96 protein-coding genes, 5 tRNA genes and 7 pseudogenes (2 of these 108 cut by a window edge) are annotated in these 115343 nt (G+C 59.2%); 69 read left to right on the top strand and 39 right to left on the bottom strand.

From position 1 onward, the window contains the following. The 7 genes and pseudogenes from ACA051_RS19615 to ACA051_RS19585 all read left to right on the top strand — a co-directional run. Positions 1-1336 carry the 3' portion of a peroxidase family protein gene (locus ACA051_RS19615; protein WP_497371508.1) on the top strand. The gene continues 9701 nt to the left of window position 1, outside the view, so 1336 of the gene's 11037 nt are visible here — the last part of the coding sequence; the start codon falls outside the window, past its left edge; its stop codon occupies positions 1334-1336. Between the two features lie 191 nt (positions 1337-1527). After that, positions 1528-1956 carry a hypothetical protein gene (locus ACA051_RS19610; protein ID WP_497371506.1) on the top strand — a complete coding sequence of 143 codons (429 nt, stop codon included), beginning with the start codon at positions 1528-1530 and terminating at the stop codon, positions 1954-1956. 87 nt (positions 1957-2043) lie between these two features. Beyond that, a pseudogene (locus ACA051_RS19605) lies at positions 2044-2202 on the top strand (ATP-binding protein); the annotation flags it as partial. 181 nt (positions 2203-2383) lie between these two features. Beyond that, entirely contained in the window at positions 2384-5191 is a 2808-nt protein-coding gene (locus tag ACA051_RS19600) for a multicopper oxidase domain-containing protein (protein WP_497371504.1), read from the top strand. Between the two features lie 17 nt (positions 5192-5208). Further along, positions 5209-6219, top strand: coding sequence for an SCO family protein (locus ACA051_RS19595; RefSeq protein WP_497371502.1), 1011 nt, complete (start codon positions 5209-5211; stop codon positions 6217-6219). Between the two features lie 93 nt (positions 6220-6312). Continuing rightward, a complete protein-coding gene (locus ACA051_RS19590; protein ID WP_497304042.1) occupies positions 6313-7809 on the top strand; it encodes a sensor histidine kinase in 1497 nt (498 codons plus the stop codon). After that, positions 7778-8140, top strand: a pseudogene (locus tag ACA051_RS19585) (response regulator); the annotation flags it as partial. The gene ACA051_RS19590 and the pseudogene ACA051_RS19585, both read left to right, overlap by 32 nt. Before the next feature lie 49 nt (positions 8141-8189). On the opposite strand, the gene ACA051_RS19580 reads toward ACA051_RS19585, so the two are convergent. Beyond that, the gene (locus ACA051_RS19580; RefSeq protein WP_497304040.1) at positions 8190-8558 is read right to left on the bottom strand and encodes a VOC family protein; all 369 of its coding nucleotides are present in this window, start codon (positions 8556-8558) and stop codon (positions 8190-8192) included. Between the two features lie 179 nt (positions 8559-8737). Here ACA051_RS19580 and ACA051_RS19575 point away from each other — a divergent pair, with 179 nt between their 5' ends. Both ACA051_RS19575 and ACA051_RS19570 read left to right on the top strand, forming a co-directional pair. Next, positions 8738-9301 (top strand): DUF4174 domain-containing protein, encoded by a 564-nt coding sequence (locus ACA051_RS19575; protein ID WP_497371500.1) that lies wholly within the window; start codon positions 8738-8740, stop codon positions 9299-9301. A 469-nt stretch (positions 9302-9770) separates the two neighbouring features. After that, positions 9771-10148, top strand: coding sequence for a DUF6124 family protein (locus ACA051_RS19570; RefSeq protein WP_497304036.1), 378 nt, complete (start codon positions 9771-9773; stop codon positions 10146-10148). 78 nt (positions 10149-10226) lie between these two features. Here the strand turns inward: ACA051_RS19570 and ampC are convergent, their stop codons facing one another. Next, the gene (gene ampC / locus ACA051_RS19565) at positions 10227-11393 is read right to left on the bottom strand and encodes a class C beta-lactamase (RefSeq protein ID WP_497371498.1); all 1167 of its coding nucleotides are present in this window, start codon (positions 11391-11393) and stop codon (positions 10227-10229) included. 160 nt (positions 11394-11553) lie between these two features. Here ampC and ACA051_RS19560 point away from each other — a divergent pair, with 160 nt between their 5' ends. Further along, positions 11554-12432, top strand: coding sequence for a LysR family transcriptional regulator (locus ACA051_RS19560; protein ID WP_497371496.1), 879 nt, complete (start codon positions 11554-11556; stop codon positions 12430-12432). Between the two features lie 163 nt (positions 12433-12595). On the opposite strand, the gene ACA051_RS19555 is transcribed toward ACA051_RS19560, so the two are convergent. Together ACA051_RS19555 and ACA051_RS19550 are read right to left on the bottom strand one after the other, a co-directional pair. Then, complete coding sequence (locus ACA051_RS19555) at positions 12596-13885, bottom strand: hypothetical protein (protein WP_497371494.1); 1290 nt, start codon at positions 13883-13885, stop codon at positions 12596-12598. Between the two features lie 234 nt (positions 13886-14119). Further along, a complete protein-coding gene (locus tag ACA051_RS19550) occupies positions 14120-15025 on the bottom strand; it encodes a DMT family transporter (RefSeq protein WP_497371492.1) in 906 nt (301 codons plus the stop codon). A gap of 96 nt (positions 15026-15121) precedes the next feature. Between ACA051_RS19550 and ACA051_RS19545 the strand changes: the two genes are divergently transcribed. Continuing rightward, positions 15122-15985: a LysR substrate-binding domain-containing protein gene (locus tag ACA051_RS19545; protein ID WP_131061944.1), complete on the top strand. Its 864-nt coding sequence runs from the start codon at positions 15122-15124 to the stop codon at positions 15983-15985. Positions 15986-16018: 33 nt separating this feature from the next. Here the strand turns inward: ACA051_RS19545 and trhP are convergent, their stop codons facing one another. After that, positions 16019-17341, bottom strand: coding sequence for a prephenate-dependent tRNA uridine(34) hydroxylase TrhP (gene trhP, locus ACA051_RS19540; RefSeq protein ID WP_497304026.1), 1323 nt, complete (start codon positions 17339-17341; stop codon positions 16019-16021). A 171-nt stretch (positions 17342-17512) separates the two neighbouring features. Between trhP and ACA051_RS19535 the strand changes: the two genes are divergently transcribed. After that, positions 17513-18574 (top strand): AI-2E family transporter, encoded by a 1062-nt coding sequence (locus tag ACA051_RS19535; protein ID WP_497371490.1) that lies wholly within the window; start codon positions 17513-17515, stop codon positions 18572-18574. Here ACA051_RS19535 and ACA051_RS19530 read toward each other — a convergent pair. The 3 genes from ACA051_RS19530 to ACA051_RS19520 form a co-directional block, all read right to left on the bottom strand. After that, positions 18571-18753, bottom strand: coding sequence for a hypothetical protein (locus tag ACA051_RS19530; RefSeq protein WP_497304022.1), 183 nt, complete (start codon positions 18751-18753; stop codon positions 18571-18573). The two genes, ACA051_RS19535 and ACA051_RS19530, sit on opposite strands and share 4 nt — an antisense overlap. 100 nt (positions 18754-18853) lie before the next feature. Next, positions 18854-19048, bottom strand: coding sequence for a hypothetical protein (locus tag ACA051_RS19525; protein ID WP_003179723.1), 195 nt, complete (start codon positions 19046-19048; stop codon positions 18854-18856). A 235-nt stretch (positions 19049-19283) separates the two neighbouring features. Continuing rightward, positions 19284-19649, bottom strand: coding sequence for a hypothetical protein (locus tag ACA051_RS19520; protein WP_497304020.1), 366 nt, complete (start codon positions 19647-19649; stop codon positions 19284-19286). Between the two features lie 245 nt (positions 19650-19894). Between ACA051_RS19520 and ACA051_RS19515 the strand changes: the two genes are divergently transcribed. Both ACA051_RS19515 and ACA051_RS19510 read left to right on the top strand, forming a co-directional pair. Beyond that, a complete protein-coding gene (locus ACA051_RS19515) occupies positions 19895-20713 on the top strand; it encodes a shikimate 5-dehydrogenase (protein WP_497371488.1) in 819 nt (272 codons plus the stop codon). A gap of 242 nt (positions 20714-20955) precedes the next feature. Continuing rightward, positions 20956-21474: a cupin domain-containing protein gene (locus ACA051_RS19510; RefSeq protein WP_497371486.1), complete on the top strand. Its 519-nt coding sequence runs from the start codon at positions 20956-20958 to the stop codon at positions 21472-21474. A gap of 115 nt (positions 21475-21589) precedes the next feature. Here ACA051_RS19510 and ACA051_RS19505 read toward each other — a convergent pair whose 3' ends face one another. Then, on the bottom strand, positions 21590-22237 hold the full coding sequence (locus ACA051_RS19505; RefSeq protein WP_497371484.1) for a YceH family protein: 648 nt from the start codon (positions 22235-22237) through the stop codon (positions 21590-21592). Positions 22238-22422: 185 nt separating this feature from the next. Here ACA051_RS19505 and ACA051_RS19500 point away from each other — a divergent pair, with 185 nt between their 5' ends. The 6 genes from ACA051_RS19500 to ACA051_RS19475 are packed head-to-tail and all read left to right on the top strand — an operon-like array spanning position 22423 to position 26659. Continuing rightward, a complete protein-coding gene (locus tag ACA051_RS19500; RefSeq protein ID WP_497371482.1) occupies positions 22423-22551 on the top strand; it encodes a hypothetical protein in 129 nt (42 codons plus the stop codon). Beyond that, positions 22548-23525: an NAD-dependent epimerase gene (locus ACA051_RS19495; protein WP_497371480.1), complete on the top strand. Its 978-nt coding sequence runs from the start codon at positions 22548-22550 to the stop codon at positions 23523-23525. The genes ACA051_RS19500 and ACA051_RS19495 overlap by 4 nt, the downstream gene beginning before the upstream one ends. 45 nt (positions 23526-23570) lie before the next feature. Next, positions 23571-24311, top strand: a complete 741-nt coding sequence (locus tag ACA051_RS19490) for a glycosyltransferase family 2 protein (protein ID WP_497371478.1) — start codon at positions 23571-23573, stop codon at positions 24309-24311. Further along, positions 24308-24586 carry a lipid-A-disaccharide synthase N-terminal domain-containing protein gene (locus ACA051_RS19485; RefSeq protein WP_497304006.1) on the top strand — a complete coding sequence of 93 codons (279 nt, stop codon included), beginning with the start codon at positions 24308-24310 and terminating at the stop codon, positions 24584-24586. The genes ACA051_RS19490 and ACA051_RS19485 overlap by 4 nt, the downstream gene beginning before the upstream one ends. Before the next feature lie 3 nt (positions 24587-24589). Beyond that, positions 24590-26110, top strand: coding sequence for an ArnT family glycosyltransferase (locus ACA051_RS19480; RefSeq protein WP_497371476.1), 1521 nt, complete (start codon positions 24590-24592; stop codon positions 26108-26110). Between the two features lie 39 nt (positions 26111-26149). Further along, on the top strand, positions 26150-26659 hold the full coding sequence (locus ACA051_RS19475) for a DUF1993 domain-containing protein (RefSeq protein ID WP_461975026.1): 510 nt from the start codon (positions 26150-26152) through the stop codon (positions 26657-26659). 181 nt (positions 26660-26840) lie between these two features. On the opposite strand, the gene sstT is transcribed toward ACA051_RS19475, so the two are convergent. Next, complete coding sequence (sstT, locus tag ACA051_RS19470; RefSeq protein WP_497304003.1) at positions 26841-28073, bottom strand: serine/threonine transporter SstT; 1233 nt, start codon at positions 28071-28073, stop codon at positions 26841-26843. 279 nt (positions 28074-28352) lie between these two features. Between sstT and ACA051_RS19465 the strand changes: the two genes are divergently transcribed. Beyond that, on the top strand, positions 28353-29507 hold the full coding sequence (locus ACA051_RS19465; protein ID WP_497304001.1) for an MFS transporter: 1155 nt from the start codon (positions 28353-28355) through the stop codon (positions 29505-29507). A 3-nt stretch (positions 29508-29510) separates the two neighbouring features. Here ACA051_RS19465 and nhaR read toward each other — a convergent pair whose 3' ends face one another. Continuing rightward, on the bottom strand, positions 29511-30410 hold the full coding sequence (gene nhaR / locus ACA051_RS19460) for a transcriptional activator NhaR (protein ID WP_010458685.1): 900 nt from the start codon (positions 30408-30410) through the stop codon (positions 29511-29513). A 255-nt stretch (positions 30411-30665) separates the two neighbouring features. Here nhaR and ACA051_RS19455 point away from each other — a divergent pair, with 255 nt between their 5' ends. From ACA051_RS19455 to ACA051_RS19435, 5 genes and pseudogenes are all read left to right on the top strand, one after another. Then, complete coding sequence (locus ACA051_RS19455) at positions 30666-30908, top strand: hypothetical protein (RefSeq protein WP_497303999.1); 243 nt, start codon at positions 30666-30668, stop codon at positions 30906-30908. Positions 30909-30935: 27 nt separating this feature from the next. Continuing rightward, positions 30936-31685 (top strand): TerC family protein, encoded by a 750-nt coding sequence (locus ACA051_RS19450; RefSeq protein WP_010458689.1) that lies wholly within the window; start codon positions 30936-30938, stop codon positions 31683-31685. A 411-nt stretch (positions 31686-32096) separates the two neighbouring features. After that, positions 32097-32824, top strand: a pseudogene (locus ACA051_RS19445) (cysteine peptidase family C39 domain-containing protein). Between the two features lie 93 nt (positions 32825-32917). Continuing rightward, positions 32918-33124 (top strand): DUF6021 family protein, encoded by a 207-nt coding sequence (locus ACA051_RS19440; RefSeq protein ID WP_497303998.1) that lies wholly within the window; start codon positions 32918-32920, stop codon positions 33122-33124. Between the two features lie 17 nt (positions 33125-33141). Beyond that, positions 33142-33357 (top strand): hypothetical protein, encoded by a 216-nt coding sequence (locus ACA051_RS19435; RefSeq protein ID WP_403104733.1) that lies wholly within the window; start codon positions 33142-33144, stop codon positions 33355-33357. A 54-nt stretch (positions 33358-33411) separates the two neighbouring features. Here ACA051_RS19435 and pbpG read toward each other — a convergent pair whose 3' ends face one another. Then, positions 33412-34350 (bottom strand): D-alanyl-D-alanine endopeptidase, encoded by a 939-nt coding sequence (gene pbpG / locus ACA051_RS19430; RefSeq protein ID WP_497303997.1) that lies wholly within the window; start codon positions 34348-34350, stop codon positions 33412-33414. A 236-nt stretch (positions 34351-34586) separates the two neighbouring features. Continuing rightward, positions 34587-35441, bottom strand: coding sequence for a bifunctional methylenetetrahydrofolate dehydrogenase/methenyltetrahydrofolate cyclohydrolase FolD (folD, locus tag ACA051_RS19425; RefSeq protein WP_403104728.1), 855 nt, complete (start codon positions 35439-35441; stop codon positions 34587-34589). 275 nt (positions 35442-35716) lie between these two features. On the opposite strand from folD, the gene ACA051_RS19420 reads away from it, so the two are divergent. The 12 genes from ACA051_RS19420 to ACA051_RS19365 all read left to right on the top strand — a co-directional run bounded on the left by ACA051_RS19420 (position 35717) and on the right by ACA051_RS19365 (position 46191). Next, positions 35717-35793 (top strand) — tRNA-Arg (locus ACA051_RS19420). Positions 35794-35825: 32 nt separating this feature from the next. Beyond that, positions 35826-35901: transfer RNA gene (locus tag ACA051_RS19415), tRNA-His, on the top strand. 56 nt (positions 35902-35957) lie between these two features. Further along, positions 35958-36042 (top strand) — tRNA-Leu (locus ACA051_RS19410). Between the two features lie 78 nt (positions 36043-36120). Continuing rightward, positions 36121-36196 (top strand) — tRNA-His (locus tag ACA051_RS19405). A gap of 403 nt (positions 36197-36599) precedes the next feature. Beyond that, the gene (gene tig, locus ACA051_RS19400; protein WP_497294841.1) at positions 36600-37910 is read left to right on the top strand and encodes a trigger factor; all 1311 of its coding nucleotides are present in this window, start codon (positions 36600-36602) and stop codon (positions 37908-37910) included. Positions 37911-38003: 93 nt separating this feature from the next. After that, complete coding sequence (clpP, locus tag ACA051_RS19395; protein ID WP_095167796.1) at positions 38004-38639, top strand: ATP-dependent Clp endopeptidase proteolytic subunit ClpP; 636 nt, start codon at positions 38004-38006, stop codon at positions 38637-38639. 112 nt (positions 38640-38751) lie between these two features. Next, positions 38752-40035, top strand: a complete 1284-nt coding sequence (gene clpX / locus ACA051_RS19390; protein ID WP_007946893.1) for an ATP-dependent Clp protease ATP-binding subunit ClpX — start codon at positions 38752-38754, stop codon at positions 40033-40035. A 162-nt stretch (positions 40036-40197) separates the two neighbouring features. Beyond that, a complete protein-coding gene (gene lon / locus ACA051_RS19385; RefSeq protein WP_497303995.1) occupies positions 40198-42594 on the top strand; it encodes an endopeptidase La in 2397 nt (798 codons plus the stop codon). A 147-nt stretch (positions 42595-42741) separates the two neighbouring features. Continuing rightward, positions 42742-43014 carry an HU family DNA-binding protein gene (locus tag ACA051_RS19380; protein WP_002552737.1) on the top strand — a complete coding sequence of 91 codons (273 nt, stop codon included), beginning with the start codon at positions 42742-42744 and terminating at the stop codon, positions 43012-43014. A gap of 53 nt (positions 43015-43067) precedes the next feature. Continuing rightward, a tRNA-Leu gene (locus tag ACA051_RS19375) sits at positions 43068-43145 on the top strand. 102 nt (positions 43146-43247) lie between these two features. After that, on the top strand, positions 43248-45119 hold the full coding sequence (locus tag ACA051_RS19370; RefSeq protein WP_497371474.1) for a SurA N-terminal domain-containing protein: 1872 nt from the start codon (positions 43248-43250) through the stop codon (positions 45117-45119). Between the two features lie 235 nt (positions 45120-45354). Further along, the gene (locus tag ACA051_RS19365; RefSeq protein ID WP_497371472.1) at positions 45355-46191 is read left to right on the top strand and encodes a DUF2242 domain-containing protein; all 837 of its coding nucleotides are present in this window, start codon (positions 45355-45357) and stop codon (positions 46189-46191) included. 346 nt (positions 46192-46537) lie between these two features. Here ACA051_RS19365 and ACA051_RS19360 read toward each other — a convergent pair whose 3' ends face one another. Together ACA051_RS19360 and ACA051_RS19355 are read right to left on the bottom strand one after the other, a co-directional pair. Beyond that, the gene (locus ACA051_RS19360; protein WP_497371470.1) at positions 46538-47578 is read right to left on the bottom strand and encodes an AraC family transcriptional regulator; all 1041 of its coding nucleotides are present in this window, start codon (positions 47576-47578) and stop codon (positions 46538-46540) included. Positions 47579-47581: 3 nt separating this feature from the next. Further along, positions 47582-48712 (bottom strand): nitrilase-related carbon-nitrogen hydrolase, encoded by a 1131-nt coding sequence (locus ACA051_RS19355; RefSeq protein WP_497371468.1) that lies wholly within the window; start codon positions 48710-48712, stop codon positions 47582-47584. Positions 48713-48920: 208 nt separating this feature from the next. Here ACA051_RS19355 and ACA051_RS19350 point away from each other — a divergent pair, with 208 nt between their 5' ends. Next, the gene (locus ACA051_RS19350; RefSeq protein ID WP_497303987.1) at positions 48921-50960 is read left to right on the top strand and encodes an oxidoreductase; all 2040 of its coding nucleotides are present in this window, start codon (positions 48921-48923) and stop codon (positions 50958-50960) included. Between the two features lie 191 nt (positions 50961-51151). After that, complete coding sequence (locus tag ACA051_RS19345) at positions 51152-52078, top strand: 1-aminocyclopropane-1-carboxylate deaminase/D-cysteine desulfhydrase (protein ID WP_497371466.1); 927 nt, start codon at positions 51152-51154, stop codon at positions 52076-52078. 38 nt (positions 52079-52116) lie between these two features. On the opposite strand, the gene ACA051_RS19340 is transcribed toward ACA051_RS19345, so the two are convergent. From ACA051_RS19340 to ACA051_RS19330, 3 genes are all read right to left on the bottom strand, one after another. After that, a complete protein-coding gene (locus ACA051_RS19340) occupies positions 52117-52665 on the bottom strand; it encodes a cytochrome b (protein WP_497303983.1) in 549 nt (182 codons plus the stop codon). A 189-nt stretch (positions 52666-52854) separates the two neighbouring features. Beyond that, entirely contained in the window at positions 52855-53682 is an 828-nt protein-coding gene (phnX, locus tag ACA051_RS19335; RefSeq protein ID WP_497371464.1) for a phosphonoacetaldehyde hydrolase, read from the bottom strand. Positions 53683-53807: 125 nt separating this feature from the next. Beyond that, a complete protein-coding gene (locus ACA051_RS19330; protein WP_497371462.1) occupies positions 53808-54917 on the bottom strand; it encodes a 2-aminoethylphosphonate--pyruvate transaminase in 1110 nt (369 codons plus the stop codon). Between the two features lie 115 nt (positions 54918-55032). Here ACA051_RS19330 and ACA051_RS19325 point away from each other — a divergent pair, with 115 nt between their 5' ends. The 3 genes and pseudogenes from ACA051_RS19325 to ACA051_RS19315 all read left to right on the top strand — a co-directional run. Beyond that, positions 55033-55896 (top strand): LysR substrate-binding domain-containing protein, encoded by an 864-nt coding sequence (locus ACA051_RS19325; protein WP_497371460.1) that lies wholly within the window; start codon positions 55033-55035, stop codon positions 55894-55896. A gap of 170 nt (positions 55897-56066) precedes the next feature. Further along, positions 56067-56690, top strand: a pseudogene (locus ACA051_RS19320) (MFS transporter); the annotation flags it as partial. A 136-nt stretch (positions 56691-56826) separates the two neighbouring features. Further along, positions 56827-56979 (top strand): annotated as a pseudogene (locus ACA051_RS19315) (FAD-dependent oxidoreductase); the annotation flags it as partial. Here ACA051_RS19315 and ACA051_RS19310 read toward each other — a convergent pair. After that, positions 56980-58308: a type VI secretion system Vgr family protein gene (locus tag ACA051_RS19310; protein ID WP_497303975.1), complete on the bottom strand. Its 1329-nt coding sequence runs from the start codon at positions 58306-58308 to the stop codon at positions 56980-56982. It lies immediately after the preceding pseudogene. A gap of 231 nt (positions 58309-58539) precedes the next feature. Here ACA051_RS19310 and ACA051_RS19305 point away from each other — a divergent pair, with 231 nt between their 5' ends. Then, positions 58540-59247 (top strand): YebC/PmpR family DNA-binding transcriptional regulator, encoded by a 708-nt coding sequence (locus ACA051_RS19305; RefSeq protein ID WP_497303973.1) that lies wholly within the window; start codon positions 58540-58542, stop codon positions 59245-59247. Between the two features lie 135 nt (positions 59248-59382). On the opposite strand, the gene ACA051_RS19300 is transcribed toward ACA051_RS19305, so the two are convergent. Together ACA051_RS19300 and ACA051_RS19295 are read right to left on the bottom strand one after the other, a co-directional pair. Beyond that, complete coding sequence (locus ACA051_RS19300) at positions 59383-60699, bottom strand: leucine-rich repeat-containing protein kinase family protein (RefSeq protein WP_497371458.1); 1317 nt, start codon at positions 60697-60699, stop codon at positions 59383-59385. 290 nt (positions 60700-60989) lie between these two features. Beyond that, a pseudogene (locus tag ACA051_RS19295) lies at positions 60990-61712 on the bottom strand (extracellular solute-binding protein); the annotation flags it as partial. Here ACA051_RS19295 and ACA051_RS19290 point away from each other — a divergent pair. Next, a pseudogene (locus ACA051_RS19290) lies at positions 61711-62414 on the top strand (IclR family transcriptional regulator); the annotation flags it as partial. The pseudogenes ACA051_RS19295 and ACA051_RS19290 sit on opposite strands and share 2 nt — an antisense overlap. 133 nt (positions 62415-62547) lie before the next feature. Here ACA051_RS19290 and ACA051_RS19285 read toward each other — a convergent pair. Both ACA051_RS19285 and ACA051_RS19280 read right to left on the bottom strand, forming a co-directional pair. Then, positions 62548-63300 carry an anti-sigma factor family protein gene (locus tag ACA051_RS19285; protein ID WP_497303969.1) on the bottom strand — a complete coding sequence of 251 codons (753 nt, stop codon included), beginning with the start codon at positions 63298-63300 and terminating at the stop codon, positions 62548-62550. After that, positions 63297-63803, bottom strand: a complete 507-nt coding sequence (locus ACA051_RS19280; RefSeq protein WP_497303967.1) for an RNA polymerase sigma factor — start codon at positions 63801-63803, stop codon at positions 63297-63299. Before ACA051_RS19280 ends, ACA051_RS19285 begins: the two co-directional genes overlap by 4 nt. 267 nt (positions 63804-64070) lie before the next feature. Here ACA051_RS19280 and ACA051_RS19275 point away from each other — a divergent pair, with 267 nt between their 5' ends. The 5 genes from ACA051_RS19275 (at position 64071) to ACA051_RS19255 (ending at position 69578) form a co-directional block, all read left to right on the top strand. Then, entirely contained in the window at positions 64071-65678 is a 1608-nt protein-coding gene (locus tag ACA051_RS19275) for an amino acid adenylation domain-containing protein (protein WP_497371456.1), read from the top strand. Further along, positions 65675-67000, top strand: a complete 1326-nt coding sequence (locus ACA051_RS19270; RefSeq protein WP_497371454.1) for an FNR domain-containing protein — start codon at positions 65675-65677, stop codon at positions 66998-67000. Before ACA051_RS19275 ends, ACA051_RS19270 begins: the two co-directional genes overlap by 4 nt. A 49-nt stretch (positions 67001-67049) precedes the next feature. After that, positions 67050-67814 (top strand): enoyl-CoA hydratase-related protein, encoded by a 765-nt coding sequence (locus tag ACA051_RS19265; RefSeq protein WP_497303962.1) that lies wholly within the window; start codon positions 67050-67052, stop codon positions 67812-67814. A 121-nt stretch (positions 67815-67935) separates the two neighbouring features. Next, positions 67936-69036 (top strand): catalase family peroxidase, encoded by a 1101-nt coding sequence (locus ACA051_RS19260; protein ID WP_497371452.1) that lies wholly within the window; start codon positions 67936-67938, stop codon positions 69034-69036. After that, positions 69033-69578, top strand: a complete 546-nt coding sequence (locus tag ACA051_RS19255; RefSeq protein ID WP_403104677.1) for a cytochrome b — start codon at positions 69033-69035, stop codon at positions 69576-69578. The genes ACA051_RS19260 and ACA051_RS19255 overlap by 4 nt, the downstream gene beginning before the upstream one ends. 42 nt (positions 69579-69620) lie before the next feature. Here ACA051_RS19255 and ACA051_RS19250 read toward each other — a convergent pair whose 3' ends face one another. Together ACA051_RS19250 and ACA051_RS19245 are read right to left on the bottom strand one after the other, a co-directional pair. Then, on the bottom strand, positions 69621-70772 hold the full coding sequence (locus ACA051_RS19250; protein WP_497303958.1) for a M14 family metallopeptidase: 1152 nt from the start codon (positions 70770-70772) through the stop codon (positions 69621-69623). 481 nt (positions 70773-71253) lie between these two features. Then, a complete protein-coding gene (locus ACA051_RS19245; RefSeq protein WP_497303956.1) occupies positions 71254-71592 on the bottom strand; it encodes a DUF6124 family protein in 339 nt (112 codons plus the stop codon). A 129-nt stretch (positions 71593-71721) separates the two neighbouring features. Here ACA051_RS19245 and ACA051_RS19240 point away from each other — a divergent pair, with 129 nt between their 5' ends. Beyond that, entirely contained in the window at positions 71722-72369 is a 648-nt protein-coding gene (locus ACA051_RS19240; RefSeq protein ID WP_497371450.1) for a LexA family protein, read from the top strand. A gap of 39 nt (positions 72370-72408) precedes the next feature. On the opposite strand, the gene ACA051_RS19235 is transcribed toward ACA051_RS19240, so the two are convergent. The 4 genes from ACA051_RS19235 to ACA051_RS19220 all read right to left on the bottom strand — a co-directional run bounded on the left by ACA051_RS19235 (position 72409) and on the right by ACA051_RS19220 (position 78088). Further along, positions 72409-74364 carry an acetyl/propionyl/methylcrotonyl-CoA carboxylase subunit alpha gene (locus tag ACA051_RS19235; RefSeq protein WP_497371448.1) on the bottom strand — a complete coding sequence of 652 codons (1956 nt, stop codon included), beginning with the start codon at positions 74362-74364 and terminating at the stop codon, positions 72409-72411. After that, positions 74364-75179: a gamma-carboxygeranoyl-CoA hydratase gene (locus tag ACA051_RS19230; RefSeq protein WP_497303950.1), complete on the bottom strand. Its 816-nt coding sequence runs from the start codon at positions 75177-75179 to the stop codon at positions 74364-74366. Before ACA051_RS19230 ends, ACA051_RS19235 begins: the two co-directional genes overlap by 1 nt. Positions 75180-75304: 125 nt before the next feature. Beyond that, a complete protein-coding gene (locus tag ACA051_RS19225; RefSeq protein WP_219097080.1) occupies positions 75305-76912 on the bottom strand; it encodes a carboxyl transferase domain-containing protein in 1608 nt (535 codons plus the stop codon). Positions 76913-76924: 12 nt separating this feature from the next. Then, positions 76925-78088, bottom strand: a complete 1164-nt coding sequence (locus tag ACA051_RS19220; protein WP_219097078.1) for an isovaleryl-CoA dehydrogenase — start codon at positions 78086-78088, stop codon at positions 76925-76927. A 294-nt stretch (positions 78089-78382) separates the two neighbouring features. Between ACA051_RS19220 and ACA051_RS19215 the strand changes: the two genes are divergently transcribed. After that, the gene (locus ACA051_RS19215; RefSeq protein WP_497371446.1) at positions 78383-80080 is read left to right on the top strand and encodes an AMP-binding protein; all 1698 of its coding nucleotides are present in this window, start codon (positions 78383-78385) and stop codon (positions 80078-80080) included. A gap of 614 nt (positions 80081-80694) precedes the next feature. Here ACA051_RS19215 and ACA051_RS19210 read toward each other — a convergent pair. From ACA051_RS19210 to ACA051_RS19200, 3 genes are all read right to left on the bottom strand, one after another. Further along, complete coding sequence (locus tag ACA051_RS19210) at positions 80695-81594, bottom strand: hydroxymethylglutaryl-CoA lyase (protein WP_497303946.1); 900 nt, start codon at positions 81592-81594, stop codon at positions 80695-80697. A 58-nt stretch (positions 81595-81652) separates the two neighbouring features. Beyond that, complete coding sequence (locus ACA051_RS19205) at positions 81653-82054, bottom strand: MerR family transcriptional regulator (protein WP_219097073.1); 402 nt, start codon at positions 82052-82054, stop codon at positions 81653-81655. A gap of 179 nt (positions 82055-82233) precedes the next feature. Then, positions 82234-83163 carry a LysR family transcriptional regulator gene (locus tag ACA051_RS19200; RefSeq protein ID WP_008148497.1) on the bottom strand — a complete coding sequence of 310 codons (930 nt, stop codon included), beginning with the start codon at positions 83161-83163 and terminating at the stop codon, positions 82234-82236. A gap of 153 nt (positions 83164-83316) precedes the next feature. On the opposite strand from ACA051_RS19200, the gene ACA051_RS19195 reads away from it, so the two are divergent. After that, positions 83317-84546, top strand: a complete 1230-nt coding sequence (locus ACA051_RS19195) for an acyl-CoA dehydrogenase (protein ID WP_497371444.1) — start codon at positions 83317-83319, stop codon at positions 84544-84546. Between the two features lie 114 nt (positions 84547-84660). Here ACA051_RS19195 and ACA051_RS19190 read toward each other — a convergent pair whose 3' ends face one another. After that, on the bottom strand, positions 84661-86001 hold the full coding sequence (locus tag ACA051_RS19190) for a substrate-binding domain-containing protein (protein ID WP_497371442.1): 1341 nt from the start codon (positions 85999-86001) through the stop codon (positions 84661-84663). A 207-nt stretch (positions 86002-86208) separates the two neighbouring features. After that, on the bottom strand, positions 86209-87021 hold the full coding sequence (gene xthA, locus ACA051_RS19185) for an exodeoxyribonuclease III (RefSeq protein ID WP_497303941.1): 813 nt from the start codon (positions 87019-87021) through the stop codon (positions 86209-86211). Positions 87022-87352: 331 nt separating this feature from the next. Here xthA and ACA051_RS19180 point away from each other — a divergent pair, with 331 nt between their 5' ends. The 7 genes from ACA051_RS19180 (at position 87353) to ACA051_RS19150 (ending at position 98611) form a co-directional block, all read left to right on the top strand. Continuing rightward, complete coding sequence (locus ACA051_RS19180; protein WP_027925074.1) at positions 87353-88003, top strand: GNAT family N-acetyltransferase; 651 nt, start codon at positions 87353-87355, stop codon at positions 88001-88003. Positions 88004-88068: 65 nt separating this feature from the next. Continuing rightward, positions 88069-89796: an autotransporter assembly complex protein TamA gene (locus ACA051_RS19175; protein ID WP_497371440.1), complete on the top strand. Its 1728-nt coding sequence runs from the start codon at positions 88069-88071 to the stop codon at positions 89794-89796. Beyond that, entirely contained in the window at positions 89793-93461 is a 3669-nt protein-coding gene (locus tag ACA051_RS19170) for a translocation/assembly module TamB domain-containing protein (protein ID WP_497371438.1), read from the top strand. The genes ACA051_RS19175 and ACA051_RS19170 overlap by 4 nt, the downstream gene beginning before the upstream one ends. Before the next feature lie 257 nt (positions 93462-93718). Further along, on the top strand, positions 93719-94192 hold the full coding sequence (locus ACA051_RS19165) for a MarR family winged helix-turn-helix transcriptional regulator (RefSeq protein ID WP_497303936.1): 474 nt from the start codon (positions 93719-93721) through the stop codon (positions 94190-94192). Further along, positions 94189-95658, top strand: a complete 1470-nt coding sequence (locus ACA051_RS19160) for an efflux transporter outer membrane subunit (protein WP_497371436.1) — start codon at positions 94189-94191, stop codon at positions 95656-95658. The genes ACA051_RS19165 and ACA051_RS19160 overlap by 4 nt, the downstream gene beginning before the upstream one ends. A 15-nt stretch (positions 95659-95673) precedes the next feature. Continuing rightward, entirely contained in the window at positions 95674-96876 is a 1203-nt protein-coding gene (locus ACA051_RS19155) for an HlyD family secretion protein (protein WP_497303934.1), read from the top strand. Between the two features lie 205 nt (positions 96877-97081). Then, on the top strand, positions 97082-98611 hold the full coding sequence (locus tag ACA051_RS19150; protein ID WP_497371434.1) for a DHA2 family efflux MFS transporter permease subunit: 1530 nt from the start codon (positions 97082-97084) through the stop codon (positions 98609-98611). Positions 98612-98737: 126 nt separating this feature from the next. Here ACA051_RS19150 and lpxH read toward each other — a convergent pair whose 3' ends face one another. Beyond that, positions 98738-99490 (bottom strand): UDP-2,3-diacylglucosamine diphosphatase, encoded by a 753-nt coding sequence (gene lpxH, locus ACA051_RS19145; RefSeq protein WP_497303931.1) that lies wholly within the window; start codon positions 99488-99490, stop codon positions 98738-98740. Continuing rightward, the gene (locus tag ACA051_RS19140) at positions 99487-99993 is read right to left on the bottom strand and encodes a peptidylprolyl isomerase (protein WP_497303929.1); all 507 of its coding nucleotides are present in this window, start codon (positions 99991-99993) and stop codon (positions 99487-99489) included. The genes lpxH and ACA051_RS19140 overlap by 4 nt, the downstream gene beginning before the upstream one ends. Before the next feature lie 260 nt (positions 99994-100253). On the opposite strand from ACA051_RS19140, the gene ACA051_RS19135 reads away from it, so the two are divergent. Then, positions 100254-101951, top strand: a complete 1698-nt coding sequence (locus ACA051_RS19135) for a glutamine--tRNA ligase/YqeY domain fusion protein (RefSeq protein WP_497371432.1) — start codon at positions 100254-100256, stop codon at positions 101949-101951. Positions 101952-101968: 17 nt separating this feature from the next. Further along, on the top strand, positions 101969-103351 hold the full coding sequence (gene cysS, locus ACA051_RS19130; RefSeq protein ID WP_497371430.1) for a cysteine--tRNA ligase: 1383 nt from the start codon (positions 101969-101971) through the stop codon (positions 103349-103351). Positions 103352-103568: 217 nt separating this feature from the next. On the opposite strand, the gene ACA051_RS19125 is transcribed toward cysS, so the two are convergent. Continuing rightward, positions 103569-105416: a sigma-54-dependent Fis family transcriptional regulator gene (locus tag ACA051_RS19125; RefSeq protein WP_497371428.1), complete on the bottom strand. Its 1848-nt coding sequence runs from the start codon at positions 105414-105416 to the stop codon at positions 103569-103571. 374 nt (positions 105417-105790) lie between these two features. Between ACA051_RS19125 and ACA051_RS19120 the strand changes: the two genes are divergently transcribed. Genes ACA051_RS19120 through ACA051_RS19095 form a run of 6 tightly spaced genes read left to right on the top strand, consistent with a single transcriptional unit; the run spans position 105791 to position 111728 of the window. Further along, on the top strand, positions 105791-106885 hold the full coding sequence (locus tag ACA051_RS19120) for an ABC transporter ATP-binding protein (RefSeq protein WP_497294767.1): 1095 nt from the start codon (positions 105791-105793) through the stop codon (positions 106883-106885). Then, positions 106885-107976, top strand: a complete 1092-nt coding sequence (locus tag ACA051_RS19115) for an ABC transporter ATP-binding protein (protein WP_497371426.1) — start codon at positions 106885-106887, stop codon at positions 107974-107976. Before ACA051_RS19120 ends, ACA051_RS19115 begins: the two co-directional genes overlap by 1 nt. Before the next feature lie 2 nt (positions 107977-107978). After that, a complete protein-coding gene (locus ACA051_RS19110; protein ID WP_497303920.1) occupies positions 107979-108845 on the top strand; it encodes a carbohydrate ABC transporter permease in 867 nt (288 codons plus the stop codon). An 8-nt stretch (positions 108846-108853) separates the two neighbouring features. Then, positions 108854-109654 (top strand): carbohydrate ABC transporter permease, encoded by an 801-nt coding sequence (locus ACA051_RS19105; RefSeq protein ID WP_497303918.1) that lies wholly within the window; start codon positions 108854-108856, stop codon positions 109652-109654. Positions 109655-109664: 10 nt separating this feature from the next. Continuing rightward, positions 109665-109937: a DUF2160 domain-containing protein gene (locus ACA051_RS19100; RefSeq protein ID WP_497299300.1), complete on the top strand. Its 273-nt coding sequence runs from the start codon at positions 109665-109667 to the stop codon at positions 109935-109937. Between the two features lie 48 nt (positions 109938-109985). Then, complete coding sequence (locus ACA051_RS19095) at positions 109986-111728, top strand: ABC transporter substrate-binding protein (RefSeq protein WP_497303917.1); 1743 nt, start codon at positions 109986-109988, stop codon at positions 111726-111728. Positions 111729-111854: 126 nt separating this feature from the next. Here the strand turns inward: ACA051_RS19095 and ACA051_RS19090 are convergent, their stop codons facing one another. Together ACA051_RS19090 and ACA051_RS19085 are read right to left on the bottom strand one after the other, a co-directional pair. Continuing rightward, positions 111855-113264, bottom strand: a complete 1410-nt coding sequence (locus ACA051_RS19090) for a heavy metal sensor histidine kinase (protein ID WP_497371424.1) — start codon at positions 113262-113264, stop codon at positions 111855-111857. Beyond that, positions 113261-113935 (bottom strand): heavy metal response regulator transcription factor, encoded by a 675-nt coding sequence (locus ACA051_RS19085; protein ID WP_497303914.1) that lies wholly within the window; start codon positions 113933-113935, stop codon positions 113261-113263. Before ACA051_RS19085 ends, ACA051_RS19090 begins: the two co-directional genes overlap by 4 nt. 464 nt (positions 113936-114399) lie before the next feature. On the opposite strand from ACA051_RS19085, the gene ACA051_RS19080 reads away from it, so the two are divergent. Beyond that, positions 114400-115343: the 5' portion of a TolC family protein gene (locus ACA051_RS19080; protein WP_497371422.1), read on the top strand. It continues 328 nt past the right edge of the window; 944 of the gene's 1272 nt are visible here — the first part of the coding sequence; it begins with the start codon at positions 114400-114402; its stop codon lies beyond the right edge, outside the window.

Genomic DNA, 115343 nt, shown 5'->3' with positions numbered 1-115343 from the left:
GATCGTGCGCTACACCGATGGCTTCGGCACGCTGGAGTCGGTGACCTCTGCGGCGACGGCAGCGATTGTGATACAGGGCGTGGTCCTGCAGGGCAATGCTTTGGCGAACACCCTCACCGGCACCGCGGGTAACGATGTGCTGATTGGCCTGGGCGGGAACGATACGCTGAATGGCCTGGCCGGTATCGACCAGTTGTTTGGCGGCACGGGCAACGACATCCTCAACGGCGGAGACGACAACGACGTCCTCAATGGCGAGGACGGCACCGACACCCTCAACGGTGGGCTCGGCGCGGATGCCATGAACGGCGGTGCCGGCAACGACACGTTTGTGGTCGACAACATCGGTGACCTTGTCACCGAGGCGCTGGGTGGTGGTACCGATCTGGTGCAAACCAGCCTGACGAACTACCTGCTCGGTGCCAACGTCGAGAACCTGACCTATACAGGTGCCAGTAACTTCACCGGTACCGGTAACGCGCTAGCCAACACCATCACCGGCGGGGTGGGTAACGACCTCCTCAATGGTGGTGCAGGTGTTGACCGGTTGGTGGGGGGAGCCGGCAACGATACCTACGTTGTCGATGCAGCCGCAGACGTGGTGGTCGAGGTGGCGGGTGGCGGTACGGACACCGTGCAGACTTCGCTGGCCAGCTACACGCTGGGCGCTAATGTCGAAAATCTGACCTACACCGGAGCCGGCAACTTCGTCGGCAACGGCAACGGGTTGAACAACGCCATCACCGCCGGAGCGGGTAATGACACTCTCAATGGTGGCGACGGCAACGACATCCTCACCGGCAACGGCGGCAACGACACACTGAATGGTGACGCCGGTAACGACCAACTGTTCGGTGGCATTGGCACGGATACCCTGAACGGCGGCACTGGCGATGACAGCCTCGACGGCGGTGATGGGGCGGATGTCTTGAATGGTGGAACAGGCAACGACACGCTGCTCGGTGGTGACGCTAACGACACATTGTTGGGTGGTACCGGCAATGACGTTATCGATGGCGGTACTGGCAACGATACGGTCACTGGCGGTGCTGGCAACGACATGATGGTTGCCAGCAGTGGCAACGATATCTTCATGTTCGCAGCGGGCTTCGGGGCTGATCAGATCATCGGCTTCGATGCCGACGCGGTGGGAGGCCAGGACCGGCTCGATATTTCTGCGTTCGGCGTCACTGCTGCGACCTTTGCCGGCATCGTCATCATCACCGATGTCGGTGCGGATACCTTGATCAGCTCCGCAGGAGCTGAGTCCATCCGCCTGGTCGGTGTGGCCGATGCAACAACCGTCACTGCCGCAGACTTCATTCTGGCCACTTGAGGTTCTGATCAGCAACGTCGCAGGGAGCGTGGACATCGAAGGGGAGGGCAATGGATGCCCTCCATTTTTTTAAAACTCTGGCCGTTTGTTCGGCCGAAAATGCGTGAACCACCCTGGCAAGCTGGCATATCGGCTCGTGGGAAACGCTCGATCAACATTTGACCAGGGAATGGAAAAAGGGGAGCCCGACCTTGAACATTTCAACGACCTGCGCCATGAGCAGCCTGTTAGTTTCGCTCACCGCTTCTGCTACCGGGATTATTCCGGTCTTCGAGCTGGACTTCACCCGATCCGCAACAGAAACGCTGCAAAAAATGGGCATCAACGACGCTTGTATTATCGCCGCTTCACATCCCGCTGAATTTACCTACTGCCGAGAAGGATCTTCAACGCTCTGGAAGTATCAAGCGTTGGATCTAGAGCAACAGGCGGCGATCCAAATTGGCCAAACGCGGTCTTCGATGGATCATCAGCGAATTACTGTCGCGCAATTCAATAGCACTGCCTGCGAAGAAGATCACCCTGCGCCAGTGGTAAACCCGGCTATCAGTCGTGGACTTGTCCTCGGCCTGCTCACCCTATTTCTGTTGATCGGTTTTCGACGCGCCCGCCACCAGTAATCCATACGTGATGAATGCTTCCCACTGACTCTTAACTGCTGAACAAGCTGATAAGACAGCCAGGCTGTCCCTGTCGCAAAAATCCTGGAACAACGCAGCATGGCATTCCGGCCTTTTTTCACCACCAGGCAAGGTGGCCTGGTGCAGGTCAAGCGGATGATGGAGCGGTGCGGCGGGGCGTTCAGTCGGCAAAGTCGCGAGGGCGAGGGCTCGTGTGTCCGCCTGTTGTTCAAGCGAATTCCCTGAATATGGGGATGAACTTTACCCAGTAGCGGGTGCCATGCCCCAGTCGCTTTTTGGGCATGGCAAATTGATGTTGATAAGCCATTGTTTTACTGGGTATTGATGCTTTTTATAAAACATTACGAATCTGGCGAACTCCTTGCAACCCCCCCATTACCCCTTCACGACTTCGAGGCGGCTGGTGATGGACAGAAAAGCGCGGCACCCCTGCAAGTGGTTTGGTCTCCTGGCGCCCCTGAGCGTCCTTCTGACAATGACGCTCGGCACAACGAGCCTGCGCGCCAGCCCGATCGACGACGAGCGACAGCCCGAACCGTCTGACCCTTCAGCGTACTACGACGAACCGGCTGACAAAGCAGGCGCCTTGAACGCCATTTTGACCATGCCCCCGGCTAACCTGGATTCCTTCGACTTGCCGGGGGGCGTCAAAGGCAGCAAAGACACCACGCGCCAGGAAAACATCCTGCCGCCGGCGGTGCAGACCAGTTTCAATTACCCCACCAACGGAAAACCCAGTCCGCTGTATGGTGCTCTGCCGTTCACTCAGCCACTGGCGCTGTTCGAAGAATTCGGTCTGGAAAAACTCGACCCCACCACCCCGGCGGCGCAGTTGCCTTTTCCTCCCGCCACCATCGGCCCGCTGCCGCAACAAGATCCCACCAGCGTCGCACGCAGCGCTCCGCCGAGTGCGGCGCTCGACGCGTTCTTGCGTCAACCTGGCTTGACTCCGTTCCCCAGCCAGTATTCCAACGTGGTCGACCGCAACCCTTGGCAGAAGCAGATTGAGTTTTTCCTCAACCGCCGTATCGGCTCGTCGGCTGAAGGCCGTCCGCCAGGAAAAGGCTGGTCGCATCAGCGCTGGAACGAGTTTTACCCGCAGGTGGCCTACAAGACCGTGCAAGCCGGCGCACGGGTGAATACCGGTTTGCGTGACAGTCGCCAGATGCACCGCTATGCCTTGGGTGAGTTTGGTCCCAGTGGCCTCTATTACAACGTGGCTGGCGTGCCGGCGACCGCAGGTACTTCCAAAGGCGTCGATCCGCGTTTTCACCCGAAAATGCCGGTGCAGAAACACAACTCGGTATGGACCTTCGACGGCACCTTTCCGCCCAAATTGCTCATGGTGCGTTATGGGCAACCGGTGTTGATGCGCCATTACAACGGCTTGCCGATCGACCCGTCGGCCAACATGGGGTTTGGCCTGCACACCATCACCACCCACGAACACAACGGTCACGTACCGGCGGAAAGCGACGGCTATGCCAATGCGTTTTTCTTCCCTGGGCAATTTTACGACTATCGCTGGCCGATCCAGTTGGCCGGTTACGACAGCATCAACACCACGGCTGCAGACCCGCGTGCAGCGTTTCCGTGCTCGCCGGGCGAAACCCTGTGGACTAACGACCTCACCCCCGGCCGCAAAACCTGCGACAACGGCATGATCAAGATCCGCGGCGACTGGCGCGAAACCATGAGCACCCACTGGTTCCACGACCACATGCTCGATTTCACTGCGCAGAACGTCTACAAGGGCAACGCGGCGATGATGAACTACTACAGCGCCCTGGACCGCGCCAATGAATCGGTGAATGACGGCGTCAACCTGCGCCTCCCCAGCGGCAGCGCCTTGCCCTGGGGTAACCGCGACTACGACGTCAACCTGATGTTTTCCGACAAAGCGTGGGATAAGAACGGTCAACTGTGGTTCAACCCCTTCAACACTGCCGGCTTCCTCGGTGACCAGGTGCTGGTCAACTGGAAATGGAAACCGGTCCTGGATGTGCGCGCCCGCAGCTATCGCTTGCGCATGCTCAATGGTTCCGTGTCGCGCTACTTCAAAATGGCGCTGGTGCGCGAGATCAAGGGCAGCACCGGTGAGTTCCAAGGGCCAGCCGGGTCGGGTGTGTCGTATGCCCGGGTGCCGTTCCACATGATTGCCAACGACGGCAATATCATGGAACACAGCGTACCGTTCGACGGCAGCATGGACCTGGATGCCGACGGTGATAAACAGAACCACAACGCGATCCTGCCAACCCTGGGCATCGCCGAGCGTTTCGACATCATCGTTAACTTCTCGAAAAACGGGATCAAACCAGGCGACAAGCTGTTCTTCGTCAACCTGCTGGTGCACCAAGACGGCAAGGGTCCGGAAGAACCCGTCGCCCTGGCTGACGTGCTGTCCGAGAAATACCGGGCGATCATCAAGCAAACCAGCAAGGGGCCAAAGTGGGAGGACGGTGATCCGGCGGTAGGCAAGGTGTTGCAACTCAACGTCAAGGCTTACACCGGTCAGGACCTGGCCATGGACCCGGCCGCTTATGAACCGGCCAAACCGGGCAAGGCCGAAGGCCTGTTTATGATCCCGCTGAAGATTCACCGCGACAATGCTGCCGACAAGGCGCTGCTGGCTCAGGCTCGTCACCGCACCTTTACCTTCGGCCGTTCTGATGGCACCGATGAAGCACCCTGGACGGTCAAGACCGACGGCGGTTTCGGGTTTCGCATGGACCCACGTCGGCTGAACGTCTCGACCAAACTGGCCAGCGGTCCGACCGACGCCGGCGTCACGGGTTTCGGCACGCTGGAAGTGTGGCACATCAAGGGCAATGACACGGGCTGGGGCCACCCGGTGCACGTGCACTTCGAGGAAGGGATCATCCTCAGTCGTGGCGGCAAGCCACCACCGGAATGGGAAAAGTGGGCACGCAAGGACGTGTATCGCGTCGGTTCGGAAAAGGACGGTACGGACAATGTCGAGATTGCGATCCAATTTCGCGAATTCGCCGGCACCTACATGGAGCACTGCCACAATACGCAACATGAGGACAACTCAATGCTGTTGCGTTGGGACGTTGAAAAGCCCGGGCAATTCCAGTTGATGCCGACTCCGTTGCCGAGCTGGGATGGCGTGCGCTACGTGAACTCTGCTGCGCTTCCAACCTTCCGCACCGGCGACGGCTACGGCACCAAAGCAGAGGTCACACCATGATCCGCAGGGGAGCCGACATGACATCAAGTACGCCGCGCTCCCGCGCACTGGGCATTAGCCTGATTTTGCTGATGGTCACCTGTGTGCTGGCCGCTTGGGTGCTGCTCGCTAATGAAGATGCACCGTCGCCGACGGAGTCGGCGACACCCTGGGGCGGCGATTACTTTCCCAATACCCTGCTGACCGATCAGGACGGTCGGCAGGTGCGTTTTTTCGAGGACCTGATCAAGGGCAAAGTGGTGGTGATCAACTTCATCTTCACCACGTGCAGCGACTCCTGTCCGCTGGAAACCGCGCGTCTGCGCCAAATGCAACAGTTGCTCGGGGACCGGGTCGGGAAGGACATCTTTTTCTACTCGATCAGCATCGACCCGCTGAGCGATACCCCCGAGGTGCTCAAAGCCTACGCCCAGCGCTTCAAGGTCGGACCGGGCTGGCAGTTTCTCACCGGCGAATTCGAGGCCGTTACCGACCTGCGAAAAAAACTCGGGCTGTTTATCGAAGGCGTCGACAACGGACGCAGCAAGGATCACAACCTGAGCCTGATTGTCGGCAATCAGACCACGGGTCGCTGGATGAAAGCCTCGCCGTTCGAGAACCCGTGGATCCTCGCCGATCAGTTGGCCAATACCTTGCAGAACTGGAAGCAGGCCAGTGCCGAGGGGAGCTACGCCAATGCGCCCGAGATCCGCCCGCCAAGCAACGGAGAAGAATTGTTTCGCACCCGTTGCGCGTCATGTCACAGCCTTGGGCCGCAAGACGGGCAGGGCATCGGCATGCGCAGCATCGGCCCGGACCTGATCGGCGTGACCCGTCAGCGAGACCCCGTCTGGCTCAATCGCTGGATCCGCGAACCGGATCGCATGCTTGCCGAGAAGGACCCGATTGCGCTGGAACTGTTTGAGCGCTTTGACAAGATTCCGATGCCCAACCTGCGCCTGGATGAAGACGCGGCGCAGTCCATCATGGATTTTTTGCAGGAAGAAACTGACCGTCAACAATCGTTGCAGGCGGCGCAGCTGCAATAGCGGCTGAATACAATCATTGAGCCGTCGGGCTCGATCAATGCCACCTGCACTGATCCGATGAAAGGGCTTCAACCCAGTACTCGGGAGCCACTTATGCAGATACTCCAACACCACAAAGTACCTGCGTTGTCGCACACGGCGGCAGGAGAAGGCACGGGCTTGCGTGGCCAGTTCAATCTGCTGCGCTGGTTTTCCCTGGGCAGTTTTTTCATCATCGCCGCTGTGGCGCTGGGGCTGGGTTATATATCTACGCGTTTCGTCGTCGAGGAAAGCATCGAGCGCGATTCCATGCTGACCGCGCAATTCATTCAGGCCATTGGTGATGCCGAAATCCGCCACGCCTCGATTACCCCGAACAGAACCATGGGCGAAATGCTCGATCCGCGCGGTGACAATGCCTATTCAGACGTCGATCCGGGCTCTCGTGCGGCTGCCCGCACAGAGTTTCTCGATCATGTCGCACACTTGCCGGACACGCTGTTGGCGGTGGTGTACGCCCTGGATCGCACGGTGGTCTGGTCGACCAATCCACAGATGATCGGCATGCGCGTCGAAGGCGATGAAGAACTGGACGAATCCTTTGAAATGAAGGAGCCGGTCTCCACCAGCTATCACCAGATCGACGAGGAGCGTCCCGAACAGATGCTGCTGCGCGAACCCAAGTACTTGTTCATCGAGAACTACATCCCGATGCTCAATGCCGACAAAAGCAAAGTGATCGCCATGGTGGAGATCTACAAAGAACCTGCGGACCTGGTGGCGCGCATCCAGCGTGGTTTCAAGTTGATCTGGCTGGCGACCGTGCTCGGTGGTGCCGTCATCTACCTCGGGCTGTTCTGGATTGTCTGGCGTGCGGCAGAGCTGCTCGAGAGCCAGCAGAAACAGTTGATCGCCAACGAAACCTTCGTGGCGCTGGGTGAAATGTCCTCGGCCGTGGCCCACAGTTTGCGCAATCCGCTGGCGAACATTCGCTCCAGCGCCGAACTGGTCCAGGAAATCGTCAGCCAGAATACGCAAAAGAACATCGGCGACATCATCAATCAGGTCGATCGCATGTCGCGTTGGGTCCGTGAATTGCTGATGTCGTTGCGGCCGATGAATGACGACTATGAGGCGGTGGATCTGGTGTTGATCATCGATGACACCCTGAATGCCTTCGACGCGCAGATCAAACGCTCCAGCGTCGAAGTCCATTTCATGCCCAAGTTCTGCCCGCCGGTGGTTAGTCAGCAGGTGTTGCTGACGCAAATTCTCAATAGCCTGATTACTAACGCCCTGGAAGCCATGCCCAGGGGCGGCGCGCTGAGTATCGAGATTGAATCGCCGCAGACCGGCCATGTGCGCATGATCCTGAGCGATACCGGCAAGGGCATGACCAAACAGCAGCAACAAATGGTCTTCAAACCGTTTTTCACCACCAAACAAGGCGGCTTGGGCGTGGGCCTGGCCCTGGTCAAAAGGATAATGGAACGCTTAGAGGGCTCGGTCGAAATGACCAGCCAGGAGCAGGTAGGAACCCGCGTTTGTCTCAACTTTAAAGTGGCAACGGGAGGAGAATATGGAGCACAGCATACTGCTGGTCGAGGATGATGAACTCCTCGCCGAGAACATTCAGATCTATCTGGAGCGCAAAACCTTCGAGGTGACGGTCTGCCACTCGGCTGAAGAGGCGTTGGAGCAATTGACCACATTCGCCCCGGACCTGGTGATGACCGACAACTCGCTGCCGGGCATGAGTGGTCACGATCTGATTCAGAAGCTGCGCATCAGCGCGCCGGATCTGAAAGTGATCATGATGACCGGCCACGGCGATGTCGAAGACGCCATGGTGGCGATGAAGGAAGGTGCGTTCCACTACGTTATCAAACCGGTGGCCTTGCAAGAGCTCAAGCTGCTGCTGGACAAGGCCCTGGCCACTGACCTGACACCTGGGTAGCATTCCTCGTTTTGAATCCGCACTGCCTCCAGAATCAGGGGCGCGTGAGCATTTCCAGCAGATGCCCGTCCGGGTCATCGAAATACACCCGCCGGCCACCGCCGTAATCGTTGATCTCGTTGGGCCGTTGCTTGCCGGGATCGGCCCACCAGGGCTGCTGGCGCGCTTGCAGGCGAGCGAAGGCTGCATCGAAATCCTCCTCGCCGATCAAAAACGCATAGTGCTGGGAGGCGATCGGAGGGTCGTTGTCGTAGAAATCCAGCGACACGCCATTGTCGAACTTGACGACCAGCATCGGCCCGAACGGCTCGGGAGCGGGCAAGCCGAGGATCTCGGCGAGGTAATGGGCCGAGATCTGCTTGTCTCGGCACCAGACGATGGTGTGGTTCAGCTGAGCGCTCATGGCGGGTCCTCACGGCGGATCAGGTGGATCGTTATGAGTGATGAGATTAGCTCAGGCTGTTGCGCAATGACCGCCCTGACCTAAGCTTGGGTCAAGGCGGAACACAATTGCGGTGCGTCACCCGGAACGATCGCCGCGATGCGCAATCATTAGAGCGTGGATATCAAAAGGAGATGCGCATGCTCATCAGGTCTTTGACCCTGACTACCTTGCTGGCTTTCGCCGGCCCCTTGCTCGCCGCCGAAGACGGCTCACCGCTGGACATCGACAAGGGCAGGGCCCGGCCACTGATTGTGATTGCTCCCAGCACCGTTGACCCGGTCTGGTTGAGCCTGAAAAAGTCCCTGAACGATCCGGCCAACAAGGACGGTGTCGCCCAGCGCAATATCAGGGTGTACACCGTGCTGAATATGTTCGGTCAGCTCGACGGCAAGGATCTCGGCCAGCAGGACACCATGGCACTGATCCGCTCGCTGAAACTCGGCGCGGGGGCGTTGCCCAAAGTCATCCTGGTGGGCAAGGACGGCGAGAAGAAGTTCGAGAGTTCGGGGGATGAATCAAAATCGGTCGATTTGAAGAAGATATTTGAAACCATCGACGCCTTGCCAGCGACCGAAAAAGAAGCCGCACCGCCGACGGTCGCGACGCCCGTGGTTGCCGGACCGGCCGCCAAGGGCGACAAGGGTGCAAAACCGGGCAAACCCGCCAAACCGACCAAGCCCCCAGAAATGCCGGATGATTGAACACCTACTGACCCCTGTGGAAGCGAGCACCGTCCTTTGTTTACGCCGCCACCCTCTGTGGGAGCTGGCAACGACAATGGGCGACCTCAAAGGGGCGCCCATTTTTTTTGCGGTGCAAGCCCCTGTAGCAGCTGCCGAGCAGCGCGAGGCTGCGTTCGGCTGCGCAGCAGTCGTCTAATCAGCCAACGCGGTGCATCAGGAAATTTGTGTATGTAGGTTTTATGACTGCTGTGCAGCCGAACGCAGCCTCGCGCTGCTCGGCAGCTGCTACAAAAAACGCGTGTTCCGTCTTGGTTTCATTGGTCTCGGAAATTTCCTGCAAGTCCTGTCGGACTTCATGAACTGGTTTCTGTCAGAGCGCGCCGTTAGCCTTTGTCAGCCACCGCAACCATCGCGGTCGGACGTGGGAGTCCGCAACACTGAGGGATCCAGGGACGAAATAACCAATGGCCAGAAAGGAGCCTCGTCTATGAAGAAGTTCGGCAAAAATGATCCGCAACGCCCAACCGACGCCACTCACCTGAAGCTTGTCCGGCTGGGCGAAACGGCCGAGCGCGACACCCCCATTGGTGTGCGCAAGCCCAGGCGTTCCGTCCCGATCAACCAGATCCTTACGATTGCTCCGGGCGTCGACACCCTCACTCTCTTGCATCAGGCCAGCGAAACCCTTGCGTCCCTGAATGCGGTGCTTGTGAGTTTTGCCGTCAAGCTGGATGGCTCGAACCGGATGATGCTGGGGGCTATTCAGCAGTTGGCGGGCATTGCGGAGTTGTTGGTGAATCAGGCCCGGGACAATCTTGATCCGAGGAACGATACGCCTGACGCTCCAACGCCGACCCGGCATTGAGGTGACGTTGTAACGACAATGGGCGACCCCAAAGAGGTCGCCCATTTTTATTACCAGCATTCACCCCTGTGGCGTGGGTTATTCAGTCAGTGCACTCAGAATGTTGTGAGCGATCTTGATTCGCTCGGCGTTCGGGTAATTCTTGTTCGCCAGAATAACGATACCGATATCTTCCGAAGGCACGAACGCGACATAAGCGCCGAAACCACCCGTCGACCCGGTCTTGTTGAACCATGCCGCGTCTTGCGCAGGTTGTGGCGGGTTCAACCACTGAACTTTGTGCGCCTCCATTGCCATTTTCGTCGAGTTGCCACTCAGCAACGTATCGAGGGTGACCGGATAGTGGTAATGCTCCCAACCCAACCCCTGCGTCATCTCGCCCACGGTGTAGAAACCGCCGTGAGTGAGGGCAATCGCTTGCTGCAATGGCTTCTCCAGCGTCGCCGGTTTCAGGTTCGCTTCAACATAACGAAGCAAATCCTCCGCGCTGGTTTTCACCCCATACGCCTCCGAGTCCAGTGCACCCGGGCTCACCCGTACCGGTTTGCCCTCCTTGCTGTAACCCTGGGCGTAAAGCCCCATCTGCTCCTGCGGCACCTTGAGGTAGGTGTGCTTGAGCCCAAGTTTGGGCAGCAGGGTTTTTTCCATCAATTCATCGAACGGCTGGCCCATGCTTTTGGCCGTCAGATAACCGGACAGCCCAAGGCTGGGGTTCGAATACTGACGGTGGGTGCCTGCGGCATAAACGGGCTTCCACTGTTTGAAGTAGGCGAGCATTTTGTCTGGATGATCGGCCTCATCAGGGAACTGCAGCGGCAACCCGCCAGCGGTGTAAGTGGCGAGTTGCAACACGCTGATGGTGTCGAATGCACTGCCGCGCAGCTCAGGCCACACCTGGCTGGCCCGGTCAGACAAAGACAGTTGGCCGCTGGTCTGGGCGTAGGCCGTCAGCGTGGTGGCGAAGGTTTTACTCACCGAGCCGATTTCGAACAGGGTTTCTTTGCTGACGGGTTTACCGTCTACTTTCGACGCCACACCGTAGTTAAAGTAATGCTGCTGACCCTTCAAGGTGATCGCGACCGCGACGCCAGGGATATTCTGTTGTTGCATGACCGGGCCGACGGCGGCTTTCACCAGGGCGTCGAGTTGATCGTCGGATTTTGTTGCGGCCATACAGTGACTTGCGCCGATCAACAGGGCGAAAGCGCTGAAGGACGCCAGTCTTGGCAGATGAAATTTGAACATGATTGGAATCACTCTCCATGAGTTGCCATTACTTTAACCGCTACACTCCGAACGGATCCAACACCGGACGGCTGACGGGCGCGCCAAATCTAGGCAGTCGGGTGAGAATCGACAAACGACGATATTTAGGGTTAGCCATTAGAAAAATTTGGGAGTGGACATGATTCGTCCTCATCTGCCGCTGAATGCATTGCGTGCCTTCGAGGCTTCCGCGCGCCATTTGAGCTTCACTCGGGCAGCGGTGGAGTTGTTCGTCACGCCGGCGGCGGTCAGTCATCAAGTCAAAAGCCTTGAAGCCCAGCTTAACGTAACGCTGTTCAAACGCTTGCCCCGCGGCCTGATGCTGACCAGTGAAGGCGAAACCTTGCTGCCAGTATTGCGCGAGTCCTTCGACCGGATTGCCGAAACCCTTGAGCGTTTAGAGGGTGGGCATTTTCGTGAAGTGATAACCGTGGGCGCTGTGGGGACGTTTGCGGTGGGTTGGCTGTTGCCGCGTCTGGCAGACTTCCAGTCGAAACATCCGTTCATAGATTTGCGCCTGTCGACCAACAACAACCGGGTGGATGTGGCTGCCGAAGGCCTGGATTACGCCATCCGGTTTGGCGCCGGAGCCTGGCACGGGATTGAAGCTTTGAAGCTGATTGACGCGCCGTTGTCGGTGCTCTGCGTCCCGGAAATCGCCGGGCAGTTGCAAGAGCCTGCGGATTTGCTCAAGCAGACGCTGTTGCGTTCCTATCGCACGGACGAGTGGCCCGAGTGGTTTCTGGCCGCCGGGTTGCCGGCCAATACACCGCCGCCCAAGAGCATCGTCTTCGACTCCTCGCTGGCCATGATGGAGGCGGCGCTACAAGGCGCCGGCATTGCCTTGGCGCCGCCGCTGATGTTTACCCGGCAACTGGCGGCAGGGGCGATCGAGCAACCGTTCGACATCGGCATCACCACCGGTAGCTATTGGCTGACCCGCTTGCAGTCGCGCCCTGAAACGTCGGCGATGACGATGTTCAAGGAGTGGCTACTGCAAGCGGCCAAGATAAACTGACGAATACCAGCCCCCTGTGGGAGCGAGCCTGCTCGCGATGGCGGTGTAACAGTCAATGATGATGTTGAATGTTATGGCCTCATCGCGAGCAGGCTCGCTCTCAGAGTGATTGCGGTGTTCAGTACTTTAACTGATCGGCATCAGGCCACTGTGCCGGGGATTTTTATTCTTCAACCGAGACCAGCGTTATACGACTCTCCGTGCCCCCTAGCGTGGACGAGGAAAGAAAGAAGTAAGCGTAGTCTTCAAGGTAGAAAATCTTGCTGTCACGTTTGAGCTTCTGGCCAAGGTCAAACTGACAGCGCAGTTCTTTGGCGGGGCCTCTCAGCTCGCTGTTGACCTGGGCTGCGTCGAGCACACGCTGCACGGTGCATTGCACACTTTCCAGTTTCATTGTTTCGCCGTCGAGGGTGCTTCGTTCCCGTTTGCTGGCGCGCATTTCCAGTGACGCACCCACCGGCATGCGTTGCCAGTCGCCGGTGAAACTCAATTGCTGAGTGTCGGTGACGGTGGATAACGGTGGTCTGTTTCGCTTGCTGTCTGTCAGCGAATAGTGTTCTGCCAGTGGCAACAACCCTCTGAAACTGACGATGTAACGGCCGATTGGAGCCTTTTCCCGGCGCTCGCGCAATTGTCCGCTCTGAGCGTCGGTGTCGAACACCAGCGCATTTTCCGTGCTTGAGTTTGAAAAATATAAGAGCGTGTTATTGATCTTCGACACCGTGCGCTTGAGTGTCCGGGTGGGCGGCGCAAGCTTTAAATCGGTGATGGCTTTCAATACCGAAGCGGACACAGGTTCAATCTGGTAGCTCAGTGGAAGTTTGGCGCGGGCGACATACGCAGGCAGTGTCGAGCGCTGCGAGGGTGCGGCGCACGCAGCGTTCAGCAAGGTCTGGGTGTCCGCGCTGCCTTGGGTGAAGACCTGTTGCGACGGGTTGTTCAGTACCCCGCCCATGGACACCCGATCATTCGGGCCAAGCTGGAATGAGCTCAGTACTCGATAGGCCTTGCGTGCGCAGTCGACTTCGTAGCGCCCGCGAGTCTGTCCGAATAGTTGCAGGTTGGGCTTGTCGGTGAGCAGCAAGGGTTCGTCGAATCCGCCCCAGAACCGGCTGACGTTGCCCTCGGTTTTCAGGCTGCTGACGTCGATCATCACCCAGCGTGCGGCTTCAGTGCGATGGACAATGCGCCAGTCCGACGCTGCGGTGCGCTTACAGGCTTCGCTAAAGTGGGGTTTGCTGGCCAGCTCGGCTGCCAGTTCCTTGGGAATCAGAACCGTCAATGGTGTGTGCTGGTGGCTGCCATCCGTCGTCGCGATCGGGAAGTTGTCGAGGAACAGCAGTTTGACATCGGGCACCTTGCAGTCCGCTTGCAACTGCACAACGCTCGGTAAGCCATCGCGAGTGTAAGCCGGGGTATGAACCTGATAACTGAGCGTATCGCCGTTACGCATCACTGAGTTTTCCAAGGGTGTTTTGTTAAACACGTCTTGCACTGTCAGAACCGGCTGCCGGTAGGGAGGTGGGGCGGGAGTCACGGGTGGCGGGCTGGCACAACCGGACAATATCCCTAGCACACAGGCAGCAGCGAAACGGTTCATAAGCATTTCCAGGCGATGGCGTCACGTTCATGTGAACAGAGGACGTCGGCATCGCAAGGCAATTCTTTAATCGCACATGGCGTGCAGTCATGGCCGGGCGGGCTGCGCCGCGATGACCGCAGGGCGGCGCTCCAGATTCAACGCCAGCACACTGATCAGCACCACCACCGCGCCGACCCCGACCATCAACGTCGGCTGTTCACCCAGGGCAAACACCGCAATGGCCATGGCGGTCGGCGGTATCAGATACAGCGTCATGGCTGCCCGACTCAAATCGATGTGGGCCAGCACAAACGCCCAGGCCAGGTAGGCGAGGGCGCTGGGGAACACGCCCAAGGCAACCACGGCCATTTGCACTTGCATCGGCGCGCTGGCGACCTTGCCGGCCAACCCCGGCAGATAAATCAGCAACAGCGCCGTCCCCGACCAGACCGTGTAACAGACTAGCGTCAAGCCGTCGTAGCGCCCGGAATGATGCTTCTGCAACGCGAAGTAAAAACTCCACGACACCGCCGCCAACAAGATCAGCAACCCGTGCGCATCAATGCTGCCCAGTCCTCGATCACCGGCCACCACAATCACCACGCCCATCAATCCCAACAGGACACACCCCCAGCGCCAGACGCTGACCCGGTCCTTGAACACAAAACGCGCCAGCAACGTGCTGAACAACGGCGTCGATTGCGCCAACACACTGGAAGCGCCTGCGCTGACACTTTGCTGGCCGATGTTCAGGGCGACGTGGTGCAGGCTCACGGCAAAGAATCCAAGGACGAACAGCAGCGGCAGATCACTAAGCTTCGGCAAACTGATGCCTTTGAACGCGGCGACGACGGCCATGAACACCGACGCGATCAGAAAGCGCAGGAGCGCCAGGTGACCGGGGTCATAGGCCTGCAATCCGATGTGGATGCCGGTCGGTGAGTAACCCCAGCAGGCGACGACAAACGCCATGGCCAGGAGAATTTTGAGGGCGTGCGCGGAGGGCTTCATGATCGATTACCGGTGGGCTTATGCACCGAGTATCGGAAGGCTAACCGTTCGCCACAACTGACTTATACTGCATCAACTGTTCACTTTGGGTGATGTATGGAGTTGGCGCAGATTCGCATGTTCAAGACCGTTGCCGAGGTTGGCAGCATCGCCCGGGCGGCGGAGCTGTTGCATTGCGTGCCGTCGAACATCACGGCACGCATCAAGTCGCTGGAAGCGGAGTTGGGTGTGGCGCTGTTTCTACGCGAGGGCCGAGGCTTGCGCATCAGCCCGGCGGGCCAGACGTTTCTGTCATACGCCTCGAAGATTCTGGCGCTGACTGTTGAAGCCAAACGCGCCGTGGACCCTTCGGCCGAACCGTCCGGCCCGCTGCGAATCGGCGCCATCGAGTCCTCGGCCACCGGTCGTCTGCCGCGTCTGCTGGCCAAGTTTCACAAGCGCTATCCCGGCGTCGCGCTGGAGTTGACCACAGGCACCTGGAGCCAGTTGCTCGATGACACGCTCAATCATCGGCTCGACGGCGCGATCGTCGCGGTGGATGTCGAGCGCTCGCAGCTCAAGCGCACGCCGATGTACCGCGAAGAGCTGCTGCTGATTGCCTCGACATCCCTGGGGCCGGTACGCGATATCGCGGATTTGCAGGACAAGACGGTGTTTATGTGGCCGCAAGGTTGTCCTTACCGGGCAGCGCTGGAGCATTGGTTGTTACGGCAAGGGCAGGCGCTGCCGATTGTCAGCCTGGCCAGTTATGGGGCAATTGTCGGGTGTGTCAGTGCCGGGGCCGGGGTCGCATTGGTGCCCAAAGGGGTGTTTGACCAATACGCCAAAGGGGCAGGGTGCGCGGGGTTTGAGTTCCCTGAGCTGACGGCTATCGACAACCTGTTTTACTGGCATGAAAACGCCGGGGTTCACCCGGCGCGGGAAGCGTTTGTGGCGATGTTGCGTGAGGAGTTTGCGTAGGCGCGGGCGCAGACTGCGATCTTTGGTACGGATCTACAGGCTGACATCCCGCATCAACAACCCGAACCGCAAATCCACCGCATCCGGAATCGGCACATACACCGTATGCCCATCCCCTGGCGCCACTTCGATCGCTTCACCTTTGATGTTCTGCAACTGATGAAGATCGAAGTGGAAATTACCCTGGGGCGTCATCAGTTCCATGTGATCGCCCAGGCTAAAACGGTTCTTTACCTTCACTTGCGCCAGGCGATCACGACGCTCACCGGTCAACTCGCCAACAAACTGCTGGCGCTCTGAAACCGAGCTGCCGTGCTGATAGTTCTGGTATTCGTCATGCACATGCCGACGCAGGAAACCTTCCGTGTAGCCGCGCTGGGCCAGGGACTCCAGATCCGTCATCAAGCCGCGATCAAATTCGCGACCGGCCACGGCATCATCAATCGCGCGGCGATAGACCTGCGTGGTGCGTGCGCAATAGAAGTGCGATTTGGTCCGGCCTTCGATCTTCAGCGAGTGCACGCCCATCTGTGTCAGTCGCCCGACATGCTGCACGGCGCGCAGGTCCTTGGCATTCATGATGTAGGTGCCGTGCTCGTCCTCGAAGGCCGGCATCAATTCGTCCGGGCGATTGGCTTCCTGCAACAGAAATACCTGATCGGTCGGCGCGCCGATGCCCAGGGTCGGCTCGGGTTGGAACTGCTGGACGATTTCACCGAGCTGATTTTCCGTGGCCTGAGTCGCCGAGTATTTCCAGCGACAGGCGTTGGTGCAGCTGCCCTGATTGGCGTCGCGCTTGTTCATGTAACCCGATAACAGGCAGCGGCCGGAATAGGCCATGCACAGCGCGCCGTGGACAAACACCTCCAGCTCCATCGCCGGGACTTGCTGGCGGATTTCAGCGATTTCTTCCAGCGACAGTTCCCGAGAAAGGATGATCCGGCTCAAACCCTGTTGCTGCCAGAACTCGACACTGGCCCAGTTCACCGTGTTGGCCTGCACCGACAGGTGGATCGGCATCTGCGGGAAGTGCCGGCGCACCAACATGATCAGGCCTGGATCGGACATGATCAACGCGTCCGGCGCCATCGCAATTACGGGGGCCAGGTCGTTGAGGAAGGTCTTGAGCTTGGCGTTGTGCGGCGCGATGTTCACCACCACATAGAAGCGTTTGCCTTGGCCCTGCGCCTCGCCAATGCCAAGCGCGAGGTTGGCGTGGTCAAATTCGTTGTTGCGCACCCGCAGGCTGTACCGCGGCTGGCCGGCGTAGACCGCATCGGCACCATAGGCGAAGGCGTATCGCATGTTTTTCAAGGTGCCGGCAGGGGCGAGCAGTTCTGGAGCAAGGAGCGTCATGGCAGTGTCGATCGTAAAAGTCCGCGAGGGTAATCGCCTTGCACGCGGGGTTCATTGATCTGGATCTATGCTTGATGAATAAACGGATGGCACTCGCGCGAACCGTGGCGGACTAAGCATCAGCAACGCTCTACAAAGAGCATGGTTCCTGCGCACTGACATGGATCGGACATGAACGAAGAGACGGTACACAACAAATCGCTGGTGATCTTGCTCGGGGTGGTCACCACCGCATTTATCTGGATTTTGCTGCCGTTCTACGGCGCGGTGTTCTGGGCAGTGATCCTCGGGATTCTGTTCGCGCCGTTGCAACGCCGGATACAACTGAAGTTCGGCTGGCCGCGCAACCTGACGACGCTGCTCACCCTGAGTGTCAGCCTGGTGATTGCGATCCTTCCAGTGATCATCCTCAGTATCTTGTTGGTCCAGGAAGGGGCCGCGCTGTACACGAGCATCGAAAGCGGCGAACTGGACATCGCGGGGTACGTGACGCATTTCAAACACAGCCTGCCGCCGTACTTCCAGCAATTGCTGGATCGGGCCGGGCTTGGCGAGCTGGATGGGCTACGGGAGAAAATCATCAAGAGTGCGGTGACTGGCAATGAGTTTGTCGCCACGCAAGTCTTCAGTTTTGGTCAGGGCACGTTCGATTTTGTGGTGGGCTTTTTCATCATGCTCTACCTGCTATTTTTCTTCCTGCGGGACGGCGCTGAATTGGCTCGTAAAGTTCGCTCGGCAGTGCCGCTTCAGGAGGGCCAGAAGCGCCGCTTGCAGCTCAAGTTCAACCGCGTGGTTCGGGCGACCGTAAAGGGCAACCTTCTGGTGGCGATTACACAGGGCGCACTGGGCGGTTTGATTTTCGGGTTTCTGGAGGTTCCGAGCGCGTTGCTCTGGGCGGTATTGATGGCGTTTCTATCGCTGTTGCCAGCGGTGGGGGCGGGAATCGTCTGGGCGCCGGTTGCAGCGTTCTTCCTGTTCACGGGGGCGATCTGGCAGGGCGTAGTGCTGCTGTTGTTCGGGATTTTTGTGATCGGTCTGGTGGATAACGTGCTGCGACCAATCCTGGTGGGCAAGGACACGAAGATGCCGGACTATCTGATCCTCATCTCGACCCTGGGTGGCCTGGCGATTTTCGGCCTCAATGGCTTTGTCATCGGGCCGCTGATCGCGGCGCTGTTCATGTCGAGCTGGGCCATATTCATCGAAACCAAACCAAGGGTTCAGCTGCCTTAAGCGCTGAAATGCCCCTGCCCGATTTTTTGCGAAAGTGCCTTGGCGGCCGGCAGCGAAGTGAGCGGTCCGCTGATCGGTTCGCCGTCCTGCACCAGATACCAACAGGCGAGCAGTCCTAGCTCTCTGAGCGGTGCGGGAACGGCGCTGCCGATTACGGACATGATTTGAACCTGGGACATAAATACCTCCATCAATCGATGGAGCTACCTTACGGACCTGCCACTCGAACGGACAATCAACACTTTCGATAGTCGTCATTGACACCAGTGAGGGTTGGGCTCAGTCGACCACCAGATCAAGCATATGGACCACTTCCTGCTCGTTGAGCAGGCCTTTGCGCACCAGGTTTTCTGCCAGCAGCGAAAGAAACTTGGCGCTGCGATGGCCTTCCAGATGCTTGAGTTCGGTCAAAGCGTTGTACACCTTGCTGGAGGTGCACAAGCCGACAATGCGGTGCGGGTTTTGCGTGGGCATGAGGTCGTCCTTGTTTTTATCAACCTGTTGTTTACGGACAGATCCAAGCTTGCGGACCTGGCGTGACATAAATATGACCGTTTTGCCCAAGAAGGGGGAAGGGCGGTCGAGTCAATCTTGCCAACTTGAGCCGGCGACACTGTCCCGACAGCGACCTTGATGCGATTTTTCCAGACCTTTGCCGACGAACGGTCAAAAAAAAGCCCCACTGATAAGGCAGGGCCTGTTGAATCTGTTACCAGCGGCCATAACCGTGGGGAGGGCCGTAGTAACCGCGCGGTGGACCGTAATAACCACGTGGCGGGCCGTAGTAAACCGGCGGTGGCCCGTAGTAGACCGGTTGCTGCACGTAGACCGGTGCAGGCTGGTAATAAACCGGTGGCGGTTGTTGCACATAAACCGGCTGTGGCTGGGCGTAAACCGGTTGCTGCACATAGACCGGCCGGTTGCTGTTGATGATGGCCGAGCCGACGATTGCCGAACCAACGATCGCGCCAAATACCGCTGGACCCTGCCAACCGTGACCGCCGCCAGCCTCTGCCTGCCCTGTGATAGCAAGAGCACCGAGCAGCAAGGCAACTGTGGGGACTTTACGGATCATGATAATTCCTCGGTTCTTCGACCCGGCGCTTGCGTCTGCAATAGACCCAAGGATTGTCGCGGGGATACAGCTAAGACAGCGTTTTTTTGAAATTCAGCACAGCCGCTGGGTAAATTTTGTGTAAGGTCTGTACCGGCTTCTTTACGGGCCCGGCGAACCTGCCCAGGCACGCTGTAATGATCGATCAGAGCACGATGGAATGGCTAATCCCGTCCATCTGAAAGTGCTTATGAAGGAGATGTTTCATGCAGATGAACCCCAACCGAGACACCCAGCTGTGCATGTCGCTTTCCGGGCGTCCCGGCAACTTCGGCCTGCGGTTTCACAATCATCTGTATGAACAGTTGGGCCTGAATTTTTACTACAAGGCGTTCAGCAGTCAGGATCTTCCCGGTGCCGTTGGCGGCATTCGTGCACTGGGCATTCGTGGCTGCGGCGTGTCGATGCCGTTCAAGGAGGCCTGCATTGCGCTGGTCGATGAGCTGGACGCGTCGGCGACGGCTATTCAATCGATCAATACCATCGTCAACACCAACGGCCACCTCAAGGCCTACAACACCGATTACATCGCCATCGCCCAGTTGCTTGAAACCCATCAGGTGCCGAAGGAGTCGACCTTTGCCCTGCGCGGCAGCGGCGGCATGGCCAAAGCCGTGGCCAGTGCCTTGCGCGATGGCGGCTATAAAAACGGCCTGATCGTGGCCCGTAACGAACGTGCCGGGCGGGCGTTGGCTGAGTCTCTGGGTTATCAGTGGCAGGCGGAACTGGGCACTCAGCGTCCGCAGATGTTGATCAACGTCACGCCGATTGGCATGAGCGGCGGCCCTGAGGCCGATCAACTCGCATTCGACGCTGAAACCATCGCTGCTGCCGAGACTGTCTTCGATGTGGTGGCGATTCCCTCGGAAACACCGCTGATCGTGCGCGGGCGCGCCGAGGGCAAGCGCGTCATTACCGGGCTGGAAGTGATCGCGATCCAGGCGCTGGAACAGTTTGTCCTGTACACCGGCGTGCGGCCGACGGATGAGCAGTTCAAGAAAGCGGTGGAGTTTGCTCGGGGCTGAACCCTCCAATTCTCTGTTGACTGTACTGGCGCCATCGCGAGCAGGCTCGCTCCTACAGTGGATTGGCGTCGTACACGTATTTTGTGTCCGACAGAGACCCCTGTGGGAGTGAGCCTGCTCGCGATGGGCGCAACTCGGTCTCCGGGCTAGCCCATTCAGTTGCCGCAAATTACCCCGCCTATACTCCCCGCCAGCAAGCCAAGACTTGCCGTCCCAAAAAACAAACCGTGACCGAGGTTCCCATGCATCCCCCTATTCTCAATCTGAATCAGGTCGAACTCGAACCGTTGCCCGAAGCCCTGGCGCCCACCGGTGATACCGCCGGCCGCTACCAGCAAAGAATGGCCCGCGTCGGCCAGCAACTGGGTGCGCAAAAGCTCGGTTATCGGTTGTACGTGCTGGAACCAGGCATGCGTGGCAGCCCGTTTCACAGTCATCGGGTCAACGAGGAGATGTTTTACGTCGTGGCCGGGGAAGGGCAGGTTCGCCTCGGTGCCGAGCGTTTTCCGATCCGCGCCGGTGACGTGATCGCCTGCCCGCCGGGCGGTCCTGAAGCCGCGCACCAGATCATCAACAACAGCAAGGGCGAACTGCGCTACCTGGCGGTCAGCACCCAGCAATCGCCGGAGATTTGCGAGTACCCGGATTCCGGAAAATACGTGGTGATGGACGACTTCAAGGTCGACGCCGAAGGCAATGCCTCAGGCTTCGTCGCCATCGCCCGAGCGGGCGACGGCGTTGATTACTGGGATGGTGAGTAGCACTCCCTTTGTAGGAGCGAGGCTTGCCCGCGAAGGCGATTCCATATCCAACATTATCGTTGAATTGAAAATCTCTTTCGCAGGCAAGCCTCGCTCCTACAAATCACCGTGTTGGTTATTCGAGGCGGGCCAGGCGTTCTTCGAGTGCGGCAATCCGCGCTTCGAGCTCTTCGATCCGCTCTACGGATACACCGCTACCGGCACCGCGTTCGGCCGGGTTTTGCCGGGCGGCGAGGATGACTTCGATATCCGCCGGGTCCCCCAGCGCATGCATATAACGGTCTTCGCGCTGCCCGGCCTGACGGGGGATCAGTAGCGCCAGTCCGCGAGCAATCAACCGTTCCAGTTGATGCACCACCTGTTCGGCGTCTTCAAAATCATGCATGCGGCCGCTGCGGGTCAGCAGTTCATTGACCGTCTGCGGGCCTCGCAGAAACAGCAATCCCGCCAGAATCACCTGAGCCGGCACCAGTTCCAGCGCCTTGTCGACCTTATGCTCCCAGCGATCGGCACGGCTGCCCATCACCAGTTTGGTAAAGCCGCGACCTTCAAGGGCGCGCAGGCTCTGGCCGACCTGGCCTTGTGTCAGGTTCATCACCGGTTCGCGACTGGTTTTCTGGTTGCAAGCGATCACCAGTGCATTGAGGGTCAGCGGATAGGTTTCCGGGCTGGTGGCCTGCTTCTCGATCAGTGAGCCCAGAATGCGGATTTCCGTGCTGTTGAGGCGCGGCTCGTCGAAGGTCGTCTCTTGCTCAATGCTCATTGTTCTGCGTCCTTTCCCGGTTTCATATTCTTCTCCTGCCGGCATGCACTTTAAATCGGCGTGCGCCAATGGCAACTGAATTCGTCGCTCCAGCTATGAAATGGTCATAAAACCAACATCAAACCATAACGCTATTTTTACAATCTGGCGGGCACCGTGTGCATGGCTGCGGACCACTGTCGCACATGGCCGGCGCAACGCCATGGCGTATCGATGACGTCACCGGCCTTAACGATTTCACCCTGGAGCAAGGCATGAAGTTGACGTTGGTATCGACCCGCAATAATGCGCTCATCGGCGTGGCCCCGCTATGACCGTTCTAGTCACCGGCGCCGCAGGATTCATCGGCTTTCACACGGTCAAGCGCCTGTGTGAGCAAGGTATTGATGTGGTCGGCATCGATAATCTCAACGACTACTACAGCGTGGAACTCAAACACGCACGGCTCAAGGAGCTGAGCGCCTTGTCCGGTTTTCATTTCAAGGTGCTGGACATTGTCGACAAGCCAGCCTTGATAACCTTGTTCAAGGATCACGGTTTCACCGAGGTCATCCATCTGGCTGCCCAGGCCGGCGTTCGCTACTCGCTAGACAGCCCGGACGTATATGCGCAATCGAACCTGGTGGGTTTTCTGAATGTGCTGGAAGCCTGCCGACATTATCGCCCCAAGCATCTGATTTATGCGTCGAGCAGCTCGGTGTACGGCACCAACAGCAAAATGCCTTTTAGCGTTGAAGATGCCGTCGACCACCCGATTTCGCTGTATGCCGCCAGCAAACGCGCGAATGAGCTGATGGCCCACAGCTATTGCCACCTGTATGGACTCAAGGCCAGCGGCCTGCGGTTTTTTACCGTTTACGGACCTTGGGGGCGCCCCGACATGGCGCTGTTCAAATTCACCCACGCGATTCTCAACGACAAACCAGTCGACCTCTACAACCAGGGCCAGATGTCGCGCGACTTCACCTACATCGACGACATCGTTGAAAGCATTGCGCGCCTGCGCCCACGACCGCCGTTGCCGGACAGCACTGGCGAGGGTGCCAACCGGATTTACAACATCGGCCGCGGCATGCCGGTGGCGCTGCTGGATTTCGTCGGCTGCCTTGAGTCGACGTTAGGGATTCAGGCCCGGCGCAACTTTCTGCCGCTCCAGGCGGGCGACGTGGTCAAGACCTGGGCGGACGTGTCGGCATTGGCGCAGTGGGTCGATTTTCGTCCGCAAGTGACGGTTGAAACCGGCGTCGCGGAATTCGTGAAGTGGTATCGCCACTTTTATCAGAGATGAAATGTTGGCCCTCGATCATAAAAATCCAGGGTAATAGGGGCCTCTATGAACCAAGACATATTTGTATCCGTGCTGATCCCGGCAAAGAACGAAGCGAACAATCTCAAATCGCTGCTCGAAGAAATCCGTATCGCACTGGCCGGTGAGGCGTATGAAATCATCGTCGTGGACGACGGCAGTACTGACGCCACTTTGCAGGAACTGCGACACAGCAAATACAGTGGTTTGAGCACGTTGCGCATCCTGCGCCATGAGCGTTCGCTGGGGCAGAGCACTTCGCTCTACCATGCGGCGCTCGCTGCCCGGGGCCTATGGCTGGCCACGCTCGATGGCGACGGTCAAAACGACCCCGCGGATATTCCCGGCATGCTGGCGTTGGTGCGCAGTGAGCAGGGCATCGTCGACCTTCAATTGGTCGCCGGGCACCGGGTCAACCGCCGCGATAGCGCGAGCAAGCGCTGGGCCTCGCGGTTTGCCAATGGGCTGCGCAGCCGCATGCTCAAGGATCAGACACCCGACACGGGTTGCGGGTTGAAACTGATCCAGCGGGCCGCGTTTCTGCGCTTGCCGTACTTCGACCATATGCACCGCTTCATTCCTGCGCTGATCCAGCGCCACAACGGCCGCATGATCACCCACCCGGTCAATCATCGACCGCGCACGGCCGGGGTCTCCAAATACGGCAACATCGACCGCGCCCTGGTGGGAATTCTCGATCTGGTCGGCGTCTGGTGGCTGATCAAACGCACGCGACTGAACAGCCGTGCGCAGGAGATGGAAGGATGAACCTGTCCCGCGAGACCCTGTGGCTGGTGGTCGGATTCAGTGGCCAGATCGCCTTTACCGGACGCTTTGTCCTGCAGTGGCTGTACAGCGAATACAAAAAACGCAGCGTGATACCGGTGAGCTTCTGGTATCTGAGCATCGTCGGCAGTGCGCTGTTGTTCGCTTATGCCATTTACCGACAGGATCCGGTGTTCATCGCCGGTCAGGCGTTCGGCTCCATCGTTTACTTGCGCAACCTGCAATTGATTTCCCGCAGCAAAACCTTGAAGGACTGACCCGTGCGCCGAACCCTGTCACCCAGCGTTGAATGTCTGGGACTGATGTTGCTTGCTCTTTTACTGGTCGGCGCAGGACTCGGCCTGCGTCAGCCGCAGAATGTCGATGAGGAGCGATTCCTCGGCGTTGCGCTGGAGATGCTGCACAACGGTTCTTGGTTGATTCCGCACCGAGCCGCCGAAATTTACGGCGATAAACCACCGATTTTCATGTGGACGGTGGCGTTTTTCACCTGGATCACCGGGATGCCCGCCCTTGCCCTTTATATTCCGGGGCTTTTGTCTGCCACATCGGTCACGGCCATGCTCTACGACTTGGGCCGAAGGCTATGGAATCAGCGTACCGGTCGGACGGCAGCGCTCCTGTACCTGGCGACGTATCAGACGTACAGCATTTTGCGGACCGGTCAGATCGACAGCTTTCTGATTCTGTTTACCTCGCTTGGGCTGTACGGCCTGGTGCGTCATCTGCTACTTGGGCCGGCCTGGCGTTGGTTTTACGTTGGGTGCGCGGCCATGGGGATTGGTGTGATCACCAAAGGGGTCGGCTTCGTCCCGGCATTGATGTTGATTCCGTATGCCTACGCCGTGCGCAAAGGCTGGCCCGGTGTGGTGGCCATGCCGGGCGCGGCGCGCAAGTGGTGCCTGGGTTTTTTGGTGGTGCTTGGCGCCATCGCGATCTGGTTGCTGCCCCTGGCGGTGTCCATCGTATTCAATGGCGCCGCTGACGAAGTCGCCTATGCGCGGGAAATTCTTCTGCGTCAGACGGCGGCGCGCTATGCGGCAGCCTGGGATCATCGAGAACCGTTCTGGTATTTCTTCGTCAACGTCATCCCGCAATATTGGCTGCCGCTGGTGCTCGCGTTGCCATGGCTGGTGCCCGCCTGGCGCCGGCAACTGCGCAAGCGCGACGGACGAGTGCTGGTGTTGCTGGGGTGGGTCGTGCTGGTCGTGCTGTTTTTCTGCCTGAGCAGCGGCAAGCGCAAGCTGTACATCTATCCGGCGCTGCCGGGGCTGGTGCTGATCGCTGCGCCGCTGATTCCGTGGCTGTTCAAGCGCTGGTTCAGCCAGCGCCCGCGGGGGTGGCGGGTATTTCAGGTGGTGGCCGTGGCCTGGTTCACGCTGTGGTTCGCCCGCGGTTTTATCGAGCCGGTCAAGGACGGACCCAATCCTCACAAGGCACTGATGGTGCAAGCAGCGCACATGACCCAAGGCGCGGACCTGGTGTTGGTCAACTGGCGCGAGGGCCATTGGTTGTTTGCCCAACAGCCGATCGTTCATTTCGGAATGACCCGGTCCACGGTCGAGCAGGCGGCGCAATGGTTGCGCGAACACCGTCAGTCATACGCGTTGGTGCCGGATGAACTGCTCAGCCAATGCTTCAATCCCCAGGCTGCCCATGAACTGGGTCAGACCTCGCGTGCGCAGTGGTCAATCGTCGGAGCCGATGCCGATAACGGTCGTTGTCATCCTGGCCCGCCCGCCACTATCTATCGCTTCACCTGGGACCGCGCATCGCTATAATCGCCCCACGTTTCCCTCCTGTCACCACACGAGACTGTCATGACCATTTCCCTGTATGCCGCTTCCGTTCCTGTTTTCAAACAAATGCTCAACGCCCTGAGCGACGTTCTGAACAAGGCCGAAGCCCACGCCACCGCCAAGAACATTGACCCCAATGCATTCCTGCAAGCCCGCCTGTACCCGGACATGTTCCCGCTGGTGCGTCAGGTGCAGATCGCCGTTGATTTCGCCAAAGGCGTTTCCTCGCGTCTGGCCGAGATCGAAGTGCCGAAGTACGACGACACCGAAACCACCTTCGCTGAACTGCAAGCCTTGATCGCCAAGGTTCTGGCTTACATCGGCGAGATCAAGCCTGAGCAGATCGATGGCAAGGAAGGCATTGAGATCGTGACGCGTCCAGGCACCCCTAAAGAGAAGCGCTTCAGTGGCCAGGCTTACTTGCTGACCTACGGCCTGCCGCAGTTCTTCTTCCACGTCACCACCGCTTACGCACTGCTGCGTCACAACGGCGTGGAAGTGGGCAAGCGCGACTACATGGGCGCGTTCTAAACCGCCCGCGCACAAAAAAGCCCGCCAAGGTGCAAGCCTTGGCGGGCTTTTTGTTTGACTCTACGGATCAGGGGATATCGTGCTTGGCGGCTCACGCCAAACCTGTAGGAGCCAGGTTTGCCTGCGAAGGCGTCATTGAGATCGCCTTCGCCGGCAAGCCTGGCTCCTACAAGGGGCGGTGTTACGCCAGACGTTCTGCTTTCGCTTCTTCACCGAGGCACGCCGCGGCGGTGAACAGCACGTCCGTAGACGAGTTCAACGCAGTCTCTGCAGAATCCTGCAACACACCAATAATGAAACCCACCGCCACCACCTGCATGGCGATTTCACTCGGAATGCCGAACAGGCTGCACGCCAGAGGAATCAGCAATAACGAACCGCCGGCCACGCCCGAAGCGCCACACGCACAAATCGCCGCCACCACACTGAGCAGAATGGCCGTCGGAATGTCCACGGCGATGCCCAAGGTATGCACGGCCGCCAAGGTCAGCACGGTGATGGTGATCGCCGCGCCGGCCATATTAATGGTGGCGCCCAGCGGGATCGATACCGAATACGTGTCTTCATGCAGGCCCAGGCGCTTGCTCAATTCCAGGTTGACCGGAATGTTCGCCGCCGAACTGCGGGTGAAGAACGCGGTGATGCCGCTTTCCCGCAGGCAGGTCAGCACCAACGGATACGGGTTGCGACGCAGTTTCCAGAACACAATCACCGGGTTCATCACCAGCGCCACAAACAACATGCAGCCCAGCAGCACCGCCAGCAGATGCACATAGCCGATCAGTGCACCGAAGCCGGACGTGGCCAGGGTCGACGCGACGAGGCCGAAGATCCCCAGCGGTGCGAAACGAATCACCAGGCGCACGATCAGGGTCACGCCATTGGACAGGTCGCCGAGTACCTCGCGAGTTGTGTCACCGGCATGGCGAATCGCAATGCCCATGCCGATCGCCCAGGCCAGAATGCCGATGAAGTTGGCGTTCATCAGCGCACTGACCGGATTATCGACCACGCTCAGCAGCAGGCTTTGCAACACTTCGCTGATGCCGCCCGGCGCAGTCACGGCAACGTCATGGGTGGACAGCACCAGACTTGACGGAAACATCATGCTGGCAACAACCGCAACCACCGCCGCGGCAAACGTACCCAGCAGGTACAAAAACAGAATCGGACGGATGTGGGTTTCCTGGCCGTGCTTGTGGTTGGCGATCGAGGCCATGACCAGCACGAACACCAGAATCGGCGCGACGGCTTTCAGTGCCGAGACGAAGACCTTACCGATGAACGCTGTGGACTTCGCCGCGTCCGGCGCGATCAGCGCCAGGGCAATCCCGGCGATCAGGCCGATGATGATTTGCGAGACCAGGCTCAGGCTTTTCAAACGTTGCAATAGCGAGGGGGATGGAGCAGTCATAAAACGGCATCTCTGATTATTAGGTGCGGGGGTGTCGCGACATCAATGCCAGCGAATGGCCGATGAACTGGGTGTACGTATCGCAGGGCGCGGACTTTATCACAGCGTGGTCTTTATCCTTCAGACCTGTGACGATCTGCCGCCCGCGCGATCAACGAGATCGGCAGGTTCGTGCAACCCTGATCGGAAACACTCTGTTAAGATTGCGCATCCTCATTTTCAAGTCATGCCAGTGGGCCTTCGGGCTATCGCTGGTGTCGTCGTTTTCTGGAGTTCTGCATGCTGTTGCCCATCCTTCTGTTGTCGGCCGCCGGTTTCACGGTGCTGACCACGGAATTCATCATCGTCGGCCTGTTGCCGGCGATTGCCCGAGACCTGGACGTCAGCGTTCCCCAAGCGGGTTTGCTGGTGACCTTGTTCGCCTTTACCGTTGCTGCGTTCGGGCCGTTCCTGACCGCGTACTTCGCAAGGTTCGAGCGGCGCAAGCTGTTCATCTCGGTGCTGATTATGTTCGGCCTGGCCAACACCCTCGCGGCGTTTGCGCCGAACATCTGGGTGATGTCCATTGCCCGGCTGATCCCGGCGCTGGGGCTGCCGGTGTTCTGGGCGCTGGCCAGTGAAACCGCCGTGGACATTGTCGGGCCGGATTACGCCGGTCGGGCGATCGCCAAGATTGGTTTCGGCATTGTCTGCGCCACGGTGTTCGGCATTCCGGTGGGCACGCTGATTTCCGATGCGTTCGGCTGGCGCAGTGCCTTCGGCATTCTGGCGGTGATCGCGTTTGCCAAGGCGTTGCTGCTGTTTATCTACCTGCCGAAAACCAACCTGCATCAGCATCAGGTGAGCTTCCGGTCGCAGTTCAAGATTCTCCGTAGCCCGTTGATGCTGGGTCATGTGCTGCTGTCGATCCTGGTGTTCAGCGGCATGTTCACCGCTTACACCTACTTGGCGGATATCCTCGAACGCCTCGCCGGTTTCAACGGCACGGTGGTCGGCTGGTGCCTGATGGGATTCGGCGCGGTCGGTCTGATCGGCAACTCATTGGGCGGCCGCGCGGTGGATCGTCATCCGCTGATGGCTTCGATGATGTTCTGCGCGTTCATGATCGCGGGCATGGTGGCGTTGGTGCCGAACATTCATTCGCCACTGGGTCTGGCGGCGGCGATGGGGATCTGGGGCGTGACCCAGGCCGCGTTGTTCCTGGTCAGCCATGTGCGCTTGATGAAGGCTGCACCCGAGGCGCCGGCGTTTGCCGCGTCGCTGAACATCGCCGGGGCCAACCTCGGGATCGGCCTGGGTGCGATGGTTGGCGGACGCGTGATCGACAGCGTTGGCCTGGGTGGGCTGGGTTTTGCGGCCGCCGCGTTTATCCTGGTTTCGATTCTCCTGGCCATGGCGCTGATGACCATGAAACCTCGCGAAATCTGCGCCTGACCTTCACAGCTCGGTGAACAGCTCGCGTCGGGCACCTTCGGTAATCGCCACAATGCCGGGGTGCTTGACCTTGCGTTCCACTGAAATGGCGTAGAACGACTCCGTCACAGCGTCGGTCTGGCCAATCAACTCCACGCCGTATTGGCGTTTCACTTCGTCGGCAATCACGCTCGGTCCGATGAAAATCCCGCTGCCCGATTGACCGAAAGCCTGCATCAGCGCGCTGTCGTCGAACTCACCGACAATGCGCGGCTGGATCTGCTGCTCGGCAAACCAGCGCTGCAAGCGACTGCGTACCACCGTTTCCGGTCCGGGAATCAATAGCGGTGCGCCGTGCAGGCTGCGGGGAAAATCCTGGCCATACTGCGCCGCCAGCTCGGCGGTGGCGAAGAAGCTGATCCCGCATTCACCGAGTTTTTGGCTGTAACCCTTGATGTCCAGGTGCGAGGGCATCGGGCTGTCGGAGATCACCAGGTCCAGACGCTGGATCGCCAGGTCGGCGAGCAAACGTTCGAGTTTGTCTTCACGACAGGTGATGCGCAGCGGTTCGCTCAATTCCATGGTCGGCGCGATCAGGCGATAGACGATGGATTTGGGCACCACATCGGCGACGCCTACCCTAAACAGGATCTGCTGTTCGTTGGGCTGTGCCCGCAGCATCAACTCCAATTCGCCGCCCAGCTGAAACATCTGCTCGGCGTAGGGCAGGGTTTGACGCCCGGCCTCCGTCAGCTCAAGCTGCCGACCGACGCGTCGGAACAGCTCGATGCCATAGGTTTGTTCGAGCAGGGAAATCTGCCCGCTGATGGTCTGGGGCGTCAGGTTCAGTTGCTCGCAAGCGCGCACAATGCTGCCGGTTTTGGCCACCACCCAGAAGTAATGCAATTGCCGATAATTCAACATGCTGTCTATATCCCCTGGTACACATCCCCTGTACGAGCGAGGCTTGCCCGCGAAGAACGATGACGCGGTCTTCCTGAAGGACCGCGTCATCGTTCTTCGCGGGCAAGCCTCGCTCCTACAATTAATCCTGGATTCGTAAAAACCGAAGTATAACCGCTAAAAATACGAATTTTCCTGAAGTGTTTGCCTCCCTAGAATGCCTCGCTATCAACGGGCCATCGTTTCGGCCCGTTTTGTTCTATCGAGGAAAACATCATGAAGCTTAAAACCACGGCACTGCTGATTGCGTCTTTACTGGTATTGGCCGGTTGCGACCAGGCCGAGAAAAGCGCTCAGCAATTGATGGGCAAGGCCGCCGAAACCGCCAAACAGGCGATCGATGACACCCACAAAGCCGCCGAAGAGGCGATCAGTGATGCCACCGGCGGCCTGATCAGCAAGAAAGAATCATCGGGCGAAGACAAGCAGAAAACCGAATCTTCGTCCCAGGAAATCTAAACCGTTCAAACGAGTCAGGACTGACCCATGGAATACCTTTTAGAACTAGCTGCAAGCCCCACCGCCTGGGTCGCCCTGGCCACGTTGATCGTGATGGAGATCGTGCTCGGCATCGATAACCTGATCTTCATCTCGATCCTGACCAACAAGCTGCCCGAGCAGCATCGGCAGAAAGCACGCCGCATCGGTATCGGCATGGCGCTGATTCTGCGACTGGGCCTGCTGAGCACCATCGCCTTCATCGTCCAGTTGACTGAGCCGGTGATCGATATTCTCGGCCACGCGTTCTCCTGGAAGGACATGATCCTGATTGCCGGTGGCCTGTTCCTGTTGTGGAAGGCGACTACCGAGATCCATCACAGCATGGACCCGGCACCGGATGATCCGATGTCGGCGACCTCGACCGTGACCTTGGGCTTTGCTGCTGCGATCGGTCAGATCCTGATGCTGGACATGGTGTTCTCCATCGACAGCATCATCACCGCTGTCGGCATGACCGAGCATTTGCCGATCATGATTATCGCCGTGGTGGTGTCGGTGCTGGTGATGTTGCTGGCGGCTGACCCTCTGGCCAAGTTCATCAACGACAACCCGACCGTGGTGATGCTGGCGCTGGGCTTCCTGATCATGATCGGCATGACGCTGATCGCTGAAGGTTTCGGTGCTCATGTGCCTAAGGGCTACGTCTATGCGGCCATGGCCTTCTCGGCGACCATCGAGGGCTTGAACATGATGTCGCGTCGGGCCAAGCAGAAGAAAATAGCGGCTGAAGCTTAACCCGCAAGAACGAAACGGCCGCCTGCGCTCGAAAGAGCCCAGGCGGCCGTTTTTGTTTGCGAATCCGAAAGGATCAGTGCGCGGTTGCGTGACGTACCGGTGGTTTATCAGTGTTCGCCACAGGCGACGATTGAGCGGGGTGGTGATGGTGCCGACGGGTGATCCGCAAAACGCCCCACAGCATGGCGGCGGCCACGGCCAGCCAGCCGGAAATCAACATCACGATTGTCATTGTCAGGCTCATCAGTGCCTCCTCTTTGCCCTGCCTCGGGCGCACACTCTTCGCAAATGACAGTCTAGTCGCTGCTGTGTTTCAGGCTATTGACCAAAGGTCGGCTGTCATCAACCCGTTCGCTCTATCGAATGCGTTCAACTGTGGGTTAAGGCTATACCGGCGTCGCGTGGCGTCCTATGATCGACGGCCAAGCCGGGAGCGTGTTGCCTGGCGTCTGAACAAGAGAGTGATGATCGTGCGGGTATTTTCTCGAATTCGAACGGCGGCGCTGATTGTCGGCTGCGTTGCAGGTTTGGCAGGATGCGCGGGGAGTGTGGCACCGGAGATCAAGCGGCTGCCGGAACGTGTCGAACTCAGCGGCACGTTCTACCGTGGCCAGGACTATCAGAGCGGACCACAGGTACTGGCCAGCATGCTGGCACAGCAGGGCGTCGTGATTACGCCCGGGCTGCTTGAAAAACCCCTGCACTTGCCGGGCGCAGAAGCTCAGTTGCAGCAGAACATGCAAAACCTTGCTCGTGAGTACGGGATGGTGGTGTATCCCCTCGACAGCCATTTGCCGGCACTGTTGACCCAGGTTGCAGCCGGCTATCCGGTGATGGTGCGCTTCACTGAAGGCACGGCGCTCTGGGCTGAACCGCGTTACGCCATTCTCGCCGGTTACAATCGCCAGAAGCAGACGGTGTTGCTGCGCGCCGGCATGAATCGCCGGAATTTGATGAGCTTCAGTTCGTTTGATTCCTCTTTCAAGGATGCCGGCGGCTGGGCCGTATTGATTCAGAAGCCCAATCAGATACCTGCCAACGTCGATCAGCAGCGCTGGCTGAAGGCGGCGAGCGATCTTGGCCAGGCCGGTCAGGAACAGGCCGCTGCACGTGCGAAGAAGGCGCTGACCGCTCAGTAAGCTCCGTTCGTCATCTGCATGGCACCGCCGTGCATGCTTGGCCTCTGATGTGTAAGGCCCGGATTTCTCCGGGCCACATCCAGGGAGGCGCCCATGGCACATTCAAATACCCCCTCCGGCCCGCATTCGTCTGAGCATTCTTCGGGCAATGAGTTGGGTTTCGATCCCGATTCGCCGGACCTTGCCGATCCTCAGGTCGATCCCATCGGTCCTGCCAAGGCGCCCCGAGATATCAAGCCGGGCGAGGAGGGCAAGACTCCAGCGAAGCCTTACGACCCACTCGCTGATCTGAAACCCTAGCCTCTGGTGAGGTGCGTATGTCTACTGATTCTAGTTTCAACGACAAACGTCCGGACAGTGTCCCCACAACGCCCGAAGAGGGCATTGATCCGGTGATGGATCCGAATGATCCGCTAAGGGATCCTTTGGCGCGTCCGATGGTGGTGCCCACGGAGCATCCCCATGGCATGAAAGATCCAAGCGCTGGGGATGGCATTCCCGATGATGATCAAATGCCTTTGCCCAACGATTAATGCCAGACGAAAAAAGCCCCGAATAATCGGGGCTTTGTTTTTGCAGTCGCTGACTTACTTTGAAGCTTCGACAACACCGCTCTGACGGTGCTTGAGGTTCTTGTCCGACTTGTACTGCAAGGCTACCGACGGCACGTCTGCGCCTTTGCCGGTTTCCACCCAGCTGCGAATGCGGGTGGCATCGGCAAAATGCGTGTACTTGCCGAAGGCGTCGAGGATCACCAGCGCCACCTGGCGATTGCCCATGCTGGTCACCAATACCAGGCAGTGACCGGCTTCGTTGGTGAACCCGGTCTTGGTCAGCTTGATGTCCCAGTTCGGCTTGCGGACCAAATGATCGGTGTTGCGGAAACCCAGGCTGTAGTTGGGTTTGCGGAACGTGACGGTTTTTTCCTTGGTGGTGCTCAACTCGGTCAACAACGGGTATTTGTGGGCGGCGATCAGCAATTTACTCAGGTCACGGGCCGTGGAGACGTTTCGAGGGGAGAGGCCCGTCGGCTCGACGAAGTGGGTGCTGGTCATGCCCAATGCCTTGGCCTTGGCGTTCATCGCAGCAATGAATGCGACGTAGCCACCCGGATAGTGATGGGCCAGGCTCGCGGCGGCACGGTTTTCCGAGGACATCAAGGCGATCAACAGCATTTCCCTGCGCGGCAATTCGCTTTTGAGTTTCACCCGGGAAAACACGCCTTTCATTTCTGGCGTGTCGCTGATGTTGATATTGATGTACTCGTCCATGTTCTGCCTGGCTTCGACCACAACCAGACCGGTCATCAATTTGCTGACCGAGGCGATAGGGACAACGACATCGGGGTTGCTGGCATAAATGACTTTGTTGGTCTGCATATCCAGCAGCAAAGAGCTGCCGGAAGCGAGCTTGAGCTGTTTCGTGTCTCGGGGTGCCGCGGTGGTTTCAGCGGCATTGACCGTTGGCGTGATTAACGTCCCTGTAAATGCAAAAAATAGGCTCAGGATGGAAAGACGGATTTTCACGCTGGCAGACTCATAAGGTGTTGATAAGCCGTTATGTAACGGGCTATTTCGTAAAAGCGCGACATTCTGGAGTATGGCTGAATAACTGTCGATGGTTGTTCAGGGAGGGGGTGAAAGTCCTTGGAAGCGTGAAAAAAAAGTCATTTTCCGGCGGATGGTCGATCTTTTACTTCAGACAAAAAGAACCCCGCCATTGGCGGGGTTCTTTTGTTCATCGCTAATGTCGAAGCGGGCACTCAGCTGTGCAGTGTTTCTGCCGCGTACAGCGTGTTTTCCAGCAGGCAGGCACGCGTCATCGGGCCGACACCACCCGGTACCGGCGTGATCCAGCCGGCGCGGGGCAGGGCGGTTTCGTAGATCACGTCACCGACCAGTTTGCCGTCTTCCTGGCGATTGATGCCGACGTCGATCACGATCGCGCCTTCCTTGATCCACTCACCTTTGACCAGGCCCGGCTTGCCGGCGGCGACGACGACCAGGTCGGCACGGCCGACGTGGCCGGCCAGATCCTTGGTGAAGCGGTGGGTGACGGTCACGGTGCAACCGGCGAGCAGCAATTCCATCGCCATCGGGCGGCCAACAATGTTGGAGGCTCCGACGACCACGGCGTCCATCCCGTAAAGGTCGGCACCGGTGCTTTCCAGCAGGGTCATGATGCCTTTCGGGGTGCACGGACGCAGCAACGGGATGCGCTGGGCCAGGCGGCCGACGTTATAAGGGTGGAAACCGTCGACGTCTTTGTCTGGACGAATGCGCTCCAGCAATTTGGAGGCGTCCAGGTGTTCAGGTAAAGGAAGCTGAAGCAGAACGCCGTCAATTGCCGGGTCGTCGTTCAGGCGATCGATCAGATCGGTCAGTGCTTCTTGAGTGGTTTCGGAAGGCAGGTCGTAGGCTTGGGAAATGAAGCCGACCTCTTCACAGTCTTTACGCTTGTGCGAGACATAAACCTGAGAGGCAGGATCGCTGCCGACCAGGATCACCGCGAGGCCCGGTGTGCGCAGGCCTTGCTCGCGACGCTCGGTGACTCGTTTGGCGATCTGCTGGCGCAGGCTGGCGGCGATCGATTTGCCGTCGATTAGTTGTGCAGTCATTGCGCGTGATTAACCATCGAGAGGGGAAAAAAAGAGAACGCATTCTCGCATGTCATGAGGTGAGGGCAAAGGCGCTTGGTCAGCAAATTCCTCTAAGCCCTTTAATTAAATGAATTTTTTATAAAAAGGATTTGACGACCTTCGGGGCGCTCTATACTATTCGTCGCACTTGTCGGGCACAGCCTAACACTGGATGAGAAGGTCAAGCGGAATTACGGTTCTGCACGACTGGAAAGCTCTTAGTTTGTAGTCCTCCAAGAGTACAGATTAATAAGGCGCCCGTAGCTCAGCTGGATAGAGCATCCGCCTTCTAAGCGGATGGTCGCAGGTTCGAGTCCTGCCGGGTGCGCCATTAGGCAGCTTTGGCACAAGTAGCGCAATATGGTGGGCGTAGCTCAGTTGGTAGAGCACGGGATTGTGACTCCCGTTGTCGAGGGTTCGATCCCCTTCGTCCACCCCATATTTCGAAAGGCGCCAGATTAACAGTCTGGCGCCTTTGCTTTAACAGCTTCAAACGCGGATGTGGTGGAATTGGTAGACACACTGGATTTAGGTTCCAGCGCCGCAAGGTGTAAGAGTTCGAGTCTCTTCATCCGCACCAAATAAAGCTTCACTCAAGCCGGTTGGCCTGGTTGGGGCGCAGCGAGGGAGTTGATTGGCTTCTTTGCAAGGCAATATGGTGGGCGTAGCTCAGTTGGTAGAGCACGGGATTGTGACTCCCGTTGTCGAGGGTTCGATCCCCTTCGTCCACCCCATATTTCGAGAGGCGCCAGATTTAACAGTCTGGCGCCTTTTTTGTTTTAGCGATTCGAGTGTAAAGCGGCTGCATGTCCTGGGTCGCAGGGGTGGGGTGTTTCGTCGTATTTATGTTTCTCGATGATGCCGCGCCGCCCGCCGGCCTTGCTCGCAAGACCGGCTGTCAGGGAGATGATTGGCAACTTCTTCTATATATAGAAGGATGGGTGCAGAGCCCTGGCGTGACTGGCTGTATTTGCTAACAGGGCGAGGCGCAACCGTTTTGTCCCCGCCTATAAATTGCCTGCTGCTTTTTTACCCGTTTTCAGTAGGGTGACTTCTTGAGTTTGACCCACTAGAATGCATGCCCTTGATTCTGGGGTCGGAAACGGCCGGCTAACGTCTGTGCAACGAGGAATATCCATGCAAGTTTCTGTTGAAAATACTTCTGCTCTTGAGCGCCGCATGAGCATCACCGTGCCGGCTGAGCGCATCGAGACTCAGGTCAACAAGCGTCTGCAGCAGACTGCCCAAAAGGCCAAGATTGCTGGCTTCCGTCCAGGCAAAGTGCCAATGAGCGAAATCAAGCGCCGTTTCGGTGCTGATGCGCGTCAGGAAGCTGTAGGCGATGTGATCCAGTCTTCGTTCTACGAAGCTGTTGTCGAGCAAAAGCTGAACCCGGCTGGCGCCCCTTCGATCGAGCCTAAATCGATGGAAGCTGGCAAAGATCTGGAATACGTTGCAGTTTTCGAAGTGTTCCCTGAGTTCACCGTTGCTGGCTTCGACGGCATCACCGTAGAGCGCCTGAGCGCTGACGTGGCTGACGCCGATCTGGACAAGATGCTGGACGTGCTGCGCAAGCAGAACACCCGTTTCGAAGTGGCCGATCGCGCTGCTCAGAACGATGATCAGTTGAACATCGATTTCGTTGGCAAGGTTGACGGTGAAGTGTTCGCTGGCGGTTCTGCCAAAGGTACTCAGCTGGTGCTGGGTTCCGGCCGCATGATCCCTGGTTTCGAAGACGGTCTAGTTGGCGCTAAAGCCGGCGAAGAACGCGTTCTGAACCTGACCTTCCCAGAGGACTATCAGAACCTCGACCTGGCTGGCAAAACCGCTGAGTTCACCGTGACCGTGAACACTGTTTCCGAGCCAAAACTGCCAGAGCTGAACGAAGAATTCTTCGCTCAATTCGGCATCAAGGAATCGGGCCTGGAAGGCTTCCGCACCGAAGTTCGCAAGAACATGGAGCGCGAGCTGCGTCAGGCGATCAAATCCAAGGTCAAGAATCAGGTAATGGACGGTCTGCTGGCCACCAACCCGATCGAAGTGCCTAAGGCGCTGCTGTCCAACGAAGTTGACCGTCTGCGCGTGCAGGCTGTTCAGCAGTTCGGCGGCAACATCAAGCCTGACCAACTGCCGGCCGAGCTGTTCGAAGAACAAGCCAAGCGCCGCGTTGTGCTGGGTCTGATCGTGGCTGAAGTGGTCAAGCAATTCGACCTCAAGCCTGACGAAGCCCGCGTTCGTGAAATGATTCAGGAAATGGCTTCGGCCTACCAAGAGCCTGAGCAGGTTGTGTCCTGGTACTACAAGAACGACCAGCAACTGAACGAAGTTCGTTCGGTTGTGCTGGAAGAACAAGTTGTGGATACTGTTCTGCAGAAAGCTAGCGTGACCGACAAATCGGTCTCTTACGAAGAAGCAGTCAAGCCGGTAGAAGCTCCACAAGCCGACTGATCGTTTTTGCGGTAAGAAGCACACACCATAAGCCAGCCTTCGTGCTGGCTTATGCGTATTCAAGACATAACTATTTGGGAGTGACTGCAGAGCATGTTCCGTAATTCGTATATTCAGCAGAACTCTGATATCCAGGCCGCTGGCGGCCTGGTCCCGATGGTTGTCGAGCAGTCTGCTCGTGGCGAGCGCGCCTATGACATCTACTCGCGCCTTCTCAAGGAGCGAGTGATTTTTCTGGTTGGCCCGGTAGAGGACTACATGGCCAACCTGATTTGTGCGCAACTGCTGTTCCTTGAAGCGGAAAACCCGGACAAGGACATCCATCTCTATATCAACTCCCCGGGCGGTTCGGTGACAGCGGGCATGTCGATCTACGACACCATGCAGTTCATCAAACCCAACGTATCGACCACCTGTATCGGTCAGGCCTGCAGCATGGGCGCCTTTCTTCTGACGGCCGGTGCCGCCGGCAAGCGATATTGCCTGCCGAATTCGCGCGTGATGATTCACCAGCCACTGGGCGGTTTCCAGGGCCAGGCTTCGGATATCGAAATCCATGCCAAGGAAATCCTCTTCATTCGTGAGCGGCTCAACACGCTGATGGCCAAGCACAGCGGCCACACTCTTGAAGAAATCGAGCGCGACACCAATCGCGATAACTTCATGAGTGCAGAGGCCGCGCGTGAGTACGGGTTGATCGATGAAGTGATCGCCCAGCGCCCAGCTTAAAATAAGCAGCTCAAAATAGGCTTGGTCGGCTGGTCTGATCACTAGCGGGCTTGAAAAAGCCCGCAATAGCCTTCATCTTGTGTTGCAAGCCTATCGGATTTGGATCGAACGAATGACTGACACCCGCAACGGCGAGGACAACGGCAAGCTGCTCTATTGCTCCTTCTGTGGCAAAAGCCAGCATGAAGTACGCAAATTGATTGCCGGCCCCTCGGTCTTTATCTGCGACGAGTGCGTCGACCTGTGCAACGACATCATCCGTGAGGAGGTGCAGGAAGCCCAGGCCGAAAGCAGCGCGCATAAATTGCCTTCGCCTAAAGAAATCAGCGGCATCCTTGATCAGTACGTGATTGGTCAGGAGCGTGCAAAAAAGGTTCTGGCCGTAGCGGTGTACAACCACTACAAGCGTCTGAACCAGCGTGACAAAAAGAATGACGACGTCGAACTTGGCAAAAGCAACATCTTGCTGATCGGCCCGACAGGCTCGGGTAAAACCCTGCTTGCCGAAACACTGGCCCGCTTGCTGAACGTTCCGTTCACCATCGCCGATGCAACCACCCTCACCGAGGCGGGTTACGTGGGTGAGGATGTCGAGAACATCATTCAGAAGCTGCTGCAGAAGTGCGATTACGACGTAGAAAAAGCCCAGATGGGCATTGTCTACATCGATGAGATCGACAAGATCTCGCGCAAATCTGACAACCCGTCGATCACCCGAGACGTTTCCGGTGAAGGCGTGCAGCAGGCCCTGCTCAAGTTGATCGAAGGCACGGTCGCTTCCGTTCCGCCGCAAGGTGGTCGCAAGCATCCGCAGCAGGAATTCCTTCAGGTTGACACCCGTAACATCCTGTTCATCTGCGGTGGTGCGTTCTCCGGTCTGGAAAAGGTTATTCAAAACCGTTCCACCAAGGGCGGCATCGGTTTCAACGCGGAAGTGCGCAGTAAGGAAGAAGGCAAGAAGGTTGGTGAATCCCTGCGTGAAGTCGAGCCTGACGATCTGGTCAAGTTCGGTCTGATCCCGGAGTTCGTCGGTCGTCTGCCGGTCCTTGCCACGCTGGACGAGCTTGATGAAGCTGCGTTGATGCAGATTCTCACCGAGCCGAAAAATGCACTGACCAAGCAGTATGCCAAGCTGTTCGAGATGGAAGGTGTGGACCTGGAATTCCGGGCCGACGCGCTGAAATCGGTCGCCAAACGTGCCCTGGAACGCAAGACCGGTGCCCGTGGACTGCGTTCGATTCTCGAAGGTGTATTGCTCGACACGATGTATGAAATCCCCTCGCAGTCCGAGGTGAGTAAAGTAGTGATCGATGAAAGTGTTATAGAAGGCAAGTCCAAGCCACTGTATATCTACGAAAACAGTGAGCCGGCTGCCAAGGCTGCGCCAGACGCTTAAGCGTCAGGCAGCTGGAATAAAGAAGGGGCCTTCGGGCCCCTTTTCTTTTAAAGCGTTTTTAACACCCTATTTGCGCTTGTTTTTTTTCAAAGCAGCCCCCATCTTGGTTTCAAGCTTACTTCCATCTGTTTACGGCCATATGGCCGCCGTAGAGGCGAAATCATGAAGACAACCATCGAATTGCCTCTCCTGCCATTGCGTGATGTTGTGGTTTATCCGCACATGGTTATCCCGCTGTTCGTGGGGCGCGAGAAATCCATCGAAGCCCTCGAGGCTGCGATGACGGGCGACAAGCAGATTCTTCTGCTGGCTCAGAGAAACCCTGCTGACGATGATCCCGGTGAAGATGCACTTTATCGCGTAGGTACAATTGCTACCGTTCTGCAGCTGCTCAAGCTGCCTGACGGCACGGTCAAGGTTCTGGTCGAAGGCGAGCAGCGGGGCGCCGTGGAGCGCTTCATCGAAGTGGACGGCCACTGCCGTGCCGAAGTCTCGCTGATCGACGAAGTCGACGCGCCTGAGCGCGAGTCGGAAGTGTTTGTCCGCAGCCTGCTGGCTCAGTTCGAACAATATGTGCAGCTGGGCAAGAAAGTCCCGGCGGAAGTCCTCTCGTCGCTCAACAGCATCGACGAGCCAGGTCGCCTGGTCGACACTATGGCCGCCCACATGGCCCTGAAGATCGAACAGAAGCAGGAAATCCTCGAAATCATCGATTTGTCGGCCCGGGTCGAGCACGTTCTGGCGTTGCTGGATGCCGAGATCGATCTGCTGCAAGTCGAAAAACGCATTCGCGGTCGCGTCAAGAAACAAATGGAGCGCAGCCAACGCGAGTACTACCTGAATGAGCAGATGAAGGCCATTCAGAAAGAGCTCGGCGACAGTGACGAAGGCCACAACGAAATCGAAGAGCTGAAAAAGCGCATCGATGCCGCCGGCCTGCCGAAAGATGCCTTGGCCAAAGCCCAGGGTGAACTGAACAAGTTGAAACAAATGTCGCCAATGTCCGCGGAAGCGACGGTGGTGCGTTCGTACATCGACTGGCTGGTTCAGGTGCCGTGGAAGGCCCAGAGCAAAGTGCGCCTGGACCTTGCGCGCGCAGAAGACATTCTCGATGCAGACCACTACGGTCTGGAAGAAGTCAAAGAGCGGATCCTCGAATACCTCGCGGTGCAAAAACGCGTGAAGAAAATTCGCGGTCCGGTGTTGTGCCTGGTCGGTCCTCCAGGGGTGGGTAAAACCTCGCTGGCAGAGTCGATCGCTCACGCCACCAACCGCAAATTCGTCCGTATGGCCCTCGGTGGCGTGCGTGACGAAGCGGAAATCCGTGGTCATCGCCGGACTTACATCGGTTCGATGCCAGGAAGATTGATTCAAAAGATGACAAAGGTGGGCGTCCGTAACCCGCTGTTCCTGCTCGATGAAATCGACAAAATGGGCAGCGACATGCGTGGCGATCCGGCGTCGGCGTTGCTGGAAGTGCTCGATCCCGAGCAGAACCACAACTTCAACGATCACTATCTGGAAGTCGACTACGACCTGTCCGATGTGATGTTCCTTTGCACCTCGAACTCCATGAACATTCCGCCGGCGCTGCTCGACCGGATGGAAGTGATTCGTCTGCCGGGCTACACCGAAGACGAGAAGATCAACATCGCCGTCAAATACCTTTCGCCCAAGCAGATTACGGCCAACGGCTTGAAGAAAGGCGAGCTGGAATTCGACGCCGAAGCGATCCGCGACATCATCCGCTACTACACCCGCGAAGCCGGTGTGCGTGGGCTGGAGCGCCAGATTGCCAAGGTTTGCCGTAAGACGGTCAAAGAGCACGCACTGGAAAAACGCTTCTCGGTGAAGGTCACTGCCGAGATGCTGGAACACTTCCTGGGTGTGCGCAAATTCCGCTACGGTCTGGCCGAATCGCAGGATCAGATCGGCCAGGTGACCGGGTTGGCCTGGACCCAGGTGGGTGGCGAATTGCTGACCATCGAAGCGGCTGTTGTGCCGGGTAAAGGCCAGTTGATCAAGACCGGTTCGCTGGGTGATGTGATGGTCGAATCGATCACTGCCGCGCTAACCGTTGTGCGCAGCCGTGCGAAGAGCCTGGGGATCCCCCTGGACTTCCACGAGAAGCGCGATACGCACATCCACATGCCGGAAGGGGCGACCCCGAAAGACGGCCCTAGCGCCGGCGTAGGCATGTGCACGGCCCTGGTGTCGGCATTGACCGGGATTCCAGTGCGTGCGGATGTCGCCATGACAGGCGAAATCACCCTGCGTGGCCAGGTGTTGGCAATTGGCGGTTTGAAGGAAAAACTGCTGGCTGCACACCGTGGAGGAATCAAGACCGTGATCATTCCTGAAGAGAACGTGCGCGATCTGAAGGAAATTCCTGACAATATCAAGCAAGATCTGCAGATTAAACCGGTTAAATGGATTGACGAGGTCCTGCAAATTGCGCTGCAATACGCGCCGGAACCGCTGCCTGATGTGGTTCCAGAGATAGTTGCAAAGGATGAAAAACGCGAGTCTGACTCTAAGGAAAGAATTAGCACGCATTAATACGCATTTGCCTGAGTGGCTTGTTGACAGCTTTTTAGAGCCCTTGTTATAAAGCGGCTCTTAAGTGTCTGTAGGCCATTCAGCACTCGTTTTTGCTTTCACCAAAAAACTTAGAATCATACTCAAATAGATATAAGGGGACTTAGAGTGAACAAGTCGGAACTGATTGATGCTATCGCTGCATCCGCTGATATCCCGAAAGCTGCTGCTGGCCGTGCGCTGGACGCTGTAATCGAATCCGTCACTGGCGCTCTCAAGGCTGGCGACTCTGTTGTTCTGGTTGGTTTCGGTACCTTCTCCGTTACCGATCGTCCAGCTCGCATTGGTCGTAACCCACAGACCGGTAAGACGCTGGAAATCGCAGCAGCCAAAAAACCAGGTTTCAAAGCCGGCAAAGCACTGAAAGAAGCTGTCAACTAAGTTCGTTTCAGGTTTTTGCCTATCCGGGTCGGGGTCATGCCTGACCTGGCAGCGGAGCGGTAGTCCAGTCGGCAAGTTGCCGGTCCGAGACACCGAGGGTCGCAAGTTCGAACCCTTGGTCCGCTCCGCCAGTTACGAGAAGGCGCATCCTCGGATGCGCCTTTCTTCTATCCGGATTCTACCCACGCTCCACGGTTGCCTAATTTTGAAGTTCAACCGTTTCTGGGGGACGCATGCTGCAGAATATCAGGGACAATTCACAAGGCTGGATTGCCAAGACCATTATCGGGGTCATCGTTGCACTGATGGCTTTGACCGGTTTCGACGCCATTTTTCAGGCCACTACCAGTCGTAATGATGCGGCCAAGGTCAACGGCGAAGAAATCAGCCAGAACGAGCTGAGCCAGGCGGTCGATATGCAACGCCGTCAGCTCATGCAACAGCTGGGCAAGGATTTCGACGCTTCCTTGCTCGACGAAAAAATGCTGCGCGAATCGGCTCTCAAAGGCTTGATCGACCGCAAACTGCTGCTGCAAGGCGCAGAAGAATCGAAATTCGCTTTCTCCGAAGCGGCCTTGGACCAAGTGATCCTGCAAACGCCTGAATTCCAGGTGGATGGCAAGTTCAGTCCTGAGCGCTTCGATCAGGTGATTCGTCAACTCGGCTACAGCCGCATGCAATTCCGCCAGATGCTGGCTCAGGAAATGCTGATCGGTCAGCTGCGCGCTGGCCTGGCGGGTAGCGGTTTCGTCACCGACGCACAGGTTCTGGCATTCGCCCGTCTGGAAAAACAGACCCGCGATTTCGCTTCCCTGAACGTCAAGGTTGACCCGGCAGCGGTGAAGCTGACCGACGATGAGGTCAAGGCCTATTACGACGAACACGCCAAGGAATTCATGACGCCGGATCAGGTTGTCATCGATTACCTGGAATTGAAGAAGTCTTCCTTCTTTGATCAGGTCGCCGTCAAGGACGAAGACCTGCAAGCGGCGTATCAGAAAGAAATCGCGAACCTGTCCGAGCAACGCCGGGCTGCGCACATTCTGATCGAAGTGAACGATAAAGTGACCGAAGCGCAAGCCAAGGCCAAGATCGAAGAAGTTCAGGCACGTCTGGCCAAAGGCGAGAAGTTCGAGGCACTGGCCAAGGAATTCTCCCAGGATCCGGGTTCGGCGAACAACGGTGGTGACCTGGGCTACGCAGGCCCTGGCGTCTACGACCCAGCATTCGAAACCGCGCTATATGTGTTGGCCAAGGATCAAGTGTCGGCACCGGTTCGCACTGACTTCGGTTTCCACCTGATCAAACTGTTGGGCGTTGAAGCACCGGAAGTGCCGACGCTTGCCAGCCTGAAAGACAAGCTGACCCGCGAGCTGAAAACCCAGCAGGTCGAGCAGCGTTTCGTCGAGGCGACCAAGCAACTGGAAGACTCCTCGTTTGAGTCCTCCGATCTGGCTCAGCCGGCGCAGGACCTGAAGCTGACTGTCCACACCTCCAAGCCGTTCGGCCGCGAGGGTGGCGAAGGTGTGTCGGCTAACCGTGCCGTGATCACCGCGGCGTTCAGTCCTGAAGTGCTGGATGAAGGTGCCAACAGCACCGCCATCGAGCTGGACCCGGAAACCGTGATCGTGCTGCGCGCCAAGGAACACTTGAAGCCTGCGCAACTGCCGCTGGAAAGCGTCAATGCCAGCATTCGTGCGCAGTTGGCCAAGGAGCACGCCAGTGCTACCGCCAAGACCAAGGCTGATGAGTTGATCGCCAGCCTGCGCGATGGCAAGACCCCGCTGAACAAGGCGATCGACGGTCAGAACTGGAAAGTGACTGAAGCGGCTACTCGCGCTCAGGAAGGGATTGACCCAACCGTGCTACAAGCGCTGTTCCGCATGCCAAAACCTGTCGCCAAGGACAAGCCGACTTTCAGCAGCGTGACCCTGGCCGATGGTAGCCTGGTGATCGTGCGCCTGAACGGCGTGAACGAAGCCGCCGCGCCGACCGAAGAGGAGAAGGCCCAGTACCGTCGCTTCCTCGCCTCGCGCATTGGCCAGCAAGACTTTGCCGCTTACCGCAAACAGCTGGAAAGCCAGGCCGAGATCAAGCGTTTCTGATGCTTGATTGAATTGCCCGTTCCATAAAGACCCCGGCCGAAAGGCCGGGGTTTTTTATGCGTGCGATTCGGGATTGGAAGCTCCCACAGGGGACATTTGGTCGGGGCCCGTGCGGGACTTTTTCCCGTAACTGACAGTCAGTAGACTTGTAAATGTTTTAAGACACTAATCGATGCTCCGCTAAGCATCGATCTGTTGCACAATACGCCCCGGACCGTTTTCCTCAGGATGTTCAATGTTTAAATCAATTCCCATGCGTGTTGCCGGGCTGGCGCTGTTGCTGGCCGTTGCTGGCGGTTGCTCGTCGAAGAAAGCCCCCATCTATGAGCATGAGAACTTCGATGACTCCGGGACGTTTTCGCGCAATTACCCGGTGACCGATGCGCAGACCTGCGAAGCCGCCCGTCGGGCGTTGCTCAGCCAGGGCTATATCATCACCAGCGCCGACCCGAAACTGGTCAGCGGACACAAGAGCTTCCAGCAGACCGGCGAGACCCACATGGAGATCAGCTTCAGTGTGGTCTGTGCCGATGATGGCAGCGAAGGGCATCATGCGACCATGTTCGCCAACGCTCTGCAGGACCGTTATGCACTGAAGAAAACCAATAACTCCGCCAGTGTGGGTGTGGGCGTGTTGGGTTCGGTGTCGATGCCGATCGGTTCCTCCGACGATTCGATGGTCAAGGTTGCCAGCGAAACCGTCTCGTCGGCCAAGTTCTACGAGCGTTTCTTTGCGCTGGTGGAGCTGTTCCTGCCGCCGGAAGCGAAAAAGGCTGCACACATCCCCGAGAAACCCAAGACCGACCTGGGCATGCCTGAAGCCAAGGCTGCTCCGGCGCCTTTAGCCCCAACGCCGGCACCTGCTGCGGAGCCCGCGCCCGCGCCTGTGGTTGAACCTGCTCCAGCCCCCGCTGCCTCGGAGCCAGTCGCACCACCGCCTGAAACAGCACCGATCACCCCGGTTGAAAACCCGGAACCGGCTCCGTCCCCGGAAACCGTTACGCCACCGCCGCAATCAAGCCTGCCGCCACCGAGCGAGCCTATTTCGGCCATGCCTGGCACCAGCCAGTAATCGATATACATTTCGGGACCTTGTCAGACGACACCGTTCCCGAAATGGCTTTTGGATTGATCCGCGTCAACCAGGCTGCAGTCCTGCAGCCTCTATCGAAAAAATCCTGTGATAAATTCCTGACCGCCTGCTACGTTTTATAAGTAGCCGCTGAACGGCGTGCCTGCGTCATTTTTCTTTCACGCGGGCACTTTATGCTCGGGGCGCTGGTCATTTATTCAGGCATTTTTTAAACGAGCGGTAGGGGGATTTCACGATGGACGAGTATCAAGAAGAGCTGCTCGAGTATCAGGCGTTTGAACTGGACCCATTGGAGCCATCAGAAGACGCTACAGAGCTGTAAGCCTTATGCGGATTGGCGATGGCTGCGGCGAAACTCGCCGGGGGTCTGGCCGTTCCAGCGTTTGAAGGCGCGTTGGAACGCTTCGGCTGAGGCAAAACCCAGCAGGTAGGCGATTTCACCGAACGCCAGTTCCGTGTCACGAATGTAAGTCATGGCCAGGTCGCGGCGCGTGTCATTGAGAATGGCGCGAAATTGCGTACCTTCTTCGGCGAGTTTGCGACGCAAGGTCCAGGTCGGCAGCTTCAGGCGTGCCGCCACTTCTTCCAGGTCGGGTTCCCGGCCACCATTGAGCAATGGCCCCAGCAACTGAGTGATGCGTTCACGCAGGCTGCGGGTGCGTGTCAGTTGCTCCAGTTCCCGTTCACAGAGTTGCAGCAAGTGTCGCCAGGTACTTGGGCAGTGCTCCTGGTTGCGCTGGGCGAGGCTGGCCAGACTCAGGCGCAGTTGATTCTGTTCGGCGCCGAACTGAATCGGACAATCGCCCAGCGCGGCATACGCGTCACGATAATCCGGTTCGGCAAATTCAATCTCGATTCGTTCGGCGCGAAGCGGGGTAGGGCTCACGCTGGACAATTGTTGCAGCCACCCGGCGATGATCGAATCCACCACGAAGCGGTTGTAGGCGTTGTAAGGGCTGATGGAATAGAACCGCAGCCACGCGCCCTGAGCGTCTTCATGAAAGCTCGATTGACCTCGGTAGTTGGAGCCATACAAGGCTTCAAAACGAATCAGGCAGCGCGCCGCCTCCCTGACCGTCGGCGCTTGGGCTGCGGTGACTCCGGCCAGACCGGCCTGACTCAGTCGACTGAGCTGGCCCATGCGCAAACCCAGCGCCGGGTCGTCGGTCAGTTGAATGGCTCCGTGGCCCAGGCGCATGTAGCGCGGGATCGACAGCCTGGCCCCCGCTTCGGCCAGGCGCGCGGCATCGAGGCCGTATTGCTCAAGCAACGGTTGCGGGTCCACACCGTGGCTGCTCACGGCGTCGGCCAGGCTATGAACAAAGCCCACCGACAGATCCCCAAGGCGCATCGGCAGCGGTTTCATGGGTTACAACCAGAGGTTCAGCAAACGCGCGCCACGGGCATTGCCGTCGGCGAACTGTTGCCCATTGTTGCTGAGAAAACTTTGGCCTGCGCTGCCCTTGTCCCAGAACTGACCGCGCAGGAACACGCTCATGCCGGCAATCGCCTGGCTGCTGGGCGGCTGGCCGGTCAGTGTCAGGCGATGCCAGGCCTGGCCTTCACTGAGTTCACCGGCCTTGAGGCTGACGGAGCCGGGCGTCGACAGCCCCTTGTAACCCCGCCACGGTTTGTCCCAGGTGTCGCGGCCGACGACATACGCGGGAACAGCCACCAAGTGGGCGCCCTGAGCGTCGAGTTTGCGGTAGTTGTCCGGGTACCAGCTGTCGCTGCCGATCAGTACGCCCAAGCGTCCGGCCGGTGTGTCGACAACGTTGAGCGTATGCTCGCCATTGGCCTTGATGACGTCATGGTCAGCAAAGACCGGATGCATCTGGCGTTGCGGCTGGCCGATCGGCACACCGTCGCGACCGAACACCACGCTGCTGTTGTACAACGCACCGCGGCCGACTTTCAGCGTGCCATCGACGATGCTCGGCTCGGGCAACACAATGGTGCCGGCCACCAGGGTCACGTTGAACGCCTTCGCCAGCCCCCCGAACAGTGCCTGATAATCCTTGGCCATGCCTTTGGCCTTCATCCGCAAGTGAGCGTCGTCGAGACGACTGTCCCCCTTGGCACTGATCAGCGCGCGGACGAACTGCACGGGATTGCTCACCGCCAGCCAGTTCATGGCTTCCTCGAGTGTGGTCGCATGGTACAGCTCATCTTTCTCGCCGCTGACCATCAGCCAGGTGCCGATATGTTCGGGCAACACGACGATGGTCTTTTCATTGAGCAAGCCCTGGTCCTGGGCCTGCTGCAAATAGGCGGCGAGCTTGCGGTGCAGGCGTTCGGGGCTTTGATAGTCGGTGGGAAACAGCTCGGGCTGGATCCCCAGCAGATTGCCACGATCGGCGGGTGTGCCTTGATCGACCGCGAGATGGATACGCAGGTCCGACAGGTAATGACCCACCGGACGGTCCGCGGCCCACATGGCGTAGGTCGTGAGGGCGGCAATCAATGCCATGGAGAAAGTCAGGTACAGAAGTTTGCGCATGGAAAACAGTCGACAGCCGTGTGCAGGGTTCGCGACTAGGGTAGGGCCCATGCCCGCGCTTGCCAAGGGGCGCTGCACATTTGGATCAATAAGTTGTCAGTTTCGGTCATTGAGTGACAGGGTCGCGACTCTTAGTCTGTCCAACATGACTGACGGGGGCCGAAGAGCTCCTGCATATTTTCCGTGATCGCTCGATGTGGAGTTACAAATGGCCGCCGCTCATTACCCGCACCTGTTGGCCCCGCTGGACCTGGGTTTTACCACGCTGCGCAACCGCACCCTGATGGGGTCGATGCACACCGGTCTTGAGGAAAAGCCCGGCGGTTTCGAACGCATGGCGGCGTACTTCGCCGAGCGTGCTCGCGGCGGTGTCGGCCTGATGGTCACTGGCGGCATTGGCCCGAACGATGAGGGTGGGGTGTACTCCGGCGCGGCCAAACTGACCACCGAGGAAGAAGCGCTCAAGCACCAGATCGTCACCCGCGCGGTGCACGAGGCGGGCGGCAAGATCTGCATGCAGATCCTCCACGCCGGTCGTTATGCCTACAGCCCGAAACAGGTCGCGCCGAGTGCCATTCAGGCGCCTATCAACCCGTTCAAGCCAAAAGAGCTGGACGAGGAAGGCATCGAGAAGCAGATCAGCGATTTCGTCACCTGCTCGAGCCTGGCACAAAAAGCCGAGTACGACGGCGTCGAGATCATGGGCTCGGAAGGTTATTTCATTAACCAGTTCCTCGCCGCCCACACCAACCATCGCACCGACCGTTGGGGTGGCAGCTACGAAAACCGTATGCGCCTGCCGGTGGAAATCGTCCGCCGTGTACGCGAAGCGGTCGGCCCGAACTTCATCATCATCTTCCGCCTGTCGATGCTCGATCTGGTGGAAGGCGGCAGCAGCTGGGAAGAAATCGTGACCCTGGCCAAAGCCATCGAGCAGGCCGGCGCGACCATTATCAACACCGGCATCGGCTGGCACGAAGCGCGGATCCCGACCATCGCCACCAAGGTGCCGCGTGCGGCGTTCAGCAAAGTCACGGCCAAGCTGCGTGGTTCGGTGAGCATTCCGCTGATCACCACCAACCGCATCAACACCCCGGAAGTGGCCGAGCAGATTCTGGCCGAAGGCGATGCCGACATGGTGTCCATGGCGCGGCCTTTCCTCGCCGACCCGGACTTCGTCAACAAGGCGGCCGCTGGCCGTGGCGATGAAATCAACACCTGCATCGGTTGCAACCAGGCGTGCCTGGATCACACCTTCGGCGGCAAGTTGACCAGCTGCCTGGTGAACCCGCGTGCTTGCCATGAAACCGAGCTCAACTACCTGCCGGTGCAGCAAATCAAGAAAATCGCGGTGGTCGGTGCCGGTCCTGCGGGCCTGTCCGCGGCCACTGTGGCGGCCGAGCGCGGTCACTCGGTGACGCTGTTTGATTCGGCCAGCGAGATTGGCGGCCAGTTCAACATTGCCAAGCGTGTACCGGGTAAGGAAGAGTTCTTCGAAACCCTGCGCTATTTCAACCGCAAACTGCAAACCACCAACGTCGAGGTGTGCCTGAATACCCGTGTCGATGTGGCGAAGCTGGTTGAGGGCGGTTACGACGAAATCATCCTGGCCACCGGCATCGCCCCGAGAACCCCGGCGATTCCTGGCGTTGAGAACGCCAAGGTGCTGAGCTACCTGGACGTGATCCTGGAGCGTAAACCGGTGGGCAAGCGTGTGGCGGTGATTGGCGCGGGCGGGATCGGTTTTGACGTGTCGGAATTCCTGGTACACCAAGGCGTGGCCACCAGTCTGGACCGCGACGCGTTCTGGAAGGAGTGGGGCATCGACACGCATCTTGAAGCGCGCGGCGGTGTTGCCGGCATCAAGGCTGAGCCACATGCACCGGCGCGTGAGGTGTTCCTGCTGCAACGCAAGAAATCCAAAGTCGGCGACGGCCTGGGCAAGACCACGGGCTGGATTCATCGCACCGGTCTGAAGAACAAGCAGGTGCAGATGCTCAATAGCGTCGAATACTTGAAGATTGATGATGAAGGCCTGCACATCCGCATCGGCGAAACCGGTGAGCCGCAGGTGCTGCCGGTGGACAACATCGTGATCTGCGCCGGGCAGGATCCGCTGCGTGAATTGCAGGAGGGTCTGGTGGCAGCGGGGCAGAACGTGCATTTGATTGGTGGCGCGGACGTGGCGGCGGAGCTGGATGCCAAGCGCGCGATCAACCAGGGTTCGCGTCTGGCGGCTGAGTTGTAAGCAACTCAATCCCTGTGGCGAGGGAGCTTGCTCCCGTTGGAGTCCGAAGGACTCCCTCTATCAGCGATCGTGGTGTGTCAGGTTAATCACTGTCGCCAGTTTTGCGGCCGCTGCGCAGCCGAGCGGGAGCAAGCTCCTTCGCCACACATTGGCTGCTAAGATGCCGGCTCTTTACCCGAGAGCCGGCATCGATGCTTCTCCCTCCCAACGACTGGTTACCCCAGGCACCGCTCCAGCCCCTGCGCCTCGACTGGCTCACCGCCGCCGGCATCGAAGTCGCCATCCTGCGTCTCGACCAGATCGACCCACTGATCAGCGGCAACAAGTGGTTCAAACTCATCGAACATCTCAACGCCGCTGACCAGATTGGTGCCCAAGGCATCATCAGCCTCGGCGGTGCGCATTCCAATCATCTGCATGCACTGGCAGCCGCCGGCAAACGCTTCGGTTTCACCACCGTCGGCCTGCTGCGTGGTCATCCGCAAGAAACGCCAACGGTGAAGGACTTGCAAGCATTCGGCATGCAGTTGCACTGGTTGGGTTATGGCGGATACCGCGCGCGACATGACGCGGATTTCTGGCAGCCATGGCAGGCGCAATATCCCGACCTGTATCCGGTGCCCGAAGGTGGCGGCGGTCTGCGGGGGGCGCGGGGTTGCAGGCAGTTGAAGGCGATGGTCCTCGATCGACTGGGCGACCTGGGCTGGAGTGATTACGACGGTTGGTGGCTGGCCTGCGGAACCGGTACAACCCTGGCCGGTCTGGCGCTTGCGGAGGCGGGCGAACACCCGGTGTATGGCGCGCTTGCGGTGCCCGACGATCATGGTGTGGCGCAGCAGGTTGGATCGATTGTCCGAGAGGCGGGTGTGCAGGGAGTGGCCTATGAATTGTTCGACGCCAGCCGAGGTGGCTTTGCCAAAGTCGATCCGCCGCTGCTCAGTTTCATCGATCAGATCGAACAGGCTTCGGGCACTCCCCTCGAACCGCTTTACACCGGCAAGGCGCTGCTGATGCTCAAGCAGCAGGTCGAGGCTGGAACATTTGAAAAGGGCACACGCCTGATCTTTGTCCACACCGGTGGCTTGCAAGGCCGCCGGGGTTTCAACTCAAAAACCTGAAGCACTCATCGCCCCCTCGCCACAGGGATCAGTGTTTTTTACCCACGCTTGGGCATCATCCGCAGCAGCGTGTTATCGCGCACCACATAATGGTGATAAATCCCCGCCGCCGCGTGCAGGCCGATCAGCCAGTAACCGATGGTGCCACCGAGCTCATGCCAGCCCTCGATTTGCTTGGCCAGTACTTTGTCTTCCGGGATCAGCAATGGCAGATCAAAGCCGTAGAACATCACCTGATGCCCCTTGGCGCTGGTCACCAGCCAGCCGAGAATCGGCATTGCGATCATGAACAGGTACAGAGCCCAGTGCATCAATTTGGCCAGCACGGTCTGCCAGCGGGGTGAGGCAGGGAAGATTTGCGGTGCCGGGCCCAGGCTGCGCGCGAACAGTCGCAGCCAAACCAATACAAACACCGTCAACCCAAGCATGAAGTGCGATTCGGTGATCAACGTCCGGCCGCCACTGCCCTTTGGAAAGATCCCGCGAAATTCGATACAGGCGTAAACCAACGCCAGCAGGACCAGCATCAACCAATGCAGCGTGATCGATACAGTGCTGTAGCGTGAGTCGGAGTTCTTCCACGGCATACGGTGTTCCTCACAGGTCTGGTCTAAAGCGCACCGTTCTTGTTCGACGATGTTCTTTAACTGTAATCCGCTTTGGTGGATTTGCCTGTGGCTATTTGGGCGTTCAATGCTCTGGCTCAAGTGATCGCACACAAAAAAGCGCCAGTTCCGAAACGGAGCTGGCGCTTTTTTATGGAGCAAGAAACGTTATCAGCTACTTTGCGGCATCTCACCCTTGGCCAGACGCTTGTTGATGTCAGCGATCACTTGCGGCAAGTCGGTGATGGTGTCGACCATGTAGTGCGGCCGCGAGCCCTCGAACATCGCGTGGATGCGCTTGCGTTCACTGTCGAGTTGCTCGCTGTCCAGAGCGCGGAAACCTTCGTAGTCCAGACCCAGCGCGTTGCCCGAGCAGATCAGCGCCACGGTCCACATGCCGGCGCGACGCCCCTCGAGAATGCCTGGCACGGTGTCGTCGATCTTCACGCAGGCGGCGACGTCGTCGATGCCCAGCGCAATCACGTTGGCCAAGGCCTGGGCCGGCCATGGGCGGCCGTTAGGCACTTCGTCGGTGGCGACCACGTGATCGGCGATGTAGCCGTTGGTGGCGGCCAGTTCGACCACCTTGTCCATGACCTGTTTCGGGTAACCGGAGCAGGAACCGATCTTGATCCCTTGCTGACGCAGGTTGGCGATGGTGTCCAGCGCGCCCGGAATCAGCGCCGAGTGCTCGGCGATTTTCTCGATTTGCAGCGGCATGAAGCGTTTGTAGATGGCGGTGACGTCATCGTCAGTCGGCGTGCGGCCGAACACGGCACGATAGCGCTCGGCGACTTCCGGCTGATCGCACAGGGTGCGAATGTGGTCCCACTTGCCCATGCCCATCGGCCCGCGGGCCTCTTCGATGGAGACCTGGACGTCGAACTCGGCGAAGGCTTCGACGAAAATCTGCGTCGGCGCGAACGAGCCGAAGTCGACCACGGTGCCGGCCCAGTCGAGGATGGCGGCCTGGAGTTGGGTTGGGTTTGTGTAGTTCATATGTTGTGTCCCTTGTAGGAGCGAGGCTTGCCCGCGAAGAACGATAATTCGGTGTGTCTGAAGAACCGCGTCGTCTGCATTCGCGGGCAAGCCTCGCTCCTACAGGATCAGCGGTGTCTGCTCATTCAGATATCGAGGACTTCCATCTCGCGCAGCACTTCGGCGACCGCTACCACGGCCGCGTGCATCTCGGCCTGATTGACGTGTCCGATGCAGCCGACGCGGAAGGTTTCGACCTGGGTCAATTTGCCGGGGTAGAGGATGAAACCCTTGGCCTTGACGCGTTCGTAGAATTCCTTGAACTGGTAGCGCGGGTCTTTCGGCGCGTGGAACGTGACAATGATCGGCGCCTGGATTGCGGCGGGCAGGAAGCTGCGCAGTCCCAGTCTGGCCATGTCATCGAGCAGCACCTGGCAGTTATTGGCGTAGCGCTGATGCCGCGCCGGCAAACCGCCTTCTTCGTTGTATTGCAGCAGGGCTTCGTGCAGCGCGGCGACCACATGGGTCGGCGGCGTGAAGCGCCATTGGCCGGTCTTGGCCATGTAGGTGTGCTGATCGAAAAGGTCCATCGCCAGTGAGTGGGAGTTACCGGCGGCATTGGCTAGCGCTTCTTTGCGAGCGAAGACGAAACCCATGCCCGGCACGCCTTCCAGGCATTTGCCCGAAGCGGCGATCAGCGCGTCGAAGGGCACTTGTTGCGCATCGATCGGCAGCGCGCCGAAGGAGCTCATGGCGTCGATGATCAGGTGTTTGCCGTGTTGCGCAATGACGTGGGCAATCTCCGGCAGCGGGTTGAGGATGCCGGTGCTGGTTTCGCAGTGAATCAGCGCAACGTGGGTAATGCTGGCGTCGGCGTGCAGCAGACGGTCGACGTCGGCAGCGGTGGTTGGTTCGTCTTCGGCGGTTTCGAAGGTGCTGAAGGAGCGGCCGAGCACTTCGCAGATTTTCGCCAGGCGTTTGCCGTAGGCACCGTTGATCAGCACCAGCACTTTGCCGTCGCGGGGCACCAACGTACCGATGGCAGCTTCGACCGCGAACGTGCCGCTGCCTTGCAAGGGCACGCAGTGGTGGCTGTCGCCGCCGTTGAGGATGGCCAGCAATTGCTCGCACAGGCTGGCGGTCAGTTGATTGAAGCGGTCATCCCATGAACCCCAGTCGACCATCATCGCCTGACGGGTGCGGGCCGATGTGGTCAGTGGGCCGGGGGTGAGCAGGATTGGCTCGGCAGTGCTCATTCTTGTGTCCTCGCAAAAGCTCTCTGTGGGATGAAGCTACGGGACATAAATTGCAATTTCGGGTGCTATCAATCAAATTGTTTGTTGTTATGCCAGCCATCAGTGAGAGTTATCCATGAACCTATTCCAGCTTCGAGCCTTCGACGCCGTGGCCCGCGAAGGCAGCTTCACCCGTGCGGCCGAGCGGCTGTTCATCAGCCAACCAGCGGTCACCGGTCACATCAAGGCTTTGGAGGAGCATTACCAAATCACCTTGCTGCGCCGCACCGCGCGACGGGTGGAGCTGACAGAGGAGGGCACCAAGCTGGCGGCGATCACCCGGGCGATGTTCGGCCTGGTCGAAGAAGCGCAGGTGCTGCTGGAAGCGAATCGTCAATTGCTGACCGGGCGCCTGGAAGTGGCGGCGGACGGTCCGCACATGGTGATGCCGATGCTGGCCAGCCTGCGGGCGCGGTATCCGGGAATTACGGTGAATCTGCGCTTGGGCAATGCTCAGGAAACGCTCGGGGCGTTATTGTCCGAGCATGCCGACGTGGCGGTGTTGACCGAGGTCGAGCCGCGCAAAGGGCTGCATCTGCAAGCGTTGAGCGAATCACGGATTTGCGCGCTGGTGCCGGAAAGTCATCCCTGGGCCAAGGCGTCCAAGGGCGTGAAGCTCAAGGAGCTGGATCAAGTGATCATGGTCTTGCGGGAACCGAGTTCGATCACCCGACGGACGTTCGATGAAGCCTGCGTGAGCGCGTCGGTTAATCCCAGGGTGTTGCTGGAGCTGGACAGTCGCGAGGCGGTGACCGAGGCCGTGGCGGCCGAGTTGGGCGTTGGCGTGGTGTCGTCGGTGGAGGTCAGCCACGACCCGCGGGTGGCGGCGGTGCCGATTATTGGTGAAGGGTTGGTTAACCGGCACATGATCGGGTGCATGGAACGGCGGCGGGATTTGCGTTTGATCCGGGCGTTTTTCGAGTTGGCGCCCGTAAGGTAAACCGCGGCGCGGCCATCGCGAGCAGGCTCGCTCCCACAGGGATTTTGTGAACGCTGGAGATCCAATGTGGGAGTGAGCCTGCTCGCGATGAGGCCGGCCCTGTCTACACAAGACTCTCGCGAACCATCTCCAGAAACGTCGCCACCACCCGCCGAGAACTCTGCTCGCGCAAGCACACCACAGTGCTGGTATTGGGCCTGGCGTATTTCCTGTTGAAACCGGCGCGCTAAGCGATTCTGCTCTGGGGGCCGGTGATCGTCTTCGAGCAAATGCCCTCGGTGGGCAAGGTGGGCGCGGCGATCATTCCCACTGCGTTCGAGCTGGCCGGGTTGCTTGGGCCGATCCTGCTCGGCTCGGACAAGCTGTTCGGCGCCCGGCGCATGCCGGCCTGCGTGATCAGTCTGTTGGCACTGACCGTTTCCCTGGCGTTGTTCATGGGCGCTCTGCACACCGGCAGCGTCTTGTTAATGGTGGCGCTGCTGTTCGTCATGGGCCTGACCCTGTACGGACCGGATTCGATGATCAGCGGTGCGGCAGCGATTGATTTCGGCACCGCCAAGGCGGGCGCCACGGCCGCCGGGTTCGTCAACGGTTGCGGCTCGGTCGGGGCGATTCTCGGCGGATTGCTGCCGGGCTACTTCGACTCGATCACTGTGTTCATCGTCTTCGCCGGCTGCGCATTGTTCTGCGCCCTGGTGCTGATCCCCCACTGGAACAGCCGTCCGGCGGGTCTGCGCGTCGAAAGCGCTTTCGTGCCGAACCAGGCAATGACCGTAAAACCCCTGCGTACCTGAGGAGTAACCGATGATACCTTTCTGGCTGGAACAGGCGCCGGGTCGCCTTGCAACTGGGCGTGAGGATTCACGAGAACACGGCGATGACCGGGCTTGATGAAGGACGGCCTGCGGGGATTCAACCCCCCCAACGGTACCGCCAGAGCCGATTCGTTACCTCGGCTCGCTGATGGTGCGCAACGCCATCCGCTGCAAGGAGCGCGCCGAGGATCACGGGCGCCGGCCGCGGCATCTGGATGGGCGTCTGGCCAGGTTCGCAGCGGCGGCAGGCAAGGCAGGCAAGGGCTGATCAGTCCGGACGGTTGACCAGCCAATCCAGCAACAGGCGTCCATCGCTGCGTGGCTGTCGAGCGCATCGAGGCGATGGCGGGTTGCTCGCCGTCGCACACAGCACCGGGCGATCCGGGTCGCTGTCGAGAAAACTGATCAGTACGTCGGTGCCGGCGAGCGGCAGCCAGGACGGATCGACCCGACCGTCCGGCGCGGCGAGGGCCACGGGAAGCCAGAGGCCGGTGGAGTCCTCGTCGTCGACCTGTGCGGTGGGCCACAACCGGACCTCAATCCGCCCTTGATCATCCAGCACCGCAGGTTGCCCGACAGGGCCCAGCACTCGCGCCTTCTGATAACCCGGAATGCTCGGTCTGGCCTGTGTGAGCGCTGGCCGGAACACCGTGGACCACGGAATTGCACTGAACTGATTGCTGTAACGCTGGACCCTGTCGGTGGTGTCTTCGGCGAGAATCGACGGCTGTTGGCCCTGATGCCGGACCTCGGTCAGCAGCCATTGATCGTTGAAGTTCGGGATGGGGTGTTCCGACACTTGCACGATGCATCCACTGCGCATGTCACGGTGATTGCTTTGCCCCTGTATCTGCCGATGGCGGCAGCGCAGGCGTTCAAGCGATCGACGGCTCGACTGCTCACGCTGGAGCTGTTGCGGCGCAGGCGATGCGGTGAGTGGGGGCGAGGCGTGGCGCTGGAACAACTCACTGATCACCGGCGTGCTCGTGCGATCAGACGCGTCGTCGTAAAAAGGCATCAACAGCGGTTCCTGTGGAAAGCTCAGGCTGTCATCGGCCAGCACCAGCACATGGCCGTCGCGCTGATGTTCGAAGTGATAGTGGATGCCTTCTTCTTCGCAGAGCCGTTGCACGAAGGCCAGGTCGGTCTCATCAAACTGAATGCAAAACGGTCGTACCGGGTAGCGCCCGTTCGGCAGTTCAAAACGGTAGCTGTCTTCGGGGATCGCATTTTCGGCGAGCAACTGGCGCAGAATCGCGGGGACGCCGAGCTGATGAAATACCCGACGGCAGGGGTGCCGGTCGAGTTGTTGCAGCCACGGCACCAATATCAGGTGGTAGCCGACCCGGTGCGGGCCACGATACTCCCGGCTGGCGGTGTGCAGGATGCCATGAATGCCGGTGTCATCCCCCAGGCTCAGGAACGCCGGCAGCTGCAACAACCGCTCAAGATTCATGGCCGGTGCCAGGCCGATCACTTCGATCTCGAAACGATAAGGCTGGTTGAGACTTTCTCGGCCACTGAACTGCAACACCTGCAGACTCAAACTACTGTCCAGGAGGGTCAGGGTGTAGGGACTTTCCTTGTCGTTGTGCATCGAACGCGCTTCTGCCACGGAATATGGGCGCAGAGGGTACGGAACCACGGCCCTTAATAGTCACCGCAAACCGACTTTTCAGAATCGTCCTACAACGGTCAGTGACGATGTCGATGGGGCATGCCGGTGAACCGCGTGGATTTTTTGGTCGATTGCCAACTTTAGGCCGTATAAACTTGCACAAAGCGTCGGCCAATAGATGTCTCGGCGCCTCAGATAAGAGAGTGAGTAATGGGCGCACAGTGGAAGGTTAAACACAAAGAAGCGGCATCTAACGCCAAGGGCAAGATCTTCGGCAAACTGGTGAAAGAAATCACCATTGCTGCGCGTAACGGTGCCGATACTGCCACCAACGCACACCTGCGCCTTGTGGTCGAGCAGGCCAAGAAAGCCTCGATGCCCAAGGAAACCCTGGATCGCGCGATCAAGAAAGGCGCGGGCCTGTTGGGCGAAACCGTGCAATACCATCGCGTGACGTATGAAGGCTTCGCTCCGCATCAGGTGCCGCTGATCGTTGAATGCGTGACCGACAACATCAACCGCACCGTCGCGGAAATCCGCGTGGCCTTCCGCAAGGGCCAATTGGGTGCTTCCGGTTCGGTGGCGTGGGACTTCAACCATGTCGGCATGATCGAAGCGTCCCCGGACAGCCCGGACGCCGATCCGGAGATGGCCGCGATCGAAGCCGGAGCCCAGGATTTCGAGCCCGGTGATGAAGAGGGCACCACCCTGTTCCTGACCGAGCCTGCGGACCTGGACGCCGTTCAGAAAGCGCTGCCTGAGCAAAGTTTTACCGTGTTGTCGGCCAAGTTGGGTTATCAGCCGAAAAACCCGGTGAGCGGTTTGAGCGATGAGCAGATGGCTGAAGTCGAGGCGTTCCTGGAAGGCCTCGATAACCATGATGATGTGCAGGATATGTTTGTGGGTTTGGCGGGTTAAGCCGAACCGGTTCTGATTTTCTTTGTGGCGAGGGAGCTTGCTCCCGCTCGGGTGCGCAGCAGCCGTCGCTTGGGACGGCTCCGCCGTCCAGCGGGAGCAAGCCCCCTCGCCACAGGTTTTGTATTTGCCTTTAACTCAGTTGGAGGCAGCTAAGTCCTGTCCTATCTCACTGAACCCCGGCCGCGCCAACACCTGTGGTTGACAGCAACGCTGCTGCAACGCCTCCAGCCGCCCCCGTCCGTCATCACTCAACCCCGAGTCGATCCGCTCCAGCAACTCCCCCAGCAAAACCCCGAACGCCCGCACCTCAATGCGTTGCAGCGCACGGCTTTCAAGGCTGTCGCATGTCGCATGGAAAGACGCCGCGCCAAAGTCCCCCAACAGGCAATCACCGTGTTCGTTCCACAAAATGTTGTGGCCGTAGAGATCTCCGTGAGTGATGCCTTGGCGGTGCAAATGCTCGGCCACCGAGGCGATGCCGCGGGCCATACGCAGCGCTACGTCCGCACTGAAACGAGTGCCATCGGCATAGACGTCACGTGTACAGGACGCAAGGCTCGGCAGCCCGGCCAGGTTGCGATAACTCGGGTCGATCAGTTGCATCACCAACCCGGCCTGCCGTTCGGGATGCCCGACGACTCGGCCTTCGACCCGGATCAGATTGGGGTGAATACCGGCGGTGATGCAGGCGTTCATTTCGTGCAGCGGTGACCCATCGCTGGTCATTTCGCCTTTGTAGAGTTTGACCGCTACCTGGGTGGCCGGTTGACCCGGTTGCTCCCACGCCGCCCGATGAATCACTCCCGAAGCACCTTCGCCCAGTTGGTGCTCCAGGCGCAGTTCGGACCACGCGATACTCGCCGTGGCATCGAGGGCCGCCGCATCGGCCTCGGTTTCCAGCGGGTTACCGGCATACGCCAGCCAGGTCAGGCTTGGCAGGGTCAGCAGCCAATCGGGCAGCTCAGTCAGTTGATTGGCGGCGATGCGGATCAGCTCGAGTCGATGACATTGGCTCAGACTTTCGGGCAAGCGCTGCAAGCGATTGCCGGCAAGCATGAGTTTTTGCAGGTGTGGACGTTGACCCAACTCTGCGGGCAGTTCACGCAGGCGGTTATCGGTCAGGATCAGCCAACGCAGAAACGGCGGCAACGCAGCGGCGGGTACCGTCTCGATGGCATTGGCCTTGAAACCGATCATCGTCAGCGCAGTGCATCGGCCGAGGCACGCGGGCAGTTCGGTGAACCGGTTGTCCGAGCAAAACAGCACGCGCAAACGGGTCAGGCGATGCAGGTCATCCGGCAGGCGACTCAAGGCGTTGCCGCTGAGGTTGAGTACTTCCAGCGTGTCCGCCAGATCGAAGATTTCTCGCGGAAATTCGGTCAGATCGCAGGCCAGATCCAAACGGGTGATACCTGTCAGTTGACCGGCGCGCAGTTGGGCGAGGGTATCCATGGGCGGGTTCGCTATTGATCGAGGGGAGGGCGCGAGGCCCTGGAAATGGGCGACATGATAGCGGGAAAGGTGTGCGGTCTGTGAGGCCGCCTTCGCGAGCAGGCTAGCTACCACAGTTGACCGGGTTGCCTGGGCGGACTCGATCTGATGTGGGAGCGCAGTCGTAAAATCAGAAGTTGCGGTGCGCCAGGCAATCCGCATTTCTGGATTTACGACTGCTTCTCAGCCGAACTGGGATAAACCCCCTCGCCACAAGGCAACTACCAGGGCGTGTGTCATTGCGGCGATATCTATCGCTCGATACTGCGATTCCACCGCGCATTCCACGCCGGGCGCTGTTCGTTGACCGGATCCCAGCCAATGGCAATCGCGGTGGTCAGGTACTGCTTCATCGCCTCGACCTGACCGCGCGTCTTGTCGGTGGTCGGCGTATTCGGGTTGGACGGGATCTGGTCGCCATCCTCAAGTGCGGCGGCCTGAGCTTCAGGCGTCAGCAAAAACGCAGCGAGTTTCTGCGCCAGTTCCGGTTGAGTGTTGTTGGCAATGGTGCACTCGGCCACGTTGAGCACCACGAAGCCTTCCTTGGGCTGTGCATATTCCACCGGCATGCCTTTGAGTTTCAGCGCGGTGACTTGGGTTGGGGTCAGCGGGAACAGCGCGGCTTCGTCGGTCTGGAGCATTTCGGAAATCTTCGCCGAGCTCGGAATGTATTCCAGCACGTTGCGCCCGACGGTGTTCGGCCAGGCCTTGAACCCCGGCTCGACGTCGATTTCGCTGCCGCCCTGAATCCGGTTGAACATCAGGAAGCCATGCAAACCGAAGGTCGACGAGGCCATCGACTGGAACACCAGTTTGTCCTTGAAGCGCGGGTCGGCCATGTCCATCCACGAGATCGGCGCGGCCCAACCTTTCTCCTTGAACAGACGCGTGTTGTACGCCAGCCCGGTCACGCCAAGGCTGACCGCCACCGCTTGATCCTTGATGCGACCCTTGGCCGGAATCTGCGCCAGTGGCCTGTCGCAACCGACCACGCACCGCTTGTTGCGCAGCCTGATGGACGAAGGCATGGTCGAACAGGACGCACGCAGCAAACGCTATCGCCTGAGCCTGGATTTTTTTGCGTTGGCGGCGCGGGCCGGTAACACCGGGAATCTGCGCGAACTGGTGCGACCATCGTTGCTGCGACTGTCGGCTTCGTTGGGGGATTCGTTGTTTTTACTGGCGCGCAGCGGGTTTGATGCGATCTGCCTGGACCGCAGTGAAGGGCCGTTTCCGATCCACACCTTTACCGGCGATATCGGTGGGCGGGTGGCGCTTGGCGTCGGCCAGGGCAGGGCAGTCTGGCGATTCTGGCGTTTCTGCCTGAAGAAGAGCGCGATACGGTGATCCATTACAACTTGCCGCGGCTCAAGGATTTCCACCTGTACGACGAAGTGTTCCTGCGCTCGGAAGTCGAGAATGTGCGCACGCTGGGTTATGCCGGGTGCAACACCGGTGTGCTGCAAGGCATGGCCGGTGTCGCGGTGCCGATTCTGGATCGCGAAGGGCGAGCGGTGGCCGCGTTGAGCGTGGCCACGGTGAGTGATCGCCTGGGCCCGGATCGTTTGCCGACGGTGGTGGAGATGCTCAAGCGCGAAGCGGCGCTGATCGGGCCGCGGATCAATCCGTTTGATCCGCTGCTGCGAAGGCCTTCGCAGGTGTTCGGGCAGGGTTGAGCACATTCTCCAAATAACCGCCGACCCCCAAGGAGCTCGCCTGCTCGCGATAGCGGAGTGTCAGTCGATATTGATGGTGCCTGACACTCCGCATTCGCGAGCAGGCTCGCTTCTACAGGGGATTGGGGTGGTGTCAGAACTGGGTGGTTTGTTTGAGCCTCTGCGCCGCCGGCGTATCGGCGGGGCTGACCATCGCATAGTTGTAGCCGGCGCCGGACCAATACTCGGCCTGCAACTCGCCATCGCTGCGACTGCCCCGAGGCAGCAGGTTGTTTTTCGGTCCTGGTGGTCGCACGTAGAAGCTGATCTTGTGCCCGCCCTGGTCTTCGTAAACCACCATCGCCGCCGGCCCTTGCTCGGTGCTGAGCAAGCGGCCGCTGACTGGCTTATAACCCGAATCCGTCAGGTCCGGCAGACGATTGGCGTGGGTGAAATAACGGTCGAGCCAGGCCTGCATGTCACCGTCGTCGCCGACCTTGTAATCGGCCGGCAGAATGCCTTGCTGGGCGATCAAGCGGTAAGCCTGCATGGCATCGGTCATCGGCGGTGGCGCGCTGACCAGTGTCATTTCCCGCGCCTGCCAGCCGCTCAGTCCACCGACGCTGACGGCGATCAAGAGCACCGCGGCGCTGGCCAGATGACGGCGGGACTGGCGTTTGATCCGCTGGCGAATCAGCGCCGGGTCGAGGTCCGGGTTGGCCGTGTACTGCAACGCACCGCTCATGGCCGCGCGCAGTTGCTGGGCGTCCTGCTGCCAGGCGCGCAGCTGCGCGGCGGCTTGAGGGTTGCTGGCGAGGTAAGTCTCGACCAGGCGTCGGTCGGCGTCATTGAGTTGATGATCGACGTAGGCGTGCAGGTCGCGTTCGCTCGGGGGCATGCTGATCATTTGAGTATCCGCAGAGAAGGGCTGGTGATTTCGCCGTCGCTGAGTTGGCGCAGGGCCTGACGGGCGCGGGACAGGCGCGACATCACGGTGCCGGTCGGGACGTCGAGAATCTCGGCGACCTCTTTATAACTCAAACCTTCCACCGACACCCAGAGCAGCAGCGCGCGCTGTTCGGTGGTGAGCTGGTCGAAGGCTTGCAGGGTGGATTGGGCAATCACGGTGCGCTCTACCGAGGGCTGGGCATCGTCACGGCCGGTAAAGAATTCGAGCATCCGCGCATAACGCCGGGAACGTCGATGAGCGTCGAGAAACTGCCGATAAAGAATCGAAAACAGCCAGGCACGCAAGTCGCCCTCGGGGCGTTTGTCGCCCCAACTCGACAGGGCGCGCTCCAGGCTCGATTGCACCAGATCGTCCGCGCTGCTGGGATTGCGTGTCAACGACACGGCAAAACGCCGAAGCCTGGGAATTATTTCACGCAACTGTTCGTCGATTTCGTTCATGGAAAAGGGCGTGTCTCTGTCATTGAAGGGCGGCAGTGACAAGGAAGACGCCGGCTACTGCAGATTATTCCCTCTGCCGGAAAAGAAAATCCCATGGTTAATTTCTGTAGGACATTTCTCTAATAGTTGTAATCGATGTAATGGCATCAAGCGTCGCGGCTCAACCCTCGTAGCAAGCGCAAACGGCATTCAGCCCCGCCTTATTAACAGGCTCGGCAGAACCGTCCGAACGTGAGCTTTCACATTGAGCCCGATGAGATTTTTGATATGCAAGAGCGCGCAATCACCCTGAAACCGGCGTTGGTCTATTCCTCGTTCCCTGCGTCCCCTGTTGATCAGGATCGTTGGCAGCCATTCGGTCATGGGCCGACGGTTACACCGACGTATTCCTTGATCCATCACGCAATTGAAGCGCAAGCCGCGACCCACCCTCAAGCTGTTGCGGCCCATTGGCTGGGTGAAAGCATTACCTACAACGAGTTGAACAGGCAGGCCAATCGGCTGGCTGCGCTGTTAATCAGCCAAGGCGTAAAACCAGGCGATCACGTTGCTTTGTTTGTAGAACGCTCGATCCCCATGCTGGTGGGCCTGTTGGCAGTGTTGAAAGCGGGCGCAGCCTACATCCCTCAGCACGTGGGGATTACACCAACCCCACAACTGCGCCATATCATGGAGGTTGGCGCTACACAGGTGGTGCTGACGCTGTCGAGCCTCGAATCACAGCTTCCCCTGACATCGGCGCAGCACTGCATTTGCCTCGATGAGTTCATGAGGTGGCCGTCAACACTATCAGACGATTTGAACGTGGCCGGTTCGCTGTCATCGACCCCGGATCAACTTTGCTTCGTTTTATTCACTTCCGGTACCACCGGGTTACCCAACGGGGTTCGGGTTACCCACCGCAATGTCTGCAGTATTTTGCTGACGGAGCCCGGCAACCTCGGCATGAGACCTGGGATGAAGGTCGGTCAGATTCTGAACATCGCCTTCGATATGGCCGCTTGGGAGATGCTGGGTTGCCTGGCCCATGGCGCGACGTTGATGATCCGTGACAAGGACATTGACCAGACCGCCGGGCAATGCGATGTGTTGATTACCACACCGTCAATTCTCGGCACCCTCGACCCGGCGCGTTGCCAGCAGGTCAAGGTAGTGGCCGTAGCAGGGGAGCCGTGCCCACAACCCCTGGCCGATCGCTGGTCGTCGTTCTGCACTTTTTTCAATGCCTGCGGCCCGACCGAGACCACCATAGTCAACACCATCCAGCGCTACAGGGTTGGTGAGGCCCTGACCATCGGCAAGCCGACGCCCAACAACACCGTGTACGTACTCGATGAATCGGGTCAACCCTGTGCGGTGGGCGAACAAGGGGAGATGTGGGCCGGCGGTGATGGTGTGACGGCAGGTTATCTGGGCAATGCCTCGTTGACCGCCGAACGGTATCGCCTCGATCCATTTCTCGGTCAGGGCCGGATGATGTTTCGCACGCGCGACCTTGGGCGCTGGACGGCACAAGGCGATCTCGAGCACTTGGGGCGCGTCGATGATCAGGTCAAGGTGCGGGGTTTTCGCGTTGAGCTCGATAGTGTTTCAGCAGTACTGGAGTCGTGCGACTCCTGCGAGCGGGCGGTTACGTTGAAACTCGACAATCGCCATCTGGTGGCCTTCGTCAGCCCTGCGACCACGAACATCGATGCGGCGAGACGTCGCTGCGAGGAGCGGCTTGCCTACTATTGCGTGCCTTCGTTGATGATCGCCCTGGACGTTATTCCGCTGACTTCACGGGGGAAAGTCGACAAGCGGCTGCTGCTGGAGCTGGCGTTGGCGCACCAGGCCGAGCTTGGTGCCAACGCCGGACCGAGGGTGATCGCATGAGCGCCCCCAACGGTTTGCCCGCCAAGCGTGCGCTGTGGCGACGACTTGGAACGCTGCCAATGTTCTGCCACTACAACCGCCTTGTGGCGTTGGTACTGATACTCAATGGTGCAGCGCTGGTGCACGGGCTGAATGCCGGGCAATGGTGGACATCCTCCGGTGTTGCCCTGGAAGCGTTAGCTGGGCTGGTGTTGGCGAATCTGTCGATAGCCATTTTGATTCGCCAGCAATACATCATCAATCTGCTGTTCTGGATAGCTACCCGGGCTCCCACCTGTTGGCCGCTGGCAATCCGTCGCTCACTGGCCAAGGTTTATCACTTTGGCGGTCTGCACAGTGGCGCAGCCTTGGCGGCCATTGGTTGGTTCGTGGCGTTAGTCGGTTCATTGAGTTGGCATTGGATGGAGGACCAGGGTGGGGTCTCACTCGCGCTTCTTTGGGTGAACGGCATGCTGCTGGGGGTATTGTTGCTGGTGGCGACCATGGCTCATCCGCGGATTCGCTCACGCTTTCACAATGGGGTCGAGCGAACGCACCGCTTTGGTGGCTGGACGGCGCTCGCGTTGTTCTGGGCATCTACCCTACTGTTTGCCAGGGATCAGAACCCGCAAACGCCGTTGCAGGAAGTGCTGGTAGCGTTCGTGCCATTCTGGATGCTGATGGGGTTGACGTTCAGCATTGCCCTGCCATGGCTGCGGTTGCGCAAGGTGCCGGTGCAAGTGGTCAGGACCTCTTCCCATGCAGTGATTGCCCGGTTCGGGCATGTCACGCCATTTGCAGGTTCGTCCAATGCCATCAGTCTCAATCCGCTTTTGGAATGGCACTCGTTTGCCAATATTCCCACGCCGGGAGAGACCGGTTTCCGCCTGATTATTTCCCGTGCCGGAGACTGGACCGGTGATTTCATCGAGCACTTGCCGACTCACGTCTGGGTCAAAGGCATCACCACCGCAGGCGTTGCTCACATTGAAACCCTGTTCAAGTCGGTGGTGTACATCGCCACCGGTAGCGGTATCGGACCGGTGCTGCCCCATCTGCTGGCCAGACAGGTTCCGATACATCTGATCTGGTCGACCCGCAGTCCACGAAAAACCTATGGGAACGAACTGGTGGAGGAAATCCTGCGGGCCGAGCCCGATGCCCTGATCTGGGACACCGATCTGCTCGGCAAGCCCGACCTGGTGCAACTGGCCTATGACGCGGTTCGAACAACCGGTGCAGAGGCGGTGATCTGCATTTCCAACCAGGCACTGACACAGCGGGTGGTCGAGGAAATGGAAGGGCGGGGCATTGCGGCCTATGGCGCTATCTGGGACTCCTGAGGGGGGGGCGCTGGTCCTTCAAACATTCAAATTATTCAATGAGGCCACTATGTACACACTGATCGAACGTCATGATCGAGTCGTATTGATTCGTCTCAATCGTCCGCACGCCCGTAATGCGCTGAGTTGCGAGGTCATGCGCGAGCTGCTGGACAACCTGCAACGGTTGGACCGGGATCCGAAAGTCGGGTGTTTCGTCATCACCGGAACCGCGGATTTTTTTGCTGCCGGCGCCGATATCAAGGAGATGAGCGAAAAGTCATATCAGGACATGGTCCACGAGGATTTCTTTGCCGAGTGGGAGGCCTTTGCAGCTTTACGGACGCCCAAGCTGGCCGCTGTCGCCGGTTATGCGTTTGGCGGCGGGTGTGAGTTAGCCATGATGTGCGATTTGATCTTTGCTGCCGATACCGCGCGATTTGGCCAGCCGGAAATCAGATTGGGTGTGATGCCTGGAATGGGCGGGACCCAGCGTCTCACGCGTCTGATCGGTAAATCCAAAGCCATGGACATGATCCTGACGGGCCGCTCGATGTCAGCCCGGGAAGCTGAACGGGCAGGGCTGGTGTCAAGAGTGATGGCCGCTCCCGATCTGCTGGAAGAGTCCATGGCTGCGGCGCACACCATTGCCGGTTTCGCCAAAACCGCCACCGTGGCTGCACGCGAAGCAGTTGATCGCGCGTTGGAGCTTGGGTTGCGCGAAGGCCTGCTGTACGAGCGAAGGATGTTCCATGGGTTGTTTGCCACTCCCGCGCAAAAAGAAGGCATGCAGGCTTTTCTGGATAAGCGTGAGGCGTGTTTTAACTCGGAATAACGGATTTGGGCATTCGTCGCTCACCGAGCCTTGAAAGAAACTACAGTTCAGAGGGAATAATCCTACGTGACGCTCGTCTCATAGCTCCTTCCCCCTGTGGCCCATGGCCCTGGAGTCTTTCATGGTTGATCGCTCAACACCGCCAACCGGGCCTCTTCGGCCACCGCTGAGTGCCGCAAGCCTGACGTTACGCCTCGGCGGCATTGCCGTGGTCGTCGCGGCGCTGGCCGGTGCCTTTGCCTACGTCAACGGAACACTCGACCCACAACGCCTGACGCCGAAAGCGTTGATCAATGTGCTGGAAAAAAACAACGGCGTGCACCCGGGATTTCGCCGTAACCATGCCAAGGGCGTGTGCGTGATCGGACATTTTGAAAGCAGTGGCGAGGCGCGCACGTATTCAAGTGCACAAGTCTTCAACGAGCCGCAGACCCCAGTGGTCGGGCGTTTTGCCTTGCCTGCGGGCAATCCTTATGCGCCTGACAGCAGCGTGCCAATCCGCAGCATGGCGCTGCGTTTCACTCAGGCGAACGGCCAGCAATGGCGCACCGGGATGAACAGCATGCCGGTATTCCCGGTGGGCACGCCTGACGCGTTCTATCAATTGCAGCAAGCACAATCGCCGGACCCGGCCACCGGCAAGCCCAATCCTGCGGCGGTTCCGGCGTTCTTTGGAGCTCACCCGGAAGCCGCACCATTCCTGGCCTGGATCAAGACGGCCAAGCCTTCGGCCAGCTATGCGACGGAGACGTACAACAGCGTCAACGCGTTTTACCTGGTGAACGCGGCCGGTCAGCGCCAAGCGGTGCGTTGGAGCATGACACCGATAGCGAAAGATGCCGCGGGTGCCACGGCGCCTGAAGGGGCTGACTTCCTTGAAAAAGACCTGGTTCAGCGGTTGTCCGCCGGGCCGCTGCGTTGGCAGTTGAACTTCACCCTTGCGAACGCCGGTGATCCGGTCAACGACGCCAGCAAGGCTTGGCCTGACGGGCGCAAAGTGGTGAATGCCGGCACCTTGGTGCTTGAACGCACGCAACCGCAACTCGATGGCGAGTGCCGCGACATCAACTACGACCCGCTCGTCTTGCCGGCGGGAATCGAAGGTTCCGACGACCCGTTGCTCGCCGCTCGCTCGGCGGGGTACGCCAGTTCCTATCTGCGCCGCACCAGTGAAGTCAATCAGTTGCCTGCCGCCAACGCTAAACAGGAGGCTCATCAATGAGTGCTCAACCGAATCATTTCGCGCCGTTGGCGCGGCTGCTGCATTGGCTGATGGCGCTGATGATCATTGCAATGCTGTTTATCGGCGCGGGCATGGTGGCCTCGGTGTCCGAGCGGCATGAGTGGTTGATCCATCTGCACAAACCGTTGGGCATTGCGATTCTGTTGCTGGTGATCGTGCGCCTGGTCGTTCGCTTTTCCACTCAGCAGCCACCCTTACCGGCGGATTTGCCCGGTTGGCAGGTGTTGGCGGCGAAGGCTTCGCATGTTTTGTTGTACGTGTTGATGCTGGTTTTGCCGCTGCTGGGCTGGGCGATGATTTCAGCGGCCGGGGATCCGGTGATGCTCAGCAATTCGTTCCAGCTGCCATCGATCCTGCCCGCCAATGCGCAGATGTTTGCGTTTTTGCGCAAGGCTCACGGGTATCTGGCGTACTTGCTGTTCCTGACCGTGTTGCTGCATCTGGCGGCAGCGTTGTTTCACGGCTGGGTGCGACGCGATGAGGTGCTGGACAGCATGTTGCGCGGGAAGGATCGCGGCTGAAGGCATCATGGCTGCATGCCTGGCATGCAGCCATCGAGGTGATCAGCGCAGGGTATCGATCATATCGGCAACGGTCGTCAGCACGTCCTTGCCCAACTGCTTGGAGCGCTTGCCCGACCAGCCGGTCAGTGCGTTGGGCGCGTCGTCGTTGTCCTTGAAAGGCATCTCCAGGGTCAGCGACAGGCAGTCGAATTTCTGACCGACACTGTTACAGGCCAGCGTCATGTTGGCTTTGCCCGGTTCGTCGCGGGTGTAGCCGTGCTTGCTCTGGAAGTCCTTGGTCAGGTGTTTCAGATGACTGCGGAAATGCTCTTCGAGTTTTTCGATGCGCGGCGTGTAGCCCGGGTTGCCTTCGCAACCGGCGGTGAACACGTAGGGGATTTCTTCATCGCCATGGATGTCGAGGAACAAGTCGACGCCGTACTTTTCCATTTGCTGCTGAACGAACAGCACTTCCGGGCTGATGTCCTGGCTGGCGCTCTGCCAGGCGCGATTCAGGTCCTGGCCCATAGCGTTGGTGCGCAGGTGACCGTGGAAGGCGCCGTCCGGGTTCATGTTCGGCACCAGGTACAGGTCGGCGCTGGTCAGCAATTTGTTCAGTGTCGGGTCGTCGTGTTTTTCCAGGCGTTCGATTACACCTTCCATGAACCACTCGGCCATGTGTTCGCCGGGGTGTTGCTGGGCAATCAACCAGACTTTGCGCTGACCTTCGGCGCCGGTGCCTTTACGCAATAACTGGATGTCACGACCTTCCACGCTTTTGCCGGTGGCGAGCAGTTCGGTGCCAGCCTTGGTCAGCGCCTGTTCGATCAACCAATCGTGACGGCCACGGCTGTAGGGTTCGAAGTAGGCAAACCAGGCGTGGGTGGCGGTGGCTTCGAGACTGAAGCGCAGGCAGTCGCCTTCGAAGATGGTCGGTACGCGGAACCAGTTGACGTGGTCGTAGGACGCCACCGCCTGATAACCGTCCCAGGCCTTGTTGTAAGAGGATTTGCTGGCGTTGTTCAGACGAAACCAGTGCTCCTGGCCGACATGCAGTCCGCTGGCCTTGAAATGGAACCATTGGAAATGCGGGCTGCGGGTGTCTGGTTTGATGGCCAGCAGGGCTTGAAGTGGATTGCTGATGTCCAGCACTTCGATGTTGCCGCTGTCGAAATTTGCACTGATGTCGAAAGAGGATTTAGCCACGGTCATAGTCGATTCCTGAATATGATTTTATGGCTGCTACTTTACACGCTGGGAAGGGAAAACCCGGGGGAAATTGCGGGGTAAGAAGGGGGGCGTCTTCCTTGACGCAGACGCAGCTTAGAGACTGTGCGATTGATTCTCAAGTGCTATTTTTCATTCGTCTGGGCCAATGCTGCCGGGCTTTCTTGCCAATGGATATTCTTTTGATATCATCCGCGCCAATCGAATTCGCAACACCTGAAGACTTCATTAGCCTGAAGCCAAAGCCAGAATAACTGGCAAAAAAAAGACCCGGCAAAAGCCGGGTCAAAAACCGTGATTAGCCTGATGAGGAGATAGTCCAGGAGACCGACCTAAGGTCTCTTGGTCCATCGACTGATCTCGCGACCAGATGCATGCAATAATAATCATTCTCGTTTGCAAGTCAAATGATTTTATCTGCACGATTGGAAAATTCTTTCCCGTCTTCCTCAAAAGTGCGTCCGACTCAAACGCGCTGCCCCTGTAAAGAACGATCAATCATCGCCTTGGCCATGTCGATCATATGCACCGTCGAAAAGGCCAGGTCCCGACTTGCGCCGTGCAGGTTGTTTGCCGACTCGTAGGCGGTCGCTGCGGCACAGCGCAACAGATCCGACGCATGCACCAGCGCTTCTTCACCGCTGACCGCAGGGTTTACATCAAAAAATCGCTCCTCGACCACCGCTTCTGACACAGTTGGTTTCAAGTAATAGTCCAAAGCTTTTTGCGCGGCGGCGTTGCCTTTGGGCGAGGTGAGGGTGGTGTCCATTTGCATATCCGACAGGTCATTGCGGGGTAACGTCATGGCGATGGCAAGCTCCGTGATAGATTCAGATCCGTGAACCAATCCTAGTACGAACTGTATTTGTGACGAGAATTTAAATACTACAATTTGTGTTTTGTTGCTCGGAGTAGCCCACGTATCGTGCCGCACATGGATAAATGGATTGAGTTGGTCAAAGCCAAAATGAGTGAGCTAAAAGTCACTCAGGAAGTACTCGCCGATCGCCTCGGGATGTCCCAGGGCGGCGTGGGTCACTGGCTGAATAAACGCCGTCAGCCGAGCATCGAAGACATGAATCGTGTCTTGCGGGCGCTCGGGATGGATTTTCTGGAAGTGGCGATGGTGATTCGGGAGCCCTTAGTGCTGCAGGACGACGAGATGTCCCTGACGCAAAAGTACAACCCGTACTTCCGTTACCCGGTCAGTGACTGGCGCGAGCCAGCGCAGGTGCGTGACGGTCAGCTTTCGGTCTACGGCAAGCCGCGTTTCGAACTGACCGATTACCACGCTCAGGGCGCGGCGTTCTGGCTCGAGGTGGTCGGCGACGCGATGACTGCACCCAGCGGAATCAGCGTTGCCGAAGGCATGATGATCCTGGTGGACCCTGCCATTGTGCCGGAACCCGGAAAGCTGGTGATCGCGCAATGGGCGGACAGTGTTGAAGCGATCTTTCGCAAGCTGATCGAAGAGGGCGGGCAGCGTTACCTGGTCCCGCTCAATCCGACATATCCGAAAGCCCTCTTCACCGAAGAGTGCCGAATCCTCGGCGTGGTGGTTCAGGCAACGGCCAAATTCTAATCAGATCGGTCCGCGCCATGCGTAGGACCGATCTTCATTTCACGCTTCTTCCAGTTCGACCAACGCACTGCCTTCGCTGACCATCTCGCCTTCCTGGCAGTACAGGGCCTTGATCACACCGGCGTGGGGCGCGCGAATGCTGTGTTCCATTTTCATCGCTTCCAGCACCACCAATTGCGCGCCAGCTTCAACCGTTTGCCCAGCCTCGACCAATACGCGCACGATGCTGCCGTTCATGGGGGCAGTGAGCCCACCCTGATGGCTGTGACTGGCTTCGACAGCGCTGATCGGGTCGTAAGCCTCGATGCGGCGTAATTCACCTTCCCACTGCAGATACACAACTTCGCCACGGCGAATGACCCGGTGCTGGCGGCGCACGCCGTTGTGCTCGGTCAGCAGCTGCTCGCCCTTGAGCTGTGCGGTGTGGGCATCAACGTTACCCAACGTCAGCGCCCGGTCCTGTCCTTCGCAACTGAGGTGAAGGGTGATTTCTCTTGGCAGTCCAGCACGCAAACCATTGCCCACAGCCCAAGGCGAGCTCAGGTCGTCTGCGCGCGGAGAACCCGGCTGGCTCTGGGCAAACGCCTGAGCGGCGGCTTGCCAGAAATCATCACTGAGGTCCGCAGGCTCTGGCAGTAATTGCTCGTGATAACGCGGAATAAACCCGGTATCCAGTTCTGCCGACGCAAACGCCGGATGGCCGATGATCCGGCGCAGGAAGTTGATGTTGGTCTTGAGCCCGCCGATCGCAAACTCATCCAGCATGCTCAACAACCGCAGCCGCGCTTGTTCACGGTCTTCGCCCCAGGCTATCAACTTGCCGAGCATCGGGTCGTAGAACGGTGAAATCTCATCGCCTTCCTCCACACCGCTATCGACCCGACGTCCCGGACCTTCGGCCGACTCGCGATACAACGCCAGGCGCCCGGTGGCCGGCAAGAAATCATGGCTCGGGTCCTCGGCATACAAGCGCACTTCAATCGCATGGCCGATCAGCGGGACTTCGGCCTGGGTCATCGGCAGCGCTTCACCGCGCGCCACGCGAATCTGCCAGGCGACCAGGTCGAGGCCAGTGATCGCTTCGGTGACCGGGTGCTCGACCTGCAGACGCGTGTTCATCTCCATGAAGAAAAACTCGCCGCGCGAATCCAGCAAAAACTCCACGGTGCCGGCGCCGACATAGCCGATGGCCTGTGCCGAACGCACGGCGGCTTCGCCCATGGCGCGGCGCAATTCCGGGCTCAAGCCGGGAGCGGGCGCCTCTTCGACGACTTTCTGGTGGCGACGCTGAATCGAGCAGTCACGTTCGTTAAGGTACAGGTAGTTGCCGTGCTGATCGGCGAACACCTGGATTTCCACGTGACGTGGTTTGAGCAGGTATTTCTCCACCAGCATCCGCGAATCGCCAAACGAGGATTTCGCTTCACGTTGCGCCGAGGCGAGGGCTTCGGCCAACTGGCTGACGTCCTCAACCACTTTCATGCCTTTGCCACCACCGCCCGCTGTCGCCTTGAGCAACACCGGATAACCGATGCGTTCGCAGGCATCGCGGAAGGTGTCGAAATCCTGAGCTTCGCCGTGGTAGCCGGGCACCAGGGGTACGCCGGCGGTTTCCATCAAGGCTTTGGCGGCGGACTTGCTGCCCATCGCGTCAATGGCCGAGGCGGGCGGGCCAAGGAAGATCAGGCCGGCGTCTTCAATTGCGCGGGCGAACCCGGCGTTCTCGGACAAAAAGCCATAACCGGGGTGAATCGCCTGAGCACCGCTGGCCTTGGCTGCAGCGATCAATTTATCGATTTGCAGATAGCTGTCAGCGGCTTTGCTGCCGCCGAGGTCGACGCGGATATCCGCTTCGCGGCTGTGCCGGGCGTCACGGTCAGTGGCGCTGTGCACGGCCACGGTGGTCAGGCCCAACGCCTTGGCGGTGCGCATCACCCGGCAGGCGATTTCGCCACGGTTGGCCACCAGCAGAGAGGTAATCACAGGTGCGCTCATCAACGCGGCTCCTTGGTGGTGGTCGGTGCTTGCCAACTCGGCGGACGCTTTTGCAGAAAGGCCCGCAGGCCCTCTTGGCCTTCGGGGCTGACGCGGATGCGAGCGATGGCATTCTCGGTGTAACGGCGCAGCGCCGGGGTCAGCGCGCCGTTGCCGACTTCACGCAGCAAGTCCTTGCTTACGCGCATGGCGGCCGGGCTGTTGAGTAGCAGGTTGTCGATCCACTTCTCCACGTTCTGTTCCAGCTCAGCGACCGGATAACTCTCCGACAACAGGCTGATTTCCCGCGCCCGTTGCCCGCCGAATCGTTCAGCCGTCAGCGCATAACGGCGTGCCGCGCGTTCGCCGATGGCTTGCACCACGAACGGACTGATCACCGCTGGCGCCAGGCCGATGCGCACTTCCGACAGGCAGAACTGCGCTTCATCGGCGCCAATCGCCATATCGCAGCAACTGATCAGGCCCAGCGCGCCGCCATAGGCCGCGCCTTGCACCACGGCCAGCGTCGGGATTTTCAGTTTGGCGAGGTTGTACATCAATTCCGCCAGTTCCCGGGCGTCGTCGAGGTTGGTGTGGTAATCGAGTTCGGCCGATTGCTGCATCCAGGCCAGGTCTGCACCGGCGCTGAAATGCTTGCCGCGGCCGCGCACCAGCAGAAACCGCAGGCTGGCATCGGTCGACACTTTGTCCAACGCGAGGATCAGTTCGCGGATCATCTCGGCGTTGAACGCGTTGTTCTTTTCTTCACGGCTGAGCCACAGGGTCGCGAAACCTCGTGGGTCGGTCAGCAGTTCGAGGGTGTTGAAGTCGCTCATATTTGTCCGTCTCCACAGCTCTATTCTGTAGGAGCGAGGCTTGCCCGCGAAGGCGGTTTGTCAGTCACATCGATGCTGGATGTGCCGATGCCTTCGCGGGCAAGCCTCGCTCCTACAGGGTCGTATCACATCCGGAACACGCCGAAGCGGCTCGGTTCGATAGGCGCGTTCAGCGACGCGGACAAGGCCAGGGCCAGCACATCGCGGGTCTGCGCCGGGTCGATGACGCCGTCGTCCCACAGCCGTGCGCTGGAGTAGTAAGGGTGGCCCTGTTCTTCGTATTGATCGAGGATCGGCTGTTTGATCTCGGCTTCCTGCTCCGCGCTGAAACCCTGGCCACTGCGCTCGGCCTGCTCGCGCTTGACCTGCACCAATACGCCTGCCGCTTGCTCGGCGCCCATCACGCCGATGCGTGCGTTCGGCCACATCCACAGGAAGCGCGGATCGTAGGCGCGCCCGCACATGCCGTAGTTGCCGGCGCCAAAACTGCCGCCGATGATCACGGTGAATTTCGGCACCTTGGCACACGCCACGGCGGTCACCAGTTTCGCGCCGTGCTTGGCGATGCCGCCGGCCTCGTATTTCTGGCCGACCATGAAGCCGGTGATGTTTTGCAGGAACAGCAATGGAATGCCGCGCTGGCAGGCCAGTTCGATAAAGTGCGCGCCTTTTTGCGCGGCTTCGGCGAACAGGATGCCGTTGTTGGCGAGGATCGCAATCGGGTAACCGTGCAGATGCGCGAAGCCGCACACCAGCGTGGTCCCGAACAGCGCCTTGAATTCGTCGAACACCGAACCGTCGACCAGCCGCGAGATCACCTCGCGCACATCGAACGGTTGCTTGGCGTCGGCCGAGACCACGCCGTACAGCTCATCGCTGGCGTAGAGCGGGGCGATCGGCGTGCGCTGCTGCAGTTCGCCGAGCTTGCGCCAATTGAGGTTGGCGACGCTGCGCCGCGCAATGGCCAGGGCGTGTTCATCGCTCTCTGCGTAGTGGTCGGCGACACCGGAAATTTTGCAGTGCACATCGGCCCCGCCGAGGTCTTCGGCGCTGACCACTTCACCCGTCGCGGCTTTCACCAGCGGTGGGCCGGCGAGGAAAATGGTGGCCTGCTGGCGCACCATGATCGCTTCGTCAGCCATCGCTGGCACATAAGCGCCACCGGCCGTGCAGGAACCCATCACCACCGCAATCTGCGGGATGCCCATGGCGCTCATGTTGGCCTGGTTGAAAAAGATCCGTCCAAAGTGCTCGCGGTCCGGAAACACTTCATCCTGACGCGGCAAGTTGGCGCCGCCAGAGTCCACCAGGTAGATGCACGGCAGGCGGTTTTGCTGGGCGATGGTCTGGGCACGCAGGTGTTTTTTCACCGTCAGCGGGTAATACGAGCCACCTTTCACGGTGGCGTCGTTGGCGACGATCATGCACTCGACGCCTTCAACACGGCCGATCCCGGCAATCACGCCAGCCGCCGGAACGTCTTCGCCGTAGACCGCGTAGGCCGCCAGTTGGCTGATCTCTAAAAACGGTGAGCCTGGATCGAGCAGGCGATTGATCCGCTCACGCGGCAGCAGTTTGCCCCGCGAGGTGTGGCGTTCTTGCGCCTTCGGGCCGCCACCTTGCTGCACTTGGGCGAGCAGGGTGTGCAACGCGTCGACCTGTTTGAGCATCGCCGCGCTGTTGGCCGCGAACTCCGCCGAACGGGGGTTGAGCTGGGTATGCAGGATAGCCATGGACAGCTCCGTTTAGCGGGTTTCGTTGAACAGTTCGCGACCGATCAGCATGCGACGGATCTCACTGGTGCCGGCGCCGATTTCGTACAGCTTGGCGTCACGCAGCAGACGGCCGGCCGGAAATTCGTTGATGTAGCCGTTGCCGCCGAGAATCTGGATCGCGTCGAGGGCCATTTGCGTGGCGCGTTCGGCGCTGTAGAGGATCACGCCGGCGGCGTCCTTGCGCGTAGTTTCGCCACGTTCGCAGGCCTGGGCCACGGCATACAGATAAGCGCGGCTGGCGTTGAGTTGGGTGTACATGTCAGCGACCTTACCCTGGATCAGCTGGAACTCGCCGATGCTTTGGCCGAACTGCTTGCGGTCGTGGATGTACGGAACGATCAGGTCCATGCAGGCCTGCATGATCCCGGTCGGGCCGCCGGACAGCACGACGCGTTCATAGTCGAGGCCGCTCATCAGCACTTTCACGCCGCCGTTGAGCACGCCGAGGATATTTTCTTCCGGCACTTCGACGTCATCGAAGAACAGCTCGCAGGTGTTGGAGCCGCGCATGCCGAGCTTGTCGAATTTGTTGCTGCGGCTGAAGCCTTTCGAATCACGTTCGACGATGAACGCGGTAATGCCGTGGGGGCCTTTTTCCAGGTCGGTCTTGGCGTAGATCACGTATGTGTTGGCGTCGGGACCGTTGGTGATCCAAGTCTTGCTGCCGTTAAGCACGTAGTGATCGCCACGTTTGTCGGCACGCAGCTTCATCGAGACCACATCGGAACCGGCATTCGGTTCGCTCATGGCCAGGGCACCGATGTGTTCGCCGCTGATCAGCTTGGGCAGGTACTTGGTTTTCTGTTCGTGATTGCCGTTGCGGTTGATCTGGTTGACGCAGAGGTTGGAGTGCGCGCCGTAGGACAAGGCGACCGACGCCGAGCCACGGCTGATTTCTTCCATGGCGACCACGTGGGCCAGGTAGCCCAGGCCAGCACCGCCGTATTCTTCCGCGACGGTAATGCCCAGCAGGCCCATGTCGCCGAATTTGCGCCACAGGTCTGCCGGGAACAGGTTGTCGATGTCGATCTGAGCAGCGCGCGGGGCGATCTCTTTGGCGACGAAGGACTGAACCTGATCGCGCAGCATGTCGATGGTTTCACCGAGGGCAAAGTTCAGGGATGGGTAGCTCATGGGTCACCTTTTGGCTTTTTTGTAGGGTGGGGAGGGCAGTGTTTCGGCTCTCACCTTTACGTTAACGTAAGCCTGTGACGAATGGCTGTCAATCACCCTTTACGTTAACGTCAACTTGAGCGAGAGTAGGGCCAGTTCAAGATCGAATAGCGGCATATCCTGTAGGAGCGAAGCTTGCTCGCGAAAGCGTCAGATCAGTCGACATCAGTGTTGAATGTACTGGCCTCTTCGCGAGCAAGCTTCGCTCCTAAAGGTTGGGTCGCCAACCCGCAAATAAAGACAATAGGGGTCGTCATGGATCAACCCAGTGCAAGCCCGCAGCGCAGCTATACCCGTGGTTCCCAGGACAAAGCCTTGCTGGCGATGACCATCGGTCAGGCTTTCGACAATACGGTCGCGCAATACCCGGCCGGGGAGGCGCTGGTCGTGCGCCATCAGCGGTTGCGCTACACCTGGCAGCAACTCGCCGACGCCGTCGACCTGCACGCCAGAGCCCTGTTGGCGCTCGGCTTGCAGGCCGGTGACCGCCTCGGTATCTGGGCACCGAATTGCGCGCAGTGGTGCATCAGCCAGTTTGCCAGCGCAAAAATCGGTGTGATCCTGGTCAACATCAACCCGGCCTACCGCAGCTCCGAACTCGAATACGTGTTGAAGCAATCCGGCTGCCAATGGCTGGTCTGCGCCGGTGCGTTCAAGACCTCCGATTATCACGGGATGCTGCAAGGCCTGATGCCTGAACTGGCGGAGCAAACCATCGGAAAGCTGCAGAGCGAACGCCTGCCAGACTTGCGCGGCGTCATCAGTCTGGATGCACAACCCCCATCGGGCTTCCTGCCGTGGTCGCAACTGGGCGATCTCGCCGCCAGCGTGTCCGCCGAACAATTGCGTGAACGCCAGGACAGTCTGCATTTTGATCAGGCGGTGAACATCCAGTACACCTCCGGCACCACTGGCTTCCCGAAAGGCGCGACCCTCAGTCACTACAACATTCTCAACAACGGATACATGGTCGGCGAAAGCCTCGGGCTGACGGCCAATGACCGCCTGGTGATCCCCGTGCCGTTGTATCACTGCTTCGGCATGGTCATGGGCAACCTCGGCTGCATCACCCACGGCAGCACCATGATTTACCCCAACGATGCGTTCGATCCGCTCTTGACCCTGACCACGGTTGCCGAAGAAAAAGCTACCGCACTCTACGGCGTGCCCACCATGTTCATTGCCATGCTCGATCAACCCAAACGCGCCGAGTTCGATCTGTCGAGCCTTCGCACCGGGATCATGGCCGGGGCGACCTGTCCGATCGAGGTCATGCGCCGGGTCATCAGCGAGATGCACATGAGTGAAGTGCAGATTGCCTACGGCATGACGGAAACCAGCCCGGTGTCGTTGCAGACCGGTCCGTCGGACGAACTGGAATTGCGCGTAACCACCGTCGGCCGGACTCAGCCGCAACTGGAAAGCAAGATCATCGACGAGGCCGGCAACCTCGTGCCGCGCGGCACCATTGGCGAACTCTGCACCCGCGGTTACAGCGTGATGCTCGCTTACTGGAACAACCCGCAAGGCACCGCAGAAGCCATCGATCAGGCGGGCTGGATGCACACCGGCGACCTGGCGAGCATGAACGACGAGGGCTACGTGTGCATTGCCGGGCGCAACAAGGACATGATCATCCGCGGCGGTGAGAACATTTACCCGCGTGAGCTGGAAGAGTTCTTCTTTACCCATCCGGCGGTGGCGGACGTGCAAGTCATCGGCATCCCGTGTTCGCGCTATGGCGAAGAGATTGTCGCCTGGATCAAATTCCACCCGGGCCACAGCGCCACCGAACAAGAGCTGCAGACCTGGTGCAAGGAACGCATCGCGCACTTCAAGACGCCGCGTTACTTCAAGTTCGTGGAAGAGTTTCCGATGACCGTGACCGGCAAAATCCAGAAATTCCGGATGCGCGAGATCAGTATCGAGGAGTTGCGCGAAAAGCAGGCCTGACAAATTCTCCCTTGCGGGAGCCAGCCTGCCTGCTGGCTCCCACAAGGGCGGTGGAGAAAACCTGGATCGCAGAAAGCACAAAGGGGAGCCGAAGCTCCCCTTTAATTTTCGTTGCGCGTGCTCTTTTTTTATTATTGAGGGGCGGTCTGTTGTTGTTTTTAGTGACCGTGACCCTTTACCGCTGTTTTTGTCGATCCCCATCCGGGATCAAGAGCAAACGTATTTTTTTGAGCGCTGATCTGCATTTTCGCTGAGCGATCCAACCAGTTCGGGAGCTACCTGAAGGTAGTTTTATTGTTCTCTGCCCGGTTGCGGGTTGCTCCGAAAAGCACCCTGAAAAGCACATCCTCTCCAAAAAAATCTGTTAGCTGCGTCTCTGCCGTGTTGTTTTTGTTATGTCAGAGTCGTTACGTCTTATTTTTATTAGGTTTGCCGCTTTTTTTGTTCTTGTTATGCAGTAGAGATAGCAGGAGCCGTGCCAACTTTAAAATACTGTTATAAATCAACAAGTTATGATTTTTCCTGGTTTTTCGTTCGGACAAAACCAGACAATTTGTTTCCGTGTTACTCGCATGTGCCCCACGTTTCAGGCACAGCGGTAACACCCGCACGCCTCACTGTGCGCTGCGAGCCTTGGCCACGCGCGAACCGGTCGGTCGCCCCAGCACGGAGCAAATCTGCTGGCCGGCCAAAATCAGCGCGTCCAGATCAATGCCGGTCTCTATACCCAGGCCGTTGAGCAGGTAAACCACGTCTTCGGTGGCGACGTTACCGCTGGCGCCCTTGGCGTAAGGGCAGCCGCCAAGGCCGGCGATGGAGCTGTCGAACACCGCGATACCCTCCAGCAGGCTGGCGTAGATGTTGGCCATGGCCTGGCCATAGGTGTCGTGGAAGTGCCCGGCCAGTTTTTCACGCGGCACATCGGCCGAAACCACGTCGAACATCTTGCGGGTCGCGCCGGCGGTGCCGGTGCCGATGGTGTCGCCCAGAGAGACTTCATAGCAGCCCATGGCGTAGAGCTCGCGGGCGACCCGGGCGACTTGTTCGGGGGCGACGTGACCTTCGTAAGGGCAACCCAACACGCAGGACACGTAACCGCGCACGCTGACACCGTGTTGTTTGGCGGCATCCATGATCGGCACGAAACGCGCCAGGCTTTCGCTGATCGAGCAATTGATGTTGCGTTGGGAAAACGCTTCGGAGGCCGCGGCGAACACCGCGACTTCCTTGACCCCGGCCGCGATTGCATCCTCAAACCCGCGCAGGTTGGGGGCGAGTGCGCCATAGGTCACGCCCGGTTTGCGCTGGATCTGCGCAAAGACGTCGGCGGAGCCGGCCATTTGCGGCACCCACTTGGGCGAAACGAAACTGCCGACTTCTATATAGCCGAGGCCCGCAGCGGTCAGCGCGTCGACCAGTTGCACCTTGTCGGCAACGCTAATGGGTTGGGCTTCGTTTTGCAGACCGTCGCGGGGACCGACTTCGACCAGGCGTACATGAGAGGGTAGGGACATGGGAATCGACCTGTGCTGATTGTCTGAAGGCTGAGAAAACCCTATGGGGCGTGTTGACCTACTGAACCACTTCCTGGCTCTTGATCGTCTGTTCCAGCGCCTGGGTGCAGCGCTCCTGCGCCGTGTCCAGTTCGAGCTTCATCTGCTCGATGTCGAGCATCTGTTGCTCCAGCTGTTCGCGACGCTCGGCGATCTTGTTCAACATGGTTTGCAGCTGTTTCTGATTGCCGCCGGTGGGGTCGTAGAGTTCGATCAGCTCGCGGCACTCGGCCAGCGAGAAGCCAATGCGCTTGCCCCGCAGGATCAGCTTCAGGCTGACCTTGTCACGGGGCGTATACACGCGTTCCTGGCCACGACGCTCAGGGCTGAGCAGGCCTTGCTCTTCATAAAAGCGAATGGCTCGCGTGGTGATATCGAGCTCGCGGGCGAGGTCGGAAATGCTATAGGTCTGGCTGCTCATGGAAGCGCTCGAAAAAGGTCATGGCGCTAAGCTAATGGCAGGTTGACGTTTACGTCAAGGGGCATGGATCTTCATTGGTATCACTGGCCTCTTCGCGGGCAAGCCTCGCTCCTACAGTACGGCGCAGATCCCTGTGGGAGCGAGCCTGCTCGCGATGAACGATAACGCGGTAACAAGTCTTACACCTTATCGAGCTTCTTCTCATGCGCCGTCACTTGCTGGCACAACTCGATCATCTGTTCGCGCATCCAGCGGTTGGCCGGGTCCTGGTCGGTGCTCTCGTGCCAGTAGAGGTGAGTTTCCACCGGCGGCACGTCATTGACCGGCAAGTTCACCGAGTACAAGTCATGACGACGGGCAAAGCGCTCCGGCACGGTCATGACCATGTCGGTCTGCTGCAAGACCTGGGACGCCATCAAATAATGCTGGGAGCGCAGGGCGATCTTGCGCTGGATGCCCATTTTCCCCAGGGCCAGGTCGACATGCCCCAGGCCACTGCGGCGGCTGGAGATATGAATGTGGGTCAGCGACAGATAATCATCGAGGGTGAATTTCTCCTTGCCCGCCAGCGGATGGCCCTTACGCATGGCGCAGACGTAGCGGTCTTCCATCAACTTGACGTGACGCACCTGCGGGTCGGTGTTAAGCGGCGCATCCACCGCAAAATCCAGACGCCCGGCTGCCAGTTCCTTGGTGGTCTCGCGGCGCTTGGACAGAAAACTTTCGATGATTACCGTCGGTGCCAGGCGACGCAGACGCTGGAACAGAGGCGGCAGGATCACCGCTTCGGTCAGGTCGGTCATGCTGATGCGGTAGGTCTTGACCGCCTGCAACGGGTTGAAGATTCGGCTTTCCTGCACCGACACTCGCAGCAGGGAGAGGGCGTTACGCACCGGCCCGATGATGTTTTGCGCCATCGGCGTCGGCACCATGCCTTGCGCGGTGCGCACGAACAACGGGTCGTTGAAGGTCTCGCGCAGGCGGGCCAGAGCGTTTGAGACGGCTGGCTGAGTAATGCCGACAATCTGCCCGGCACGGGTCAGGTTGGCTTCGGTGTAGATCGCGTCGAAGACGATGAAAAGGTTGAGGTCGACCTTGCTCAGATTCATTGCGCTGCACTCTTATTGTTGGTTCTCAATCAGCCGATCATATATCGGTGATGAATGTTAATACACGCCGAGAATAGGCTAGGTAAATTATCAACGCTGTTCTAGCATCGATTGCATGACCTAAACAACCTCTGCCCAAGAAGGTAACTGCTCATGGATTTCGCTTATTCGCCCAAGGTTCAGGAACTGCGTGAGCGCGTGACCGCGTTCATGGACACCTACGTTTATCCCGCCGAAGCCGTGTTCGAGCGTCAGGTTGCCGAAGGTGATCGCTGGCAGCCGACCGCAATCATGGAAGAGCTCAAACTCAAGGCCAAGGCTGAAGGGTTGTGGAATTTGTTTCTGCCTGAGTCCGAGCTCGGTGCCGGCCTGACCAACCTCGAATACGCGCCATTGGCGGAAATCATGGGCCGCTCCCTGCTCGGCCCTGAGCCCTTCAACTGCTCCGCGCCAGACACTGGCAACATGGAAGTGCTGGTGCGTTACGCCAACGAAGAACAGAAGCAACGCTGGCTCGAACCGCTGCTGCGTGGCGAAATTCGCTCGGCGTTCGCCATGACCGAACCGGACGTGGCCTCGTCCGATGCCACCAACATGGCTGCCCGCGCTGTGCGTGACGGCGACGAGTGGGTGATCAACGGCAAAAAGTGGTGGACCTCAGGTGCCTGCGATCCACGCTGCAAGATCCTGATCTTCATGGGCCTGAGCAATCCGGACGCGCCACGCCACACCCAGCACTCGATGATCCTGGTGCCGGTGGATGCCCCGGGCGTGAAGATCGTTCGTCCTCTGCCGGTGTTCGGCTACGACGACGCGCCTCACGGCCACGCCGAAGTGCTGTTTGAAAACGTTCGCGTGCCGTATGAAAACGTCCTGCTGGGCGAAGGACGAGGCTTCGAAATCGCCCAGGGTCGCCTTGGCCCGGGCCGGATTCACCACTGCATGCGCTCGATCGGCATGGCCGAGCGTGCGCTTGAGTTGATGTGCAAACGTGCGGTCAACCGTACCGCATTCGGTAAACCGCTGGCACGTTTGGGCGGCAACATCGACAAGATCGCCGACTCGCGGATGGAAATCGACATGGCACGCCTGCTGACGTTAAAAGCGGCGTACATGATGGACACCGTGGGTAACAAGGTGGCGAAGAGCGAGATTGCGCAGATCAAAGTCGTCGCGCCGAACGTGGCCTTGCGGGTGATCGACCGGGCCATCCAGATCCATGGCGGAGCAGGGGTTTCCAACGATTTCCCGCTGGCCTACATGTATGCCATGCAACGCACCCTGCGCCTGGCCGACGGCCCGGACGAAGTGCATCGCGCAGCGATCGGCAAATTCGAGATCGGCAAGTACGTGCCGAAAGAGATGATGCGTAGCGGGCAGTAAGACTGCGTCATCGTTCTTCGCGGCCAGGCCTCACTCCTACAGGGATCACTATTCTCTGTAAGAGCGAGTCTTGCCCGCGAGGGCGTCGACCCATTCAACACCGCAACATCTGACTCAATACACCCAAACCTCAACCCGCCGATTCTTGATCCGCCCCTCATCCGCGCTATTTGCCGCCACCGGCATCTCGGCGCCGAAGCCGCGAATCTCGCGAAACACCACGCCGCTTTTCACCAATTCCCGCCGCACCGCCATCGCCCGCAGCTTCGATAACAAATCGGCACGCGCCGGATCGCTCTTGGCATCACCAAACCCCACCAGCGTCACCTGCCGATTGGTTTTGCCGCGCTGCTTTATATAGTCGAGCACCCGTGACAAGTCTTGTCGGGCCTTGTTGTCCAGCGTCGCGCTGCCTTCCTCAAAGCGGAAATTCACCGACAGCCGCTGGGCGTGGCGGCTGAGCGCCTGATAACCCTCGGGCATCAAGGCGTTCGGCGTGACGCTCATGGCCTGCACGGTCTGCGCGACAAAACCGTTGTCCGCGACAATTGCCTGGCCTTTGCTGCTTTGCGCGAAGGCCACCAGCGCTTGCGCCCATGGATTTTTCCCGTTGGGCGGCAGGTAAAAGAACAGCCGCCGGGACAGCGGGTAATCCTCAGTGGCAATCAGGCTGTTGAGCGGCAACATGGCTTGGGATTGGCCATCGGCAATCGCCACGGCTTTGGCCTGGCGCACGTAAGGCAAACCTATAAAGCCGATGCCTTGCGGATCCTGGCTGACGGCGTCGGACAATTGCTCGCTGGATTCGAAGCGTTTCGCGGTGCTATTGAGTGTTTTCCCACGGCGACTGAGGACCAGTTCCTTGAAGGTGTCGTAGGTGCCCGATTGGTCATCTCGAGCATAGAGATGAATCGTCCCACCACGGCCGCCGAGTTCTTCCCAGGTTTTTGCCTCACCGCTGAAAATTCGCGCCAGTTGTTCTGTGTTGAGTTGGTTCAGCGGATTTTGCGGATGAAGGATGATCGCCAGTCCATCGATGGCGATGACCTGCTCGGCACCGGGGCTTTTAAAGTCACCCAGGGTTTTGAGCTCTGCCCGTTCGCTGTCCTTGATCGGGCGCGAGGAGGCGGCGAGGTCGGCAGAGGCGGTTTTCAAGGCGCTGAAACCGGTGCTGGAACCATGGGCCGCGACTTCCACCACCACCCGGCGTCCCTGAACGGTTTCGCCGACGATGCGTTGTTCGTTGGCTGTATCGGGGATTTCGCTGTGAACCTTGAGCAGGCCCTGTTCGCGCATCAGTCCTTCGACCAGTGCCGGCCCCAGTGCGGCGCCGATGGTGTTGGAACCCTGGATGCGTAGGACCGGGCCGTTTCCGGGAACCGGCAGATCGCCCGCCGAGGCCGTGAAGGGCAAAAAGGCGCACAGCATCAACAGGAATAATCTGCGCAGCGTCATGCCGGCACCTTATTTGGCCAAAGGAAGTGCCGGGAGATTAAGTCAGTAAGATGTCCGAAAGATGACAGTTGCTAAATGTGGGAGCGACGGTGCGGCGATCCGACCTGCTCGCGATGAGGGCATAACAGCCAACACGTGTATTGAATGTAAGTGCGCTATCGTGAGCAGGCTCGCTCCCACAGTTTATTTGTGTCGATGTCGAGAGGATCAGCTCAACTCAAGCCAGATCGGCGCATGATCCGATGGTTTTTCCATCCCGCGCAGTTCGTAGTCCACTCCCGCATCCTTCACGCGCGGCAACAAGCCATGGGACGCCATGATCACGTCGATCCGCAGTCCACGCTTGGGTTCGTCTTCGAAGCCGCGGCTGCGGTAGTCAAACCAGCTGAAACGGTCGGCCACGTCCGGGTTCAAGTGACGGAAACTGTCGACCAAGCCCCAGTTTTTCAGGCGGGCCATCCACTCGCGCTCTTCCGGCAGGAAGCTGCATTTGCCGGTTTTCAGCCAGCGTTTCATGTTGTCCGGGCCGATACCGATGTCGCAGTCTTCCGGGGAAATGTTCACGTCGCCCATCACCACCACCGGCTGTTCATTGCTGAACTGGCTTTCCAGCAACTGCTGCAGGTCGCCGTAGAAACGCTCCTTGGCCGGGAACTTGGTTGGGTGGTCGCGGCTTTCGCCCTGTGGGAAATAGCCGTTCATGATGGTCACCGGCACGCCATTGGCGTCGGCGAACGTACCCCAGATGAAGCGCCGCTGGGCGTCTTCTTCGTCGGTGGCGAAACCTTTATGCAGGGCAATCGGTTCTTTGCGCGAGAGCAGGGCGACGCCGTAATGGCCTTTCTGCCCGTGGAAATACACGTGATAACCCAGCGCCTGTACCTCGGCCAGCGGGAACTGGTCGTCGTGAACCTTGGTTTCCTGCAGCCCGATCACATCCGGCTGGTGCTTGTCGATCAGCGCCGCCAGCTGATGCGGGCGAGCGCGCAGCCCGTTGATGTTGAAGGAGACGATCTTCATGGTCGGCAGTCCTGGCAAAAGGGCGATGCTAGCTGACCTGTAGGAATCGGGCCAGTGTTGAGGCTGGGGAGTTACCGTGTTCTGTCAGAGATGGGTTGTCTATGCCGGCCTCTTCGCGGGCAAGCCACGCTCCCACAGGGGGCTCGAGCGAACGCAAAATTTGTGTACGCCACAGAACCTGTGGGAGCGTGGCTTGCCCGCGAAGAGGCCAGTCCAGTCGATGAAGATCCCGCCTTGGTCTATACCTGTGGGGGAACTGTATTACCACCCAAAGGCTCGTACCAATAAGAGCGCCACCATTTTGAGCGGCGCCCCGGGGAGATCTACCGTTATGCCCGAAACCTCAACCGCCATTGCCGATATCCACATGCTCGACAGCGGCTACGCCCACGAAGCGCGCTCCCTGCTGTACCACGCTTACCGGCACGAACCGACCTTCGGCTACCTGTTCGAGGCCGAACGTCCCGGCTATGAACATCGTGTGCGGGCGACGGTGCGCGAACTGGTCAAACAACACTTTCTTCAGGATCTGCCGGCTATCGGCCTGCTGGTCAACGACCGCCTGATCGGCATCGCCCTGATCGCCCCGCCGCAGCGTCGACTGGGCATCACTGAAAGTTGGGCCTGGCGTTTGCGCATGGTGCTCAGCACCGGTTTTCGTTGCACCCGTCGCTACCTCGATTACCACGCCGCTGTGGCGGCCTGTGTACCTTCCGACTCGGTGCACGTCCTGCCGTTGCTGGGGATTCATCCGCAGTTCCAAGGCAAACACTTCGGTGAGCAACTGCTGCAAGCGGTGCACAACTGGTGTGCCGTCGATGAAACTTCCCAGGGCGTGATCCTCGACACCGGGAATCCTCGTTACCTCGAGTTTTATAAGCGTCAGGGCTATGAGGAAATTGGCGAGGTCGCCGTCGGACCGATTCGCGAACACGTGTTTTTCCACGCCAATCCCCAGGTGTTACAAACAGCAACGGCATAAAGGTAGAACTTTCACCGCACGCCAGGCTCTATCACGCTCCCAAGCTCGTGATAGCATCCGCGCCTATGAAGTTTCCAGGAAGAATTACCAGTGGCGTGCTGATGCTGTTCACCAGCTGCGCGGCACTGGCGCAAAGTGAATTGGATGTGCGGATCAAACCGTCCAACGATGAACTGAAAGCCAATATAGAGGGCTATATCGGCAGCCTCGGCGATCGTGACGAAGAAGCCTTGCTGCGCTTCAGTCGTGGCGCCGAGGAACAGGCGCGCAAGGCCGCCCAGGCCTTGGGTTATTACCAGCCGCAGATCGACAGCGACGTGAAGGTCGGCAAGACACCGCGTCTGGTGCTAAATATCGATCCCGGCGAGCCGGTGCATTTGCGCAACGTCACTATTCGCATCGACGGCCCGGCCGCCGCCCTCAAATCCTTTCGTGTCCCCAAAAGTAATGCGCTGAAAACCGGCGCAGTGCTGAACCATGGGCATTACGAAGACGCCAAACGGCTGATCCAGAATCAGGCCTCGCGCTATGGTTTTTTCAGTGGTTACTTCTCCAGCCAGAAATTGTCGGTAGACCCGCGTGCCGGCGTGGCCGACATCGAGCTCATCTATAACAGCGGCCCGCGCTATTCACTGGGCAAGGTCAGTTTCGAGGGCGACACGCCATTCGATGAAGACCTGCTGCGGCGTATGGTGCCGTTCAAGGAAGGCGCGCCCTACGACTCAGAGCTGATCGCCGAGCTCAATCAGGCGATGCAATCGAGCGGCTATTTTGAAAGTGTGCGGGTGGATGCGGCACCGACGGCGTCCAGGAACGATGTGATCCCGGTCGACGTCAAGCTCGAAACCCGCAAACCACGGACCATGGGCCTGGGGCTGGGTTATTCCACCGATGTCGGCCCCCGGATCAAGGCCAACTGGACCCGGCACTGGGTCAACCCGCAGGGGCACAGCTATGGCTGGGAGACCGAAATCTCGGCGCCGCGGCAGAACGTCGGGGTGTTGTACGACATCCCTCTGGACCCACCGCTGACCGACAAATTGCGCTTCGCCGGCGGTTATCAAAACGAAGAAATCGCCGACAAGGACTCTCTCAGCAAACTCCTGACCCTCGGCCCCGAATGGCACAGCAAGTTGCCCAGCGGTTGGCAGCGCGTGGTGTCGCTCAAGTGGCAGCGCGAGGAATACCGGCTCGGCGACGACTCGGGACTCAGCACATTGCTAATGCCCGGCGTCAGTTATTCCTACCTGAAAAGCGACAACCGCATCGACCCGCACAACGGCTATCGCCTGGAATTCGAGACCAAAGTGGCCAAGGAAGGTTTGGGTTCGGACAACAACCTGGTCTACGGCACCGCGCTGGTCAAAGGCTTGACCACGGTCTTCGATAAACACCGCTTCCTCGGTCGGGTGCAGGTCGGCGGCAGCGCCACCAATGGCTACAAATCCATACCGCCGTCGTTACGTTTCTTCGCCGGTGGCGATCAGAGTGTGCGCGGCTACGACTATCAAAGCCTGTCCCCGGAGAACTCCGAGGGCGACCGCATCGGTGGCCGCTACATGATCGCCGGCAGCGTCGAATATCAGTACTCCATCGCCGAAAAATGGCGGGTCGCGACCTTCGTTGACCAGGGTAACTCCTTCAATACACTTGAACTGCCGAACCTCAAGACCGGCGTGGGTATCGGCGTGCGCTGGGTTTCCCCGGTGGGGCCGATTCGCCTCGACCTTGCCCATGCGATGGACGACGACGGCGGCATTCGACTGCACTTTTCCATGGGGCCCGAGCTGTGAAGCATGGTTTGAAAATAACGCTGCTGGCGATTCTGGCGCTGCTGATGCTGGTCCTCCTGGCCGTGACCACGGTGCTGGGCACGGCGACGGGCAGCCGTTGGGCACTCGGTTTTGTGCCGGGTTTGACCGTGGAGAATTTTCAGGGCCGATTGGGCGGGCAGTGGAGTGCCGATCGTCTGCTGTGGCAGCAAGACACCAGCCGGGTTGAACTGAGCAAACCGATATTCGCCTGGTCACCGCTGTGCCTGACGCGCATGACCTTGTGCATCGAGCAATTGAAGGCCGATCAGGTCAGCCTGCAATTTCCACCGGGTATCGATGAAGACAGCAGCGGCGATATCGAGCTTCCTGATCTGAAGTTACCGTTGGCGATTGAACTGGGCGACGTCCAGGTCGGCAGCTTGCTGTTCAACGGCAGCGAAGAACTCAAAGGCCTGCAACTGGCCGCACACTGGACCGCACAGGGCATGCAGATCGACTCGGTGAAGTTGCAACGTGACGATTTGAGTTTGAACCTGTCCGGCCTGCTGCAACCCACCGGAAACTGGCCGCTCAAGGCCGAAGGCACGTTAACCCTACCGGCCCCCGAGCCATGGCGCCTGGCGCTGAAGGTGGACGGCGACCTGCTGAAAACCCTGATCCTGAAAGCCGACAGCAGCGGTTACTTGAACGGGCAACTGACCGGCGAAGTGCAACCGCTGGTGGACAATCTTCCGGCCAAAGTACGGATCACAGCCGACGGCTTCAAACCCATTGCCGATCTACCGGACACCTTGCAACTCAATCAACTGGAGCTCACCGGCGACGGCGACCTGAAAAACGGTTACCAGTTGCTCGGCAAAGCCACGCTGCCCGCGGAAAAAGGCCCGATCGCGTTGTTGCTGCAAGGCAAGGTCGACGCCAACGGCGCGCAGATTGCCGCCCTCGACCTGACCGCCAACGACAAGCAAAAGCTCAAGCTCACCGGCAACCTCGACTGGAGCAAAGGCCTGAGCGCCGATGCGAAAATCGACTGGCTGGATTTTCCGTGGCACAGCCTTTATCCACTGATCGACGAACCCGAAGTGGCGTTACGCAGCTTCAACGGTGAAGTCTCCTACACTGACGGAAAATACATCGGTCACTTCAAATCTGCACTGGATGGCCCGGCAGGTGCGTTCAGCCTCGAAAGCCCGTTCAGCGGCGACCTGACGAAAATCTATCTGCAACAGATTCAACTCGAAGCCGGGCAGGGCAAGGCCGTGGGGCATCTGAACCTGCAATTTGCCGATGGCATTGCCTGGGACACTGCGCTCGATCTGTCGGCGATCAACCCGGCGTATTGGGTCGCGGAGTTGCCGGGGACGCTGGCCGGGCCGTTGCGCAGTAAAGGCGAGATGAAGAATGAGAAGCTCAGCCTGAGCTCCGACCTCGACCTCAAAGGCAAACTGCGCGGGCAACCGGCGGTGATCCAGGCCAAGGCCGATGGCGGCGGTGAGCAATGGAACCTCAACGCGCTGCAAATCCGCCTCGGTGACAACAGCATCAACGGCAAGGGCAGCCTGCAACAGAAACTCGCCGGGCAGATCGACATCAAGCTGCCACGTCTGGCCCAACTCTGGCCGCAACTGCGCGGTCAACTCAACGGTCGCATTGATGTCGCCGGCACGCTCAAGGCACCGCAAGGCAAGCTCGGGCTGCAAGGCGCGCAACTGGCCTTCGAAGACAATCGGCTGCGAAGCCTGAACCTGGACGCGACCCTCGATGGCGCGCAACGGGCGAAAATCGACCTCAAGGGCAGCGGCATTCAGGCTGGCGATACGTCACTGGGCACGCTGACCGCCAGCGGCCAGGGCGATATCAAAAACCAGAAACTCGCCCTCGACCTGCAAGGACCGAAGCTGAAACTGGCGCTCGGCTTCGACGGCGCGCTGGACAAGGGCAACTGGCGCGGACGCCTGGCCAGCGGCGATATCCAGGCCGGCGGCCAGGACTGGAAGCTGCAAGGTCCGGCGAAGCTTGAACGGCTGGCGGACGGCAAAATCAACTTCGGTGCGCATTGCTGGATGTCCGGTCAGGCCAGTTTGTGTGGCGAAGACCAGCGCCTGATGCCAGAGCCGAAGCTGCGTTATCACCTCAAACAATTCCCGATTGAAAGCCTGGCGCAATGGTTGCCGAAGGATTTCGCCTGGAAGGGCAAACTTAATGCCGACCTGCAACTCGATCTGCCGGCCAGTGGCCCGAACGGTCAGGTCAGCGTCGATGCCAGCGGCGGCACATTGCGCATCAAGGAAAAGGATCAGTGGCTGGACTTCCCGTACCAGACCCTGAAACTCACCAGCAAACTCACGCCCAAACGCATCGACACTGACCTCAACTTCGTCGGCGGCAAGCTTGGCGAACTGAGGGTGCAGGCGCAGATTAATCCGCTGCCGAAAAACAAACCGCTCACCGGTTCGTTCCGTCTCAGCGGACTGGACCTGTCGGTGGCGCGGCCGTTTGTGCCGATGGTCGAGAAACTCACCGGCCGTTTGAACGGCAGTGGCACGCTGTCCGGCGATCTGCTGACGCCGCAGGTGAACGGTAATCTGCTGCTCAGCGACGGCGAAGTGTCCGGGCCTGAATTGCCGATGGAGTTGCAGGGCTTGCAGCTTCAAGCACAGATCGCCGGCGAAACAGTGCAATTGAACGGCGGCTGGAAAAGCGGCAAGAGCGGGCAGGGCAGTCTCAACGGCCACATCGCCTGGGGGCAGGCGTTGGTGGTGGACCTGACGCTCAAAGGCACGCAATTGCCAGTCACCGTCGAACCCTATGCCAAGCTGGAAGTGGCGCCGGACCTGAAGATCTCGATGAAGGACGACCAGCTGGCGATCGCCGGCAAAGTGCGGGTGCCCAAGGGCGAAATCACCGTTCGCGAGTTGCCGCCGTCGACGGTCAAGGTTTCCGATGACACGGTGATCGTCGGTCAACAGACCGAAGAGGGTAAGCCGCCGCTAGCCATGAAGATGGACATCGACGTGGTGGTGGGTGAGGACAAGCTCAGTTTTGCCGGGTTTGGCCTGACCGCCAACCTGCAAGGTCATGTGCACATCGGCGACAACATGGACACCCGCGGTGAGCTCTGGCTCAACGATGGGCGTTATCGAGCCTATGGCCAGCGGCTGACGGTGCGTCGTGCACGGCTGTTGTTCGCTGGCCCGATTGACCAGCCGTATCTGGACATCGAAGCCATTCGCCAGACCGACGACGTAATCGCCGGCATTCGCCTCAGCGGCAGCGCCGAGCAGCCGACCACGCAGATTTTCTCCGAGCCGGCGATGAGCCAGGAACAGGCCTTGTCCTATCTGGTGCTCGGGCGTCCGCTGAGCAGCAACGGGGAAGACAACAACATGCTGGCCCAGGCGGCGCTCGGGTTGGGCCTGATGGGCAGTGCGGGGATGACCGGCAAACTGGCCAATGACCTGGGGATTCAGGACTTCCAGCTCGACACCCAAGGCAGCGGCAACACCACCAGCGTCGTGGCCAGCGGCAACCTTTCGGAAAAACTCACCTTGCGCTATGGCGTTGGCGTGTTCGAACCGGCCAACACCATTGCCTTGCGCTACAAGCTGAGCAAAAAGGTTTACCTCGAAGCCGCTGGCGGCGTGGCCAGCTCGCTGGATATCTTCTACAAGCGGGATTTCTAAGCTCGCGTTTCCCTCCGAAACCGAGTCGCTCCCTTCGCGAGCAAGCCCGCTCCCACATTTGATCTGCGGCGTACACAAATCCAATGTGGGAGCGGGCTTGCTCGCGATGGGCGCGCTGCGGTCACCGATCCGAAGCAACTTTCCCGCGCCATTTATCAGCCAAATAGAAAGCAACCTAACTATTACGTTGACATTCGCTGTCTAGGCAGTAACATCTCGTCATACATTCACTGCCTAGGCAGCTAATTGGTGGTCAGATGAAACATTTCACCCCGGACGCATTCCACACTTGCCATCTCGGCCTCCTGCTCGGGCGTGCTGCGCTGCTCAAGGACCGGATCATCGACACGCACATGGAACCCCACGGCATCACCGCCGCGCAGTTCAAAGTGCTGATCATCATGGCCCAGTTCGGCGTCGATACCCCGGCCGAGCTGTGCCGACACCTGTCGTTGGACAGCGGTTCGATGACCCGCATGCTCGATCGTCTGGAACAGAAAGGTTTCCTCGCCCGCCAACGTTCCGAGGCGGACCGCCGCCAGGTGAAACTAGTGCTGACAGAGCAAGGCCAGCAATTGACTGACCGCCTGCCGGAAATCGGCGCCGACGCCATGAATGAACTGGCCGGCGCGATCACCCCGCAAGAACTGAAAACCCTGGAACAGATCCTCAAGAAAATCCTGGTAGCAGCCGGTGACTCGATCACCCTGCAGCGGGTAGGTGACCAATGAGCAGTAAAACCTTGCGTGCCGGCCTGAGCCTGGTGCTGGCGGCCATGACCCTGGCGGGTTGCGCCAGCTACAGCGGCCTGACCACTGAAGGCGTCAGCCTCGATGCGAAAAACCTCAAGGCCGGGCAATCCCTCAGCGGTGTGACGCTGTCGCCCGCGGCCTGGCCGAAAAGTGACTGGTGGAAAAGCCTCGGCGACCCGCAACTCGACGGCTTGATCCGCGAAGCCCTGCACGACAGCCCCGACATGCAGATTGCCGACGCTCGCGCCCACCAGGCCAGCGCCGCCGCGTATGCCGCCGATGCCGCGCGCATGCCGACCCTCGATGCCAGCGCCGGTGTCAGCCGTTCGCGTCTGGCCCGGGATCAGGACCCAAGCGGGCAGGGTGATACTTACTCCACCGTGCGCAACATCAGTGCCAGTTTCAATTACAACTTCGACCTCTGGGGCGGTCAGCGTGATGCCTGGGAAGCCGCACTGGGTCAGGCCCGTGCTGCCGAAGTCGATCAACAAGCCGCGCAACTGACCTTGTCCGCCGACGTCGCCCGCGCCTACAGCGACCTGGGTCAGGCGCACATCGTCTATGACCTGGCCAATGAAGACCTCAAGCGCACCCAGCAAATGCTCGACCTGAGCCGGCGCCGCCTGAGCTCGGGGATCGACAGCCAATACCAGTTCCAGCAAACCGAAAGCCTGGAAGCCAGTTCCGAAGCCAGCCTGATCGACGCCGAAAAACGCCTGCAAAGCGCGAAAATCGCCTTGGCGGTGCTGCTCGGCAAAGGCCCGGATCGGGGCAATGAAATCGCCCGGCCGAAGATCCTGCAAGCCAGCGCCGTGGCGTTGCCATCGGTGTTGCCGGCCGAGCTGCTCGGGCGTCGTCCAGACCTGGTGGCCGCACGCTGGCGAGTCGAGGCCGCGAGCAAGAACATCGCTGCCGGCAAGACCCAGTTCTACCCCAACCTCAACCTGAGCGCCGCGGCCGGTGCCGAGTCGTTGCTGGGTGATGCGATGTTTGGTTCGGCAAGCCGTTTCTTCAACGTTGCGCCGACGATCTCTGTGCCGATTTTCGACGGTGGCCGCCTGCGTGCCGACCTCGATTCCCGCGACGCCGATTACGACCTCGCGGTGGCGCAGTACAACAAAAGCCTGGTGAAAGCCCTGGGAGATGTCAGCGACACCATCAACCAGTTGCGCGATATCGGCCGGCAGATCGGGGCGCAGCAACACGCCACCGACATTGCCCAGGATTCTTACAACACCGTGGTCCAGCGGTACGGTTCCGGCATCGGCAATTACCTGGACGTGCTCAGCATCGAGCAGCAATTGCTTCAGGCCCAGCGTCAGTTGGCCAACCTGAATGCCGAGCAGATCGACCTGTCGATCCAACTGATGCAGGCGCTGGGCGGCGGCTTCCAGGGCGAGACCCTGGCCGCGGCCAACGCAATCCCTGCCACGCAGCACAATTAATTCAAGGTATTGGTCATGGCCACTGCAGAAAACACACAAACCCCTGATAACACTCCAGACACCAGCAACCCGCGCAAACGCAAAATCATGCTGGTGGTGCTCGCGATCGTGGTGATCCTCGCCGGTGTCGGTGTCTGGGGCTATCACGAATTCTACGGGCGCTGGAATGAAAGCACCGACGACGCCTATGTTAACGGCAACGTGGTGGAAATCACCCCGCTGGTCACCGGCACGGTGGTCAGTATTGGCGCCGACGATGGCGACCTGGTCCATGAGGGCCAGGTGCTGGTCAACTTCGACCCGAATGACGCCCAAGTCGGTCTGCAAAGTGCCCAGGCCAATCTGGCCCGCACCGTGCGTCAGGTGCGCGGCTTGTACAGCAACGTCGACGGCATGAAAGCCCAGGTCAACGCCCAGCAGGCCGAAGTACAGAAGACCCAGGACAACTTCAATCGCCGAAAAAACCTTGCCGCTGGCGGTGCGATTTCCCAGGAAGAACTGTCCCACGCTCGCGATGACCTGACCTCGGCGCAAAACGCCTTGGCCAACGCCAAGCAGCAACTGAAAACCACCAGTGCTTTGGTGGATGACACCGTGGTTTCGTCGCACCCGGACGTGATGTCCGCGGCCGCGCAATTGCGTCAGGCTTACTTGAACAACTCCCGCAGCACCTTGATCGCGCCGGTCACCGGGTATGTCGCCAAACGTTCCGTGCAGCTGGGCCAGCGCGTCCAGCCGGGCACCGCGTTGATGGCGGTTATTCCGCTGGATCAGCTGTGGATCGATGCCAACTTCAAGGAAACCCAGCTGCGTGACATGCGCATCGGTCAGCCCGTCGATATCGAAGCCGACCTTTACGGCAGCGACGTGAAATTCAGCGGCACCATCGACAGCCTTGGCGCCGGCACCGGCAGCGCATTTGCCCTGTTGCCGGCGCAGAACGCCACCGGTAACTGGATCAAGATCGTGCAACGGGTACCCGTGCGGATTCACATCAACGCCGAAGAGCTTGCGAAACATCCATTGCGGGTCGGCCTGTCGACTCAGGTCGATGTGAACCTGCACGACCAGAGCGGCCCAGTGCTGGCGCAACAGCCGCCGCAAAAGGCTTCGTTCAGCACCAACGTCTACGACCGTCAGTTGGCCGAGGCCGACGCGATGATCACTCAGTTGATCCACGACAACAGCGCGGCGGTCAGCAAAACCGTGCAGCGCTGACACCGACCCTGTGGGAGCGAGCCTTTGTGGCGAGGGAGCTTGCTCCCGCTGGGTCGCGAAGCGACCCCAAAAGCTTTACGACTGCTTCGCAGCCGAGCGGGAGCAAGCTCCCTCGCCACAAAAGCTCCCTCACCACAAGGCTCGTACACAAGGTCAGCTGCGTCTGTAACAGGCGCCGCGCCAATCAGGCTTCAAGGGATTCACGATGAGCAATAACGCGTCTTTCACGCCGCCCAGCCTGCTGCTCAGCACCATCGGCCTGTCGCTGGCGACCTTCATGCAAGTGCTCGACACCACCATCGCCAACGTGGCGCTGCCGACGATATCCGGCAACCTGGGCGTGAGTTCGGAGCAGGGCACCTGGGTGATCACTTCGTTTGCGGTGAGCAATGCGATTGCGCTGCCGCTGACCGGCTGGCTCAGCCGCCGGTTTGGTGAGGTGAAGCTGTTTCTCTGGGCGACCATTCTCTTTGTCGTGGCCTCGTTTCTCTGCGGTATCTCGACCTCGATGCCCGAGCTGATTGGCTTCCGGGTGTTGCAAGGCCTGGTGGCGGGGCCGTTGTACCCAATGACCCAGACGCTGCTGATCGCGGTCTACCCACCCGCCAGGCGCGGCATGGCCCTGGCGTTGCTGGCGATGGTCACAGTGGTGGCACCGATTGCCGGCCCGATCCTCGGCGGATGGATTACCGACAGTTACAGCTGGCCGTGGATTTTCTTTATCAACGTGCCGATCGGGATCTTCGCGGTGATGGTGGTGCGCCAGCAATTGAAGGCGCGTCCGGTGGAAACCAGCCGCCAGCCGATGGATTACGTGGGGTTGATCACGCTGATCATTGGTGTCGGTGCGTTGCAGGTGATCCTCGACAAGGGCAATGACCTTGATTGGTTTGAGTCCAACTTCATCCTCATTGGTGCGGCGATTTCAGTGATTGCGCTGGCGGTGTTCGTGATCTGGGAAATGACTGATAACCACCCAGTGGTCAACCTGCGGCTGTTCGCTTACCGCAATTTTCGCATCGGCACCATTGTGTTGGTGTTGGGTTACGCTGGGTTCTTCGGCATCAACCTGATCCTGCCGCAATGGCTGCAAACCCAGATGGGCTATACCGCCACGTGGGCGGGTCTGGCGGTGGCGCCGATCGGTATTTTGCCGGTGCTGATGTCGCCGTTTGTCGGCAAGTACGCGCACAAGTTTGACCTGCGGCTGCTGGCTGGCCTGGCGTTTCTGGCGATTGGCCTGAGCTGCTTCATGCGCGCCGGGTTCACCAACGAAGTGGACTTCCAGCATATCGCGCTGGTGCAATTGTTCATGGGCATTGGCGTGGCGTTGTTCTTCATGCCGACCTTGAGCATTCTGATGTCGGACCTGCCACCGAGCCAGATCGCCGACGGCGCGGGCCTGGCGACGTTTCTGCGGACCTTGGGCGGCAGTTTTGCGGCGTCGCTGACCACGTGGATCTGGATTCGTCGGGCGGATCAGCATCACGCCTATATGAGCGAAAGCATCAGCACTTATGAGCCCGCGACCCGCGAGGCGCTGAATGCGCTGGGCGGGCCGAGCAATCCGGCGTATGCGCAGCTGGATCATGTGCTGACCAGTCAGGCCTACATGCTCTCCACCGTGGATTACTTCACGTTGCTGGGGTGGGCGTTCATGGGCTTAATCGTGATTGTGTGGCTGGCGAAACCGCCGTTCGCGGCGAAGGCGGGGCCTGCGGCCTCCGGCCATTAACCCAACGCGGTCAAACTGTAGGAGTGAGCCTGCTCGCGATAGCGGTATCACATTCAACAACTTTGTTGACTGATACACCGCTATCGCGAGCAGGCTCACTCCTACAGTGGGATTTGTGTTTGGCAGTTAGAGCGTGGGGGCTGCCAGTTGTGGCGGCGGTGCGAAGTTGAAGGGGGCGAGGGCAAACCCTTGCTCATCCACCTGCAACGCCCAGCCCTGACGGTCCCAATCCCCCAGCACAATGCGCTTGGCCGCTTGCTCGCCAATCTGCAACTTGTGAATGGCCGGGCGATGGGTGTGCCCATGGATCAAGGTCGTCACGCCGTACTCCTGCATGATCCGCGGCACTTCTTCCGGCGTGACATCGACAATGTCGTTGGCCTTCATCCGCGTCTGCGTCCGGCTTTCGCTGCGCAGCTTGCGCGCCAGTTTATGCCGTGCGCGCAACGGCAGGTGCCGCAGGATGAACAGGGTGATCGGGTTGCGCAGGTAGCGACGCAGCTTCATATAAGCCTCGTCGCGGGTGCAGAGGCTGTCGCCGTGCATCAATAGCACCGGCTCGCCGTTGAACTGCACGACACTCGGGTCCTTCAATAACGTGCAACCGGCCTGTTTGCAGAAGGCCTGGCCGAGCATGAAGTCGCGATTGCCGTGCATCAGAAAAATGGCCGTGCCGCTGTCGCTGAGTTCGCGCAGGGCCTGGCAGATGGAACGCTGGAACGGCGTCATGGCATCGTCGCCAATCCACGCCTCGAAAAAGTCGCCCAGGATGTACAGCGCACTCGCCGAGCGGGCGCGTCCGGCGAGCAAATCCAGAAACGCCCGGGTAATGTCCGGGCGCTCCTCTTCCAGATGCAAGTCTGAAATCAGCAGTATCACGCTTCGATGATCTCGGCTTTCTCGATGATCACGTCGTCTGCTGGTACGTCTTGGTGGCCGGATTTCATGGTGGTGGAAACACCTTTGATCTTGTCGACAACGTCGGTGCCTTCAACGACTTTGGCGAACACCGCGTAGCCCCAGCCCTGAGTGGTCTTGGCGCTGTGGTTCAGGAAACTGTTGTCAGCCACGTTGATGAAGAACTGGGCGGAAGCCGAATGCGGCTCCATGGTGCGGGCCATGGCGACGGTGTACTTGTCGTTCGGCAGGCCGTTGTCGGCTTCGTTCTGGATGCTTGGGCGCTTGTCTTTCTTTTCTTTCATGCCTGGCTCGAAACCGCCGCCCTGGATCATGAAGTTACCGATGACGCGGTGGAAAACAGTGTTTTCGTAGTGACCGGCTTTGACGTACTCGATGAAGTTGGCAACGGTCAGCGGTGCCTTCTCAGCGTTCAGTTCCAGGACGATGTCGCCATGGTTTGTTGTCAGTTTGACTTGGGTCATGATCGGTACTCTTTCTGGGAATTCGTGGGTTTCGGGGCGTTGAAGCCCTCAACCGGTCCGGCCAATGTCGGCCAAGGTGCGCAGTTTAGCGTGCCGGGCGCGAATTTCGAGGCTGTTTTTCATTTGCATCCGATTAAATGCAGCCGTTTTCGGGCCTGCTCTGTCAGCGACTTGACGGCATCGGCTATGATAAGCCCCTTTGTTTTAACCGCCGCTTTGATTTGGCCAACTGGCCGCGCACTTGTACGTTCAAGGATCCTATGAGCAAGCCCACTGTCGACCCTACCTCGAATTCCAAGACCGGCCCTGCTGTGCCGGTCAATTTCCTGCGCCCGATCATCCAGGCGGACCTGGACTCGGGTAAGCACACGCAGATCGTCACCCGTTTCCCGCCTGAGCCCAACGGCTACCTGCACATCGGTCACGCCAAGTCGATTTGCGTGAACTTTGGCCTGGCCCAGGAATTTGGCGGCGTCACGCACCTGCGTTTCGACGACACCAACCCGGCCAAGGAAGACCAGGAATACATCGACGCGATCGAAAGCGACGTCAAATGGCTGGGCTTTGAATGGTCCGGCGAAGTGCGCTACGCCTCGCAGTATTTCGACCAGTTGCACGACTGGGCCGTCGAGCTGATCAAGGCCGGCAAGGCTTACGTCGATGACCTGAGCCCGGAGCAGGCCAAGGAATACCGCGGCACCCTGACCGAGCCGGGCAAGAACAGCCCGTTCCGTGATCGCTCCGTGGAGGAAAACCTCGACTGGTTCGCCCGCATGCGTGCCGGCGAATTCCCGGACGGCGCACGCGTGCTGCGGGCCAAGATCGACATGGCCTCGCCGAACATGAACCTGCGCGACCCGATCATGTACCGCATCCGTCACGCGCATCACCACCAGACCGGTGACAAGTGGTGCATCTACCCGAACTACGACTTCACCCACGGTCAGTCGGACGCCATCGAAGGCATCACCCACTCGATCTGCACCCTGGAGTTCGAAAGCCATCGGCCGCTGTACGAGTGGTTCCTGGAGAACCTGCCGGTGCCGGCGAACCCGCGTCAGTACGAGTTCAGCCGCCTGAACCTGAACTACACCATCACCAGCAAGCGCAAGCTCAAGCAACTGGTCGATGAAAAGCACGTGTTCGGCTGGGACGATCCGCGCATGTCCACGCTGTCCGGCTTCCGCCGCCGTGGCTACACGCCGAAATCGATCCGTAACTTCTGCGACATGGTCGGCACCAACCGTTCCGACGGCGTGGTGGACTTCGGCATGCTCGAATTCAGCATCCGCGACGACCTCGACCACAGCGCCCCACGTGCCATGTGCGTGTTGCGTCCGCTGAAAGTCGTGATCACCAACTACCCGGAAGGCCAGGTCGAAAACCTCGAACTGCCATGCCACCCGAAAGAAGACATGGGCATGCGCGTTCTGCCGTTCGCCCGTGAAATCTACATCGACCGTGAAGACTTCATGGAAGAGCCGCCGAAAGGCTACAAACGCCTGGAACCGGCCGGCGAAGTGCGTCTGCGCGGCAGCTACGTGATCCGTGCCGATGAAGCGATCAAGGACGCCGATGGCAACATCGTCGAACTGCGTTGCTCCTACGACCCGGAAACCCTGGGCAAGAACCCTGAAGGCCGCAAGGTCAAAGGCGTGGTGCACTGGGTGCCAGCGGCTGCCAGCGTCGAGTGTGAAGTGCGTCTGTACGATCGCCTGTTCCGCTCTGCGAACCCTGAGAAGGCCGAAGACAGCGCCAGTTTCCTGGACAACATCAACCCTGACTCGCTGCAAGTCCTCACCGGTTGTCGTGCTGAACCCTCGCTGGGCAATGCACAGCCGGAAGACCGTTTCCAGTTCGAGCGCGAAGGTTACTTCTGCGCGGATATCAAGGACTCGAAGCCGGGCGCTCCGGTATTCAACCGTACCGTGACCTTGCGTGATTCGTGGGGCCAGTGATTCAAGGAACCTCTAACGTGCTTTCGATCTACAACACGCTCACCAAGAGCAAAGAAGTTTTCAAGCCGCTGGATGGCAATAATGTGCGCATGTATGTCTGCGGGATGACCGTGTACGACTACTGCCACCTGGGCCATGGCCGCAGCATGGTCGCATTCGACCTGGTGACCCGCTGGTTGCGATTCAGCGGTTACGACCTGACTTACGTGCGCAACATCACCGACATTGACGACAAGATCATCAATCGGGCCAAGGAGAACGGCGAGTCGTTCGAAGCCTTGACCGAGCGCATGATCGCGGCGATGCACGAAGATGAAGCGCGCTTGAACATCAAGAAGCCGGACATGGAACCGCGCGCCACCGGGCATATCCCCGGCATGCACGCGATGATCCAGACCCTGATCGACAAGGGTTACGCCTACGCCCCGGGCAATGGCGACGTGTATTACCGCGTCGCCAAGTTCATGGGCTACGGCAAGCTGTCGCGCAAGAAAATCGAAGACCTGCGCATCGGCGCGCGGATCGAAGTCGACGAGTCGAAACAGGACCCGCTGGACTTCGTATTGTGGAAAGGCGCCAAGCCGGGTGAGCCGAGCTGGCCATCGCCGTGGGGCGACGGTCGTCCGGGCTGGCACATTGAGTGCTCGGTGATGTCGACCTGCTGCCTGGGCGAGACCTTCGACATTCATGGCGGCGGCAGCGACCTCGAGTTCCCGCACCACGAAAACGAAATCGCCCAGAGCGAAGCGGCTACCGGCAAGACCTACGCCAATGCGTGGATGCATTGCGGCATGATTCGCATCAATGGCGAGAAGATGTCCAAGTCTTTGAACAACTTCTTCACCATTCGCGACGTGCTGGAAAAGTACCACCCGGAAGTCGTGCGTTACCTGCTGGTGTCGAGCCATTACCGCAGCGCGATCAACTACTCGGAAGACAACCTCAAGGACGCCAAAGGCGCACTCGAGCGTTTCTACCATGCGTTGAAAGGCCTGCCGAGCGTGGCGCCGGCTGGCGGCGAAGCCTTTGTCGAGCGCTTCACCCAGGTGATGAACGACGACTTCGGCACGCCGGAAGCCTGTGCGGTGCTGTTCGAGATGGTGCGCGAGATCAACCGTTTGCGCGAGAGCGATCTCGATGCAGCGGCGGGTCTGGCGGCGCGTTTGAAGGAACTGGCCAGCGTGCTGGGCGTGTTGCAGATTGAGGCCGATGACTTCTTGCAGGCTGGCGCTGAAGGACGGGTTGATGCGGCTGAAGTTGATGCATTGATTGCTGCGCGTTTGGCGGCCCGAGCCGGGAAAGACTGGGCTGAGTCCGACCGTATCCGCGACCAGCTCACCGCCATGGGCGTGGTGCTGGAAGATGGGAAGGGCGGCACGACCTGGCGTCTGGCTGACTGATTGCTGTGTTTGCTACAAACAAAACCCGCCTTGTGCGGGTTTTTGTTTTTTGTGTTTGGCGAGAGTGCTGCGGCGTCCCGGCTGGCGCCTTCGCGGGCAAGCCTCGCTCCTACAAGGGTTATGTCGTTCACATTATTGGAGAACGACGCGATACCTGTAGGAGCGAGGCTTGCCCGCGAATGGTCTCAAGTCAAACACCGTTGCTGCGGTTTACTCATCACTCAGCCTGGCGCAATCGCTTATAAAGAGTATTGCGGCTAACCCCGAGCCTGCGGGCCAAGTGCGAAACATTCCCCCCAGCCGCCTGCAACAACCGGTTCAAATCCTCAGCATCATTCATATCCACCGCCAGCGGCTCCGGCGAATCCACCGGCTCCAACTCCAGATCGACAAAAAAATCATCCGGCAAATGCTCCGGCCGCACCGGTTGTTCCTCGGCCATGGCCAGCGCCACCTGCATCACGCTGCTGACCTGCCTTAAATTCCCCGGCCACGGATGCCGGCCGAACAACTCCATCACCTCACGGCTCAACCCAGCCCACTGCGACGGCTCGCGATGCTGTTCCCATAAACGTTTGAACAGCGCCTGTTTGTCACTGCGTTCCCGCAGCGGCGGCAACTCCAGCGTCAAACCGCCGATGCGGTAATAAAGGTCTTCGCGAAACCGCCCCAACTGCACCTGCTCACGCAACGAGCGGTTGGTCGCCGAGATGATGCGGATGTCCACCGGGAACAACTCGCTGCTGCCCACCGGTTGCACGCAACGTTCCTGCAACACCCTCAACAAACGAGCCTGAGTCGGCAACGGCATGTCACCGATTTCATCGAGGAACAGGGTGCCTTTGTCGGCCTTGCGGATCAGTCCGATACTGCCTTTCTGATTGGCGCCGGTGAACGCGCCTTTCTCGTAGCCAAACAGCTCGGATTCCACCAGTTCGGCGGGGATCGCTGCACAGTTGACGGCGATGAATGGCTGTTTGCTCCGGGAACTGGCCTGATGCAGGGCTTTGACGAAGACTTCCTTGCCGACCCCGGTTTCACCGTGGATCAACAGCGGAATGTCTTTTTCCAGCAAACGCTCGGCCTGGCGCACGGCTTTTTCCACGCGACTGTCACCGAAATGCAGGGTATTGAGGCTGATCGCAGCGGGTGCGGCCGCAGTAGGTTCTACGCTCTTGGTTTCAGAAAACAGGCGAGCCTGAATCGGCACCTGTTTCGGCCGTTTCAACAGGCATTGAAAACGGTTGCGCCCGGAGGCTTGCAGGGCGAAGGGCAAGCCATCGGGCTGGTTCAGCAGTTCCAGCAACGACACCTTGAACAGGCTTTCGACACTGACCCGCGACAAGCTGATGCCCAGCAGATTGTCAGCCCGGCGGTTAGCCGACAGCACCTGGCCGGTTTCATCGAAGATCAGCAAGCCGGCCCATTGGCTGTCGAGGTTGTTCAAGCCGGTGTTGAACGTCAGTTGAAAATGCTGGCCGTGAAAGAGGTTGAGGATCAGCCGGTTTTCCACGGTCTGGCTCATCATCTTGACCATGCCGAGGGTGTGGGACGGCGGTAGGTAGCTGTCGCTGGAGACGTCCAGCACCGCGATCACCTTGCGCTCGGCATCGAAAATCGGTGCGGCGGAACCGGTCATGAAACGGTTGGCCTTGAGGAAATGTTCATCGTGCTCGATGTGCACCGCTTGCTCGCAAGCCAGCGCGGTGCCGATGGCGTTGGTGCCGCTGCAACGCTCCACCCAGCTGGCGCCGGCGCTGAAACCGCGGGTCAGGCTCGGCTCGATGAAGCGCTGGGTGCCCCAGGACGTCAGCACCTGGCCCTGATTGTCGGCGAGCATGATCAGGCAGTTGGAATTGCTCAGGATGTTTTCGTAATACGGCAGGACTTCCTGATGGGTGGTTTGCACCAGTGAATGCTGGCTCTCCAGCAACTGGGCGATGCCATCGGCAGGCAACTGATCGAACGCCGGTGCGCTTTGATGATCGAGACCGAACGCACGGCAACGGGACCAAGAGTCCTGGATGATGGTGTCGTGGGAGAGCGGCGAGGCGGGTACGGCCATGGCAGTCGATCTCTGAGCATTTATTATTGTTATGGTTTTGCACATCACGTGAATCTCTCACGTGATGGTTCTGGCACACCACGACTTTGTAGGAGCCGGCTTGCTGGCGATGGCGTCATCGTAATCGCCATCGCCAGCAAGCCGGCTCCTACAGGGACCGTGAACAGTCCGTAGAGTGTTGTTCACTATTGTTCATTGTCAACGGCTGGATTGTTCAATTGTTCAGTCGTGGTTGTTCATTTCTGTTCAGCAACGAAAGTGGTTTTCACAACTTTTTCAATAATTTCAAAGCAGATCAATAGCTTGCAGTTTCTGGCATGAAACTCGCTCTACAGCCTGGGTCGCTTGACTCCAAAAATAAAAAAGGCCGAGCCATGTCATTAACCCTGGAGCACGTCAGCCGCACCGTCGAGGGCCAGACCTGGATCGACGATGCGTGCCTTAGTTTTGAACCCGGATCCTTCAACGTTTTGCTCGGGCGCACGCTGTCCGGCAAAACCAGTCTCATGCGCTTGATGGCGGGCCTGGACAAGCCCGACAGCGGCCGCATCCTGATGAACGGCGTCGACGTCACGCAGCGTCCGGTGCGTTTGCGCAACGTATCGATGGTGTATCAGCAGTTCATCAATTACCCGACCATGACGGTGTTCGAGAACATCGCCTCGCCGTTGCGCCAAGGTGGCGTCTCCAACGAGCTGATCCAGAGCAAAGTACTTGAAACCGCCAAGATGCTGCGCATCGAGAAATTCCTCCAGCGCTATCCACTGGAGCTTTCCGGCGGCCAGCAACAGCGCACCGCGATGGCCCGCGCGTTGGTCAAGGATGCCGAGTTGATCCTGTTCGACGAGCCGCTGGTCAACCTCGACTACAAGTTGCGCGAAGAACTGCGCCAGGAAATGCGCGAGCTGTTCAAGGCCCGACACACCATCGCCATTTACGCCACCACCGAACCCAACGAAGCGCTGGCCCTGGGCGGCACCACCACCATTCTTCACGAAGGCCGGGTGATCCAGAGCGGCAAATCCTCCGAGGTCTATCACCAACCGCAAACGGTACTGGCGGCGGAGCTGTTCTCCGAGCCGCCGATCAACCTGATGCCGGGTCGTATTGCCGGCAACGAAGTGAGCTTCGCCAATTTCGTGCACTTTCCGTTGAACGTGGATTTGCGCCCGGTCGGCGAGGGTGAGTTCCGCTTCGGCGTGCGCCCGAGCCATATCTCACTGGTGCCGAGCAATGACGATGACCTCGAACTCGCGGTGACCGTCGAGGTGGCCGAGATCAGCGGTTCGGAAACCTTCCTGCACGTGCGCAACGAGCATTTCCTGCTGGTGCTGCACTTGCCCGGCGTCCACGAATACGACGTCGATGCGCCAATCCGCATCTATATCCCGACTCATAAACTGTTTGTGTTCGATGCGCAGGGGCGGCTGGTCCAGGCGCCCGGACGCCGCATCGCGAGGGTTGCCTGATGGCCGAAATCCGATTGCAGCACCTCGCGCACAGCTACACCAGCACGCCCACCGGTCCCGAGGATTATGCGATCCGCGAGATGGATCACGTCTGGGAGCAGGGCGGTGCTTACGCCTTGCTCGGGCCTTCGGGCTGCGGCAAGTCGACGTTGCTCAACATCATTTCCGGGTTGCTCAGCCCATCTCAGGGTCAGGTCCTGTTCGACAGCAAAGTGGTCAACGACCTGACCCCGGAGAAGCGCAACATCGCCCAGGTTTTCCAGTTTCCGGTGGTCTACGACACCATGACGGTGTTCGACAACCTGGCCTTCCCCCTGCGCAATCAGGGCATGGCCGAGGCGAAAGTTCACAGCAAGGTGCAGGAAATTGCCGAAGTCCTCGACCTCCAGGCGCTGCTGAGCAAAAAGGCGCGCAACCTCACCGCCGACGAAAAACAGAAAGTCTCCATGGGCCGTGGACTGGTGCGCGACGACGTCTCGGCGATCCTCTTCGATGAACCGCTGACGGTGATCGATCCGCACCTGAAGTGGAAGCTGCGGCGCAAGCTCAAGCAGATCCACGAGCAGTTCAACATCACCATGGTCTACGTCACCCACGATCAGCTTGAAGCCTCGACCTTCGCCGACAAGATCGCGGTGATGTATGGCGGCCAGATCGTGCAATTTGGCACCCCGCGCGAATTGTTCGAGCGGCCGAGCCACACTTTTGTCGGCTATTTCATCGGCAGTCCGGGTATGAACCTGATCGAGGTCACGCCGCAACCCGGTGGTGTGGGGTTCGCTTCGACGCATCTGCCGCTGTCAGAGGCGCAACAACAACGCATCGCCGAGTCCGAGTGGAAGACTCTGAAAGTCGGCATCCGTCCGGAGTTCGTGCATGTGTGGGACGAGCCGTTTGATGAGGCGATGCAGGCACAAGTCGTACACGTCGAAGACCTCGGTACCTACAAGATCATGACCCTGAACCTCGACGGTACGCCGCTGAAAGTGCGACTGACCGAAGACAAACCGGTGCCTGAGGGCACCGCGTACATCAGCTTCCCGGGCCAGTGGTTGATGGTCTATGCCGACGACTACCTGCTGGAGGTATAGCCATGAATAAGGTGCAGAACAACAAGGCCTGGTGGCTGGTGTTGCCGGTGTTTTTGCTGGTGGCGTTCAGTGCGGTGATCCCGATGATGACCGTGGTCAATTACTCGGTGCAGGACATTTTTGATCAGTCCAGCCGCTACTTCGTCGGCGCCGACTGGTACAAGCAAGTGTTGCTTGACCCACGGTTGCACGACTCGCTGTTGCGGCAATTCATCTACTCGGGGTGTGTGCTGCTGATCGAGATTCCGCTGGGCATCGCCATCGCCCTGACCATGCCGACCAAGGGCCGCTGGTCGTCGCTGGTGCTGATCATTCTGGCGATTCCGTTGCTGATCCCGTGGAACGTGGTCGGCACCATCTGGCAGATCTTCGGTCGGGCCGATATCGGTCTGCTCGGGTCGAGCCTCAACGCCATGGGCATCAGCTACAACTATGCGGCGAACACCATGGACGCCTGGGTCACCGTGCTGGTGATGGACGTCTGGCACTGGACGTCGTTGGTGGCGCTGTTGTGTTTCTCCGGGTTGCGAGCGATCCCGGACGTTTACTACCAGGCTGCGCGGATCGATCGAGCATCGTCCTGGGCGGTGTTCCGGCACATCCAGTTACCCAAGCTCAAGAGCGTGCTGCTGATCGCCGTGATGCTGCGGTTCATGGACAGTTTCATGATTTACACCGAACCGTTCGTGCTCACGGGCGGCGGGCCGGGCAATGCCACGACGTTCCTGAGTCAGACCCTGACCCAGATGGCCGTAGGGCAATTCGACCTCGGTCCGGCGGCGGCTTTCTCGCTGGTGTACTTCCTGATCATCCTGTTGGTGTCCTGGCTGTTCTACACCGCCATGACTCACTCTGACGCCAACCGCTGAGGTCCGCCATGAGCAAGAGAAAGCTTATTCCGCTGCTGATCTACATTCTGTTCCTGCTGGTGCCGATCTACTGGCTGCTGAACATGTCCTTCAAGAGCAACACCGAAATCCTCGGCGGTCTGACGCTGTTTCCACAGGATTTCACCTTTGCCAACTACAAGGTGATCTTCACCGATCCGAGTTGGTACAACGGTTACCTCAACTCGCTGTACTACGTGAGCCTGAACACGATCATTTCCTTGAGCGTGGCGTTGCCGGCGGCTTACGCGTTCTCGCGCTACCGCTTTCTCGGTGACAAGCACCTGTTTTTCTGGCTGCTGACCAACCGCATGGCGCCCCCGGCGGTGTTCCTGTTGCCGTTCTTCCAGCTGTATTCCTCGATTGGTCTGTTCGACACGCACATCGCCGTGGCGTTGGCGCATTGCCTGTTCAACGTGCCGTTGGCGGTGTGGATTCTGGAAGGCTTCATGTCCGGCGTTCCGAAAGAAATCGACGAGACCGCCTACATTGACGGCTACAGTTTCCCCAAGTTCTTCGTGAAGATTTTTGTCCCGCTCATCGGCTCCGGGATCGGTGTCACGGCGTTCTTCTGCTTCATGTTTTCCTGGGTCGAACTGCTACTGGCTCGGACGCTGACATCGGTGAACGCCAAACCGATTGCGGCGGTGATGACCCGCACGGTCTCGGCGTCGGGCATCGACTGGGGCGTGCTGGCGGCGGCGGGGGTGTTGACCATTCTGCCGGGTTTGCTGGTGATTTGGTTTGTTCGCAACCATGTGGCCAAGGGCTTTGCCCTGGGCCGGGTCTGAGGAGCTGATGATGGAATGGATGAGCTGGACGGTCCCCACTGCGGCGTTCTTCATAGTCATTGGCCTGATTCTGGCGGGCATGACGACCTGGGAATTACGTTCGCCGAGTGTCCCTCGGCGTGGTTTCTTGCCGATTGCCACCACCCGTGGCGATCGGCTGTTTATCGGTCTTCTCGGCAGCGCCTACCTGCATTTGCTGGTAATCGGCGTCACCGACTGGAGCATCTGGGTTGCGTTCGCGTTGTCCCTGGTGTGGCTGTTGGCTGTGATGCGTTGGGGCTAGTCGAAATCGATCGGCAATGTTGCTCCGAAAACCAAACAGGAGGTCTCTATGTTCGACAAAAACAATAAGCTGCGACATAGCATTTCATTGGCAGCCATGCTGGCACTCAGCGGTCTGAGCGCTTCGGCCTGGGCCGATGCCTATGAAGACGCCGCGAAGAAATGGATTGGCAGCGAGTTCAAGCCGTCCACCCTGACGGCCGATCAACAACTGGAAGAGCTGAAGTGGTTCATCAAGGCGGCCGAGCCGTTTCGCGGGATGAACATCAAGGTGGTCTCGGAAACCATCGCGACCCACGAATATGAATCCAAAGTGCTGGCCAAAGCCTTTACCGAGATCACCGGAATCAAGCTGACCCACGATCTGCTGCAGGAAGGCGATGTGGTTGAGAAGCTGCAGACGGTGATGCAGTCGGACAAGAGCATCTATGACGGCTGGGTCAACGATTCCGATTTGATCGGGACGCACTTTCGCTACGGCAAGACCGAATCGATCACCGACCTGATGGCCAACGAAGGCAAGAACTTCACCTCGCCGACCCTCGATATCAAAGACTTCATCGGCATCTCGTTCACCACCGCGCCGGACGGCAAGATCTACCAATTGCCCGACCAGCAGTTCGCCAACCTGTACTGGTTCCGTGCCGACTGGTTCGAACGGCCAGAGCTCAAAGCCAAGTTCAAGGAAAAGTACGGCTACGAATTGGGCGTGCCGGTGAACTGGTCGGCCTATGAAGACATCGCCAAGTTCTTCAGCGAAGACGTCAAGGAGATCGACGGCAAGCGTGTCTACGGACACATGGACTACGGCAAGAAAGACCCGTCCCTCGGCTGGCGCTTCACTGACGCCTGGTTCTCCATGGCCGGTGCCGGCGACAAAGGCATCCCCAACGGTTTGCCGGTGGACGAGTGGGGTATCCGCGTCGAGGACTGCCATCCGGTCGGCTCCAGCGTAACCCGCGGCGGCGACACCAACGGCCCGGCGGCAGTGTTTGCCACCACCAAATACGTCGACTGGATGAAGAAATACGCGCCACCGGAAGCGGCGGGCATGACCTTCTCCGAATCCGGCCCGGTGCCATCCCAGGGCAACATCGCCCAGCAGATCTTCTGGTACACCGCGTTCACCGCCGACATGACCAAGCCGGGCCTGCCGGTGATGAACGCCGACGGCACGCCGAAATGGCGCATGGCGCCATCACCACGCGGACCGTACTGGGAGGAGGGCATGAAGCTGGGTTATCAGGACGTGGGTTCCTGGACGTTCATGAAGTCCACGCCTGAAAAGCAGAAACTGGCAGCCTGGCTCTATGCGCAATTCGTGACGTCGAAAACCGTGTCGCTGAAGAAAACCATCGTCGGCCTGACGCCGATTCGTGAGTCGGACATCAACTCGCAAGCCATGACCGACCTGGCACCGAAACTCGGTGGCCTGGTGGAGTTCTATCGCAGCCCGGCCCGCGTGCAATGGACCCCGACCGGGACCAACGTGCCGGACTATCCACGGTTGGCTCAACTGTGGTGGAGCCACATTGCGGAAGCGGCCAGCGGCGAGAAGACTCCGCAACAGGCGCTGGATGGCCTGGCCAAGGATCAGGACGCGATCATGACTCGTCTGGAACGCTCGAAGGCGCAAGCCACCTGCGCACCGAAAATGAACCCCGAGCGCGATGCTCAGTACTGGTTCGATCAGCCGGGTGCACCGAAGCCGAAACTGGCGAACGAGAAGCCTAAGGGTGAGACCGTGAGCTACAACGAACTGCTGAAATCGTGGGCGGATGCGCGGAAGTAAACAGCTGGATCGAGTGATGCAGAACGGCACCGTAAGGTGCCGTTTTTGTTGGTGCCTGATAGTCCGTCATCGCGAGCAGGCTCACTCCCACAATGAGCTGCGATGTTCACAGCCTGTGTGACCGGCTCAACGCGCCACCCCCTCAACCGCAGGAAATCCCAACCGAAACACCGTCATCGCACCCGGCAAGCTCTTCACCTCGGCCACCCCCTGATGCAGGCTCATGATCGACCGCACAATCGCCAACCCCAGCCCGGTGCTGCCTTGTGAACGCGAGCGGCTTCTGTCGACCCGGTAGAACCGATCAAACAGGTGCGGCAGATGCTGTGCCTCAATCCCCGCGCCAGGGTTGCTGACCAGCAACGAAGCCTGGGTCGCGCCGCGCTCAATCAGCAACGTCACGGTTTTCCCGACCGGGCAGTGGCGCAGCGCATTGGACAGCAAATTCGAGATCGCCCGTTGAATCATCAACCGGTCACCCATCACCCGCGCACCGCCGACCACGTTCAGCTGGACCTGCTTGTCCTGCGCCGACAGGGAAAACATCTCGGCGACTTTCCAGGCTTCTTCTTCCAGGGCAACCGACTCGAACGGCGCGAGCGCTGACGGGTGACTGGCCTGTGCCAGAAACAGCATGTCCGAGACAATCCGCGCCACGCGCTCCAGCTCTTCAGTGCAGCAAACCAGCACGTCCTTGTACTCATCCACGCTGCGTTCGCGGGACAACGTCACCTGCGCCTTGCCCATCAAATTGCTGATCGGCGTACGCAGCTCATGCGCCAAATCATCAGAGAACTGCGACAGCTGCTGCACACCGGCGTCGAGACGGTGCAGCATGAAGTTGATGCCCTGCGCCAGTTCGCTCAGCTCCTGGGGCATGTTCACCACCGACAGCCGATGATCCAGATCCTGGGTCGAGACCATCGCCGCCACTTTGCGAAATTCGCGCATCGGCGCCAGACCGCGCTGGACAGCGCCCCAGGCAGTCAGTCCGATAAAGATCAGCAACAACGGTAAGGCAATCAGGGTCGAGCGCAGGTAGGCGCTGAGCAAGGCCTCATCGTTGGCGTTGTCCATCGACAACAGCACCGGGACGCGGGTGCCGTCCTTGAGGCTGATCAGCCTGGACGCCGTGAGGAATTTCGCCCCCTCGGCGTCAGTGCTCGTTGCGTAGGCCAACTCGTTGCTGATTGCCCGCACCGCCTTCAATTCAAGTCGCGGATCGGCCATGCCGGTGCCGGATTTGAGCAGTGGTGTGCGCAGGTTGCTGTGGTCGTAAATCGTTAGCGTGAGGTTGTCATGCCCCATGACCTGATCAAGCAAGATGTGCGGTTTCGTGCGGATTTCGCCGGTGTCGGTGTACAGCGACAGGCTGTGTTCAACCTGCTCCATCTTCTTTTCCAGACTGCCCCTGGATAACGCGTTCAGCTCGTGGGTCAGGGCGAAATACGCCAGGATTGCCAGGAACACCACCAGCAGTGCGCCGAGAATACTGACCGTCAGCCCCAGCCGCATCGACAGGCTGGCTGGCTTCATTCCCGCGACTCCAGCACGTAGCCGACACCGCGCAGGGTGTGGATCAACTTGTTGTCGAATGGGTCATCAATCTTCGCCCGCAAACGCCTGATCGACACTTCGACCACGTTGGTGTCGCAGTCGAAGTTCATGTCCCACACCAGCGAAATGATCTGGGTGCGGGTCAGCACTTCGCCCGACTGGCGCATCAACAGATGCAGCAGCGCGAACTCCTTGGTGGTCAGGTCGATACGCTGTTCGCCACGAAACGCACGATGACGGCCAGGGTCGAGTTCCAGGTCGGCGACTTTCAGTACCTGCGGCACCGGGATGTACTCGCTGCGGCGCATCAAAGTGCGCACCCGTGCCAGCAATTCCGGAAACTCGAACGGCTTGAGCAGATAATCGTCGGCGCCCAGATCGAGGCCACGAATCTTGTCCGCCAGACGACCGCGCGCGGTGAGCATCATCACTCGCGTGGTGTGAGTGCGCCGCAGTTGTTCCAGCACGCCCCAGCCGTCCAGTTCCGGCAGATTCACATCCAGAATGATCAGGTCATAAACCTGTTGTTGCGCCAGATGCAATCCATCGGCGCCATTGGCGGCGTGGTCAACGATATAACCACTTTCCGTCAGTCCCTGTTGTAAGTATTCGGCAGCTTTAAGCTCGTCCTCGACGACAAGGATTCGCATGATCAATCACCACTTTCATTGAATGGATATTTAATTAAGGTGGCCGGGAAAGTTGTTATTTTTTTAAGGGCTTCCGGACGGGTTTGAATAACGAACAACTATTTCCCTACAGCGTTTTCTCCGTTTGCAGGCGTGCAAGGTAAAGGCTGTAGTGACTACAGAGTCAACCGATAACTTGCTGTTGAGGCTTTAAAACAGGGGTCTGCGACAGCCTGTCGCAGCGGACGGGAACAAAAGTCCATCTGCCTCATGAGAGCTGAATTGAAGCAAGTACTGTTCGGCGGATGACGGTGCATCATTTGTTTCTATGTATTGCTACTTAGCTGTTTGCACTTTGCATGCTAGAGCAAAACAACTTGGTGCAACCGTGGATAACGGATTTGTAATGTTTCAGTCACCTTGTCGATAAGTTCAAAACCCTACCGTGACGGCATCGAAGATTCTTGATTAAAGGAAGTACTCCATTGCCCGGTTTAAGAGAGCTGACGGCGCGGTCACGCCTGAAAAAAACGACGAGGGTGGTCATGGTCAGCGGCGGTTTGTTGCTGGCCGGCGCGCCTGTTGCGAATGCATCGACCCTGAGCCTCGATCAGGCCCTGCAAAACGCATTTGCCGGCAACCCGGATCTGGCAGCGGCACAATGGGAAATCGGCATCGCCGAAGGTGACCGCCAGCAGGCCGGTCTGATTCCCAACCCCGAAGTGTCCTGGGAAGCCGAGGACACCCGCCGCGATTCGCGCACCACCACCGTGATGGTCAGCCAGCCGATTGAACTGGGCGGCAAGCGCGGCGCGCGGATCGATGTCGCCAGCCGCGCCCAGGACGCCGCCGGGATCGAGCTGGAGCGCAAGCGCAATGCCTTGCGCGCCGATGTGATTCAGGCGTTCACCAGTGCCCAGACTGCGCAGCAACGCTTGCAGTTGTCTCGTCAGTCGCTGCAACTGGCCGAGCACGGTGTGCGCGTGGCGTCGGGGCGGATCGAGGCGGGCAAGTCGTCGCCGGTCGAAGGCACTAGGGCGCAAGTGCAGCGCTCCGAAGTACGACTGGAACTGAGCCGCGCCGAGCGCGATCAGGCCAACGCCTATCAGCAACTGGCGCAGGTCATGGGCGCACCGTTACCGACTTCGACCACCGTGCAGACGGCCACGCAAAGCATGCCCGCCGTGCCGCCGCCGAACCGCTTGCTGGAGCGCCTGAACGAGACCGCCGAGCTGCGACTGGCCACGTTGCAGATTGATCAACGCGAGGCGTCGTTGGGGCTGGAAAAGGCGCAACGGATTCCCGACCTGACCGTCAGCATTGGCAGTCAGTACAGCGAACTGGAGCGCGAGCGGGTCAACGTGGTCGGGCTGTCGATGCCGATTCCTCTGTTCAACCGCAATCAGGGCAACGTGCTGGCGGCGGCGCG

The organism is Pseudomonas sp. LBUM1669 (assembly GCF_059695705.1).
The sequence above is the reverse complement of the archived record's forward strand: the minus strand, read 5'-3'. Positions and strand labels throughout refer to the sequence as shown.

Bases quoted from the DNA above. Each gene is read 5' to 3' on its own strand.
- ACA051_RS19100 (WP_497299300.1), top strand. From the start codon at position 109,665: ATGGAATGGATGAGCTGGACGGTCCCCACTGCGGCGTTCTTCATAGTC.
- ACA051_RS19310 (WP_497303975.1), bottom strand. From the start codon at position 58,308: ATGCACAACGACAAGGAAAGTCCCTACACCCTGACCCTCCTGGACAGT.
- xthA (WP_497303941.1), bottom strand. From the start codon at position 87,021: ATGAAGATCGTCTCCTTCAACATCAACGGGCTGCGCGCTCGCCCGCAT.
- ACA051_RS19490 (WP_497371478.1), top strand. From the start codon at position 23,571: ATGAACCAAGACATATTTGTATCCGTGCTGATCCCGGCAAAGAACGAA.
- ACA051_RS19255 (WP_403104677.1), top strand. From the start codon at position 69,033: ATGAGTGCTCAACCGAATCATTTCGCGCCGTTGGCGCGGCTGCTGCAT.
- ampC (WP_497371498.1), bottom strand. From the start codon at position 11,393: ATGTTCAAATTTCATCTGCCAAGACTGGCGTCCTTCAGCGCTTTCGCC.
- ACA051_RS19370 (WP_497371474.1), top strand. From the start codon at position 43,248: ATGCTGCAGAATATCAGGGACAATTCACAAGGCTGGATTGCCAAGACC.
- ACA051_RS19265 (WP_497303962.1), top strand. From the start codon at position 67,050: ATGTACACACTGATCGAACGTCATGATCGAGTCGTATTGATTCGTCTC.
- ACA051_RS19240 (WP_497371450.1), top strand. From the start codon at position 71,722: ATGGATAAATGGATTGAGTTGGTCAAAGCCAAAATGAGTGAGCTAAAA.
- ACA051_RS19435 (WP_403104733.1), top strand. From the start codon at position 33,142: ATGTCTACTGATTCTAGTTTCAACGACAAACGTCCGGACAGTGTCCCC.
- ACA051_RS19165 (WP_497303936.1), top strand. From the start codon at position 93,719: ATGAAACATTTCACCCCGGACGCATTCCACACTTGCCATCTCGGCCTC.
- ACA051_RS19270 (WP_497371454.1), top strand. From the start codon at position 65,675: ATGAGCGCCCCCAACGGTTTGCCCGCCAAGCGTGCGCTGTGGCGACGA.
- ACA051_RS19140 (WP_497303929.1), bottom strand. From the start codon at position 99,993: ATGACCCAAGTCAAACTGACAACAAACCATGGCGACATCGTCCTGGAA.
- tig (WP_497294841.1), top strand. From the start codon at position 36,600: ATGCAAGTTTCTGTTGAAAATACTTCTGCTCTTGAGCGCCGCATGAGC.
- ACA051_RS19200 (WP_008148497.1), bottom strand. From the start codon at position 83,163: ATGAATCTGAGCAAGGTCGACCTCAACCTTTTCATCGTCTTCGACGCG.
- ACA051_RS19180 (WP_027925074.1), top strand. From the start codon at position 87,353: ATGCCCGAAACCTCAACCGCCATTGCCGATATCCACATGCTCGACAGC.
- ACA051_RS19365 (WP_497371472.1), top strand. From the start codon at position 45,355: ATGTTTAAATCAATTCCCATGCGTGTTGCCGGGCTGGCGCTGTTGCTG.
- ACA051_RS19125 (WP_497371428.1), bottom strand. From the start codon at position 105,416: ATGGCCGTACCCGCCTCGCCGCTCTCCCACGACACCATCATCCAGGAC.
- ACA051_RS19355 (WP_497371468.1), bottom strand. From the start codon at position 48,712: ATGCGCAAACTTCTGTACCTGACTTTCTCCATGGCATTGATTGCCGCC.
- ACA051_RS19190 (WP_497371442.1), bottom strand. From the start codon at position 86,001: ATGACGCTGCGCAGATTATTCCTGTTGATGCTGTGCGCCTTTTTGCCC.
- ACA051_RS19530 (WP_497304022.1), bottom strand. From the start codon at position 18,753: ATGTCCCAGGTTCAAATCATGTCCGTAATCGGCAGCGCCGTTCCCGCA.
- ACA051_RS19205 (WP_219097073.1), bottom strand. From the start codon at position 82,054: ATGAGCAGCCAGACCTATAGCATTTCCGACCTCGCCCGCGAGCTCGAT.
- ACA051_RS19595 (WP_497371502.1), top strand. From the start codon at position 5,209: ATGACATCAAGTACGCCGCGCTCCCGCGCACTGGGCATTAGCCTGATT.
- ACA051_RS19120 (WP_497294767.1), top strand. From the start codon at position 105,791: ATGTCATTAACCCTGGAGCACGTCAGCCGCACCGTCGAGGGCCAGACC.
- ACA051_RS19220 (WP_219097078.1), bottom strand. From the start codon at position 78,088: ATGAGCTACCCATCCCTGAACTTTGCCCTCGGTGAAACCATCGACATG.
- ACA051_RS19555 (WP_497371494.1), bottom strand. From the start codon at position 13,885: ATGCGTAACGGCGATACGCTCAGTTATCAGGTTCATACCCCGGCTTAC.
- ACA051_RS19160 (WP_497371436.1), top strand. From the start codon at position 94,189: ATGAGCAGTAAAACCTTGCGTGCCGGCCTGAGCCTGGTGCTGGCGGCC.
- ACA051_RS19210 (WP_497303946.1), bottom strand. From the start codon at position 81,594: ATGTCCCTACCCTCTCATGTACGCCTGGTCGAAGTCGGTCCCCGCGAC.
- ACA051_RS19285 (WP_497303969.1), bottom strand. From the start codon at position 63,300: ATGATCAGCATGCCCCCGAGCGAACGCGACCTGCACGCCTACGTCGAT.
- ACA051_RS19300 (WP_497371458.1), bottom strand. From the start codon at position 60,699: ATGGATACCCTCGCCCAACTGCGCGCCGGTCAACTGACAGGTATCACC.
- ACA051_RS19225 (WP_219097080.1), bottom strand. From the start codon at position 76,912: ATGGCTATCCTGCATACCCAGCTCAACCCCCGTTCGGCGGAGTTCGCG.
- clpX (WP_007946893.1), top strand. From the start codon at position 38,752: ATGACTGACACCCGCAACGGCGAGGACAACGGCAAGCTGCTCTATTGC.
- ACA051_RS19090 (WP_497371424.1), bottom strand. From the start codon at position 113,264: ATGAAGCCAGCCAGCCTGTCGATGCGGCTGGGGCTGACGGTCAGTATT.
- ACA051_RS19510 (WP_497371486.1), top strand. From the start codon at position 20,956: ATGCATCCCCCTATTCTCAATCTGAATCAGGTCGAACTCGAACCGTTG.
- ACA051_RS19155 (WP_497303934.1), top strand. From the start codon at position 95,674: ATGGCCACTGCAGAAAACACACAAACCCCTGATAACACTCCAGACACC.
- ACA051_RS19515 (WP_497371488.1), top strand. From the start codon at position 19,895: ATGCAGATGAACCCCAACCGAGACACCCAGCTGTGCATGTCGCTTTCC.
- ACA051_RS19280 (WP_497303967.1), bottom strand. From the start codon at position 63,803: ATGAACGAAATCGACGAACAGTTGCGTGAAATAATTCCCAGGCTTCGG.
- ACA051_RS19260 (WP_497371452.1), top strand. From the start codon at position 67,936: ATGGTTGATCGCTCAACACCGCCAACCGGGCCTCTTCGGCCACCGCTG.
- ACA051_RS19345 (WP_497371466.1), top strand. From the start codon at position 51,152: ATGCTTCTCCCTCCCAACGACTGGTTACCCCAGGCACCGCTCCAGCCC.
- ACA051_RS19535 (WP_497371490.1), top strand. From the start codon at position 17,513: ATGAACGAAGAGACGGTACACAACAAATCGCTGGTGATCTTGCTCGGG.
- ACA051_RS19305 (WP_497303973.1), top strand. From the start codon at position 58,540: ATGGGCGCACAGTGGAAGGTTAAACACAAAGAAGCGGCATCTAACGCC.
- ACA051_RS19330 (WP_497371462.1), bottom strand. From the start codon at position 54,917: ATGAGCACTGCCGAGCCAATCCTGCTCACCCCCGGCCCACTGACCACA.
- ACA051_RS19150 (WP_497371434.1), top strand. From the start codon at position 97,082: ATGAGCAATAACGCGTCTTTCACGCCGCCCAGCCTGCTGCTCAGCACC.
- ACA051_RS19105 (WP_497303918.1), top strand. From the start codon at position 108,854: ATGAGCAAGAGAAAGCTTATTCCGCTGCTGATCTACATTCTGTTCCTG.
- ACA051_RS19475 (WP_461975026.1), top strand. From the start codon at position 26,150: ATGACCATTTCCCTGTATGCCGCTTCCGTTCCTGTTTTCAAACAAATG.
- ACA051_RS19360 (WP_497371470.1), bottom strand. From the start codon at position 47,578: ATGAAACCGCTGCCGATGCGCCTTGGGGATCTGTCGGTGGGCTTTGTT.
- sstT (WP_497304003.1), bottom strand. From the start codon at position 28,073: ATGACTGCTCCATCCCCCTCGCTATTGCAACGTTTGAAAAGCCTGAGC.
- ACA051_RS19215 (WP_497371446.1), top strand. From the start codon at position 78,383: ATGGATCAACCCAGTGCAAGCCCGCAGCGCAGCTATACCCGTGGTTCC.
- ACA051_RS19455 (WP_497303999.1), top strand. From the start codon at position 30,666: ATGAAGCTTAAAACCACGGCACTGCTGATTGCGTCTTTACTGGTATTG.
- folD (WP_403104728.1), bottom strand. From the start codon at position 35,441: ATGACTGCACAACTAATCGACGGCAAATCGATCGCCGCCAGCCTGCGC.
- ACA051_RS19575 (WP_497371500.1), top strand. From the start codon at position 8,738: ATGCTCATCAGGTCTTTGACCCTGACTACCTTGCTGGCTTTCGCCGGC.
- clpP (WP_095167796.1), top strand. From the start codon at position 38,004: ATGTTCCGTAATTCGTATATTCAGCAGAACTCTGATATCCAGGCCGCT.
- ACA051_RS19505 (WP_497371484.1), bottom strand. From the start codon at position 22,237: ATGAGCATTGAGCAAGAGACGACCTTCGACGAGCCGCGCCTCAACAGC.
- ACA051_RS19230 (WP_497303950.1), bottom strand. From the start codon at position 75,179: ATGAGCGACTTCAACACCCTCGAACTGCTGACCGACCCACGAGGTTTC.
- ACA051_RS19175 (WP_497371440.1), top strand. From the start codon at position 88,069: ATGAAGTTTCCAGGAAGAATTACCAGTGGCGTGCTGATGCTGTTCACC.
- ACA051_RS19115 (WP_497371426.1), top strand. From the start codon at position 106,885: ATGGCCGAAATCCGATTGCAGCACCTCGCGCACAGCTACACCAGCACG.
- ACA051_RS19600 (WP_497371504.1), top strand. From the start codon at position 2,384: ATGGACAGAAAAGCGCGGCACCCCTGCAAGTGGTTTGGTCTCCTGGCG.
- ACA051_RS19110 (WP_497303920.1), top strand. From the start codon at position 107,979: ATGAATAAGGTGCAGAACAACAAGGCCTGGTGGCTGGTGTTGCCGGTG.
- ACA051_RS19195 (WP_497371444.1), top strand. From the start codon at position 83,317: ATGGATTTCGCTTATTCGCCCAAGGTTCAGGAACTGCGTGAGCGCGTG.
- trhP (WP_497304026.1), bottom strand. From the start codon at position 17,341: ATGACGCTCCTTGCTCCAGAACTGCTCGCCCCTGCCGGCACCTTGAAA.
- ACA051_RS19525 (WP_003179723.1), bottom strand. From the start codon at position 19,048: ATGCCCACGCAAAACCCGCACCGCATTGTCGGCTTGTGCACCTCCAGC.
- ACA051_RS19245 (WP_497303956.1), bottom strand. From the start codon at position 71,592: ATGACGTTACCCCGCAATGACCTGTCGGATATGCAAATGGACACCACC.
- ACA051_RS19095 (WP_497303917.1), top strand. From the start codon at position 109,986: ATGTTCGACAAAAACAATAAGCTGCGACATAGCATTTCATTGGCAGCC.
- ACA051_RS19235 (WP_497371448.1), bottom strand. From the start codon at position 74,364: ATGAGCGCACCTGTGATTACCTCTCTGCTGGTGGCCAACCGTGGCGAA.
- ACA051_RS19590 (WP_497304042.1), top strand. From the start codon at position 6,313: ATGCAGATACTCCAACACCACAAAGTACCTGCGTTGTCGCACACGGCG.
- phnX (WP_497371464.1), bottom strand. From the start codon at position 53,682: ATGAACTACACAAACCCAACCCAACTCCAGGCCGCCATCCTCGACTGG.
- ACA051_RS19520 (WP_497304020.1), bottom strand. From the start codon at position 19,649: ATGATCCGTAAAGTCCCCACAGTTGCCTTGCTGCTCGGTGCTCTTGCT.
- ACA051_RS19550 (WP_497371492.1), bottom strand. From the start codon at position 15,025: ATGAAGCCCTCCGCGCACGCCCTCAAAATTCTCCTGGCCATGGCGTTT.
- ACA051_RS19350 (WP_497303987.1), top strand. From the start codon at position 48,921: ATGGCCGCCGCTCATTACCCGCACCTGTTGGCCCCGCTGGACCTGGGT.
- ACA051_RS19450 (WP_010458689.1), top strand. From the start codon at position 30,936: ATGGAATACCTTTTAGAACTAGCTGCAAGCCCCACCGCCTGGGTCGCC.
- ACA051_RS19580 (WP_497304040.1), bottom strand. From the start codon at position 8,558: ATGAGCGCTCAGCTGAACCACACCATCGTCTGGTGCCGAGACAAGCAG.
- ACA051_RS19250 (WP_497303958.1), bottom strand. From the start codon at position 70,772: ATGACCGTGGCTAAATCCTCTTTCGACATCAGTGCAAATTTCGACAGC.
- ACA051_RS19570 (WP_497304036.1), top strand. From the start codon at position 9,771: ATGAAGAAGTTCGGCAAAAATGATCCGCAACGCCCAACCGACGCCACT.
- ACA051_RS19440 (WP_497303998.1), top strand. From the start codon at position 32,918: ATGGCACATTCAAATACCCCCTCCGGCCCGCATTCGTCTGAGCATTCT.
- ACA051_RS19085 (WP_497303914.1), bottom strand. From the start codon at position 113,935: ATGCGAATCCTTGTCGTCGAGGACGAGCTTAAAGCTGCCGAATACTTA.
- ACA051_RS19340 (WP_497303983.1), bottom strand. From the start codon at position 52,665: ATGCCGTGGAAGAACTCCGACTCACGCTACAGCACTGTATCGATCACG.
- lon (WP_497303995.1), top strand. From the start codon at position 40,198: ATGAAGACAACCATCGAATTGCCTCTCCTGCCATTGCGTGATGTTGTG.
- ACA051_RS19325 (WP_497371460.1), top strand. From the start codon at position 55,033: ATGAACCTATTCCAGCTTCGAGCCTTCGACGCCGTGGCCCGCGAAGGC.
- ACA051_RS19135 (WP_497371432.1), top strand. From the start codon at position 100,254: ATGAGCAAGCCCACTGTCGACCCTACCTCGAATTCCAAGACCGGCCCT.
- ACA051_RS19275 (WP_497371456.1), top strand. From the start codon at position 64,071: ATGCAAGAGCGCGCAATCACCCTGAAACCGGCGTTGGTCTATTCCTCG.
- ACA051_RS19560 (WP_497371496.1), top strand. From the start codon at position 11,554: ATGATTCGTCCTCATCTGCCGCTGAATGCATTGCGTGCCTTCGAGGCT.
- nhaR (WP_010458685.1), bottom strand. From the start codon at position 30,410: ATGTTGAATTATCGGCAATTGCATTACTTCTGGGTGGTGGCCAAAACC.
- ACA051_RS19495 (WP_497371480.1), top strand. From the start codon at position 22,548: ATGACCGTTCTAGTCACCGGCGCCGCAGGATTCATCGGCTTTCACACG.
- ACA051_RS19545 (WP_131061944.1), top strand. From the start codon at position 15,122: ATGGAGTTGGCGCAGATTCGCATGTTCAAGACCGTTGCCGAGGTTGGC.
- ACA051_RS19465 (WP_497304001.1), top strand. From the start codon at position 28,353: ATGCTGTTGCCCATCCTTCTGTTGTCGGCCGCCGGTTTCACGGTGCTG.
- ACA051_RS19500 (WP_497371482.1), top strand. From the start codon at position 22,423: ATGGCCGGCGCAACGCCATGGCGTATCGATGACGTCACCGGCCTTAAC.
- ACA051_RS19485 (WP_497304006.1), top strand. From the start codon at position 24,308: ATGAACCTGTCCCGCGAGACCCTGTGGCTGGTGGTCGGATTCAGTGGC.